Source organism: Microbacterium sp. W4I20 (assembly GCF_030816505.1).
Classification (GTDB): Bacteria; Actinomycetota; Actinomycetes; order Actinomycetales; family Microbacteriaceae; genus Microbacterium.
Map to the genome: position 1 here is coordinate 1,586,146 of NZ_JAUSYB010000001.1, position 110,516 is coordinate 1,696,661.

The window sequence follows — 110,516 nt, forward strand, 5'->3', positions numbered from 1 at the left end:
CCGCGGGGGTGCGCACGGGCATCATCCTGCACGGCCGGTACGCGGCCGCGATCGATCCCGATGTCGCGGCGCGCGCCGCGGCCGCTCAGGCGCAGATGTATCACACGGAACCATCGGATGCCGCGGCCCGCATCATCCGCGCGACAGAGCGTCGCGCAGCGCGGACCATGGTCGGACGTGAGGCACGACTGATCGACGTCCTGGTGCGCGCGGCACCGTCGCACTACTGGCGGGTGATGCGGCGGCCGCTCCGCAAGGCGGTCGACACGACCACGCCCGTCGCCTGAAAAACGATTCTCAGCGGACAGCGCCGACCCAGATGCCGGATGCCCAGGCCTGCTGATCGCCGTTGCAGCCCACTGAACCCGCATACCCCCGGACCACGGCCATGCAGTTCGCGAGGAACTCCGGGTCGCCCCCGAAGAGCGAGCCGTATGCCGACGACGAGTTCAGCGCTCCCCACACCCGGAATTGGTGGATATGGGCGAGTTCGTGCGCCATGGCCCAGTTGAGGCGTCCTTCACTCCAGTTCGCGATGTCGGCCCGGTACTTGATGTAGCCGTTGCTGTTGGCGCACGCGGGAGCATTGCCGCCGGCGCAGGACGACGACTCGTACAGCCCCACGCCTCCGCCGCCGACGCGATCGAGCGCCGCACGGACCCTGGCGTAGCCGTCGGGTCCACTCGTCGTCCACACGGGTCCGCCGGGACCCGCGCTCTGCGCGGCCTGCCAGTCGGAGACCTCACCCGTGAGCTTCGCCGTCAGGGCGTGGACGGTCGCCGTCGCGGCCGTCACCGTGTCGGGATCGACCTTCTCGGCGACGACCGTCTGCTGAGCGGACAGCGCCGACGCGCGATGGGTGTCGGTGTCGACCTTGCCCTCGGCGCGCTCGATCGCTGTGCGCAACGCCTTGATCTCGGTGACGAACGCCGGCCGCACCTCGAGCACGGCGGCGCGGTCGGCCGTGTCGCGCTCCGCCCGCTCCACCGATCCTTCGAGGTAGTCGGTCCGCTGCGCCGCCGAGCGCGCCTGTGCAGCCAGCGCGGTGAGCTCGACGACCGCATCGGTGCGCTGGTGCTCGAGTGCGTCCGCGCGGGCGACCATTCCGGCCGAGAGCAGGATCGCGGCGGCGACGGTGACCGAGAGCACCCGACGGATCATTTCAGGAATCCGGTCGTGTCGGCGAGCTTCGCATCCTGCTCCGCGATCTGGGACCGGAGTGCCGTGAGCTTCTCGGCCAGCTCGAGATTGGCGCCCTGCGTGGCGTCGAGCTGCTCCTGGACCTGCGCGATCTGGGCTCTGACGGCTGCGACCGCCGACGCACGTTCCTGATCTGCGACCACCACGAGCGCGAGGCCGCCGACCAGCAGCAGGCTTCCCGCGATGACAGCAAGACGGCGCATCTCGCTCCCCAGAACACACTCGACAGTGCCGGAACCGCTCCGGTGTGCCCAATATACAGGCGGCCGCTCCCACGCCGGTGAGGCGGGATGAGGTCAGATCGCGATGTCGCTGCTCGCCAGACGCAGCTCGGCGGCCGCCTGGCCGGTGGCGAGATGCTCGGGCACGATCCGGCGCAGCGCCTCCGTGTCCCTCGCCGCGATGGCCTCGAAGATCACTCGGTGCTCCTCCGCCATCGCGAGCAGGTCGTCGTGCTGCCCGAAGAGCCAGCGCAACCGGGTGGCGAACACGTCGATCAGCTCGCACAGCATCTCGTTGCCGGCCAGCTTCGCGGCGACCTCGTGGAACTCGCCGGCCGCCGACCTCGCACCATCGGCATCACCGGCCTGTGCCGCTGCCCGCTCGCGCTCGTAGACCTCGCGCAGGCGGGCGAGTCCGGTCTCATCGTGCCGCTCGGCGGCGAAGACGAAGATCAAAGTCTCCATCGATTCGCGCACTTCGGCGAAGTCCCGGATGTCACGGTGTGTGAACTCGCGGACCACGGCCCAGCTGCGCGGACGAGCGATCACGACGCCCTCGGCGACGAGCGTGCGGATGGCCTCGCGCACCGGAAGACGAGAAACGTTCAGTTCCGCGGCGATGTCGCGCTCGACGAGCCGGGACCCGGGCACGCGCCGGCCCAGCACGATGTCGTCGCGCAGAACGCGCGTCACCCTCACCGACTCGAGTTCGCCGGTAGCCCCCGCCCCCGTCATGCCCGCATTCTCTCACCTGAGCGACCGTTCACCAAGTTTGGTATCCCAATCGCTCGGTCGGCGTGCGCACAGGGAAGGAGAGCGGATGCCGCGGCATCCGCTCTCCGTCATGAGGTCAGTGGCTCAGGGCAGGCGGTTCGCGATCGCGAGGTTCGCGGTGAGCTCCTCGGCGTTCTGCCGCGCGACGTAGGCCGGGCGGTCGCGCTCGACTCGCCAGGACTCGCTGAGCGGGCCGACGTTCACGGTGTCGAATCCGGCCTCGTCGTAGAAGCGGGTGGCGAACTCGACGGCCTCTGCGTCGTCGCCGGCCGTGGCGAGTGCGCGGCGGTCCGGTGCGCCAGCCGGCTTGCCGTCGGTCGTGATGTCCTTGGCGAGGATGTGATTGAAGGCCTTCGCGATCTTCGAGTTCGGCAGCTTCTGCTGCAGCAGCTCCGAGGTCGTGGTCTCCCCCTTGTCGAGGGCCTCGATGCGCCCGTCGCGCTCGAAGTAGTAGTTGTTGGTGTCGAGCACGATCTTGCCGGCGAGCTGCTCGACGGGAAGGCTGTCGATCGCGTGCAGCGGCACCGTCACGACCACGGCGTCGCCCGCGGCGGCGGCATCCGCTGCGGTGGCGGCCTTCGCCTGCGGGCCGAGCTCGGCGACCAAGTCTACGAGCGTCTCCGGCCCGCGCGAGTTCGCGATCACCACGTCGTAGCCGTTCGCCACCGCCACGCGAGCGACCTGGCTGCCGATGTGTCCTGCTCCGATGATTCCGAGAGTTGTCATGTTCGGCCCAACGTCTGTGCGGCAGCACTATTCCCCGCGTGACGGCGGATGACCGCCGTCACAGGTCGAGGAGCAGGGTCTCCTCCACTCGGCGGTACCCGAGCTGTTCGTAGAGGTCTACCGCGGCCGTGTTGAAGCCGAAGACGTGCAACCCGATGGATTCGGCGCCGAGCCGGCGGGCTTCGCGCTCGGCCGCGCGCATGAGCTCGCGCCCGTACCCCTTGCGCCGCTGGTCGGCGGCGACCTCGATGTCGAGGATGAACACGTGCGGCCGGCCGTCTCGAGTCCGCATGCCGAACCAGAGGATGCCGACCTCGACGCCGGCGACGGTCGCGGTGAACAGCTCCTGGCCCTCGGTCCGCAACCCCTCGGGCAGCTCGAGCATCATCTGCCGGTGGGACTCCGCTGCCGCTTCCTCGGGGGTGTAACGGCCCGAGGCCACCAGGTCCTGCGCGAAGCCGGCCTCGGACGCCTCGGCGAACCGGGGGTAGCGCTCCGGCATCATCGGAGCCACGACGACGTGCGCGGCGACCTCGCGCGGGGGCAGCGGTTCGAGGACCATCTGGATCGATGCGAGCACGAAGCCGTGTCCGTCGACGAGAGCGCGACCGGCGGCATCCTGCGGGAAGAGGGGGACGCCGATCTTCGTGGCTCCCAGGTCGGCGGCGTGCGCCAGGATGCCGGTGAAGAGCTCGTCGCTCCGAGGCTGGACGGCCTCGAGCGTCATGTCGAGGTCGACGAGGAACACCCGCTGATCGCGGAGGACGAGCCAGACGGTGCCGAGCTCGCCTTCGGCCTCATCGACGACGCAGAGGATGCGAGTCGAGGGTGTCGCGAGTCCGTCGACGAGCACGTCTCCGAACAGTTTGTCCGCATAGGCGACCGCGTCGTCACCGACCCGCATCCCCGCCGACTGATTGCCATCGATCATGCGTTGCCTGGCGGCGGTTCGCCAGTCGTCGAACCGGTCGGCCGGCAGAGGCGTCAGTTGCAGGGCCATCGCTCCATCCGGCCTCAGCCTCGCGCCAGAGCATCCTCTGCCGCGACCCAGGCGAGCATCGCGCACTTGACCCGCGCGACGTACTTCGACACTCCGCCGAGCGCCGCGGCATCGCCGAGGAGCTCCTCGTCGGGCTCGATCTTTCCGCGCGAGCGCATCGCCTCGCGGAACGCGGCGATCCGGATCTCGAGATCGGCCTGCGAGAGACCCTCGGCGAGTTCGGCGAGCAACGAAGCCGAGGCCTGCGAGATCGCGCATCCGTGCCCCTCCCAGGCGATCGCCTCGATCGAGCCGTCGTCGGTACGGTGCACCTGGAGGGTGACCTCGTCGCCGCAGGTCGGGTTGACCTGGTGCGACTGGGCCGCGATCTCTTCGCGCAGCCCGTAGCCGTGCGGCGTGCGGGAGTGGTCGAGGATCAGCTCCTGATACAGGTTCTGCAGGTCGCTCATGCGCCCCTCCGGAAGAAGTCGATCGCTCCGGCGACGCCCTCGATCACGGCGTCCACCTCGGCATCCGTCGTGTAGAGATAGGTGCTCGCCCGGGTCGACGAGGTGACACCGAGGCGCCGGTGCAGCGGCTGGGCGCAGTGGTGCCCGACGCGCACCGCGATGCCGAGGTCGTCGAGGAACTGGCCGAGGTCGTGGGAATGGATGCCGGTCACGTCGAAGCTCGCGAGTCCGACGCGCGGCAGATCGATGCCGGCGCCGAGCACGCGCACGCCCTCGATCGCGGTGAGCCCGTCGACGAGGCGCCGGCCGAAGGCCGCCTCGTGCGCGGCGATGCGCGGCATCCCCACGGCGGTCAGATAGTCGACGGCTGCGGCGAGCGCAATCACCTGCGACACCCGCTGGGTGCCCGCCTCGAAGCGCTGCGGCGGCGGGAGGTATTCGGCGGCGGTGGTCGTGACGGTCGTGATCATCGACCCACCGGTCAGGAACGGGGGCATGACCTCGAGCAGCGCGCGTCGGCCGTAGAGGGCGCCGATGCCGGTCGGGCCGAGCATCTTGTGGCCTGACAGCACGGCGAAGTCGACGTCGAGCGCGCGGACGTCGAGCGGGAGGTGCGGCGCCGACTGGCAGGCGTCGAGCAGGGTGAGCGCGCCGACCTGGCGGGCCAGCGCGACGAGCCGGTCGACCGGGTTGATGACCCCGAGCACGTTCGAGACGTGGGTGAAGGCCACGAGCTTGGTGCGCGCGCCGATGAGGTCGGCCGCGACATCGAGCCGAAGGGCACCGTCGTCGTCGAGGGGGATCACGCGAAGGGTGGCGCCGGTGCGCGCGGCCAGCTCCTGCCACGGGATGAGGTTGGCGTGGTGCTCCATCTCGGTCGTGACGATCTCGTCGCCTTCGCGCAGCCGGAGCTGCTCCGCCGCCGCTCCCCCGCGTCCGACGGAGGCATTCGACAGCGCGTACGCCACGAGGTTGATCGCCTCGGTGGCGTTCGACGTCCAGACGATCTCGTCGTCGTCGTCGGCGCCGACGAATCGGGCGAGCGTGCCGCGCGCGTCCTCGAAGAGCTCGGTCGCCTCGGCGGCGAGCGTGTGCGCGCCGCGGTGCACGGCCGAGTTCATGGTGGTCGCGAACTCGCGCTCCGCATCGAGCACGGCGAACGGTCGCTGCGACGTGGCGCCGGAGTCGAGATAGGTGAGCGGATGCCCGTGCACCTGCGTCTGCAGAATCGGGAAGTCCTCGCGGAGGCGCTCCACCTCGGCGTCGCTCAGCGGGGCGATCACGTCGGCAGCCGGAGAAATGCTCATCGTTCCAGTTTCTCATCTGCGGCCGGATGTCGGGCGGTGTCACACATCGGGACGGGGCGCGGTCACAGCTGGTGTCACATCGGCGACCGCTGCCCGGTCGTGGCTGACGAACCCGTGCGCCTGCGAGGGCGGGCGTACGCTGACCGGGAAAGGGTGGAGCCGCATGCCGTACGAGCCGACGAGGGAGCTGGACGACGCGATCGCCGTCTTCGACGCGCACCGACGACGCCTGTTCGGCATCGCCTATCGGATGCTGGGAACGGTGTCCGATGCCGAGGACACCGTGCAGGAGACCTGGATCCGCTGGCAGAACACCGACCGCTCCGGCATCCGCGAACCGGCCGCCTTCCTCGCGACGATCACCACCCGACTCGCCATCAACACGCTGCAGTCCGCGCATTCACGGCGCGAGACCTACATCGGCCCCTGGCTGCCGGAGCCGGTGAACACCGACGACGACCCCGCTCTCGGCGCCGAGAGGGGCGAGGCGCTGCAGTATGCGGTGCTGATGCTGCTCGAGAAGCTGACCCCGACCGAGCGCGCGGCCTACGTGCTGCGCGAAGCCTTCGACTACCCGTACCCGCGCATCGCCGAGGTCATCTCGTCCACCACGGTGAATGCCCGTCAGCTCGTGAGTCGCGCGCGAGGACACCTCGGCGCTGCGCGCAAGGCGGAGCCGAGCAAAGCCGAGCAGCGTCGGCTGCTCGAAGCGTTCCTCGCTGCCGCGCAGCGGGGCGACGTCAGCGCGCTCGAGTCGATCTTCGCGGCCGACGTCGTCAGCTACACCGACGGCAACGGCGTGAAGCTCGCGGCCCGCATCCCGATGTTCGGGCGCACCAGGGTCGCGAAGTTCACCGCCGCGTTCTCCGGGCATTTCTGGTCCGGCAAGAGCATCGGGTGGGTGGAGGTGAACGGCCAGCCGGCAGCGACCCTCCTCTCCGACGGAGAGGTCACCACCCTCGTCACGGTCACCACCGGACCGGACGGCATCGAGCAGGTGCTGTGGGTCATGGCTCCCGAGAAGCTCGGTCACGCCGAGCTGGTCCGGGGATGACGTCCCACCGCCGGTGGTGGGGACGAGGTGAGGAAGCGGAGCACGCGGCGCTGATGGGGGCGCTCGCGGCCGCCATGACGAGCAAGGATGCGGTCGGAATACGACGCCTCCTGGCTGCGGACACGACCATGGTCATCGACGGCGGACCGCTGCAGCTCGGCGGCGAACTGATCGGACGCGACGTCACCGCGGTCGAGCTGCTCTCGTACCCGTCCGACCTGGCGATCGCCGGCATCAACGGTGCCCCGGGGATCGTGGCGCGCCTCGACGGCCAGGTCATCGCCACGGTCAGTGCGGCCGCTCGCGACGGAGTCCTCGTGACGCTGTGGTCGGTGCGCAATCCGGACAAGCTGCGCCACTGGGGTCGCTGAGACCTCGTCACAGACGGGGCTGTCCCGTGGACATAGCTGTGGGGCGACGCCACCTCACCGCATCCGCGCCCCAGAGGGAGTCACCATGAACATCGTCGTCATCGGCGGAACCGGGCTCATCGGCGCGCGCGTCGTGCAGCAACTCCGTGCACTCGGGCATGACGTCCGAGCGGCAGCCCGAGCCACGGGCGTCAACTCGTTCACCGCGGAGGGCCTGGCCGAGGCGCTCGAAGGGGCCGAGACCCTGATCGACGTCTCGAACTCGTCGTACACCGACGGCGCCGGCGCGCAGGAGTTCTTCTCCGGCTCCACGCTCAATCTTCTCAGCTACGGCGCCGCCGCCGGCATCCGTCATCATCTCGCTCTCTCCGTCGTGGGCACCGACCGTCTCGCACGGAGCGAAGGCGGATACTTCCAGGCGAAGGAGATGCAGGAGCGATTGATCCGCGATTCCGGACGCGACTACTCGATCGTCCACGCCACGCAGTTCTACGAGTTCATCCGGAGCATCACCGACGCCGCCACGATCCACGGCATCGCGCGACTCGCGGATGCGCTGATCCGACCGATGGCCGCCGACGACGTCGCCGCCGCGGTCGTCGCGACCGCGCTGGACGCGCCCCGCAACGGCATGCTCGAGTTCGGCGGCCCCGAGGAGTTCCAGATCGCAGAACTCGCCCGGCGCGAGCTGCGTTTCCAGCACGACGACCGCGAGATCGTCGCCGACCCCCTGGCGACCTATTTCGGCGCTGCGCTCGCTCCGCGCGAGCTGCTTCCCGGCCCGCACGCGGCTCTGTCGACGCGGACCTTCCACGACTGGCAGGTCGGCAAGGCCTGACCAGCTGTCACCGATCGGCCACCGGCACGGTCATTGCAGGCAGAGGGCCGCGACCGCGCGGCCCCGACCTGGGCCGGTCGGCCCTCAGCGAGCGGAGCGAGACATGGGAAAGCGGATCGTCGTCGTCGGCGGCACAGGACATATCGGACGGATGCTGGTCGAGCGGCTGCTGCACCGGGCGCAGGCCGTCGTCGTCGCCTCCCCGTCCACCGGAGTGGATGCGGCGAGCGGCGTCGGGCTCACCGAGGCGCTCAGCGGCGCCGACGTGGTGATCGACGTGAGCAATTCCCCGCGGGTGGACGGCGACACCGCGCTCGAGTTCTTCACGCGGACCACGCGTCGACTGCTCGAAGCCGAGCGAACGGCGGGCGTGCAGCACCACCTCGCGCTGTCGATCGTCGGTGCGGATGCCGTCGTCGAGGACGGCTATTTCGCCGCCAAGCACGCGCAGGAGCAGGTGATCGCCGACAGCGGCATGCCGTCGACGATCCTCCGCTCGACGCAGTTCTTCGAGTTCGCCCGCTCGATCGCGGAGTGGAACACCGTGGCCGACACCATCCATCTGCCCGCGACCACCGTTCGGCCCGTGGCGGCGGGTGATGTGGCGGACGCTCTCGCCGCGCTCGCGCTCGAGGAGCCCGCCGGTGTGCTCGAACTCGCCGGCCCCGAGTCGATGCACCTCGGATCGTTCGTCGGGCGGGTGCTGCTGTCCGACCACGACCCGCGGTACGTCGTCGAGGACGAGGGCGCCAGGGCGAACGGCTTCAACATCGACGCCGCCCGACTCGCGCCGCTCGAGATCGACCTGACCGGCACCACCGCCCTCGCGGACTGGATCGCCTCGATGCATCACGCACTCCGCGCGGAACGTTCCTGACCCCGGCGATCTCACCACCCACAGAAAGAAGGAACCACATCATGGCCAAGATCATCGTCATCGGAGGCAGCGGCAACATCGGCTCTCGCGTCGTGGAGAAGCTGCGCGCACACGGGCACGACGTCGTCGCCGCATCGCGGCAGAACGGGATCGACGCGTACACCGGGATCGGTCTCGCGGAGATCCTCGCGGGCGCGGACGTCGTGGTCGACACGACCCAGGCGCCGTCATTCGACGCCGAGGTGGTGCGGGACTACTTCACCACCTCCACCGCGCATCTGCTCGCGGCCGAGAAGGCGGCGGGAGTCGGGCACCACGTCGCGCTCACCATCGTCGGCACCGATCGCCCGCAGGACATCACCTACTTCCACGGAAAGGCTGCGCAGGAAGCACTGATCCGCGAGTCCGGCATCCCGTTCACGCTCGTCCACGCGACGCAGTTCTTCGACTTCGCGGCCGCCCTCGCCATCGGCGCTGAGGGCGACGAGATCCGGGTGTCCGATGCGATGATCCAGCCGATCGCCGCCGATGACGTCGCCACCGGAATCGCGCGGGCTGCCGTCGGGTCTCCGGGAGGGGACATCGAGATCGCCGGCCCGGAGGCGTTCCCGATCGCCGACTTCGTGCAGGACTGGCTCGTCACGAAGGGCGACGACCGCACCGTCGTCGCGTCGCCGGACGGAACCTACTTCGGAGCCGTGATCCCCGAGCGGGCCCTGCTGCCCGTCGAGGGAGCGCAGATCTTCTCCGCGACCTACGCCGAGTGGTTGAAGACGCAGTAGTCGAGCGAACAGCGAAGAGGCCGGACCCCCTGCGGGTCCGGCCTCTTCGGCGTGCGGCGGATTCAGCGGGTCGGCGGCGGGTTCAGCGGCAGCCAATCCGCGAACCGCGTCTCGGCGAGCTGCGCGTCGGCACCAGGCAGCAGCATGTGCGAGGTGAGCTTCTCGCCGAAGTAGCAAGCATCCGGGTCGACGACGACAGGTCGCGGATCGCCGCGGAAGGCCAGGCCCGTGCGCACGAACCCGGCGAGCGAGAACTGCTCGGGTCCGGCGACCTCGCTGATCCTGCCGGTCGGCGTCCCGACGGTGGCGCGGGCGACGGCCGCGGCCACGTCGTCGGCGGCCATCGGCTGGATGAGCGCCTCGGAGAGATGCACCTCGTCGTCGACGGTCGCGCTCCCTGCGATCGCTCCGACGAACTCGAAGAACTGCGTGGCATGCACGATCGAGTACGGGATGCCGGACCCCGCGATGAGCCGCTCCTGCTCGACCTTCGCTCGCATGTAGCCGCTGTCCGTCATGCGCTCCGCCCCGACCACCGACAACGCGACATAGTGACCGACTCCGGCATCAGCGGCATGGCGGGAGATGTTGCGGGTCGCGGTGGTGAAGAAGGCGAGCACGTCCGCGTCGGCGAACGACGGCGAGTTCGACACGTCCAGCACAGCGGATGCACCGGCGAATGCCTCGGCCAGCCCCGCACCGGTGAGCGTGTCGACGCCGGTGTTCGGGGAGGCGGCGACGGCCTCGTGTCCGTGTTCGGCGAGCAGGCGGACGACCTTGGATCCGATCAGACCGGTGCCGCCGATGACGACGATCTTCGACATGGGATTCCTTCCGTGAGACGGGCGGCGCGGAATGCGCGGCCCTTGTCGACTACGACCGATCACTCGGCTTCGCTGTGACAGCGTCGGGCGGTGTCCTAGGCTCGCAGCATGTTCAGCGCCGAGACACTCGCCACGTTCGTCGTCGCTGCCTTCGTGATGGTCGTCATCCCCGGCCCGACCGTGCTGTTCACGATCGGGCGCGCGATGGCTCTCGGGCGTCTGGGCGGGTTCCTCAGCATCGTCGGCACGGCGGTCGGCTCGATCGTGCTGGTCGTCGCCGTCGCCCTCGGGGTCGGTACGGTCATCGCGCAGTCGGCGGTGCTGTTCACGATCGTCAAGGTGCTCGGTGCCGGCTACCTGGTGTTCCTCGGCATCCAGGCGATCCGGCATCGGAAGGACGTCGCTCGCGCCATGAGCGACGCTCCGGCCCGGCGCTCCGGACCGCGCCTGCTGCTCGAGGGTTTCGTCGTCGGGGTCACGAACCCGAAGTCGATCGCCTTCTTCCTCGCGATCCTTCCGCAGTTCGTCGACCTGCATGCGGGGTCGGTGCCGCTCCAGCTCTTCGTGCTCGGTGCGATCGTCGTGATGATCGGCGTCTCGTGCGACGCGCTCTGGGTGCTGCTCGCGAGCGCCGCCCGGGACTGGTTCGGGCGCTCGCCCCGCCGAATCGAGGCGATGGGTGCGACCGGAGGCGGGCTCATGATCGCGCTCGGAGCGTTCCTCCTGGTGTGGAGCGAGAAGCCCGCGAGCGCCTGACCCGGCCGACGATCCGGCAGCCGACGGTCACATCCGCGCGTACCGCGACCGGGCGATGCAGAAGAGGCCGTAGACCGCGAGACCCGCACCCACCGCGCACAGGACGATCGGGCCGTACGGCAGTGTCAGCAGACTCTGCAGCGCCCCGTCGAGCCCTGCCGACTTGTCGGGATCGTCGGTGACGGCCGCCACGACGAACAGCACGCCGGTCACGGTGACGGCGATGCCCTTGCCGATGTAGCCGATCACGCCGAACGTCACGATCCCGCCGCGAGTGGTCCCCGACGGGAGGTCGAGCAGCTTCTCGAACCCGCGCGTGATGCCGCTGGCGATGAATCCGATGCCGACTCCGCTGACCGTGAGGCCGAGGATGACGAGCAGCACGACACCCGCAGGCGCGGCGAGCAGCACCGCGCTCACGGTCTGCGAGGCCTTCTCGGAGTGCACCCGGCCTCCGAAGGCGAAGATGACCGCCATGCCCGCGATGACCAGATAGCTGAGCGAGATGCCGAAGAACTTGACCCGCTTGCCCCACTTCTTGGTGTCGGCCGAGTCGGCCGCCAGGAAGGCGGTGGCGATCTGCCAGACGGCGAGAGCGACCAGTCCGGCGGCGATCACGGCGAGCAGCAGCCCGCCCACCGGGTTGCTGTGCACCTGCTGCATCGCTCCGTCCTGATCGGCATCGCCGCCACCGCCCAGCGCGAGCGAGATGGCCAGGCATCCGATGATGATGTGGATCACGCCGACGACGATGAAACCGATGCGGGCGACCCGACGAAAACCGTCGGAATCCTTGGCGGCGCGCGCAGCGTCTTTGACGGAGCTCATCGATGAAGGATACGTGTGCGGGGAGTTGCGTGCTGAGGGGGTTGATTTCTGCGCGCCCCTGCCCCTGCAGGCGCCACACACTGTCGGGCTGAGATCACTGCGTGGGGCTGAGCCTCCGCGGCATCCGCTCCTCCCTACGCCGAGGGTTCCTCCCCACGCCGTGCCACCACCGCGGCGATCACGCGACAGGCTCCACGGGTTGGCGAAGAATCGTGCGGAGCTTCGCCGGTTCGACCCGGCGCCGATCGCTCAGATAGATCTCGTGGTGCCGGGCGCGCATCCGCAGCCCGTGCTCGGGGATGAACCGGTCATGCACGTCGGCGAGCACCGGCCCCTCGTCGTCGAACGCCCCCACGTGCAGGGTCTGCGCGCACAGCCCCTCCTCGAGGGTCTCCAGCCGGAGCGAAGCCAGAGCCGGCAGCGGTTCCTTCTTCTTCTCGGACTTCTTCTGCACGGTGCGGACCGCGTCGGCGAACATCTCGGGAGTGACGTGGTCGGGCACCATGATCATGAGCGTCCACAGCCAGGTCGACTTGTCGCGCCGCGAGGTGAAGGACGCCATATCGGGGGCATGCCACAGGCCTTCGAGCGGCATCACGACGGTGTCGATGCCCAGCTCGCGGCGACTCGCGAACTTCAGCGTGTACGCGACCGGGTACAGCGCACTCACCGCCTCACCGAAGGCGGGCGCCACGTTCGGGTCGCCGGCGCCGTCGACCATCAGATACTGCAGCGGCGGCACCTCGACCAGCCGGATCGCGCCGCGTGTGGCCCGATAGGAGTCGAGGGTCTTCTTCGGGTCGAGCGGCTTCGGGGAATCGATCGCCATGATGGCCTCCGGGTGTTCGAGGCCAGTGTCGCACGGTGGTCTGACACCCCCGGCACCCCGCTGAGGCCCGGTTTCATCACAGTCGACGCGCCGAGTGTGAACACGCGGCGTCTATCCTGAGAATCCTGGGGATTTCTGGTGGAGGCAGCGCAACAATGAAAGTCAATGACGTGCTGGCTGGCGTACCCATCGACGCCCCGGAGCTGCCCGACGCGGCGAACCCGTTCCGCCACACCGAGCTGCTGGTCGGCGCGCAGGTCACCCGCATTCTCGTCGACGTGCTGGCAGGCTCCGTCGGTGTGCTCTTCGAGTTGCGCCAGGCGCCCCACCTGAACGCGAACACCGGACTCCTGCGGGTGCACGGCGTCGCTCAGCAGAACTGGATCTGCACCTCGGCCGCAAACGAGTTCACCGCGTGGTCGATCACCGGAGCCACCGTCCACCAGCGACCGGCCGAGTTCCAGATCTCGGCCCAGTGCCTCCCCGCCGGGGCACTGCGCATCGTCGGGACCTCGGCGGACTTCACGCTGCTCGACGCCGCGGCGGCCTCGACCGCGCCGCCCGACGATCAGGCGGACGGACGCGGACTCCTGCGCTTCGGAGTCGCCGACGAGAACACACCGTGCGCGGTGGTCGGCATCGCCCGTTCGGTGCAGGCCGACTCCGCACGATCGGACGAGTCGGAGTTCGGCGCGGCGTAGCCCTCGGCTCCGCGGTCTGCTCAGGCCGAGCCGATCTCGACGATGGCAGGAATCACCGCACCCCAGAGCGGGGGCGGCGGCATTTGGTGCCCCATGCCGGCGAGCGGCACCAGTCGCGCTCCGGCGATGTCGCGGGCCAGTGCCTCTCCGTGGCCGAACGGGAACAGCGGGTCCTCGGTGCCGTGCAGCACGAGGGTGGGCACGGCGATCTCGCCGAGGCGGGTGTCCGTGGACTCGCCACTGAGCTGCCAGTGGTTCTGCCCCGAGGCGATCGAGGGGCTGCGGTCCCACGCGCGTCCGACGATGCGTCGCATCCGCTCCTCGTCCACCGCGATCGAGCCCGCCAGCATGTGTTCGCCCGCGGTGTAGTACGCGATGACAGCGTCGCGGTCGGACCAGTCCGGTTCCCCTCCGTCGCCCATCTGCGCGGCGAGTTCGGAGCTCATCGGCGGGAGGCCGGGTGCGCCTGAGCTGCTGGCGATGAGGGTCAGCGATGCGACGCGATCGGGATGGCGCACCGCCAGCACCTGAGCGATCCCGCCGCCCATCGAGATGCCGACCAGATGTGCCGAGTCGATGCCGAGCGCGTCGAGCACGCCGAGGGCGTCGTCGATCAGCGCTCCACCCTCGTACGACGGCCGGCCCGGCGGGAAGGTCGTGGATCGGCCCGTGTCGCGGGTGTCGTAGCGCACGACATACCGTCCGCCGTCGGCGAGGAGCTCGCAGAACTCGTCGTCCCACCAGTCCATCGACGACTCGGCGCCGCTGATCAGCAGGGTGGCCGGCGCGGCGGAATCACCGAAGGTCTGTGTGCACAGCGTGACGCCGTTCGCCGGGAGCAGCTGTTCCTCGTGCGCCTGCGAGCCGGTCGCCTCGCGGACGCCGGACTCCGCGGGCCTGCGAGCCCTCACGATCCACGCCCGCGAGCCGAGCCAGACGCCGTCGTCGTGGGTGTGGTCCGTCAACAGCTCCCGGATGCGGCCGAGCGCGCGCTCCTGAGCCTCGGCATCCATCCGGCTCAGCATGTCCTGCACATAAGAGAATCCGAGGATCCAGTCGAGGGCCGCGCCGACGTCCTCGCCGTAGCAGACCGGCTCGTCGACGTCGGTGAACGAGATGTCGGCGAAACCCGCGCGCTCGAGGATTCCGCTCACCGCGACGGGATCCGCGAGGGAGAACGGATCGAGGCGATCGGATGCCGCGGCCGACGGCCGCCCGATCGTCTCGAGCGCACGGTCGATGGCGACGATCCACTCGTTGCGCTCGCGGGCCTGCCAGACGATCATCACGATCCGGCCGCCGGGACGCAGCGCGGTTCCGATGTTGGCGAACGCGGCGGCCGGATCGTCGAAGAACATCGTGCCGAATCGGCTGATCGCCACGTCGAAGTGGTCCGGGGCGAACCGATGGGTCTGCGCGTCAGCCCGCTGGAAGTCGATGTTCGCGATGTGGGCCGCGCCCGCAGCGGCGAGGGCTTCGCTGATCGATGCCGCGGAGATGTCGACGCCGAGGGCTCGACCCATCCCGGCCGCGTTCGCGGCCTCTCGCGTCGTGAGACCCGCTCCGCAGCCGATGTCGAGGACGTGTTCGCCGAACTCGATGGCGGATGCTCGTCGCAAGACCTCGTTGTGACGTCGCAGTTCGGAGTCGAAGTCGGTCGGCGCCACATCGGTCGAGGCGGCGGTCGCACGGTCGTGAGTGGTCATGCTCCGACGCTAGGCCGCGCTGCTGATCGCGTAAAGCGATGAAAAGCGATCGGATCGATCGTTCTGTGTGATGTCTTGCTACCCTGGCGCATGCCCGAAATCGAACTTCGCCATCTTGCGGCGCTGATCGCCGTCGCCGACGAAGGATCGTTCGGGCGAGCCGCGATCCGACTCGGATACACCCAGTCGACGGTGAGCCAGCAGATCGCGGCGCTGGAGAGGTCGGTCGGCGGACCGGTCTTCGATCGGCCGGGCGGCCCCAAGGCGGTGCGGATCACACCGCTCGGCACGGTCGTCCTCGGTCATGGCCGCGAATTGCTGGCGCGGTCCGCCTCGTTGACCGACGCGGTCGAGCGCTTCCACGCCGGCGACGGCCGGATCGACATCGGCACGTTCCAGAGCCTCTCGAACGTCGTCCTGCCGGCGGTGGTGCGGCGGCTGCGGGCGGAGTTCCCCGACAGCGACATCCGGCTGTCGGAGGAGGAGCCGGAGAATCCGCAGATCGGCGGTCTCGACCTGCTCTTCTACGACGGTCCCGTCGAGGGCGACGTCGAGCGGGTGAAGCTCTTCGACGATCCCTACCGTCTGGTGGCGGCGGCCGGTGCCTTCCCCGCGGGGCCGATCTCGCTGCCGCAGCTCGACGGCCAGCCGATGGTGGCCTGGCCGCTCACCTGCGACCAGCCGGGGATGGAACAGGCGCTGGCCCGCGGCGGCGCCCGCCCGCGCGTGGTGTTCCGCAGCGCCGTGAACGACACCCTGCTGTCGATGGTGCGGGCAGGCCTCGGGGCAGCGGTCCTCCCCTGGCTCGCCATCAGCGCGGCCAGCGTCCCGGCCGACGACCGCCTCACCGTGCACGAGCTGCGACCGGCGGTGCCGCCCCGGGAGATCCACCTGCACTGGCCGGCACGGAGATCCCACTCCCCGCTCGCCCGACGGGCGATCGAGATCTCGATCGAGGTGGCCGCGGAGGTCGCCTGAGTCGATCGAGATCGGCACCGATCAGAGCCGCCCCGCCGCCTCCCGAGCCCCGCGCACCGCAATCGCCACGCTCGTCAGCGTCGGATTCATCGTGTTGGCCGTCGGGATCAGCGCGTTGCCCCCCACGACGAGGTTGTCGAAGCCCCAGACGCGCGAGTACGGATCGGCGACGCTGGTGCCGTCGTCTGCGACCCCCGCGCGCATCGTTCCCATGTAGTGCAGGCTCGATCCGTTCGGCAGTAGGCGGGGCTCGGCGATGAACGTGCCGAGCGCGGCACCGGCACGACGCAGGTGCGTGGTGGCATCCGCGATCTCCGCCTCTTCGACTTCGGTCAGCGCGTACTCGATCGTCATGTTCGGCAGACCGCGGTAGTCGAGCTCGTCGTCGTCGAAGCGCACCCCGTCTTCGGCTCGAGGGTGCTTGCGCACGCCGTAGCCCATGTTCACGTATCCCCAGCGGTTGCCCGCGTGCGGATGCGCGGGATCGAGCGGGAACGGCGGGTTCTCGGCGTACATGACCTGCAGCGAGAAGGGATGATCGGGCTCGGAGAAGGGGATGCGGTTGACCGCGGCGACCGGATCGGCCGGGTTCATGGCGCGACGGGCGAGTTCACCCTGCAGCTCCTCGTCGGTGACCAGCTCCGCCATGCGGTCGCTGTCGAGCGAGACCGTCGAGATCACCACGTGATGCTCGGTGAGGTAGCGCCCGAGGGCGGCAGGGCGGATGCCGGAAGCCCAGAGCAGCTGCGGCGAGCGGAAGGCGTCCGCCGCCACCACGACGAGATCGGCCGGCACGAACGACGTCTCCTTGGTACGCAGGTCTTCGACCGTGACGCCGGTCGCCCGGCCGTCCTCGTGCTCGACCCGACGCACCAGTGTGAGATCGCGCAGCTCGAATCGCGCGCTCTCCGGGCTGCCCTCGTCGATGAGGGGTCCGAGCACCATGTCGGCGCCCGCCCAGACCATGGTGCCGTCGGGCTGCGGGTCACCCGCGATCGGGAGGGTGCTGACGCCGTAGCCCTCAGGGAGCTCTGCGGCGAACTCGCCCTCGAGCATCGTGCGGATCGCGCCGCCGATCGGGGAGTCTGCGAAGGCCGCGCCCTGGTGGTGAAGCAGTCCTTCCGCCGTGCTGATCAGCTCCTCCCACTCCTCGTCGTCGATGAACGGCAGCTTCTCGCTGAACGCCGGCCGCGGGATCGCGCAGGTCCAGTGCGACCCCTGACCGCCGACGTTGGTCGCTGCGGCCGCGGCGGGGAATGTCGGTGCGTGCGCCGAGCCCTCTCCCCCGAAGTCGAGCAGGTGCGTGCCCTGGCGCGCCGTGAACATCCCCTCGACGACCACCCCCGCCGGGATGCCGAGGGATTCGCGGAACGCGCCGGCCTGCGGCCCCTGCGCCATCTCCCGCGCGCGGGCCTTCTGGTCGGGGTCGGCGATGTTGCGCACGCTGGCGCCGGGCCGCTCGGTGATCTGCGGGCCCGCCTCGAACATCGTCACCCGAGCAGTCGGGTGGCTCTCGAGGATCACGCGCGCATAGGCGGAGCCGATGGGTCCGCTGCCGACGATGACGACGGTGGGGTTCTCAGTCATGTTCTTCTCGCTTCTGGACGGATGCGGACGGGTTCAGGCGGTGACGGACGCGGTCGGGTCGGACTCGGTGGCAGGGACGGCGTCGTGCTCATCGGACAGCCGGCCTGCCGGCATGAGCAGCGCCACCACGAAGCCGACGGCGTAGGCGATCGCGAGCGCCGCGAACACCGGAGCGAAGACGTCGCGGTAGATGCCGGCGACCTCGGCCTGAACGGCGGCGTCGGATGCCTGCACGAGCTGCGGCGTCAGGGCGGTCGCGTCGAGCCCCGCGGGCAGGAGCGCCGCGACACCGAAGCCGACGACGCCGCCGATCACGGCGGTCGTGACGGTCGCCCCGACCTGGCGCACGATGTTGACCGTCGCCGTGATCGTGCCGGTGGCGCTCCGCGGCACAGCGCTCTGCACCACCGCGACGATGAGACTCATGAAGGAGCCGGTGCCGATGCCGACCACGAACATGACGCTCATCGGCACCCACAGCGGCAGGCCCACGGGCAGGAACGCCATGACGGCCAGGCCGATCGCGCCGAGTGCCGTGCCGACGATCGGATAGATCCGATAGCCTCCGGTGCGGCTCGCGAGGAATCCGGTGGAGAGGTTGGCGAGCAGCATCCCGAAGACCGTCGCGATCGGCACGAGTCCCGACACGGTCGCCGTCGTCTGGTACGCCATCTGCACGTAGGTCGGCAGATAGGCGGTGATCGAGAAGAGCCCGACGCCGATGATCGCCGACAGCGCGGTGCCGACGGCGATCGTGCGGTTCGCGAAGAACCGCAGCGGCACGATCGGCTCCTCGGCCCGCATCTCGGCGAGCAGGAACGCGGCGAACGAGACGATCGAAGCGGCCAACGCGACGACGGTGGCGGCGCGCAGGGCCGGATCCGACATCCAGGAGACCGCGAGGACCAGGGCGACGAGCGCGGCGGTGAACGTCATCGCTCCCGCGACGTCGAAGCGGCGCAGCACTCCGGGTGCGATGTGGGGCACGGCGACGATGGCGAGCGCGAGCGCAGCCACGCCGATCGGGATGTTCACCCAGAACACCCACTGCCAGCCCCAGAAGTCGGTGATCAGCCCGCCGAGCACCGGACCGATCAGGATCGCGATCGGGAAGGCCGCACCGATCACGGCCATGTACTTCGGGCGCTCCCTCGGGGAGGTGACCTGCGCGATGATCGTCTGCGACATCAGCTGCAGACCGGCAGAGCTCATCCCCTGGAGGACGCGGGCGACGATGAGCCACGGCATGGTCTGCGCGAAACCGCAGGCCAGGGACGCGGCGAGGAAGACGACGAGCGAGGTGAGGAACACCGCGCGCGGACCGACCACGTCGCCGAGCTTGCCGAGCACGGGGAGCAGCACTGTGCTCGCCAGCGTGTAGCCGACGACGACCCACCCCATGTGCTCGAGGGCCCCGAGCTCGCCGGCGATCGTGGCGAGCGACGTGGAGACGATCGTGTGGTCGAGGGCGCCGAGGAACGACACCGTGAGCAGGGAAACGACGAGAAGACGCAGACGCAGCGTCGAGAGTGGAGGCATGACCGATGGCCCGATCGATCGGGCAGTCGACGCGACTTCGTGTGCCCCGCTCGCAACGTCACGAACGGGAACGGGTCCTGAGGACCCCGGCGCCACGTCGATTCTACTCACACTTTGGTCGCTTTTCAACTAAAGGGAGCGATGGCGCGCCCGCGAGCGGGTACGAGCACGCGGGAGCGCCGGCGCCGCGACGGCGGATCCGACCTCACCGACGAGCTCGCCCACCCCCTCGACGACCATGCGCACGACGTCTCCTTCGACCAGCGGAGGGGGTGTGAGGCTGCCGTTGCGTCCCCACAGCTCGCCGAGGCATCCGCCGTTGCCCACCGTGCCGCTGCCGAGCACGTCGCCCGGCACCACGCGCGAATTGCGCGAGGCGTACGCCACGAACTCCGGAAAAGGCCAGCCCGCGTTCGAGACCAGATCCTCGCCGATGAGCTCGTCGTTCACGAAGACCTCGGCGCGGATCGCGAGGAAGCCCTCCTCATCGAGATAGGGCTCGAGCTCGTCAGCCGTGACGATCCACGGGCCCAGGCTCATGCCGAAGTCCTTGCCCTTCGCGGGGCCGAGACGCACCTTCATCTCTCGGGCCTGCAGGTCGCGCGCCGACCAGTCGTTCATGATCGTGTAGCCGAAGATGACGGATGCCGCCGCTTCCGGGTCGAGGTTCGCCTCGCCGACTCCGGGGGCTCCGCCGATCACGACGGCCAGCTCCAGCTCGAAGTCCAGGCGCTCGGTCACCGGCGGATGCAGCACGTCGGCCGGCCCGAGGATCGTGTGCGGGTTGCCGAAGTAGAACGTCGGCGCGTCGTACCACTCCGCTGCCACATCGCTCTTGCCCTCGACGCCGGCGCTGACGCCCTCGACGTGCTCTTCGAAGGCGACGAAGTCGCGGACGGATGCCGGCACCAGGGGCGCGAGCAGAGTCACGTCGGCGAGCGCCGGCCCCTCGGATCCGCGCACCTCGGAGTACAGCTCCCGTGCGGCATCCAGGCCTCCGGCGAGCACATCGGCGACGCCCAGCCCGCGGGGGAAGGCGAGCACCCGGTCACCCTCCACGAACCCCTCGCCCACCTCACCGCCCGCGAGCCAGCGGGCGATCTTCATGCCCGCACCCGGCGTCCGAGCAGCGCCTCGGCGTTGCCCGCGAGGATCCCTTCGGCGACGCCGGCATCCAGGCCCGCCTCCTGGACGAACTCGACCGGGCTGTCCAGGCCCATGTCGAACGGGTAGTCGCTACCGAGCAGCACCCGCGACTCCCCCGCGACCTCGACGAGGCGCCGCAGTGACTCCGGATCGTGCACGACCGTGTCGAACCAGATCTTCGGCAGGTAGGTCGACGGCGCGTGGGCGCAGCGCTGCGCCTCCGGGCGCACCCGCCAGGCACGATCCGAGCGACCGATCGCGAACGGCAGGTAACCCCCGCCGTGGGCCGCGACGATCGTCAGCCCGGGATGCCGGTCGAGCACGCCCGCGAAGATGAGGTGCGAGAGCGCCACCGCGTTCTCGACCGGCTGCCCCACCGTGTTCGACAGGTAGAAGCGGTCGAGCCGCTCATCGAGTGAGCATCCGAACGGGTGCAGGAAGACCACGGCGCCGAGTTCGGCCGCCCGCGCCCAGAACGGCTCGAGCCGTTCGTCGGAGAGCTCCACGTCGCCCGCGAAGGACGAGATCTCGACGCCCGCGAGCCCGCGCCCGAGAACGGCGTCGTCGAGGCATTCCACGATGCGCTCCGGATGCTGCAGCGGGACCAGCCCGAGTCCGATCAGCCGCTCCGGCGCCTCGGCGACGTGCTCGGCGACCAGGCGGTTCGCCTCGTTCGCGGCCCAGACCGCCAGGCCCTCGGGCGCCCACGGGTAGAAGTGGTTCGGTGAAGCGCTGACCCACTGCACATCGACGCCCTGCGCGTCCATGTCGGCCAGGCGCACCGGCACCGAGGTGAGCTTCGGGATGCGCGCTCCCACCATGGGACCCGAGACCTTCAGGCTCTCCGCACCGTTCCGGGTGAGCTCGAGCGCTGCGGCTTCGCGGACGAGCTCGGGAGCGCGGCGCTCGACCTCCGCCTGCAGCGACGGCAGCAGGACGTGCGCGTGCACGTCGGTGGTCATACCGGGGCCGCCATCTGCTGGGCGATGCCGAAGATGAGTCCGCCGGCGTCCGCGTCACGGTTGTGCTCGAGCTGCCAGCGGCCGAGCTGCACCGAGGCGTCGACGACCGCCTGCGCACGCGGGAGGCGGCGCGCGTGGAACTCGTCGAACAGCGCATCGTCGACGGCATCCCGACCGGTCAGGAGCTCGGTGAGCACGAAGGCGTCCTCGAGTCCCTGCGCCGCGCCCTGGGCGATGGTCGGAGGGCAGGAGTGCGCAGCATCCCCGATCACGATCACGCGACCGCGGTTCCAGGGAGCCGGGACGACGTGCTGCGTGAACCAGGTGTAGTTGGCTGCGGCTCCGGCTTCGAGGTCGGCACGGATCGAGTTCCAGGGCCCGTCATAGGCGCGCGATGCCTCGAGCATGATCTGCGTCGCCTCCTCGCCGGTGACGCCGAAGCGGTCCTGCGCATCCTCCACGAGGAACGCGTACATGCTGTCCTCGCCGGTGGGCGTGTAGCCCGCGATGTACATGGGGCCGCCATAGTAGAGCTCGGAACGGTCGACGTCGGCCGGACGCGACACGAAGGCCCGCCAGATGCCCATGCCGGTCGGCTCGGGCTTCGTCTCGATGCCGACGAGCTCGCGCACGGCCGAGTGCAGGCCGTCGGCGCCGATCAGCAGGTCGTACTCGCCGGCGGACTCGTCGTTGACGAACACCTCGACCGAGTCGGAGCTGCGCGCGTCCAGACCGGTCACCTTCGTGCCGAAGCGCACCCGGGCGCCGGCGGCGTTCGCGTGCTCGAGCAGGATGCGCGTGAGTTCTGCCCGCGGCATCCCCATCGCGGCCGGATAGTCCGGTCCACCCGTCTTCACGTCAGGCAGCGCGGCGACCACGGGAGCGCCGGGGCCGGGAGCGCGGAGGTTGAGCCCCTCGAACGGGAAGCCCGCGGCGCGGATGTCGTCCCACGCGCCGAGCGCGTCGAACACGCGGAGCGCGTTGCCCTGCAGCGAGATGCCGGAGCCAAGCGTCGACGGCGCGTCCTTCGCCTCGAAGACATCGACCTCGACGCCGGCCTTGGCGAGCTGGATCGCGGCGGCGAGTCCGGCGACACCGGTGCCGGCGATCGCGACCTTTCGTACTGCGGTCATGTGCAGAACCTCCCTGTTCTGAGTGAGCGATGTGTTGCGGTCTAGAGGATGGCGACCGGGTTGACCGGCGAGCCGACGGCACCCGTGATCGGCAGGGGCGGCGCCGACAGCAGGAAGTCCCACCGACCGCGCTCGGCGCAGGCCTCGGCGAGCTCGTCGAGGTTCCACATCTCGCCGATGGTCAGGCCGAGGTTCGGGATGACCACTTGGTGCAGCGGCTGGAAGGCCGGCACGTCGAACTCGTTGGGACGCACCTCGAAGCCCCAGGTGTCGGTCGCGATCGCGGCGATCTCGGTGCGGTGCAGCCAGCCGGCTGTGGTCAGCGAGAGTCCGGGCGCGGGCCCGCCGGCGTAGTCGCCCCAGCCGTCGCGGCGCGTGCGCGCGTACTGACCGGTGCGGACCACGACGATGTCTCCGCGGCCGACGGCGCTGGAAGCGCCCTGCGCAGCGATGGTGGCCTCGAGGTCGGCGACGGTGATCGCATGCCCGTCGGGGAGCTCGCCGGTCTCGGGGAACAGGTGCCGTCCGACGTCGAGCAGCACGCCGCGCGAGACGATGACGGATGCCGCGTGCTCGATGCCCGTGACGAGGTCGCCTTCGCTGGTCACGACGTCGCCGGCCCGGCGCCCGTTCCACGCGTTACCGTGGTCGAAGATGTGGCCGAGGCCGTCCCACTGCGTGGAGCACTGCAGCGGCATCGCGATCACGTCGTCGGCGCCGCCGATCCCGTGCGGGAAGCCCTGGTTGCCGCGCTCGGCATCCACGCCGGTGTCGGTCATGGTGTGCACGGGGTTGGTGCGTCGGCGCCAGCCCTTCTGGGGTCCATCGGTGTCGAAGCGCTGCGACAACGACACGACGCGACCTGAGGAGACGAGCGTCGCCGCCCGCGCCCGCGTGGCGTCGTCGATGAAGTTCAGCGTGCCGAGCACATCGTCCTCACCCCAGCGGCCCCAGTTGCGGAACGCCTCCGCCCGCGCGGCGATCTCGGACTCCGGGTCGGTGCGATCCAGATCCGCCGGGTTCTCGGAAGGGTGCGCGGAGCGGGTCGACATCAGGAGGCGCCGTCCGCCGTCGGAGACACGCAGCGCACGACCTGGGTGCCGAGGTTGGCGATCGTTCCGGTCATGACGTCACCGTCGCGGAGGAAGCGCCGCCAGTGTTGACCGTTGCCGGCCGGGCTGCCCGTGAGGAGCAGGTCCCCCGGGTAGAGCGGATGCGTCTGCGACGCGGCGGAGAGCAGGGCGGGGATGTCGAAGAGCAGGTCGCTCGTCGAGGCATCCTGCATCGTCTGCCCGTTGAGGTCGAGACGCACCGGGGCGTCACTCGGCGAGACGAACGGGGCAGGAACCAGGAACGGGCCGGTCGGCAGGAACCCGGGGGCGTTCTTCGCCCGGTACCAGTCGGTGCCGATCTCCTTCATGTCCTTGCGGAACACGAGGTCGCGGGTCGTGACGTCGTTGACGATCGTGTAGCCGGCGATGTGGTCCCACGCGTCCTCACGCGAGACCTGGAAGGCCTCCTTGCCGATGACGAGGGCGAGTTCGAGCTCCCAGTCGTGCACCTCGCTGTAAGCGGGGAGGACGAGCGGCACGTCGTCGCCGACCACGGCGGCGGGCAGTCCGATGAAGAAGTAGGGCTCGCCATTGGCCTTGCGGTCATCCATCATCTGGGCGGCGAACGCGCGCGCCTCGTCGGGCGTGCGGTCGGAGTTCTGCGTGAGCCCGGCCGCCACCAGCTCGATCACGTGCTCGCGGTAGTTCGCGCCGGTCTGCAGCACCTGGCGCGGCTCGACCGGGGCGGTGAGGGTGACGTCGGCGAGCGAGACCCAGGGGCCGTCGGCCTCGGCGAGCGCCTGCAGGCGATCCCAATCGGGGGCCGCGAGGAAGGCGTTCAGCCCGTCGGCGCCGAGATCCTCGGAGGAGAGGGGGCGGATGCGCTCGCCCGCCGCGAGGCCGAGGCGCACGCGACCCTCCTCGCGGTAGCGCGCCAGGGCGAAGGGGGCGTCGGGTGCTGTCGTCGTCATCGTCGGTCGATCCTCTGTCGTTCAGTATGGCGTCGCGTGGAACCCGGGGCGGACGTCGACGTCCGCCCCGGGAGGTGCTCAGCCCTGGCCGTGCTTGGCGTACGGGTTGAAGAGCGCTTCCTTGATCTCGTCGGGAACACCCTCTTCGGTCGCACTGGGTCCGTCCGCGGCAGGGAACGACTCCGTCATCGACATCGGCATGGCGCCGTTGCGGTAGAAGTTGTTCGAGCCGAGCGACGGCTTCCAGGTGTTGGGCTCCCAGTCCGGCACGTAGTTGCGGTAGCCGCCGGTGTTGAGCTCGATGCGCAGCGAGGACGGCTCCCGGTAGTACAGGAACGTCTGCTCGCCGATGCCGTGGATGTTGGGCCCGTATTCGATCGGGATGCCGTTCTCCATGAGCGTGTCGGCGGCGATCAGCAGCTCTTCGCGGGTGTCGACCCAGAACGCGTAGTGGTTGATGCGTCCGGCGCGCGTCGAGCCGTCGAGAACGACGCCGAGGTCGTGCGACTTCTCGTTCGTGGTGAGCACGGAGAAGACCGAGATCGGTGCCTCGTCGAGGATCGTCTTGGCCATGATCCGGAATCCGAGCACCTCGTTGTACCAGGCGGCGAAGTCGTCGACGCTGCTGGTCGCGATGGTCACGTGGTCGAGCTGACGCGGGGCGCCGGCGACCTTCGAGCGCTTCTCCGGACGGTCGGGGTAGATCGACGCGGTCGAGCCGCCGGCCTGGTGACGCGTGACGTCCCAGTGCAGGGTCATCGAATGACCCCACGGGCCGGTGAAGCGGTAGGCCCGGCCGATGTGCGGCACATCGTCGAGCCACTCGCCGTCGATGCCCGCGGCTTCGATGCGCTTCGCGGCCTCGTCGAGGGCCTCGGCGCTGGACGTGCGCCAGGCCATCGTGGCGAGCGAAGGCTCATCGCCCGGAACGACCACGAGCGAGTAAGCGTAGTAATCGCCCCAGCAGCGCAGGTACACGGCACCGTCGACGCGGTCCACGACGGTGAGCCCGACCTGATCCTCGTAGAACTTGACCGACGCTTCGACGTCGGGGGTGGTGATCGCCACGTAGGAGAGGTGGGAGAGCAGCTTGATCATCTTCGATCCTTTCGTGGGGGCTCTGGGACCTGCCCCACGCTCTACTTTTGTCGGTTCTCGACTATTCAGGAATCCCGATGTGGCTATGCGGGGAATCAGCCTCGTTTATCCCGCCGAGAAGACGGATGCCGCGAGCGCCGCGTCGTGCCGAAAGGCCCGGAGGTCTCCGGTGCCGTCGCCGCGGGAGATCGCGTCGATCGCTCGACGCAGGGCCACTCGTGCGCTCGACTCGCGCCTCCGCGGGCGGCGCAGCGTCCCCTCCGCGGTGCTCACGTCGACGCTCCTCGCGTCCGTCGCCGCGTCGAGGTCGATCTCCAAGCGGGTCTCCCCGACGGCCTGCGCGCGGAGCCGTGCGCCCCCTCGCCCGACCAGGGTGGATGCCGTCAGCGTCGCCGCTCGTCCTGACACCGGCTCTTCGAGCAGGGCCAGCAGACCGTGCGGGACGGCTGCCGCCGCTCGCAGTTCGAGCTCGCCTCCGGCCAGCATCCGAAGCCACCCGAGGGACTCGCGCACCATGGCGCCGAGCTCTCCGGGGATCGCGACGGTGTCGACCGTCACAGGGCGCGCGGCATCGACACCGGCACGGGGCGCGGCGGCATCCGCGACCAGGTCGGCTCGCAGCCACGGTCGATCGAGCACGACAGGCACGCTGCCGGCCGCGGCCTCGAGCGCGGCGAGCTCGTCATCATCGACGGCGACCGGATGCGCGATGAGGAGCGCCGAGGCACGTCCCTGCAGCGCGACACGGGACCGTGCGGGCCAGCCGGGCGCACCGTCGACCACGACGATCGCCCCTTCCAGCTGCTCGACCACGCGTGCCCGCAGTGGCAGTTCCGTGATCGCCGTGCGGTAACGCGCCGTCGCGCCGCTGACCCCGATCATCGCGCCATCCCTTCGCGCACGGCTGTCGCCGCAGCATCCGCCAGCGCGATCGCGTAATGCGCGTCGGCCAGCATCTCGTCGTACTCCACGGCCTCCGCGCCGTCGGCGAGCGCCGCCACGACCCGCCACTCGGCCAGGTACCCGTCCTCAGGGAGGGGTGGGTACTCCGACACCCGCCCGTCGACGTGCCGAACACGCGCGAGTGCGCTGCCGTCGTGCACGAAGGCCGGCGGGAACTCGATGTCGACCTGGTCGCGCGCGGTCGAGATCGCGAAGCGCCAGAGCGCCTCGGCACCCGCGGGAAGCATCACGGCGGTGAGCCGGACGAGCACATCGTCGGCGATGAAGCCGACGCAGTAGCCGATCGGAGCGATCGGGCGCGCGAACACCACCCGATCGAGGTGCGGGGCGAGGTCGCGCAGCAGCGGCAGATCATGGATGCCGAGCCCGAGTATCAGCTGTCGGACGACCGCGGCGGCGAAGTCGGGGTCGTTCCAATCCGGAGCGGGTCGGGCGGGGGCCGCCCCGGGCAGGGACTCGGTGACGACGTCGTGGTACCGACCATTCGGCGGCAACGCCACCGTGACCGATACCGCCCGCACCGGCGCCCGCTCTGCCGTGATGTGGTGCTTGGCCCGGCCCCAGGCGGGATCGAAGAGGTGGTTCGTACCGACCACGAGGGCCGTGCCTGCGTGCCGACACGCGTCGACGACGGCATCCGCATCCTCGCTGGTGAGCGCGATCGGCTTCTCGCAGAGGATGGTGCGCACACCGGCCGCCACGGCCGCCAGGATCTGCGCGGCATGATGCTCCGGCGGCGAGCAGATCGCGACGACGTCGACCGCTGGATCCGCCAACAGCTCGTCGGTGCCGGAGGACCACCGTGCACCAGTCCGCGCGGCAAGGGCCTCAGCTCTCCCGCTCCCCCCGTCGGCGATGTGCACAACGCGGAACGACTCGGGCAGCCATTCGAGAGTGGGGAGGTGCAAGGCGGAGACGCCCGGTCCTGCCCCGATGACACCGACGCCGTACGGCATGAGCCTGCTCCTTTCGCGGAAGCAGGTCGCCCCCATCGGCTTTTGCCTGAACTCTACCTAAGTGCGCTCGACGACGACAATAGCGCGGTCGATGTGCGCCGAATTCGCCGAGTCTTGTGTGAAAATCGGATATGGCCAGTGAGTCCACCCTCCGCTTCGGCGCGCAGACCGATGAGATGACGAGTCTGCTGCGCATCGTCAATCTCGTGCGAACCGGCGAAGCGGTGACCCGGCCCGAGATCGGCCGCGTCACCGGCCTCGGTCGTGGTGTCGTCGCGCAGCGCGTCGACCACGCCATCGATGTCGGCTTCCTTCAGGACGGCGAGTTCGCGCCCTCCTCCGGCGGCCGAGCGCCGCGCACCCTGCGGTTCCGCGCCGAGCGCGGTCGCGTGATCGTGTGCGCACTCGGCGCTCTGCACATCCACGTGGGGCTCGCCGATCTGAACGGGACGATCCTGGCCGACTCGCACCGCGCGTGGGACATCGCCCGTGGCCCGGAGGAGACTCTCGACGAGGCCATGTCGATGATCGACGGGCTCCTCGCGAAGGACGACGCGCCCGACACCCCTGTCTGGGCGATCACCGTCGGCGTACCCGGTCCGGTGGACTTCGCCTCCGGTCGCCCCGTGGCGCCGCCCATCATGCCCGGCTGGAACGGCTTCGACATCCGCACGCGGTTCGAAGAGCGGTTCGACGCCCCGACCTGGGTCGACAACGACGTGAACATCCTCGCGTTCAGCGAGCGCGAGCGTCGCGAGAACGACAACATCGACCTGATCTACTGCAAGATCGGGTCGGGAATCGGCGCCGGCCTGCTCTCCCGCGGCCGAGTGCATCGCGGCGCGAACGGCGCGGCCGGCGACATCGGCCACGTGCGCGTGCGCGACTCCGAGGAGCTCTGCCGCTGCGGCAAGATCGGCTGCCTCGAGGCGGTGGCGGGCGGTTGGGCGCTCGTGCGGGACGCCGAGCGAGAACTGGCCGAGGGGGCAACAGGTCGACTCGCGCAGCGCGCGGCCGAGGGTGAGGCCATCACGCCCGAGGCGATCTCGCGCGCCGCGGAGGGCGGCGATGCGCTGGCGATCTCGCTCATCAGAAAGTCGGCGCGGGTCGCGGGCGAATCCATCGCCACCCTCGTGAACGTGTTCAACCCCAGCATCATCGTGATCGGCGGCGCGGTGGCCGCCGCGGGCGAGCTCTTCCTCGCCGAGGTGCGGCAACGGGTCTACGAGCTCTCGCTTCCGCTCGCGACGCGCGACCTCTCGATCGTGAACTCCCCCAACGATCCGCGAGAGCCGCTCCGCGGTGGCGCGGCGCTCGCCCGCGAGGAGCTGTTCGACGAGACCTTCCCCCGGTGGTTCGCCGATGGCGCGCCGACGGTCGCTCGGATTCACACGGTCTCGTAATCGCAGAGCTCTCTTCTTCCTAAATCAGACATAAGCCTGTATGTTCTGAACTGAAGTCGAACGAGAGGCGTCGAAGATGATGCGCACACCGCCCGAGCACAGCGCCGATACGCGGATCCGAGCGGCGCATCGTGCTTGATGGGTTGGGCGCGGATGCGCTCGTCGACAGCGAGAACGGTGCCGTGCTCCGCGTCTCGCTCCCCTGGATCCGCTCACTGCCGATCGCGGCCGCGCGCGATGTCGAAGTGCAGATCGACGGCGCGCCCGTCTCCGCACCTCAGGTGCGACTCGGCGACCGACGCGTCGCGCTCCAGGACCTGGTTCTCGAGTCCGGATGGTGGTTCGTGCAGGATCGGCTGGCACTCGAGCTCGATCGACGTCTCGACGCCGGGAGCCATTTGGTGCGGCTGCGCTTCGGCCTGGCCATCCCCTACCTGCAGGTGGGCCCGGACGGACCGCTGACCCTGCCCTTCCACTTCGAACGCGAACTGACCGCCGTCGCCCCCGGCTCGCCCGCCGGTGTCGCGCTCGACGTCGCCTGACCGGGAGCCGCGACATGACGACCGACATCCCCGCCGACTGGACACTCTCCGCGAGTGCTTTCAACTGGTCCTCCGACATCGTGCGCGCCGAACGCGCGGCACCCGACATCGCCACGAGCATCGTCGCCGACGGCATCGCCTCGGTCATCGAGGTCGAACTCGGCCAACTGTGGCGGTCGTATCCCCTGCCGACGGATGCCGAGGCCGAGGCCCTGCGCGAGTCACTCGCCGCGGTGGGCGGACGGGTGAGCATCGTCGGCGCGAGCATCGACGACTGGGAGCTGCCCGCGCGGCGACGGAGCGATGCCGAGCGCCTGGCCTTCCTGCTGCCGCAGCTGCACACCGCGCATCGGCTCGGCGCGACCGGCCTGCGACTGCCGATCGGTCAGGCAGGGCCCGCGCTGCTGAACCACCTGCTCCCCCACCTGCACGACCTCGAGCTGGTGCTGTTCGAAGAGGCGCAGGGCCGCCAGACCCCCTCGGCGCAAGCCGCGGACTACGACGCCATCGCCGCGCTCGACGACCCGCACGTGCGCCTGCTGATCGACATCAGCATGCTCATGCCGGCGCTTCCCCCGACGTACCTCGAGCAGTTGCGGGCCGGCGGCATCCCCTCCGACCTCCTGTCGCGACTCACGGACGAGTGGCGCGATCCCGCGACCCACGATGCGGTGATGGCGCTCCTCCGCTCGGGGGGCGTGCCCGGCTCGGTGCACACGCTCTACATGGACATGCTCGTGCGGTTCGGCCGGTCGGATGCCGCGGACCTGCGCGGCATCCTCCCCCTGGTCGGCGCCTTCCACCTGAAGTTCTGGGATCTCGACGACAGCGACTCCCGGATATCCGCGCCAATTCAGGCGCTGGCTGCCGAGCTCGCCGGTCGCGACTTCCACGGCACGTTCACGAGCGAGTGGGGCGGACTCGAATGGCTCGACGATGATGCTGCCACGATGACGCGTGCCCACCTCGCGCTGGCTCGTGACTCGCTCGGCACGGCCGGCACCAGAATGGTTGCATGACCACTCTTCACGGGATCGACATCGCTGCCGAGCTTCGACAGGTCGAGGCGCACTGGACCCCGCGCGTCGTGGGCCGGGTGAACGACCAGTACATCAAGGTCGCGAGGCTCCTCGGCGAACTGGTGTGGCATGCGCACGACGCCGAGGACGAGATGTTCCTGGTCGTCTCGGGCACGCTCCGCATCCAGCTTCCCGACGACCAGGAGGTCGTGCTCACCCCCGGACAGTTCCACGTCGTCCCCCGGGGCGTGCAGCACAATCCGATCGCCGAGGAAGAGGTCGAGATCGTCCTGATCGAGACGGTGACCACGGCACACACCGGCGACGTCGTCACCGAACGTACGGTGCCGCTCGACAGGCAGGTCGGCGACTTCCGCTGACGCGGGAGGCGTCAGCGGAAGTCCCTGCGGTGGGGTCGCCTGCTCAGCCTTCGCGGTTGTAGTACGGCCAGGGCAGGAACCGCCGCTCGCCGCGACGGTCGGGTCCGCTGAGGGTGATCTCCCCCGTCGCCGCCCACTCGACACCCCGCGGGAACATGCGGATGAACTCGATCCGTCGGAACGTGTCGATGTCATGGCCGATCGTGATCGTGAAGCTGCGCCCGGATCCGTACTCGTTGATCCAGGCGATCGGCTGATCCGTGTTCATGCCCGGCAGAGCGGCGATGCCGTCCGGCGGGATCGCGACCGGGTAGTGCGACATCGGCCAGACGGGCGCCTTCTCGTACGACTCGAGGTCGTCGAAGGTCGTGAGCAGCACCTGCGCGCCGTCGTACAGCTCGACGCCGACGAGGATGTCGTCGCCCGTCACGGTCCAGGTGTCGTTGATGCCCTCGGTGATCGCGTGGCGCGGCTCGGCGGTGCGCAACAGGGCCTCGCCCCAGGGGCGGGGACGGATGCCGGTGGGCACGCTGAGCTTCGCCCCGCGCATCACGTTGTACTCCTCGGGATAGCCCCAGTCGTCCTCCTGCACGGCCGAGCCGTGGAACCACACGATGCCCTTGCCCTGGTCGTGCACGAAGCTCAGCAGTGCAGCATCCGTCTCCGGTCCGAACCCGACCGCCTTGTCGTGATAGCCGTCACGGCCCTCGAACACGACGATGATCACGTCGTACTTGTCGATGATCTCGGCGCCGAGCCCTCGCGGGTCTTCGATGACGCGCACGCGGAACCGTCCGGTGTCTTCGAGCAGCGTCGTCAGCCACTGGTTGTGGGTGCGGAAGCTGCGGTGCTCGTTGTCATGCTCGATGGTCATGTGGCCCGACAGGATGAGGGCGTTCAGCAGATCGGCCATCAGGCGCTCTCGTCGACCTTCGTGGAGAAGGCGGAGTCGAAGGCGGCATCCGGCGGGGTGATCGCGGCGAGCTTCTGCACGAACGCGAGAGCCTCGGGGGCTCCGTGGAGGCGGTCCATGCCGGCGTCCTCCCACTCCACGCTCGTCGGACCCGTGTAGCCGATCGCGTTGAGCGCGCGGAACAACGGCTCCCACTTCACGGCACCGTGCCCGGTGGAGACGAACGTCCACCCGCGACGCGGGTTCGCCCACGGCAGGTGCGAACCCAGCACCCCGTTGCGGCCGTCGAGGTTCGTGATCGATTCCTTCACGTGCACGTGGAAGATGTGCTCCGCGAAATCCAGCACGAACGCGACCGAATCCAACTGCTGCCACACGAAGTGCGACGGATCGAAGTTGAACCCGAAACTCTTCCGGTGCCCGATCGCGTCGAGCGTCGCCTTCGCCGTCCAGTAGTCGTACGCGATCTCCGACGGATGCACCTCCAGCGCGAACCGCACACCCACTTCCTCGAACACGTCGAGGATCGGGTTCCACCGGTCGGCGAAGTCCTGATACCCGGCCGCGATGAACTCATCCGACGCCGGCGGGAACATCGCCACCGCCTTCCAGATGCTCGACCCGGTGAACCCGTTCACCGTCGACACACCGAGCTTCGCGGCGAACCGGGCGGTGTCCTTCAGATCCTCCGCCGCACGCTGACGCACACCCTCCGCATCGCCATCACCCCACACCCGATCCGACAGGATGTCGCGGTGGCGCACGTCGATCGGGTCATCGCACACCGCCTGCCCCGTGAGGTGGTTCGAGATCGCCCACACCTGCAGTCCGTTGCGTTCCAGGATGTCCCGGCGCGACTGCACATACTCCTCGTCATCCCACCGGGACACATCGATGTGATCACCCCAACAGGCGATCTCCAACCCGTCATACCCCCACTCCCCCGCAAGACGAGCGACCTCCTCGAACGGAAGATCAGCCCACTGACCGGTGAACAACGTGATCGGACGTGCCATGAACGACTCCTTCGTAGAAACGTGGCGGGTGATGCGGATTGGGGGATTCGAGCTCAGCCGACGCCGACCGGCGCCTCGGTGCGCACGCGCACCCAGGCCGCGTCGTCGGCGGCGCTGCGCTCGACGGCGTCGAGTACGCGCTGCACCCCGAGCCCCTCGACGAAGCTCGGATGCGGCGTCGCGCCGTCGTGGATCGCCTGCACCAGATCGACGACCTGGTGCGTGAAACCGTGCTCGTAGCCGAGCATGTGTCCGGCCGGCCACCACGCGGCGACGTACGGATGCGCGGCCTCGGTCACGAGGATCTTCGTGAAGCCCTGGCGATCACCCGGCAGCGTGCGGTCGTAGAACTGCAGGCTGTTGAGGTCTTCCAGATCGAACGCGAGCGCGCCCTTGTCGCCCGAGACCTCGATGGTCAGGGCGTTCTTGCGCCCGGTCGCGAAGCGCGTGGCCTCGAACGAGGCCAGCGCTCCGCCCGAGAGTCGCCCCGTGAAAAGTGCCAGGTCGTCGACGGTGACATCGCCGTAGCCCGCACCTGCCGTCCCCGACAGGCCGGATCCTCCGGCGCTCACAGGCCGCTGCGACACGATCGTCTCGACGACGCCGGTCACGGCATCCACCGTCTGCCCGGTCACGAACTGGGTGAGGTCGATGATGTGCGCACCGATGTCGCCCAGCGCGCCGGATCCCGCGTGCTCCTTCTGCAGACGCCACGCGAGCGGCATCTCCGGGTCGACGAGCCAGTCCTGCCGGTAGGCGGCGCGCACCTGCTGCACGCGCCCGATCACGCCCTCCGCGATCAGATCGCGGAGGAACGTCGCGGCGGGCACACGGCGGTAGGTGAACCCGACCATCGAGACCACGCCGTGCGCAGCGGCGCGCTCGGCAGCATCCGCCATCGCCTCGGCCTCTTCGACCGTGTTGGCGAGCGGCTTCTCGCAGAGCACGTGCTTGCCGGCCTCCAGCGCCGCGATGGCGATCTCGGCGTGCGAGTCGCCGGGCGTGACGATGTCGACGATGTCGATGTCGGGTCGAGCGATGACCTCGCGCCAGTCCGTCGACGTCTCGGCCCAGCCCCAGTGCTCGGAGGCCTCCCGCACGGCATCCGGATTGCGGCCGACGAGCACCGCCATCTCGACGCCCTCGGGCAGATCGAACACCCGCGGCGCCTGACGCCAGCCCACCGAGTGCGCGGCGCCCATGAACCCGTGGCCGATCATCGCGACCCGCAGGGCTCTGCCCCGAGTCGGGCTCGGACTCATGCGAGCACGACCTCGCGCTGCACCGGGACACGGTTGGTGACGTACCGGCCGGGGCCGCCGTCGACGCCCGGCATGATCTGCATGTAGAGCAGACGCATGGTCAGGACGACCTCGACGGTGAGCGAATCGCCCGCCTGCGGCACCGGATCGAGGTCGATCAAGACCTCGGGGCGCTCGGCGACGAACCACAGCGTCTCGTGCTGCTCGGGCAGCTCGTCGACGCGATAGGTGCGCCCCTCGAGCTCGAACCGCAGCGACTCGGTCGGGATCGAGACGCCGTTCACGGTGGCGGCGACGCCGTCAACGGCCGACAGCCAGAGGCTGCGGTACCAGGGCAGCTGCACCGAGACGGCGATGCCGGTGTCGGTGCGGCGGACGTCCTTCTCGGAGAACAGGGAATTGTGAGTGGCCATGATGACTCCGATTCAGACCGCGACGGCGGTCTCTTCGATCGCACGACGCATCAGGTCGTGCTGCTTCTTGACGAGGTCGATGGGGTCGCTCTCACCGAGGTCGGAGAAGGCGTGGCCCTCCCACTCGCTGGAGAGGTAGCCCTGGTAGCCGCCCTCGACGAACTGGCGGACGATGCGCGGGATGTCCATCGCCGGCTCTTCCCCGTCGGGGCCGATGTCGTAGAACTTGGCGTGCACGTGGAAGATCTGCGGCATGATGTCGAGCCACTCCTCCGGCGGCACCAGTCCGTGCATGTTGAAGGCCAGACGCGTGAACGGTCCGAGACGGGCGAAGTCGAAGTTCTCCGACGTCAGGAAGTCCTCGAACTTCTGGTTGCGCACGTGCATCGGTGTCGGCTCATGCCAGATCTCGTCCATGACGGTGAAGTACTCCTCGGGCATGCCCATCTGCCGCATCGTGCGCAGCAGCGTGGGCGAGAGCGAGTGCATCGTCGAGGAGAAGTCGGCGGTGAAGCCGAGCCGGTCGGACTGCAGCTCGTCGTACATCTCTCGCATCTGCAGCACCTGCGGGTTGTTCGGACCCGACGGCGCGTGGATCTCGTAGCCGAGCTTCTGGTCGTACTTCTCGGCGAGCGGCAGCAGGCTGCGCAGCAGCTCCTTGCCGTGCGAGCGGATGACGACCTTCTTGAAGCCGAGCGTGTGCGCCGTCTTCAGCTGCCGGGCGAGGAACTCGTGCTCCTCGTCCGGCGTCATGTCGCGATCCTTGCGGCGACCCATGTCGAGGTTCGTGCCGATGGCGCTCGGCTCGAAGCCGTAGCGGTCCATGCTGTCGCGCCAGAGCTTCACGAAGTCGTCGTCGACATCCGGGTACGAGCGCAGCATCTGGGCGATGTTGAACTCGATGCCGGGGCCGAGGCCGTGGTCGGCCGCCGCCTTGATGAGCGTCTCGGGCGTGTACAGCCCCGCCGCGAACTCGGAGGTGAGTGAGTAGAGCGTGATGCCGAGCTTGATGCCCGTGCCGGCGATGCCGTCGGTCATGCGCGGATTCCCTTCGTGAGAGTGTGCGGGAGGTGGGCGGCAAGGGCCTGCTGCGCCTCGGCCGCGTCGGTGATCATGCGGCTGCCCGCGTTCTCGGCCGCCGAACGCTGCACGGCCTGCTCGCCGGCGATGATGTCGAACGGGCTCTGCCAGTGGTTCCAGTGCCAGCCCTCGTATTCGCTCGACACGGCACCGGAGTAGCCGTTCTCGACGAGCAGCGTGATGAGGTCGCGCACCGGGACCGACGGCTCTTCGCCGTTCTCGTCGATGCCGAAGAACTTGCCGTGCACGTGCGTGACCCACGGCATGATCTCGAGCCAGTCATCGACCCTGGCCGGGCCGAAGAGGCCGGTGCCGTTGATGCCGAAGTCGATGCCGAGGTCGGGACGGCCGTTCTGCGCGGCGAGCCCGATGAACGAGCCGAAGCGCTGTCCGTGCACGGCCTGGTCGGCGGGCGGGCCCTCCTCGTAGTACGTGTTCCAGAGGTCGACGACCTTGCCGAGCAGCTCCTCCGAGGCGCCGCGGCGGCGGTAGGCCTCGATGAGCGACGGCGCGAAGCCCGAGACGGTCGCGCCCCAGTCCATCGTGAAGCCGAGGAAGGGCGATGCGACCTTCTCGTAGCGGTCGCGGAGCGCCAGGATGCGCGGGTGGGAGGCGTACTGGTCGGCGTGCACCTCGAGGGCGAGCGTGACCCCGTGCTCCTCGGCGATCGGCGCGAGCGCTTCCATCGAATCGGGCGTGATCGAGATCTGCACGCGGGCGATCGGGAAGCCGAGCTTCGCCGCCGCCTTGATCTGCAGGGTCATGTAGTCGATCAGCTCGTCCTGCGTCAGCATCCGATCACGATGGATGCCGATGTCGGCGTTGACCGCGAGCGATGTCGTGACGAGGCCGACCTCGTCGATCAGATCGCGGAACCCGCCGGCGAACGTGTCGTCGATGTGCGGGAAGCCGCGGAAGCTGGAGAACCCGATGATCTCGAGACCCGGTCCGTGCCCTTCGGCGGCGACCTTGCGGATCAGCTGCTCGAGGTCGTACTCGCGACCGTGGAACGCGCGGGTGTAGCTGTAGAGCGTGACTCCCTGGATGGGCGTGCCCTTGGCGAGTGCTTCCTGCGCGGTCATGCCGCCACCTCCTGTGCCTGACGAGCGGTCATGGTCTTGGTGTCGTGCTCTTCGATGTGCAGCGTCTCGCTGTCGGAGATGATGATGTACGGGATGTAGAGCGTGAGGTCGACGCGCACCTCGTGGTCACCGTCGGCAGCGACCGGGAGATCGCCGGACAGCGCGGCGGAGTCGACCGGGAACCACCACTCGTCGATGTTCGTGGAGAGTTCCTCGAAGGTGAACTCCTGGCCGTTCATCCGCCACCGGAGGGACTCGGTCGGAGCCTCGGTGCCGTCGACGGTGAGCTTCGCGCCGGCGATGCAGCTGCCGGGCAGAGCGCGGTACCAAGGGAGGCGGACCTCCACGGAAGCGCGGGCACCGTCGGTGACGAGCGTGCCCTGTTCGATGATGCGATCGGGAATCACAGGTGGTCTCCTTGACTACTTTGTCCTTGTTTAGACAGACTAATGTCGTTTTCCTGCATAAGCAAGAGTCAGCGCAGGTTTTCGGCGATCTTCCTGGCGCCGCGCACGGCGAGCGCGACCGACGTCAGAGTGGGGTTGCAGGCCGTCGACGTCGGGATGACGTTGTTACCCGCGACGAAGAGACCGGGCACGTCCCAGACCTCGCTGTCGGGCGAGCAGACGCTGCGACCGTCGTCGGTCTCCCCCATCCGGGTGCTGCCCTGATAGTGCAGGGAGGCACCGGCGGGCATCGTGAACGGACGCTCGTCGAGCGGATCGCCGACCGCACGCCCGAGGCGCACGAGCTCCTCGCGGGCACGCTCCATCACCGCGTGATCGTGCGGCGTCAACGTGTAGTGGATCGTCATCGCGGGCATGCCGTAGCCGTCGAGGGCGTCGTCGGAGAACTCGACCCGGTCGTCCCACTGCAGCTCCTTGGCCGTGAAGAGACCGAGCCCGACGATCGACCCCGGCACGACAGGATCGTCTTCCGCGAGCGGCACCGGCGACGCGTCGAGCTGCATGATCTGACCGTGGAACGGCATCTCGTCGGTGAACGGCACCCAGGTGACGCCGCTCTGCTCGCTGAGCGCTCCGGACGCGGCGACCGCATCCTCGCCGCCCGCGTGCACGTCGCGCAGCCGGGAGGCGAAGACGATCTGCGTCTGGTCGTTCAGCATTCGTCCGAGGGCGGCGGGACGGATGCCGGAGGCCCACAGCACCTGCGGGGTGCGCAGACCGTCGGCGGCGACCACGACGAACCGGGCGGCTATGGTGTGCACGTCACCGGTGCGCAGGTCGCGCACCTCGATGCCCGAGGCGCGTCCGCCGTCGGTGAGCACGCGGGTGACCAACGACTCGTCGAACAGCGAGAAGTGCGGATTGGCTCGTGTCACATCTCCGAAGACGACGTCGGAGCCCGACCACACGAGGCGACCGTCGTCGCGCCGGTGCACGGCCAGCGGCATCCGCTGCGCACGGTGCGCGTGGTCGCGCTCGGCGTCGACGGCGTCGGAGAGCCGTTCCCGCACGATGGTCGCGAACGGGGAGGCGTCGAAGGCGTCGGTCGTGACACCCAGCAGGCGCTCCGCCTCGGAGAGCAGGTCGTCGAGGTCGGGCAGGAAGTCGATGCGCTCGCTGTCGTTCGGACGCGGGCACGCCGCCGTCCAGTGCGCACCCATGCCGCCCACGTTGCTCGAGAAGGCGGCGACCGGCATGCCGTCCTCGCCCTCCACCCGGTACCCGTCGGGGAGGAGGTAGGTGCCCGCCCGCCCCCGGCGCTGGCCGGACTTCGCCGCACCAGGGTCGCTGATCGTCGCGGCCCGCTCCCCCGGTCCTTCGGACAGCGCCTGCGCGCGAGCACGCTCCGCAGCATCCTCGATGTTCTTGACATGGGCGCCCGGCGGGTTCGAGACGGTCGGCCCCACCTCGAACATCGCGATCGATGCGTCGGGGGCGAGCTCGCTCAGGATGCGGGCGTAGGCCGCGCCGTTCGGTCCGCTGCCGACGATGACGACGTCGGCCGACGCGGGATAGCTCCGGTCGCTCATGCCGTCGCCGCGACCTCTCGGATGAGCCGGACGGATTCCTCGGAGTCCGCCTGCGGGTAGTACTCGAGCCCGATCGGCCCGTCATAGCCGGATGCGCGGAGGATGCCGAGGCGCTCGGTCCAGTCGAGGGAGCCGGTGCCGGGCTCCCCGCGGCCCGGGGCGTCCGCCAGCTGCACGTACTTGACGAGGTCGCCGGCGTTCGCCAGCTCGGCGGCCATGTCCTCCCCCTCGACCGCCGAGTGGTAGATGTCGTAGAGCACGCCGAACTGCGCCGAGTCGACGCCGCGGGCGACATAGACGGCCTCGGCGGTGCGGTCGAGCAGCGAGCCCGGGTGGTCGACGCGCACGTTCACCGGCTCGAGCACCAGGGTGAGTCCCGAGCCGTCGATCTGCGCGATCGCCTTCTGGTAGATCTCGATGAGCTTGTCGAGCTGCACCTGGCGCTTCCAGCCGCCGAAGCCCGTGCCGCTGCCGACCACGAGACGCGGGGTGCCGAGGGCATGGGCGATCTCGACGCCCTCGTCGAGCTTGCGGAAGAACTCGGTGTGATCCCAGGGCGGGATCATGAACTGCGTGCGGGGTTCGGCCAGCTGGGCCGTCAGCTGCACGCCGGTCTCGTCGAGTGCGGCCTTGAGCGCGAGCACGTCCTTCGGCTTCGCGGGCGCGTCGACGCCGGTCGGACCCCACATCTCGACGGCGGTGAAGCCGGCGGCGGCAGCGGCGCGCACGCGGTCCTGGTAGTCGCCTGCCTCGGTGAAGAGGAGCTCGATGTTGGGCGCAAGAACGTACATGATGCTCGTTTCTCGACGTGACGTCGGTGGAGAGTGTCGGTGTGAGGGGTCGATGAAGGACGGCGGATGCCGGAGCACCCCCGCGGCTCAGCCTTTGAGGCCGCCCGCGAAGCCCTGGATGAAGCGCTTCTGCGCGAAGAGGTAGAACACGAGGATCGGGATCATCGAGACGATCACGATCGCGAAGATCTTGTTCCACGACGAGACCAGCGAGCCGATGTAGTAGTACATGGCGACGGGGAGCGTCTGGTTCGCCGAGCCGCCGAGGAAGATCAGCGAGGTGAAGAAGTCGTTCCAGACGATGAGCCCGGCGAGGATCGCCACGGTCCCGGTGGCCGGCGACATCAGGGGAAGCACGATGCGGAAGAAGATCTGCGTGCGCGAGGCGCCGTCGATCGTCGCGGCCTCCTCGTACTCGGTGCCGAGACCGCGGAAGAACCCGGCGTACAGGAAGATCGACAGCGGCAGCAGCATCCCGGTGTAGAGGATGACCATGCCCCACAGTGAACCGGTGAGTCCGATCGTGCGGGCGCCGATGTAGAGCGGCACGGTGCCGAGTTGGGTCGGCAGCACGATCGCGATCAGGAACAGCATGTAGGCGGTGCGGCTCCAGCGCCGGGTGCTGCGGGAGATGACGTAACCGGTGATGGCGCCCAGGAGCACCAGGCACAGGATGCTGCCTGCCGTGATGATCACGCTGTTGACCAGCCCCATCACGACGTTGGAGTTGCCCTGCGCCGTGAGCACCTCGACGAAGTTGCTGAAGTCGAGGCTCGTGGGCGGAGCGAGGTTCGACGAGGTGATGGCCTCCTGGTCGGACTTCAGCGCCGTGGTGACGAGGAAGTAGAAGGGGGCGAGGAAGACGATCGCGATGATCCAGATGAGGACCTCGCGCAGTGCGGTGAACTTCGTGTAGCGGAACATCTCAGTCCTCCTCGGGGCGACCGTTGGTCAGACGCTGCTGGATGATGGCGAACACCAGGATGATCACGGTGAGCAGCAGCGCGAGCGCGGCACCGTAGCCGAAGTTCCCGAGTGCGAAGGACTCCTTGTAGACCTGCGTGGCGAGGGTCTCGGTCGCGCCTGCCGGCCCGCCGCCGGTCATCGCCATGATCTGGTCGAAGATTCGGAGTCCGTTGACGAGGCCGAGTGTGGTCGCGATGGCGACGGCGGGGCGGATCGACGGCAGCGTGACGTGCCAGAACCGCTGCCAGAGGCTCGCACCGTCGATCGCGGCGGCCTCCTCGATCTCGACGGGCACCGCGGCGAGGCCGGCCATGTAGATGACCATCGCGAAGCCGATGTTCTGCCAGACGACGACCACCAGGATCGTCCAGATCGCCCACATCGGATCGGCGACCCAGGCCCGCGCGAACTCGTCGAACCCGAGAGCGCGGAGGAAGGCGTTGATCGGGCCGTTGTAGTCGAAGATGAACTTCCACACGTACGAGACGGCGAGCGGGCTGAGCACGACCGGCATGAAGAACAGCACGCGGAGCGCGTAGCGGGTCTTGAGCCCGCGGTTGAGGCCGAGCGCCAGGGCGAGGCCGGCGATGTTGCTCAGGATCACCGAGACGAACGCCAGGAAGAGCGTGTTGCCCAGGGAGCCGATCTGTGTCGGATCTCCGAAGATCTTCGTGAAGTTGTCGAAGCCGATCCAGGCGAAGGTTCCGATGCCGGACCAGTCGGTGAAGGCGAAGAACCCGCCGATGGTCGTGGCGACGTAGTGCACGGCGAGCACGAGGATGATGCCGGGAAGCGCCCACCACCAGTGGCCGAACTTCAGCAGGCCGGGGCGCCGGGGAGCCGGCGGGCGGCGCCGCCCGGGCTGCGCGCTCTTCGGCACGACCACCAGCTCGGTCTCGGACTCTGTCCTCAGGGTCATGATTCCCTCATGTTCGTACGTCGTCGTGCGAGATATGGGTGTGGCCGTCCGGGTGCGCGAGCGCGGCACCCGGACGGCCTGCGGAGTTACTCGCCCCAGGCGGCATCCATGTCCTGGAGCACCTGGTCGATCTCCTTCTGGCCGGTGAGCAGGCCCTGGACGCCGACCTGCAGCGCCTCGTAGACCGACGGGTTGGGCCAGATGTTGTTCGGCAGGGTGGCGTAGGAGCCGTCCGCGATCAGGTCGACCACCGGCGAGTAGATCGTGTCGGCGAGGTCGAGGTTCTGGTAGCCCGAGATCGGGAGCAGGCCCGACTTCTCGTAGTAGAGCTCCTGCGCCTCATCCGTGGCGAGCCACTCGACGAACTCCTCGGCTGCCGGCTTCACCTTCGAGGCCGCGTTGATCGAGATCGTGTAGTTCGAGCTGGCGAGGATGTAGGGGTCGCCGCCGTCGGCGGCCGGGAACGGCTGCACCTTGAAGTCGGCCTCGGGCGGAGCCGCCGTGGCGATCTCGACGGCGGAGCCGGACGGGATGAAGCTGCCGACCGAGGTGCCCTGTGCGAGACCGTTGGTGATCGCGTCGAATCCGCCGCCCTCGGCGCCGGGCTGGAAGCAGCCGCCGTCCTTCAGGTCGACCAGGGTCTGCAGGGTGTCCTTCCACCCCTCGGACTCCGCGAACGTGGTGTCGCCGTCGGCCCGCTTGGTGTTCCAGTCGGGGTCCTCGGCGTAGACACGGGTGGCCGCGATGCCCTGGGCGGTGAGCCCGGCGTTCGGACCCGCGGCGCCGGCCAGCGCGAGGAGCGACTTGCCGTCGGCGGCGAGAGCGTCGCACGCGGCGTACAGGGACTCCTCGTCGGTCGGGAACTCATCCAGACCGTTCTGCGCCGCGGTTCCCATGCTGGCGACGACGCCGGCGATGGTGAAGTCCATCGGCTGACCGTAGGTCTTGCCGTCGATCTCGAAGATCGGCTCGCTGCCTGCGGGGACGAGGCCCGTCGCGGTGTCGCCGAGCGGCTCGAGGAAGCCGGCCTCGGCCAGCGGGATCAGGCCGCGCGCATCGCCGGAGCCCGGGGTCGTCTGGATGACGTCGGAGGCGTTCCCGGCCTGGAGCTGCGTGCGGATGGTCTCGCCGTACTTGTCGTTCGGCGTCGGGTTGAGGGTGATCTTGACGTCCGAGTGGGCCTCCATGTACGCCTTCGCGAGCGATTCGTACGGGCTCTCGAGGTTGTTGGAGGTGGCGAACGTGAAGCTGAATGCCTGCTCGCCGCCGGAGTCTCCTGAGCCGCCTTCGGGGGCGGATCCGGAACAACCGGCGAGGATGACGACGCTCGCGGTCGCCGCGGCGAGGACGCCGGTGCGGAGGACGCGAGATCGAGAGTGCTGTGACATGTCCAGCCTTTCTGACTACGTTGTCGGGGACTCAGGGGCCTGAGTCCGGTGCTGTTCTGCCAGTATCGACCGGATTCGTCAGAAACACACATAAGTGTTTCGGATGCATGGCATAAGTCCGCCTGAACGGTTGCCCGAGCCCGGTCATAGAGCGGGCGAATACCTACCGACGCCGGGATAGGTTCGGTCGATAAGATCGGTATATCGCTTTCCGACGCCGGAGGATCACATCGTGGTGACCGATCATGCACTGCTGTCCCGACTCGACCTCAACCTGCTCGTGTCGCTGGATGCCCTGCTCACCGAGCGCAGCGTCACCCGGGCCGCCGAGCGGCTGCATCTCAGTCAGCCGGCGCTCAGCGCCTCGCTCTCCCGGCTGCGCACGCACTTCAACGATCCGATCCTCGCCCGCCGCGGCAACACCTACGAGCTCACGCCCTTCGCCCTGCGCCTGGCCGAGCACACCACCACGGCGCTCGAGGCGGCCCGTCGCGTGTTCGAGAGCCAGGCGACCTGGACGCCGGCTGAGTCGACGCGCGAGTTCTCGATCTACGGATCCGACTACGGCTTCGCCACGATCGGCGCCGTGGTCTCGCGCATGGCCGCCGAACGCGGGCTCGGCGTGCGGTTCCGCTTCATGCTGCACAACCCCACGGTCGTCGAGGACGCGCCCAACCGGCTGCGGTCGGCCGATGGCATGATCATCCCGCACGGCTTCCTCACAGACCTCGCGTACGCCGACCTCTGGCGGGATGAGTGGGTGGCGCTCGTCTCGGACGGAGAGCACGGGATCGAGGGCGACCTCACGATGGAGGATCTCGCCGATCGGCCGTACGTGATGACCTACCAGTCCCGCACCGCGTTCACCTCGGCCAGCAGGCAGATCCAGCAGCTCGGCGTCGAGCCACGCATCGACGCGGTCGTCGAGAGCTTCCTCGCGCTCCCCCTCTACGTGGCCGGTACCCGCCGGATCGGCTTGATCCAGCGGGCGCTCGCGCCGCTCGCCGCCCGGCTCGGCGGTGTGCGCATCGTGGAGCTGCCGTTCGAACCGACACCGCTCGTGCACGCGCTGTGGTGGCACCCCGTGCACGCGCGCGACCCCGAGCACGCCTGGATGGTCGAGCTGTTCCAGGAGGCCGGGCGCATCGTCGAGTCGGGCGCACACGCCGACGACTGACTCAGACGGGCGCCGGCACCGCTCGCGTGCTCGCCCTGATGAGGTCGTGCTGGCGGCGCACCAGGACGAGCGGATCGACCTCGCCGAGCTCCGCGAACGCGTGACCCTCCCACTCGCTCGACCAGTAGCCGCGATAGCCGCCCTCGACGAAGACGCGCACGAGCTCGGGGTAGTCGATCGCCGGCTCCTGTCCCTGCTCGTCGATGTCGTAGAACTTCGCGTGCACGTGCAGGATCTGCGGCATGATGTCGGCCCACTCCTGCGGAGCGACATGGCCGTGCATGTTGAAGGCGAGGTGCGCGAACGAGCCGAGTCGGCCCGGATCGAAGTCGCGTCCGCGGAGGTAGCCGATGAATTCCTCCTGGCGCTCGCGCATCGTGGCATCCGTCGCCCAGATCTCCTGCAGGCGTCCGACGGCCTCGTCGTCGAGACCGGCACGCCGGACCGCACGGAGCAGCGTCGGCGACATGGCGTGCATGGTCGACGAGAAGTCGGCGACGAACCCGAGCAGCGGTGAGTCGAGCTCGGCGTAGGTCTCCCGCACCTTGAGGATCGGCTCGGAGTTCGGCCCCATCGGCGCGTGGATCTCGTACGCCAGCTTCAGCTCGAGGTCTTCCGCGATCGGCAGCAGGCGACGCAGCAGCTCCGGCTTCGCGCTCTGGATGCGCACCAGCGGGAATCCGAGCTGCTTCGCGCCGGCGAACATCAGCTTCGAGAACTCGAACTCCTCGTCGGGCGTCATGTCGCGATCGCGACGCCTGCCCATGTCGAGGTTCGCGCCGAACGAGCTGGCGTCGAAGCCGTGCTTGTCGAACGCCGCACGCCAGCGTGTCACGAAGTCGTCCGAGACCACCGGGTAGGTGGGCACCATCTGCGAGGCCACGATCTCGATGCCGGGACCGATGCCGAGCTCGGCGACACGGTCGAGCAGTCCGTCGAAGTCGTACCAGCCGGCGCGGAACTCCGCGCTCGCCGAGTACAGCGTCAGCCCGAGCTGGAACGGGTCCTCCGCGGTCGCGGGGGGCGGCGGCGTGACGTCGCTGACCAGCGCGGGAGCGGGAGCGTCGGCATCCGTCACGGTGAGCGTCTGGACGTCGCGCACGAAGTTCGGCACATACATGCCGGGATCGCCGTCCTCGCCGGGCGCGATCTGCATGTACGGCAGGCGCAGCTGACCGATCAGCGTCACCTCGTGCTGCTCGCCGAGCGCGACAGGAACGTCGCGCCGTGCGACGAGCAGGGGATGCTCCTGCAGGTACCAGAGCGTCTCGCTCTGGTCCCCGAGCTCATCGAGGGCGTAGGAGCGCCCGTGCAGCTCGAACCGCAGATCGTCCTGCGCGACCTCCTCGCCGTCGATCGTGAGAGCGAGGCTCGTGACCGACGAGAGCCAGAGGCTGCGGTACCAGGGCAGGGTGAGCCGCAGCGCGAGGCCGTCGGGGTGCGGGCGCAGGCTGTCGGCGTGGATGAGTCCGTTGGGCATGGCGTCTCCTCAGAGGGCGTCGACGGTCTGGCGGATGAGGGAGTGCTGGCGACGGATCTGTTCCACCGAGCGCCAGGGGATGCGGTCACCCTCGTACTCGCTCGAGAGGTAGCCGGTGTACCCGGCGTCGCGCAGAGCACGGAGCACCGGCTCCCACGGGATCTGCTGGTCCACGAGCGCCTCATCGATGTCGTGGAACTTGGCCTGGATGAAGACCACGTGCTCGATGATGTCGAAGACGTCGGCGGGATCCACACCGATGCCGTCGAGGAACGCCGGCCGTCGACCAGGAAGCTCGCCGGGCTTCAGCGGGATCGGCCGGTCCTGGAAGATGCCGGTGTCGAGCAGCAGTCCGAAGTGCTTCGTCCCGGTGCGGCGGATCAGGTCGATGTAGTCGTCGACGACCTCGTGCTTGATCGGGGTCGGCGAGTGGATCTCGGGGCAGATGATGACGTCGAGCTCGGCGGCGAGCGCGAGGCTCTGCTCCACCGCCTCGGTCCAGATGGGGTGCGGGACGAGGTCGCTCGACACCACGCCGATCTTCGGGCGCAGGAACCGAAAGCCGAGCCGCCGGGCGAGCCGCAGGTCGCGCTGCAGGATGGCGGCGCCCTCTTCGGCGGTCATCTCGCGCGCATCGGGACCGCTCGAGTGCAGGCGCGTATCGATCCACGACCCCATGTTGGTGGGCTCCAGGCCGTACTTGTCGAGCAACCGGAACCACTCGTCCACCCACTCCTGCGGCGGGTCGGGGTAGTTCGGCACGTGTCCTTCGCCGAGGATCTCGACGCCGGTCGCGCCGAGGTCGGCGATCTGGTGCAGCGCCGTCTCGAGGTCGATGCACGTGCCGTAGTCGCCCATGAAGCTGTAGAGCGACACACCGTACTTGAACGGCGCACCGGACGCCTCGGGCGACAGCGTGATGGCCCTCGTCACCTGGTAGCGGCTGGGCTGGTGCTCCTGGGGGATGTACGACATGCGCAGGCGCAGATCGATCGAGAGCTCGTGGATGCCGTCGGGCAGACCCCCGGCGAGCGGAACCGTGACGACGGCGGCGTCTTCGAGCTGCCAGCGCACGTCCTCGCTCGTCCACAGCTCGGCGAGCGTGTACGTCTTGCCCTGCAGTGTCCAGGTCGGCACGTCGGCCGCGACGTCCACGAGCCCGGGGATCGAGACGGCGATGCCGTCGATCAGCGAGGCGGTCATGCCGCGGTACGAGGGCATCCGCACCCGGAACTGGAATCCGGTGATCGCGTCACCCTCCCGCACGTTGCGGAAGCCGACGGACTGAATCAGGTCTCTCTCGAGAAGCATCGGTGCTTCCTCTCCGGGCGCGCTCTTGCGCCGCTCTTCGAGGCTAACCGGCTTTAGCGCGAATCATGCATAAGGGATACGCATGCGGGCCATAAGGGATGCTGACGTGCGGGGCGACCGGGCGGATCAGCGCTCGAGCACCAGCGCGAGCCCCTGTCCGACGCCGATGCAGAGGGCGACCACGGCGACGCCGCCCTCGCGACGACGGAGTTCATGCGCCGCCCGCGCGATGATGCGACCACCCGAAGCACCGAGCGGATGCCCGATGGCGATCGCGCCGCCGTGCACGTTGACGCGTTCCGGATCGAGGTCGGGCCACCCGGCGAGGCAGGCCAACGACTGCGAGGCGAATGCCTCGTTCAGCTCGACCAGGTCGACGTCGGCCCAGGTGCGTCCGGCCCGTGCCAGCGCGCGGTTCGCGGCCTCGACCGGAGCGATGCCGAACACGTCGGGGTCGTTGCCGAAGACGCCGCGACCGGCGATGCGAGCGAGCGGTTCGGCATCCGTCGCTCCCTCCGCTCCCAGGAGCACGACGGAGGAGCCGTCGTTGATCGGCGAGGAGTTGCCCGCCGTGACCGTGCCGTCAGTCGCGAAGAGGGCCCGCAGCCCGCCGAGCTTCTCGAGCGTCGTGTCGTCGCGGATGCCCTCGTCCCTGGACAGCTCGACACCGGGAACCGCGACGATCTCGTCGTCGAAGACCCCCGACGCCCACGCTTCCGCCGCGCGACGGTGGCTGCGCAGCGCGAACGCATCCTGCTCCTCACGGCTGATGCCGAAGAGCGTGGCGAGCTTCTCGGCGGACTCCCCGTTGGAGATCGTCCACTCCGACGGCAGCGCGGGGTTGGTCATCCGCCAGCCGATCGCGGTGTTCCACATCGTCTGGTTGCCGACGGCGGGCCAGGCTTTGGCCGACTTCTCCACGACGAATGGAGCGCGGCTCATCGACTCCACGCCGCCCGCGAGCACGAGATCGGCGTCGCCCACCTCGATCGCGCGGGATCCCTGGATGACGGCTTCGAGACTCGACCCGCAGAGGCGGTTGACCGTCGCCCCGGGCACGGTGGTCGGGAACCCGGCCAGGAGCGCGGCGAACCGGGCGACGTCGCGGTTGTCCTCCCCCGCCTGATTCGCGTCGCCGAGCAGCACGTCGTCGATCCGCGCGGGGTCGATGCCGGTGCGCTCGACGATCGCGCGCAGGACGACCGCGGCGAGGTCGTCGGGCCGCACCCCGGCGAGCGCGCCACCGGCACGCCCGAACGGCGTGCGCACCGCGTCGTAGATGAAGGATGCCGTCATGAGAGCTCCAGACCTGTCAGCGCGCGGAGGGACTCGACGGTGTTGTCGCCGAAGGCATCGCGCACTCGGAAGCGGCCTTCCACCACATCGAGGATCGCGTGGTCGGTGTACACGCGGGTGACGCAGCCGACCCCGGTGAGCGGGTACGTGCAGCCGGCCACGAGCTTGGACGAGCCGTCCTTCGCGAGCAGGTCCGTCATCACGAACACCTGCTTCGCGCCGATCGCCAGGTCCATCGCGCCGCCCACGGCGGGGATCGCCCCGGGCGCACCGGTCGACCAGTTCGCGAGGTCGCCGTTCTGCGCCACCTGGAACGCCCCGAGCACGCAAATGTCGAGATGCCCGCCCCGCATCATGGCGAACGAGTCGGCGTGGTGGAAGTACGCGGCGCCCGCCAGCGCGGTCACCGGCTGTTTGCCCGCGTTGATCAGGTCGGGATCGATGAGCCCCGGCGACGGCGACGGCCCCATGCCGAGCAGGCCGTTCTCGGTGTGCAGGATGATCTCGAGCCCTTCGGGCAGGAAGTCGGCGACCAGCGTCGGGGCGCCGATGCCGAGGTTGACCACGGCGCCCTCGGGGATGTCGGCCGCGATGCGTGCGGCGAGCTCGTCACGGGTGATCCGGGTGGTCATCGAGCGGCCTCCGTCGGTTCGGTCTGCGACAACGGCCGCCCCTCGATGTCGACGCCGCCGATGAAGCCGTCGGCGTCGAGCCAGGCCCGTCGACCGACAGCGACCACGCGATCGACGAAGAGTCCGGGCGTCACCACCGTCTCAGGGTCGATCGAGCCGAGCGGCACGACTTCGTCGACCTGCACGATCGTCGTCGCCGCAGCCGAGGCCATCACGGGTCCGAAGTTGCGGGCGGTCTCGCGGTAGACCAGATTGCCCCACCGGTCAGCGGCCAGAGCGCTGATGAGGGCGACGTCTGCGGTGATCGGATACTCCAGCACGTAGCGGCGTCCATCGATGGTCCGCTCCTCCTTGCCCTCGGCCAGCGGCGTGCCGACACCGGTGGGCGAGAAGAAGGCGCCGATCCCGGCCCCGGCGGCGCGGATGCGCTCGGCCAGGTTTCCCTGCGGCACGATCTCGAGCTCGATCTCGCCGGCCCGATACAGGCCGTCGAACACCCAGGAGTCGTGCTGGCGGGGGAACGAGCAGATGATCCGGCGCACACGACGCTCGGCGAGCAGCGCCGCCAGCCCGGTGTCGCCGTTGCCGGCGTTGTTGGCGACGATGGTCAGGTCTCCGGCACCCTGGGCGATGAGCGCGTCGATGAGCTCCACCGGCTGCCCCGCACGGCCGAAGCCTCCGATCATGATCGTGGCGGCGTCGGCGATGCCGGCGACCGCGGCCGCGGCATCCGCCACCGTCTTGTCGATCATGCGGTCTCTCCGGGAGTGCTGCCGTCCGACCCGAACACCTCGGTCGCGATACGGAAGGCCGTATTGGCCGCCGGGACGCCGGAGTAGATCGCGGACTGCAGGATCACCTCGCGGATCTCATCGATCGTCAGGCCGTTGCGGAGCGCCGCGCGCAGGTGCATCGCCAGCTCTTCGTGATGGCCGTGCGCGATGAGCGACGAGAGCACGGCGATCGAGCGGGATCGCCGGTCGAGCCCGGGGCGCGACCACACGTCCCCCCACGCGACACGGGTGATGAAATCCTGCCAGTCGGCGGTCAGCTCGGTCGTCGCGTCGATCGCACGGTCGACATGGGCGTCCGACAGCACCTCCCGGCGCACGGCGAAACCCTGCGCGCGGCGCTCATCGTCGGTGGATCCGGTCATCATCGGCCCCTCTCGTCCAGGAAGTCGCTCAGCTCGGCCACGACCGCGGCCGGCGCGTCGACCGGTGCCAGGTGCGACGCGTTCACGATCCGCGACGTCCGTCCGTCGCGCACGCCGTCGGCGATCTCCCGCGCAGAGGCCTCCGGCGTCACAGCATCCCACTCCCCCCAGGCGGCGAGCACGGGAACGGAGATCTCCCCGAGCCGGGCGCGCACGTCGAACGCGGCGAGAGCCTCGCAGCAGCGCGCGTAGCTCTCGTCGTCGGCATCCTGCAGCACGTGCAACAGCCGACCGGTGAGCTCGGGGTGCCGGGCGATCGAGCCGGGCGCGAACCACCGCTGCGCCGAGCCGACGATGAGCGACGAGGTCGACTGCGCTCGTACCTGCGCGGCGCGGGCGTGCCAGTCGTCGGGCTGACCGATCGCCGCACCGGAGCAGAGGATCGCCGCACGCTCGACGAGAGACGGATGCCGCAGCAGGAGCGACAGTCCGACGGCACCGCCGAGCGAGACCCCGGCGTAGCGGATGCGGTCGGCGCCGAGTGCGCGCGCCGCCTCCGCGACCGCGTCGGCGAGACCGTCCACCGAGAAGGCGTCGGATGCCGGAGCCGAGGCTCCGTGTCCGGGGAGGTCCCAGGCCACGACGCGATGAGAGGTCGCCAGCGCGGGGACGACGCCCTCCCAGAGGATCGTCGAGGTGCCGAGCGACGGGCCGAGGACCAGCAGCGGAGCATCCTCCGGTCCGATGGGCTCCGTGAACGCGAGGGCGATCATGCCGTCGCCTCCCCGTGCGGGACGCCGGTGTAGTTCGCGGGATCGAGGAGGGCGTCGACATCGAGGTCGTCGGCCTCCGGCAGCGCTCGCACGAGTGCGGGGAGATCCGCACCCTCGGAGGCTGCGCTGATGAGCGTGCCGAACCGCTCCCGTCCGATGCGCGGCACCAGGACGATCGCGAGCCGTTCGCTGACGAGCAACCCCCCGGTGAGTGCGAGGTTGCGGGCGCCGGCCGCGGCGTTCACGCGCAGGTGCGTGGCGAGCGACGCGGCGTGCGCCGAGGCACCGAGCGCCAGACGCAGCAGCTCACGCAGGGTCTGCCACTCCGCGTGCCAGGCGCCGTCCGGTCGCTCGTCGCCGGCCGATGCCGCAGCGAGGTGCAGGGTGGCGCCGAACTGCGGAGCGCGAAGAGCGGCGGAGCGGATGAGGGTCGCCGCGACGGGATTCTGCTTCTGCGGCATCGCCGACGATCCGCCTCCGGCCTCCTCGCACACTTCCCCGATCTCGGTGCGGCTGAGCGTGGCGACGTCGGCCGCGAGCTTGCCGAGCGCGTCGATTGTCTGCACGAGCGCATCGCCGAGTTCGGTCACCGGCCAGCGCACGACGTGCCAGGGCGCCGCCGGTGCGTGGAGTCCCGTGCGCCGGGCGTAGGCCGCGACGAGCTCATTCGCCGCGGCCGCGGAGCCGGTGATCTCGACGAAAGACGCACGGGTTCCGGCGGCGCCGGCCAGTTGAGCGGGGAGCTCCAGGGCGCCAAGGCGTTCACGTGCACGGAGGATGCCGGCCGTCCAGTTGCCGGTGCGCGCAGCCACGGTGGTGGGAACGGCGTGCTGGGTGAGCGTGCGCGCTGCCACCACCTGATCACCGTGCTCCACGGCGACACGTTCGAGTCCGTGAAGGGTGGCGCTCAGCGCCTCGCGCACGAGCGAGACGGCCTTCTGGGCGACGATGAACATCGCGGTGTCGACGATGTCCTGGCTGGTAGCTCCCCGATGCACCCACTGGCGCATGTCTTCCGGCGCACGAGCCTTGAGCAGGCCGACCAGCGGGATCACCGGGTTGCCCCCGGCCACGGATACCGCGGCGAGTGCCGGCAGATCGACAGCGCGGGCATCGAACGCGGGCTCGATGCGGGTCAGGTCGGCGGGCGACAGCATGCCGAGGTCGGCATACGCGCCTGCGAGCGCCTTCTCGGCCGCGATCAGGGCGTCGAGGATCGCGCCGTCACTGACGAGTTCGTCGTGTCCGACGGACACCGGCGACAGCAGCCCTTCGTCGAACGAGACCATCAGCGTCGCTCCTCGAGATCGAGATCAGTAGACAAGGAACACCGTCTCCTCCTCGCCCTGCAGGCGGATGTCGTGCACCAGGTCTCCCTGCGCGGTGCGCGTCGCGACCAGGGTCGCACGCTCCTCGGGTGTCAGGGAGGAGAGGAACGGATCCGAGGTAAGCACGTCTTCGTCGTCCGGCAGGTAGATGCGGGTGTGCAGCTTGTCGGGAAGCCCGCGCGCGTAGACGATGGCAGCGAAGAACGGCGCCCGCCCGGTGGCCGCACCCGGGGCGCGGGTCCAGAACTCGAAGTGTCCCTCGTCGTTCGTGAACGCGCGGCCGAAGCCGGTGAAGGTGTGGTCGTCGCGACGGAACGCGCCGCGAGCGCGCGGCACCGAGCCGTCGGCATCCGCGCCGAAGATCTCGATGAAGGCATCCGGCACGGGCTGCCCTGCGCCGTCGCGCACCGTTCCGCCGAGCAGCACGGCTCCGGGCGAGTGGGGGAAGGCGATCTCGTGCATCTTCGGGAACTCGACGCCGTAGGCGAAGAACGGCCCGACGGTCTGACCGGGTGTCGGCCGGTGCGTCTTGGCGGGTACGGAGGGGAACATGCTCAGACCTCCTCCTGCTCGAACCAGGTCGCATCCGGGCCGTCGACGACGATGTCGAAACGGTAGCCCGTCGCCCACTCGGGAGAGGTCAGTTCGTGATCGTAGACGCCGACGAGCGCATCGCGATCCTTCTGGCGCCAGATGGTGTTGTAGATCGGATCGAGGGCGAACAGCGGGTCGCCCGGGAAGTACATCTGCGTGACCAGACGCTGGGTGAACGACGAGCCGAAGATCGAGAAGTGGATGTGCGCCGGGCGCCAGGCGTTGAGGTGGTTCTTCCAGGGGTACGGACCCGGCTTGATCGTCGTGAAGGCGTATTCGCCGCGGTCGTTCGTGATCGCGCGTCCGGCGCCCGTGAAGTTCGGGTCGAGCGGGGCGGGATGCTGGTCGCGCTGGTGGATGTAGCGGCCGGCCGAGTTCGCCTGCCACAGTTCGATCAGCTGGTTCGGGATCGGGCGGCCCCATGAGTCGAGCAGCCGCCCTCGGACCGTCATGCGCTCGCCCAGCGGTTCGCCCGCGTGCTGCACGGTGAGGTCCGATTCGATCAACGCGACGTCGCGCTGGCCGAACGCGGGCGACAGCAGCTCGATCGTCTCGGGGTCGACGAGCTTCGGGTTCTTGGTCGGATGCCGCAGGATGCTCGAGCGGTACGGCGCGAAGTCATGCGCGGTCGCCGGCAGCGACTCCCCCGCGGCCTCGCGACGGGCGAACGACGCGTGCAGATCGGCGATCTCCTGCGTGATGACGGATTGCGCGACCTGCACCGGAGGGGCCAGAAGGGTCTCGGGCGCCGCGGCGACGATTCCGGGCGTGGCGGTCATGTGCGTCTCCTTCGACACAGAGAATGCGGGTGACAGCATCCTGAGCTCCGCCCACCCGTATCGGGAGCTGATTCCCACTCAATGGGAATCAAGTCGTCGGCCTGTGGCAGGATCGCTGCATGGCGAACTCCTCCTCCGGCGACTCCGTCACCGAGCGGCTCATCCGGGTGCTCGAGACGTTCACCCCCGCGCGCACCGTGCAGTCCGCCGCGGACATCGGGCGCCGAGCGGGCCTCCCGGCCTCGACCGCCCACCGCATCGTCGGGGAGCTGGTGGATGCCGGGATGCTGGAGCGCGACGACGACCGGCGCATCCGTATCGGCATGCGGCTGTGGGAGCTCGCGACCCGTTCGTCGCACGCGCTCCGGCTGCGGCAGGCGGCGCTGCCGTTCATGGAGCGCGTGCAGGCCCGGGTGCGCGAGCACACGCAACTCGCCATCCTCGAGCAGGACGAGGCGCTGTTCCTCGAACGGCTCAGCAGCCCGGACTCCGGGTCGAATGTGACGCGGGTCGCCGGGCGCCTCCCCTTGCACGCGTCGTCATCGGGTCTCGTACTGCTCGCCTATGCCGACCGCGCGCTGCAGGAGCGGATCCTGGCCGGACCCCTTCACGCGGTCTCCGCCGAGACCATCACCGACACAGCCGATCTTCGCCGCAAGCTCGCCGAGGTGCGCGCCCTCGGGCATGCGAGTGCGCCCGGCTACATCGAGGCCGTGTCGACCGGGGTGGCGGTCCCCGTGCACGACGAGACGGGTGATGTGGCCGCCGCACTGTCGGTGGTGCTCCGCCGCGATGACGCGATCGAGCCGGCGCTGCGGGAACTCCTCGCCGCCGCGCGGGACATCGAGCGGGTGCTGGGCGGGCGGCGCTGACGCAGAATCCCGTTCAACGGGAGCTCCGGACCGGGATGATCGCCGAGCGCTGACACTGACTTCGACACGTTCGTCGAAGGAGACGCCATGCCCCGCATCATCCGCACCCGGGTCGCCATCGTCGGCGCCGGCCCCGCCGGCCTGCTGCTCTCGCACCTGCTGGCCGACGCCGGCATCGAGTCGATCGTGCTCGACCGCCGCAGCCGCACCGAGATCGAGTCCACGATCCGCGCCGGCATCCTCGAGCAGGAGACGGTCCGGGTGCTCGACGAATCCGGAGCCAGCGACCGCGTGCTCACCGTCGGCAACCGGCACGACGGCATCGAGCTGCGGTTCAACGGCGAGGGTCACCGCATCGACTTCCCGGAGCTCGTCGGTCGCAGCGTCTGGCTGTACCCGCAGCACGAGGTACTCAAAGACCTCATCGCCGCGCGCCTGGCCGCCGGGCAGGACGTGCTGTTCGAGACCGAGGTGACCGGGGTGGGTGATGTCGAGACGGACCGCCCGTGGGTCACGGCGACCACGAGTGATGACGAGGAGCTGCGTATCGAGGCGGAGTTCGTGGTCGGCGCCGACGGCTCCCGCAGCGTCGTGCGCCCCGCGGTCACCGGCTCGTCGGCCGGCGGCCACTTCCGCGAATACCCGTTCGCGTGGTTCGGCATCCTGTGCGAGGCACCGCCCAGCTCGGACGAACTGATCTACAGCAACTCACCCGACGGCTTCGCCCTGATCAGCCAGCGCAGCGCCACGATCCAGCGGATGTATTTCCAGTGCGACCCGGATGCCGACCCGAACGCGCTCTCCGAGGCAGAGATCTGGAACGCGCTTCAGGCACGGGTGCCCGGCACGTCCCTCGCCACCGGGCCGATCGTGCAGCGGGATGTGCTGCGCTTCCGCAGCTTCGTCGCACACGAGCTGCGGCACGGGCGTGCGGTGCTCGTGGGGGATGCCGCCCACACCGTGCCGCCCACCGGAGCCAAGGGGATGAACCTCGCTGTCGCCGATGTGGTGCTGCTCGACCGCGCGCTGCGCGCACTGCTGCTCGAGAACGACACACGCCTCATCGACGCCTTCGCCGAGACCGCGCTGAAGCGCATCTGGAAGGCGCAGCACTTCTCCTGGTGGATGACGAGCATGCTCCACACGGCATCCGATGCCACCGAGTTCGATCGCCGACGCCAGGTCGGCGAACTGCGATCGGTCGTGGAGTCCGAGGCCGGGCGTACGTTCCTGGCCGAGGCGTACACGGGGTGGCCGCACGAGGGCGGTGCGTCGTGAGCCGCTCAGGGACCGACGCTGAGCCTCCCGGCATCTCCCCTCTCGCGCAACCCCTGTCTATCGAAGAGTGGTTGGCGAACCACGCTCCTGCCGAATCGCCCGCACAACACGTTCAACGCCTGCTCCACTTCCACATCCTGCGCCGCCAGCAAGAGCGTCGCCGGTGACCAGCAGCCCAGGGTACATAGGCCTCAGGCGTCCGGCGAGCCGGTGCGGCGGACTGCCTGCATAGCCGCCGAAGGGTAAGGCTGGCCGATGTAGGCGGTGAGGAGAATCATGAGCTGGGTGAGCCCGTCCTCGTCGAGGCCGTTCCTCCGGGCCAGGTCGAGATAGAAGTCCAGTCGTCGATCGCTGACATCGCTCGCCACGAGTGCACTGATGACGGCGATGGTGCGATCGCGGTCGGTCAGTGCCTCCCCGTGCCACCCGGGACCACCGGCCGCTTCGAAGGCTTCCGCTGTGTAGTCCGCTCCCGCTCTGTCCGTCATCAGGTGCTCGGCCGCCGCCTCGTCGACGCCGAAGTTTCGGGCGTAGACGGCGCGACCTCGTCGGGCCCGCTCGGTGCGTGCGGCGCCTCGGTCGCTCATCGCGCGTCGACCTGTGACGCGGCGAACAGCGGGATGCCCGCGTAGCCGCGTACATCGTGGGCCGGTACGACCTGGACCCGATCCTGCAGCGAGATGATCCGGCCCATGTCCTGACGGACCTGCGCCGTGTCGCTGTCCGCGAGCAGGCGCATCATCAGCGGCTTCTCGAGGCGCCCGGTGATGCCGTCGAGCTGCCACGTCAGGTCGCCGATGAACGCGAAGCGGTGTTCCGAGGGCATGGTGACGAAGACGATGACGGAACCGGCGGTGTGACCGGCAGCAGGGACGATGACGACGGAGCCGTCGCCGTAGAAGTCGAAGCTCGAAGGGAACCCGAGGTGAGCCGGGCCGTCGAACGCGTACTCCTCGATCCGGCGGTCGCGAGAGACCTCGCGGAACACGGTGTCGCTCTTCGAGTCGGCTGCGTACTTCCTCTCATCCCCCGTCATCCAGATCGGCACGTCCAGCGAGTCCAGACCGCTCACGTGATCCCAGTGCGAGTGGGTGAGCAGCACGCCGAGAAGTCTGCTCCGGTCGTAGCCGGCCGCGTCGAGCTGAGTGCTCACGGTCTCACCGAGATCATGCGCGGCGCGTCGGAAAGACGGCAGGGAGTCGATGTGCGCGTCGGCGTTCGCGCCGAATCCGGCATCGATCAGCAGATCACCTTTCGGATGCTGAACGAGAACTGCCGTCGACGCGAAGTCGCGCTGCTCGGTGGGCGAACCTCCCACGACCGCGAACGATGCTCGGGTCTTGTAGGTTCCGGTCGGAAGCTGCGAGATCCTCAACTCGGCGGGCGGACGGGCGGAAGGAAGAGCGCCGGTCATCCGGGCCGGATCCGGCAGCTGCGCGGTGATCGGGACCGCCCACCTTCCCCAGGCCACCGTCGCCGCGGCGGCAGCCAGCACCAGATTGGCGATGATCTCGGATGCTTCGCCGCGCACGAGGTAGAACACCACCGCGGAGATCATGAGCAGTACGACGCCGAGTGCGGCGACGATCGTCATCCGGGGGAGGATCCGGGTCAGCGAGGGCAGGATCACGCCCAGCCCGCCGAGGACATCGAGAACCGACGTGACTGTGTAGAGCGCGGGGACGTCCGCTGACCACGGGAACATCGCCACGGCCTGATCGGCCGGCAGTGAGAGCTTCAGGATGCCCGCGATGATCAGCGAGACACCGAGCAGCGCCTGGAGTATCCAGAGCAGGTAGTGGATGCGACGCCGGCGTGGCCGGGTCGGGGTGGCGAGAGTGGACATGGAACCTCATTCTCTGAGAGCCGTGGACTTAGTGGTCATTAAGACCACTACTGAACTATATGTATAACAGTGACCGGCGCTTCCAGGAAGTCCTAAGATGAGATCCATGACAGCTGACGCCATCGACCCCCGGGTCGCCCGGACCCGTCGGGACGTCGTCGAGGCAACGGCCGGTCTCCTCCTCGCGGAAGGGTGGGACGGGGTCACTCACGCAGAGGTGGCGCGGCGATCGGGCTACTCGAAGGCCACGATCTACGCCCACTGGCCCGCCCGGCTCGATCTGATCCGAGACGCGGTGGAACACGTCTGCGACCGGGCTCATCACCCTGCTGCGACCGGGAACCTGCGCGAGGATCTCCGCACAGCACTTCTGGATTTCGCCACCGACCTTCACGACAGCCACCTCGACCGCCTGCTCGCCGGTCTCGTGGAACGCGTGCACACCAGCGACGTCGTCGACACCTTGCGCACCCGCCTCTACGAGACGGGTACGAGCGGCATGCGCGGCATCCTCGAGACCCATCTCGATCCGGCCGATGTCGAACCGTCACTCGCGCTCCTCACCGGTGCGGTGTTCGTCCGGGTGACCTTCGAGGGTGCCGCCGCAGACCGGACCTACGTGGACGATCTCGTCGACCGCGTCCTCCGCGCGCGCAGATCCGGGTGATCCTGGGTCGACACCCGAAGAGAGCGAGCGTAACGCGTCGACGCCTGCCCTCAACCACATCACCCGCTCGTTCTCAACCCCCTTTGCGGCGTCGGCCCGCCCATCGGAGGCTGTCGGCATGAGCCATCCAGACGACATCAAACAGCCGCTCGACCACCTGCCCCCGGTCGAGGAGCGCGACAAGGCGATCGAGATCGACGAGCCGCATTACCCGACGTCGGAGTCGCCGACGGGCCCCGCCCATGCCTCGCCGGAGACTGCGGCGGAGCCTGACAAGCCGAACCGCCACGGCGTCGACAAGCTCCCGCCGACGTCGCGCTGAGCGCGGCTCAGGCCCTGCGGATAGACCCGATGATCTTCACCCTGCGGGACGACCTGATCGCCGACGTGAAGATCACCGACACGGCGGCCTGACCACCGCGGCGCGAGACAATGGTGAGGTGATCGAATCGTGGCAGCTGCGTGAGTGGTTCGCCGACTATCTCGACGCCTGCAACCGGCATGACCTCGATGCGATCCGCGAGCTCGTCGACCCGGAAGTACGCCGCGCTCATCTGCCCGCCGGCGCAGACGCATGGATCGCCGACGTCGCGGAACTGATCCAGGCCTTCCCCGACTGGCAATGGCGACGCATCCAGCTCATCGTCGAGGATGACCGCATCGCCGCGCACCTGCGCGGCAGCGGTACGCACCTCGGGGCCTTCCGGGGAGTGGCGCCGACCCGCCGCCGCGTCAACGTCGCCGAGTTCGGCATGTTCCGCATCGTCGGCGGACGGGTGGCGGAGTTCAGCGGAACGGATGCCAGCGCTCTCCTTCGTGCTCTCTCGGACTGACGCCCGTCCTCCGCGCGGTATTCGCCGCTCAGGCCTTGCGGGTGAAGGTGACGTGGATCGTGCCGCTCTCCGCGACTTCGCTGCGCACGTCGTGAGTCTGTTCCAGCCCGCGCAGACCCTCCCACACGCTGTTCCCCCGGCCGAGGATGATCGGTGCGACCTGCACGTGCAGCTCGTCGACGAGTCCGGCACGAAGGAACGCCTGAGCGGTCCGGATGCCGCCGCCGACGCGCACGTCTCCGCCCTCGGCCGCAGCCGTCGCCTCGGCGAGGACCTCCTCGATCGAGCCACTTCGGAAGTGAAAGGTGGTGCCGCCGTCCATCGCGATCTCCGGACGCGGTGCGGAACTCGTCAGCACGAACACCGGGCAGCCGAACGGCGGCTCATCGCCCCACCAGCCCGTCCAGTCGGGCTCGGGATGCGCGTGCAACCCGAACATCGCCGCCCCCATGATCTCCGCGCCGATGCCGTCGAAGAAGGAGCGCGCGTGGGCGTCGTCGATCCCGGCCGTGCCGGCGCCGCTGGCGTCGCCGAACACCTTCTCGCGGAACGTCCTGGTCGCCGCGTAGGCGGCGGTCAGCGGACCCCAGTCCTCCCCCATCGGGTTGTCGGAGGCCGGGTCGGGCGCCGCGGTGAAACCGTCGAGCGACGAGAACAGGTCGATGCGGACACGGGTCATGTCAGCTCTCTTTCGGGCGAGTGAGCGGGAACGGAGGGATGCCGAGCCAGTCTGCCCGACTCTTGTCGGGTGCGCACTGCCTGGGTCACGCTATTGAAGCTCTCCCGCCCTTAGGGTGGTGAACCGGGGGGCAGACATGACATGGCAAGAAGCAGGACACGTGGAGCGACCGCAGACGGGTGATGCTCATCCGGGCTGGGGGTGGGGCGTGGTGCTCGTCCCGACAGCGGTGGGACTGGCCGCACTCGGACTGTTCTTCATCCGGTCACTGGGCGGCGGGATGGGCATCCTGATCGGCGTGGCCCTTCTCGCCTGGGCCGCCTCCCTCGCGATGCCGTTCTTCGTGATCGCCTGGTACGCCGCTCAGGCAGCCTGGAAGACATCACGGGAGCAGCGCGGACAGACCTTCGCCGCGCCGTCCCGCGACCTGAGGCGCATCGGGTTCCGCATCCGCTGGAGCTTCCCCGCTCGCGGCCTGATGTTCAGCGCGGCGTCCTACGACGGTCCCGATCTGCCGATGCTCGTGACCGGCAAGGTCGTGCACGTGGTCGCGATCGTGATCCTGGTGGGCGCAGGACTCATCGCCGCGCTCGTCGGGCTGGCCACGCGCTGACGCCGCGGACTGGCACTCACCCCGGCCCGTCGCTCGTCGCCGCGAGGAGTGCGGTGACCACGTTGCTGACCGGCGTGGGGATGCCGTGGGCGCGGCCGAGCCGGGAGATGACGCCGTTGCGGGTGTCCCACTCCAGGGCGCGGCCGGCCTCGCGATCGGTCAGGATCGACGTGCTCAGGTCGGCGGGAGAGGACCGGAAGCCGGCAAGGATCTCTTCGGGAACCTCGTCGCCGAGTCGGGCGCCCTCGGCGCGGGCGACGGTCAGGCACTCCCGCAGGTAGTCCAGAGCCAGAGTGGCGATGTCCTCCCTGGCGAACATCCCCGCCCGCCGCCCGGTGAGGGCCATGAGCCCTGCCGCGGCGTTCTGGAGGAGCTTGCGCCATGCGACCGAGGAGAAGTCCGACGCCACCTCGACGGTGCAGCGCGTTCCTCGCAGAACCTCCACGACCCGATCGGCACCCGGCGCGTCCGGCAGGGTCAATCGCGCGGCTCCGCGCAGTCGCACCGAGCCATCGGCCTGGGCCTGCGCGGGGAACCACACCACCGCCGGAACGACGACCGTTCCCTCGGGAACGAACGGCGAGACCATCGCGACCTGCTCGACACCGTTCTGCAGCACGCACAGCACGGTGTCCGGCCCGCAGAGCTTCGCCAGCCAGGATGCGGCGCCCTCGATCTGCGTGGCCTTGACGGCGAGGAACACCACGTCGGCCGGCCCGGAGACCTGATCCGGGTCGGTGCGCACCGGGCCGGGTACGCGGATGACCTCGTCGCCGACGAGCACCTCGAGGCCGTCGCGCGCCGTGCGACCGTACAGGCCGGGAGTCCTCCCCGCCTCGTGGAGCACAGCGGCGACGGTCGAACCGATCGCACCGGGACCGATGATGGCCACATCATCCATGCGGAGGTGAGTCACTCTCACAACGTACCCGCGATCCACCGGCCCGCTATCACCCGACGACCTTCCCGGGATTGAGTATCCCCGCGGGGTCGAGGGCAGCCTTGACCGCTCGATGCATCTCCACGACCGCCGGAGAGAGTTCCGCCAGCAGTCCGTCGCGCTTGAGCAGACCCACGCCGTGCTCACCGGTCACCGTGCCGCCGAGCGCGAGCGCCGCGTCGATGATCTCGGCGAACGCGCTCTCCGCCCTGGCGCGAGCGGCGTCGTCCCCGGCAGGGACGACGAGGAGCGGATGCAGGTTGCCATCACCGGCGTGCGCGATGTTGGCGATCAGCACGTCATTCGCCAGTCCGATGGCCTCGATGCGGCCGAGCATCTCGGGCACGGCGCCCTTCGGGACGCAGACGTCCTCGGTCAGCACCGGCCGAGGCGCTCGAGTGCCGGATACGCCAGGCGCCGGGCGGCGAACAGCGCCTCCCCTTCGGCCTCGTCCGTGCTGCGGTCGGCCCACGTCGCGCCGCCGCGCTCGAAGGCGGCCAGCATCGCCGCCGCCTCCGCATCCCCCGCGGCGCCGGGCGTGTCCACCCGCCCGAGCAGGACGACCGCGGCCTCGTCGGCCAGCCCCATGCTCTTCCAGTCGTCGACGGCCCGCAGGCAGTTCCGGTCGATCAGCTCGAGCGCCGACGGGGTGAGGCCCGCCGCCGCGACCTCGCGCACGGCCTCCCCGGCGGCGGTGAGCGAATCGAAGAACCCGGCGATCGTCTGCTCCGGCGGGCGCTTCGGTCGGAGCCGCACGGTGATCTCGGTGACGATGCCGAGCGTGCCCTCGGAACCGACGAGAAGACTCGTGAGGTCGTACCCCGCGACCCCCTTCGCGGTGCGGCGCCCCAGTCGGACCAGCTCCCCCGTGCCGGTCACCACCTGCAACCCGAGCACATAGTCCCCGGTGACGCCGTACTTCACGCAGCAGACACCGCCGGCGTTCGTCGCCACGTTGCCGCCGATCGTCGACCAGGGCGAACTCGCCGGATCGGGCGGATACCAGAGTCCGTGGTCGGCGACGCGCGCCCGGAGGTGATCGTTCACGACGCCGGGCTGCACGACGGCGAGTCGTTCGAGCTCGTCCACCTCGAGCACGGCATCCATCCGCTCCAGTGAGATCACGACGCAACCGGTGACGGCATTGGCACCGCCCGATAGCCCGGTGCCTGCGCCCCGGGCGACGACGGCCGTGTCATGGCGCAGGCACGCCTGCACCACGAGCTGCACCTCTTCCGGCGTGCGCGGCCGGACGAGACAGGTGGGCAGCGACCACTCCGCCCATTCGGCGTCGTCGTGCGCGTACCCCTCCAGCACATCCGGGTCGGTCGTCAGACGGTCGGCGGGGAGGACCGCCGCGAGATCGGCGAGGAGCGCGGACTCACTCACGCTCATCGTCGCCGCGGACCGACCCCGAGCGCGTGTGGCACGTCTTCAGATAGCTGAGGAACGATGCCTGCAACCCCGTGAGATGCGTCTCGTGCAGCAGCGCCCTCGTGACGTCTCCCGCGCGCCCCTGAGTATCCAGATCTTCGATGACCGTGAGGAGGTTGCGACCGATCTCGCGGTAGATCGGAATGGCCCCGAACAGTTCGGCTTCGTTCAGCGTGACGTGCAGTCGTCGCGACGCGGCGTCCGGACCGTGCTCGGGCAGCGCGGCGATCAAGGGGAACACTTGGCTGTCCGTGGCCGCGACTCCCGGACTGCCGGCGCCGAAGGTCGCGAACGGCGACGTCTCCTGCAACCACGCGTACAGCGTGAAGAGTCCGCCGTAGGAGTACCCGAAGAGGCCGTGGCCGGAGTCGCTGACCCGCACCTTCGTCTGGAGAAGCGGATGCAGTTCCTCGGCGAGGAACGACAGGAACACGTCGGCGTGGGTGTCCGCCAGGTGGGCGAGGTAGGCGTCCATGTGCTCCTGGGTCATCGCCCCCGAGTCGCGTGCGCCCTCGAGCGTCTTCAGCATCTGCTCGCTGACGGGCTCGCCCGGCGGCACGAGGTCGCGGTTGCGGAGCTGCGCCCACTGCTCGGCCTCTTCGGCGGCGTACCCGATGCTGACCTGGATGTACGGGGCGACGGTGAGATAGGGATCGGCCTGGGTGACGATGAGCGGGGCGGTCAGCCCGACGGCGAAGTTGCCGTCCACCACGTAGATCAGGGGCAGGGGATCGCTGGACTCCGCGTAACCCGGCGGCGTCGTCACCCAGACGCCGTAGCGGTGCCCCGATCGAGCCGTGACCTCGAGGTACTCCGTGTCGGCCAAGCAGCCGTTCAGCATCGCGCTCACTGGGTGTCTCCCTTCATGATGAGGCCGGCCTTCACGACGAAGGCGGCCATGTCCGGATCCGCGAAGACGCGGGCGTCGTCGAGCGGATTCCGCTTCCAGGCGACCAGGTCGGCGGCCATGCCCACGCGGAGCATCCCGACGGTGTCGCCGATGCCGAGGATGTCGGCGTTGACGCTGGTGGCCGACACGAGCGCCTGCATGGGCGACTCCAACTCGGCGCGCAGGCGCAGTTCCTCGCCGCGGCGGTGCTGCCCGGAACCGAGAAGGTCGGAGCCGAGCCCGATCCGTACACCGGCCTCGCGTGCGATCCGGAGAGCCTCGATCATGCGCGATCGGGTGCCGACGATGCGCTCGCGCGCCGAAGGATCGACGTCGAGCGAGCTCTCCGGGTCCAGGACCTGTTCGATCACCGCGAACGTGGGGACGAGCGCCACATCCTGCTCACGCATGAGCTGCGCGGTCGGCTCGTCGATGTCGGTGCCGTGCTCGACGCACCGCACGCCCGCCATCACGGCGTTGCGGATGCCGGCGTTGTTGTGCGCGTGCACGGTCACGTATGTGCCCCGTGCTGCGGCCTCCTCCACCGCGACCGCGATCTCCGCCGTCGTGAACTGCGTGTCGTCCAGGCGGTCATGGCCTCCGACGACACCGCCCGTGACGCACAGCTTCAGGAAGGTGGCCCCGCGGCGGAACGACTCCCGGACGTTGCGCCGCAGCTCGTCGGCATTGCCCGACATGAGCGACAGCGCGGCGAGACCGGGAATGTGGTGGGTCTCCCACAGTTCGGTCGGCTCCCACGCGGCGCCGTAGTATCCGTGTCCGCCGGTCTGACACTGCACGGGGCCGCATGACAGCACACGCGGGCCGCGCACCTTGCCCTTCGCGATGACGTCGACGACCCCTCCGTCGATGCCGCCGGTGTCGCGCACCGTGGTGAAGCCAGCGTCGAGGGTACGGCTCGCCGTGGTGAAGATGTCGGCCGCGATCTCCGCCGCCGAGAGCTGGAAACCGAACTGCGCGCGGATCGGGCTCGAGAGCCCGAAGTGCACGTGGGCGTCGATGAGACCGGGCGTCAGCAGCATGCCGTCGAGGTCGACCGTCTCAGCATCCGTCGGCGCGGTTCCGATCCGAGTGATGATGCCGTCATCGACGCAGACATCTCCCGCGAAGGGCCCGGCGCCGGATCCATCAGCGACGATGCCGCTGGCGAACCAGATCTCGGTCATGGCGCCTCCCGTCCGGAGAACAACCTTGTCCTCAACAGTGGTGAATTGGTTGTACGCTAACGTACTCAACAGTGGTGAAACTGTCAACGGAGGCAGCATGCGAGCATCGATCGGTGAGGGGAAGGCGCGCCTCCTGCAGGCGCTTTTCGACGAGTTCGGCGAGACGGGGCCCAGCCCGAACCTGTCGATGCGTCAGGTGGCCGAGCGCCTCGGCGTACACCACACGCTGCTGACGTACCACTTCGGATCCCGACCCGCGTTGCTCAGCGCCGTGCTGTCGGAGGCGCGTCGTCGCGACAACCTCGTCATCGCGGCGACCGGCGATGACCTCGGCTTCGTCGACATGCTCCGGGCCATCTGGGGCTTCTACGCCAACACCGACCACGAGGAACGCACCCGCGCGTTCTTCCATCTGATCGGCTTGGCGGTGTACGAGCGCGGCGCCTTCGACGGCTTCGTCGCCGACCTCGACGACCTCACCCATCTTCTCGAGGCGGCAGCCCTCCGCGAGGGGCTGCCGCCGTCGCAAGCCTCGCAGCAGAGCCTCATCGCCATCGCGTGCACACGCGGTCTGCTGCTGCAGCGGCTGCTGAGCCCCTCCGACGAAGTGGATGCCGCAGCCGAGCGCTTCATCGAATCGTTCGCGACGACCCGCCTCGACGATCACCGGAAGGACGGAACGGCATGACCCAGGGATACTCCCACATCGTCATCGGCGCGGGTGCCATCGGATCCGCCGCCGCGTACTGGCTGGCGCGCGCGGGTGCGGAACGCGTGCTCGTGCTCGAACAGTTCGAGCTCGGCCACGCGCTCGGATCGTCCGGCGACCACTCGCGGATCATCCGTCGGGCCTATCATCGCGACGATTACACGAAGCTCACCGATGCGATGTTCGCCGCGTGGGCCGAGGTCGAGGAGCGCTCGGGCCTGAAGGTCTACACGCAGACCGGAGGCGTCGATCTCGCGGTCGCGGACAGCTCCGGCGCGGCGGAGATCGACGACTATCGTCGGGCGATGGATGCGGTCGGCATCCCCTACGACGAACTGACGATCGACGACATCCGCGCCCAGTATCCGCAGTGGAACGTCTCGGACGACACGATCGGGATCCATCAGGCGGATGCCGGCATCCTCGACATCCGCCGATCCGTGTCGGCCCATGTGTCGCTCGCGAAGGCCGCCGGTGTCGAGTTCCGCTCCGGTGTCGTCGTGACCGGGGTGCGTGTCGACGACACCGGGGTCACCGTCTCGACCTCCGACGAATCGTTCGACGGTGCCCACCTCGTCGTCGCCGCGGGCTCCTGGCTCGGTGATCTCATGCCAGACCTTGGCCTGTCGTTCGCCCTCACCCTGAGCCAGGAGCAGGTGGGGTACTTCTCCTCGCCGCACCTCTCGGACTTCACGCCCGACCGGTTCCCGATCTGGATCCACCACAGCGATGAGGTGCACTACGGCTTCCCCGTCTACGGGGAGGCGGCGATCAAGCTCGCGCGCGACATGCGCGGCCACTTCATCTCACCCTCGGAGCGGTCGTTCGTTCCGGACGACGACGAGCCCGAGCGGCTTCGTGCCTTCCTCCGCACGCATCTACCCGGCGCCGACGGACCGCTGCTGCTGAGCAAGACGTGCGTGTACGACATGCCGGCCGACAGAGACTTCGTGCTCGACACCGTGCCCGGCCACCCTCACGTCGCCGTGTTCAACGGCGCAGGGCACGCGGGGAAGTTCGCGAGCCTGGTCGGACGGATCCTCTCCGACCTGTTGACGGTCGGCCGCACAGAGCACGACATCTCTGCCTTCAGCCTGACGCGACCGGCGATCGTCGACCCCGACTTCGTGCCGCTCTTCCGGCTCGGGGCCGGCGATGGGGCGGTCGGGGCGTCGGCCCGGGTGGAGTGATCGATAGGTCGACCTGAGAGGAGGTGTGCAAGAGTGTGACCGTGCCAGACATCGGTGCCAGGGAACCAACGATCCAGCAATTGCGCTGCTTCCTCGTACTGGCAGAAGAACTGCACTTCGGCCGCGCCGCGGAACGGCTGCACATCAGTCAGCCGCCGCTCTCGCGTCACATCCAGAGCCTCGAGAGCGCGGTCGGCGTCAGGCTGCTCGACCGCGCCGGCCGCCGCGTGGACCTCACCCCCGCCGGCGAGGTGTTCCGAAGAGAATGCGAGCAGGTACTGCGGCGGCTCGACCGCGGAGTGCGCATGGCACGACAGGTCGCAAGCGGACAAGCCGGAGACCTCGTGATCGGATACGTCGAGCCCGTCGGCATCGATCTTCTTCCGCGAGTGCTCGGCGACTTCCGCGTTCTCCACCCCGACCACAATCTCAGGCTCGTCGAGATGCACACCCTCGCTCAGGTCGAGGCGCTATCGGACGGGCGGATCGACTGCGCGCTCCTGCGGACCACGACGAGTTCCTCCGCCGATCTCGAGTTCGACACGGTGTGGAAGGACGAACTCGTCATCGCACTCTCGGAGCGCCACGCCCTGGCTCGGGCAGACGTCGATCGGCTGCCTCTGAGCGAGCTCATGGACGAACCGCTGGTCGTCTACGAGAACTCCCTCGGGGTCGGCATGCTCACCGCGACGCTGGCCGCCTGTTCGGACGCGGGCTTCAGTCCGACGATCGCGCACACCGCAAGCAGCACGCCGATGCTGCTGTCCCTCGTCGCCGGCGGCGAAGGCGTGGCACTCGTCTCGAGCGAGATCGCCAAGGTTCCCCGACCGGGCATCGTGTTCCGGACCATAGATGGCCCCCGCGTCACTTCGGATGTGCTGATGGGATGGCGGCGCAACGAGTACTCGCCCGCCCTCGCGGATCTCCGCCAACTGCTGCGGACGAAGAGCCTGCGTCGATGATGCCGTGAAGGGTATCGAAGTCGCCACATCCGACATCGATACGGCTATCGGGCTGCCATAGCGTGAGAAGTCACGAAGCACATCGTGACATCTGCAAGGAGGCAGTACATGAACCGGGACGATGTCCAGTGGCGAGGTTACTTCTCGGCACTTCCGACACCTTTCACGCAGCAGGGTTCCCTGGACGTCACAGCCGTGCAGGAGACCACCGAGCTCTTCATCGGTCAGGGCGTGCACGGCCTGCTCGTCAACGGCAGCACCGGAGAGTGGACCGCCCAGACGGTCGATGAACGCCGGCACGTCGCCGAACTGGTGATCGCTGCGGCACGGGGCCGCGTCCCCGTGCTCGTGAGTGCGACCTCCCCCGACCTCGCCACCTCGATCGCACTCATCCGGCACGCCGAGTCCGCGGGCGCCGACTCCGTGTTGCTGACTCCTCCTCCCGGTGCGAGGCTCACCGACGCCGAGCTCGATCGGCACTACCGGACAGCATTCGGCGAGACAGGTCTCGCGAGCTGGCTGTACAACTTCCCGCAGGAGAGCAACAGCAACCTGTCGATCCCGCTGATCGAGAAGCTCGCCGAGATCGACAACGTGGTCGCGATCAAGCAGAGCACCCCGGACGACCGGGAGTTCTACGCGACGATCCGCGCAGTCGGCGACCGTCTGGTGGTGTTCGGGCACATGCTCTCGCGCGTGGGTCTCGCGTTGATCCACAGCGGCCAGGGCGGTGACGGCCACTTCGGATCCGGCATGCCGCTCGGGGCCGAGATGCCCCGATTCTTCGAACATGCCTGGCGCGGAGAGATCGATGAGGCCGGCAGGATCGCCGACCTGTACGCGCAGCTCATGAGCGCTCTTCGCAGCGGGGGAGACGACTACAACTGGCGGTACGGCGGGATGCAGGCGGCACTGAAGGCGGTCATGAACCTTCAGGGTCAGCCGGGGGGCTACCCCCGCGAGCCGAAGCTGCCGATCACCGACTACGACGCCCTCGAAGCCATCGCCACAGCCCTCCGCGAGGTGGGCATCGACCTCAAGGACCAGCGTGCGCCCCATGCCTGAGCTCATCCACCCCCTCGACGCGTACCGGGCCCAGGCCCAGCAGCGAATGGACCCCGCAGCGTGGGCATACCTCAACGGCGGCGCCGTGGATGAGTTGTCGGTCCAGCGCAACACCGACCTCTTCCGCGAGATCCGGCTCGTGCCCCGCGTGGGTGTCGACGTCGGACATCTCCTGACGTCGCAGCAGATGTTCGGCATCGATGTCGCGTTCCCTCTCCTGCTCGCCCCGACCGCCCTGCAGCGCCTGTTCTCGGATGCCGGCGAACAGGGCACCGTGGAGGGAGCCAGGTCGACGGACACCGTCACGGTGATCAGCATGGAATCCAGCGTCGCCACTCGCGAGCTGGCGGAATCGGCCGGGCCGTTCCTTCAGCACCTCTACATCCAGCGCGACCGGAAGCTGACCGAGGATCTCGTCCGCATGGCGGAGGAGACCGGCGCGCGGGGGATCGTGGTCACCCTCGACAACCCGGTCCCCGGCATCCGGTATCGACAGGACGCCGGGATGACGGCACTCCCCGCTGGCATCGGTCGCGCGAACCTCGAATCCGGTGGAGTACCCACGCTCACCGGTGGGTACCTCGACCCCACCGTGACCTGGGCGGATATCGAATGGCTCGTCTCGCTCACCGATCTGCCCGTGATCGGAAAGGGGATCCTGCACCCGGATGATGCCGATCGCGCCGTCCGGGCGGGTGTCGGCGGAGTCATCGTCTCGAATCATGGCGGACGCAACATCGACACCGTCGCACACCCGATGGAATGCGTCCGCGCCGTCACGGAATCCGTCGCGGGCCGCGTTCCCGTTCTTCTCGACGGAGGCATCCGCCGGGGAACCGACATCCTCAAGGCCCTGGCCCTCGGCGCCGACGCGGTGCTGATCGGCCGGCCGTATGTCTGGGGACTGGCGGCAGCGGGCGCAGCGGGCGTCGCCGACGTCATCCGCATTCTGCAGGACGAGTTCCACGCCGCCATGGCGATGTGCGGAGCCGCCACCCTCGCCGACATCACCCCCGCCCTCATCCTCGGAAGCGACCAGTGATCATGGACCGTCAGATCGTCACCACCACCGAAGCCCCCGCCATCGGCGCGCAGTTCGCACTCAGCCAGGGAATGCGCATCGGCCCGTTTCTGCAGACCTCCGGCCAGGTCGGTCAGGACCCGACGACCGGAGAGGTCGTTTCCGGCGGCTTCGCCGACCAGGTGCAGCAGACTCTCGTCAACGTCACGGCGATCCTCCGTGCCGGCGGCGCCTCTCTCCGGGACGTCCTCATGATGCGGGTGTACGTCCGCGAGGCGAGAGACCTCCCCGAGATGAACCGCGTCTACAGCGAGTTCGTCGGTGCCACCAAGCCGCCCCGCACGACGATCGTGACAGGACTCCCCGGGCCCTTCCTCGTCGAGATCGACGCCCTCGCCGTCGTCAACCAGGCCTAGAAAGGAAACACATCATGAACACGATGAAGACAATGCTCGGCAGCGTCGCCGCGGCAACGCTGGTCCTCGCACTCTCCGCGTGCGGGTCCTCTGCCCCCGGCGATGAGGACATCTCGCAGCCCCTGAAGATCGGGGTCATCAACAACTTCCCGCCGTTCGAGTATGTCGAGGACGGTGAGCTCACGGGCTTCGACGTGGAGCTGGTGAATGCCATCCTCGACGAGGAGGACCTCGAGGGCGAGTGGGTGGTCATGGGGTTCGACGGACTGATCCCCGCACTGCAGTCAGGACAGATCGACCTCGCCGTGTCCGACATCTCGGTCAACGAGGAGCGCAAGGCCGTCGTCGACTTCAGCGACCCCTATTACAACGACGGCCAAGCCATCGCCGTGAAGGCGGGGAGTGACATCGAGTCCTTCGACGATCTCGCGGGGAAGACCATCGTGTCGACCCAGGGCACGAGCGGCAACGTCGCGGCGCAGAAGGTGGCCGAGGAATACGGGGCCACCGTCCAGACGCTCGCGTCGAGTGACGCGCTCTACCTCGCGGTGACGTCCGGTCAGGCCGATGCCCTGGTGATCGACACCTCGGCGATCCAGTACCGGATCGCTACCGACGGCGAGACGCCCAGCATCCAGATGCTCGATGAGCCCATCGAATCGGCTCCGACGGCGATCGCCATCCCTCGCGGCAACGAAGCGCTCGTGGAGCGCCTGAACTCCGGACTGAAGAAGATCCAGGAGAATGGCACCTACGACGAGCTCCGCGCGAAGTACCTGCCTGAGGACTGAACTTCCGAGCGGGATGCGGTGCGCGGCCTCGCCGTCATCGCACCGCATCCCGCCTCTCAACGACGAGGAAAACATGCCCGAGTTCTTGCACGTCATGATCGACGCCCTCCCCGTGCTGCTGGAGGGCCTGGGGCTCACCGTCTACCTGGCGGTCGTGTCGCTCGCGCTCGCCACCGTGATCGGCCTGATCAGCGGCCTCATGACCCTCTCTCACCGCATGTGGCTCTACGGGCCCGCGCGCTTCTACGTGAATCTCATCCGCGGCACTCCGCTCCTCGTGCAGATCCTCTTCATCTACTTCGGACTTCCCGCCGTGATGAACGTGAAGCTCTCCCCCATGGTCGCCGGCGTCATCGCGATCAGCTTCCACATCGGCGCGTATGTGTCGGAGGTCTTCCGCGCCGGTATCGAGTCGGTCGACAAGGGGCAGACCGAGGCGGGTCGATCCCTCGGGATGACCCACACCCAGACCATGCGGAAGATCATCATCCCGCAGGCTGTCCGCAGCATGATCCCGCCCATGATGAATCAGTTCATCATGGGCGTGAAGGACACTTCCCTCCTGGCCGTGATCGGCGTCGCAGAGCTCACTCAGCGCGGCCAGAGCATCTACGCGGTCAACTATCGAGCCTTCGAGATCCTGACTCTCGTCGCGCTCATCTACTTCATCCTCACCTACACCCTTTACCGGCTCTCGCGAGTCGTCGAGAGAAAGTTCGGGGCCATGCGATGAGCGCCATGATCCAGGCACGTGACCTGCGCAAGTCGTTCGGAGAGAACGAGGTCATCCGCGGCGTCGACCTCGACGTCGAGCAGTCCACCGTCAAATGCATCATCGGCCCCTCCGGCTCAGGAAAGAGCACGGTACTGCGATGCCTCAATCTGCTCGAAGTGCCCACTTCCGGTTCGATCGCCATCGAAGGCGAGGACATCCTCGCGAAGAATGCGAACGTCAACCGGATTCGGCAGCGGATGGGGATGGTCTTCCAGCGCTTCAACCTCTTCCCCCATCTCACGGTCGCCGACAACGTCGCCATCGCGCCCGTCATGGTCGCCGGGATCAGCAGAGATGAGGCTCGCGAGAGGACCCGTCTGCTCCTCGACCAGGTCGGTCTCGCGGACAAGACCGATGCCTACCCGTCCAGCCTCTCCGGCGGTCAGCAACAGCGCGTCGCGATCGCCCGCGCCCTGGCCATGCAGCCCCACGTCATGCTGTTCGATGAGCCGACGAGCGCCCTGGACCCCGAGATGGTGAGAGAGGTGCTCGACGTCATGAAGGAACTCGTCGTGTCGGGCATGACCATGGTCGTGGTCACCCACGAGATGGGCTTCGCCCGCGAGGTCGCGGATGAGGTGATCTTCTTCGAGCAGGGGAGGATCGTCGAATCGGCGCCGCCCAGTCAACTGTTCGACCACCCGGCGGAGGAGCGGACCCGGAGTTTCCTATCGAAGGTCCTGCACTGAAGAACGCCCCGGCCGCGACAGCATCTCGTCGAGCGCGTTCGCGACGACCGTCGAGATGCTGTTGCGATAGCCGTCGTGCGAGAGCGATCCGAGGAAGCAGATCGACCCGACGCTGAAGACCGCTCCCCCACCCGGCTTCTCGAGCCAGGTCATATCGGATCGGACCTCGGGGCACTGCGTGCCGCCGAGGCCGGCGCGGGAAGCCATGACGTCTTCCCCGGCGAGGAGGTAGAAGTCGCTGTGTCCGGTCGACGTCGCGAGCACGACCGTCTCCTCGGGGCTGCCCCGACCGACGTCGAACCGATCGATCTCGTCGCCCGACGAGCCGTCCATGATGAGTCCGAAGGTGCCGATCACCTCTTCGTCCACGCCGTCGAAGATGAGGGCGCAGCTCTCCGGCAGATCGGGATTGCGCCGATACCCCGGCGCCTTCGAGTCCCATCCCTGCGCGGTCATCCCGATCCCGGTGAGCCGGTTGGGCCAGCGCCCGCGCTGACGCCACATGCCGCCGGGCTCGCCGGTCGTGCTGTGGAACCCCTCGCCCGGCGCCCCTTCGGACGGCCGGGTGCCGACGGGACCGCGGCGCACCTCGATGAGGTGCGGACGCTCGCGATCCTGACTCGTGACCCAGTAGAAGCCGTTGCCACCCAGATACATGAGCGATCCGCCGCTGTCGAGGTGCGTGTCGAGGGCGTCGAGCATCCGTCCGCTGACGTACTCGGGATGACTGCCGGTGAGCACGACGTCGTAGTCGGCGAGCAGCGCCGCCCCGTCGCGGTTGAGGTCGTGATCGGTGATCACGTCGAAGGGATACCCCTTCTCGGTGAGCCAGTCGATCAGGTAGAGGTCCGCGCTCAGGTGACGTGGCGCGTTCTGCAGCCACGCGCGGTAGTCGGGCCGGAGGTTCGGGATGGGCCGCAGGTGCGTGGAGTACGCGCAGGTGCTGCCGTCGGAGTGCACGTCGTAGAGACTGAGTCCCCACTCGGGGTGCTCGGCGAGCTCGAGATCGCGATGCCCCGGATGGATCGCATGATCGCTCATCTGGTCGCCCTCGAAGTCGAGGCGGGTCACCATCCGCTCATTGGCGTACGCGATGTAGGTGAAGGTGGGCAGGAGCACCGCCGTGCGCGCCCGACGAGCCCCGTCGCCCGGCCGGACCACGAACGGCACATGGTCCACAGCGCCGTCGGCACGCAGCTCGAACGCGTACACGCCGGAGGCGAGCCCCTCGGGAACCGCGACCCTCAGGCTCGGCGCCCACCCCGCGTCGTCCAGGTCGTCGTCGTGGAAGTGGATCGCGGCGTACTGCTCCGGCGCCTGGGTGAAGTCGACCTCCTCGTGGCGCCAGGCGTGCCCGGTCGACGCCCGCGCCGGTGAACCGACCACGATTCCGTCGCGCTCGTATCCGCTGACGTCGACGGCCACGGCGCTGCCCTGATCGAGCTCGAAGCGCCACTCGGCGACCGGCACGCGGGAACCGTCGTCTGACCGGCGGCGGATCTGCGGATGCTCGAGCTTGCCGTTGAACACGCGGTCGGGGATCCACTGCCGGCCCTCCCGGCGGCAGTGGACGGCTCCGATCACGGCCGACGTCACGAGGGCATCCGGGGTCGTCGGCCCCTCGGTTTCCACGCTCACGCCCTCGCCGCGGCGGCTCGTCGGCGTGCAGCGCAGCACGACAGGCCGCCCCGCCGATGCTTCGACGTGCACGCGGTACCAGCCGTCCTTCTGCCAGTCCACGGCGAGCACGGCGAGCGTTTCATCGTCTGCACCGCGCAGTGCCAGCCGTCCCTGCGCATCGATCACGATCGCCAGCACGCCCACCCCGTCTGGGCCGAGCAGGGCGACGATCCCCTGCTCGCGCCCGGACGAGGGTGACGTGGGCTGCATGAGCACCGACACCTCGAGCCCGCCGAGCCGATGGCTCCCCAGGGAGGGGACGACCACGCATGAACCGAGGTGCACGTCCTGCAGCCCGCCCGGCACCGTCTGCGAGGAGAACTCCGGCACGGGAAGGATCTTCCGACCCGGTCCCGCCGGGTTGTCGTCCCCGTGCTGCAGGCGCACCAGGTCGACCTCGACGCGCTCGGCGGACGCGCTGATCATGAGTTCGATGCCCTCACCGGACGCCGCCGACAGGGTGTTGAGATATCCGGTGAGGGTCATCCGCTGTTCCTTCCGTGCCGGGGCGGCGTCAGTTGCACTCGGTCTTGTACCAGAGGGCCTCGCCCTCCGGGGTGTCGACGTCCTCGCTGGTGAGGATCTCGACGGGCGCATCCACGGTCTTCGAGACCTCGTCGCCGCGGAGCTGTGCGGCGATCTGCTCGATCGCCAGCTCTCCCATCGCGAACGGCTGCTGCGCGACCGTGGCCTGCAGCACACCCTCCTGCAGCAGTTCGACGTTGGCCGCGCCGGCATCCCAGCTGACCATCTTCACGTCGCCCACCACGTCGGCGTTGCGGAGCGCCACGGCGGCTCCCGTCGAGTTGAGGTAGTTGGTCGTGTAGATCGCCTTCAGGTCCGGGTACTTCACGAGGGTCGATGCGGCATTCGCCTGGATGATGTCGGCGGAGATCTCGGGGTAGGAGATCGAGACCACCTCGATGTCGGGGTACTCCTTCAGCGCGTCCTCGAAGCCTTTGATGCGCGCCTGGGTGATCGGGTTCGTGGCGAGAGAGCCGATCGCCGCGATCTGCCCCTCCCCGCCGATCAGATCGGCGAGGTACGTCGTGATCTCCTTGGCGCCCTCGTAGTGGTTCGAGGCGATGAAGGAGTCGTAGAGTTCGTCGTCCTCGAGCTGGGCGTCGACGTCGATCACGGTGACGCCGTCGCCGCGCGCGGACTGCACCGGGATGCCGCCGGCGACCGGATCCGCCGGCGTGTAGATGAGGGCGTCCGGCGCACTCGTGAGCACGTTCTGCACGATGGTGGTCAACTGCGCCTGGTTCTGGTTCTGCGGGGCCTGGAGCTCGCCGACATCCATGCCGAGCTTCTTACCGGCCGCTTGGGCGCCGCACGCCACCTGCACGTAGTACGGATCACCCGACTGCGGACCGGCGATGGCGATCGTCGCGCCGGCCACCGGGTCGTCTCCGTCGCCTCCCCCGCCGCCCTCGGGAGCGGAGCCGGAGCACGCGGCGAGCGGCACCAGCAGGAGCGCGGTGGCGGCCGCGGCCAGAACGATTCGGCGGGAAGAGGGCGCAGTGAAGGCAGAGCTGTTCATGGAGACTCCTGTGTCGGGTGAGGGGTGCTGCGGGTGAAGGATGCTGCGGATAGGAGAACGTGTGCGCTCAGCTGGGCGCCGAGCTCGATCGCTTGAGGCTGCGGATGCGGCGCAGTCGGTCGAGGTAGAGAGCGCCGACGAGCACGGCCCCGGTGACGACCTGCTGCCAGAAGCTCTGAAGGCCGGCGATCACGAGACCACTGGCGAGCACGACCGGGATCGCGTTGCCGAGCGCGGTGCCGGCGATCGTGCCGACGCCGCCGAACAGGCTCGCGCCGCCGAGGATCGCGGCGGTCGCCGCGGTCAGCGCGTCGAGCGAGTGGCCCGAGATGTTCGTCGTGCCGTAGATCGAGAGCGACAGCCAACCGGCGAGACCGGCGAGCAGCCCCGAGAGGCCGTAGATGACGGCGAGGTGACGTCGTACCGGGATGCCGGCGCGCACGGCCGCCTCCTTGTTCGAGCCGATCGCGTAGGTGTGCCGGCCGAACACCGTGGAGTGCAGCGCGATCGCGGCGATGACGGCCACGAGGGCGGCGATCACCACGACCCACGGCACGCCGAGGATGCGCCCGACGCCGAACTGCGACATCGAGACCGGCATCCCGCTGAGGTCCTGTCCCCCGGTCGCGACCTGCGCGAGACCCAGCGCCGCACCGAACATGCCGAGCGTGACGATGATCGGGTTGAGCTCGGCATAGGCGACGAGCAGTCCGTTGATCCAGCCGAGGCCGAGGCCGCAGACGACGGCGACGGCGAGGCCGATGAGGGCCGTCGTCCAGCCGTCTCCGCCCACCTCCCGCATGACGATCATGCTGATGACGCCGGAGAAGACCAGCACGGATCCGACCGAGAGGTCGAATCCGGCCGTGATGATCACGTAGGTCACGCCCACGGCGAGGATCAGCATGATGGAGCCGGCGAGGAACATGTTGCGCACGTTCGCGGGCGACAGGAACGGCTGCCCGTTGACGATCGCGAACACCACGACCAGCAGGATGAGTGCGCACGTGACGACGAAGAGCGGATGCTGCCACGCGCGCTCCATGCGCTGTCGCCAGGTGAGGGGTTCGGGGGCGAGGACGGGTGCGCCCAGCGTGTCGAGAGAGGTCATCGTGTTCCTCCGGCGGTGTCGGTGGAGTCGGGATCCGGCAGGGCGGTGCCGCCGGTCATGGTGGAGACGAGCAGTTCGAGCGAAGCCTCGGCCCGCGTGTAGCTCGCGACGCGCTGCCCCAGGCGCAGCACCTCGACGCGGTCGGCGACGGCCAGCACGTCCGACATGTTGTGGCTGATGAGCACGACCGCGAGGCCGCGATCGGCGACGCGCTTGACCATGTCGAGCACGCCCTTGGTCTGCACGACGCCGAGCGCGGCGGTCGGCTCGTCGAGCAGCACGACGGTGCGTGCCCAGCTCACCGCCCGCGCGACGGCCACGCCCTGGCGCTGCCCGCCGGACATGTCGCTCACGGAGCCGCGCCGAGGGTCGGCGGTCACGCCGAGCTGCGCGAACTCGCGCTGCGCGACCGCCGCCATCGACTTGTTGTCGAGGAAACCGAGGGCACCCAGCGGTCCCTTGCGCCGCGTCTCCCGCCCGAGGAACATGTTCGCGACCGGCCCCATGTCGGGGGCGAGTGCGAGATCTTGCCAGACGGTCTCGATGCCCGCCGCCTGAGCGTCGGTCGGCTGGTGGGCGCGGAACGGCTCGCCTCCGACGAAGACCTCGCCGTCGTCGGGCGCGAGAGCGCCGGACAGCACCTTCACGAGCGTCGACTTGCCGGCGCCGTTGTCGCCGATCAGCGCGGTCACCTCGCCGGCGCGGCAGTCGAAGTCGGCGCCGCGGAGCGCCTGGACGTGCCCGTACGAGACGCGGATGCCGCGCGTGCTCAGTGCGGTGTCGGTCGGACGCGACGAGGTCGTCGCTCCGCCGGTGGTGCGGGAGGTCTCGGAATCCATTCGGATGCCTTCCTTCGGGTAGCGGGGGCGGGGGAATTCAGATGGCGGTGTAGCCGCCGTCGATGGTGACCTGCTGGGCCGTCATGTAGCTCGAGACGTCGGACGCCAGGAAGACCACGAGGCCGGCGACGTCTTCCGGCGTGGCCATGCGGCCCTGCGGGATGAGCGCCACCCATTCGGCCTCGAGCTCGGGCTGGCGCTCGATGATCTGCCGCGTCAGGTCGGTGAGCACGTAGCCCGGCGCGATCGAGTTCACGCGGATCCCGGACGAGGCCCACTCGACGGCGAGCGACTTGGCGAGGTGCGCGACGGCGGCCTTCGACGAGTTGTACGACGCCGCCCACTGCGGCACGTTGACGATCGAGCCCGACATCGACGAGATGAGCACGGCGCTGCCGGTCTGCCCGGCTTCGAGCAGGGTGCGGCCGAAGGCCTGCGCCGAGAAGAACGTGCCGGTCAGGTTGACGTCGATGACCTTGCGCCAGTTGCTGGCCGTGACGTCGATGGAGTCCTCGTTGATCTCGATGCCCGCGGCGGTGAGGAGCACCCGGGGAACACCGAGGCGCTCGGTGACGAGAGCGAAGGCCGCGGCCGTGGCATCCTGATCCGTCACGTCGAGGCGATGGCCGAGCGCGCGCACTCCGAACTCCTCGGCGAGGGATGCCGCGGTCTCCTCCACCGTGTCCAGCAGGTCGAAGAGTGCGATGTCCACGCCCTCTTCGGCGAGCGCGCGGGCGACGGCGAGGCCGATTCCGCGGCCGCCTCCGGTGACGACGGCGATGCGTCCGGCGAGGTCGATCTTCATGGTGTTCTCCTTGGGTCTTGGTTCTGGGGGTTCCGGTTCGGGAACCGGATGTCGAGGGGTGGGTCGGGTGCGGTCAGGCGCCGATGAGGGCGCGCAGACGGGCGGCGGTCTGCGGCAGGGTGGTCGCCGAGTCGCCGCTGGTCGAGCATTCGAGGTTGATCGCACCCCGGTAGTCGATGTCGCGGAGCGCGCCGAAAATCCCGTCCCAATCGAGCGCACCGTGTCCCGGGAGCAGCCGGTTGTTGTCGCCGAGGTGCACGTGACGCACCTGGTCACCCGCAGCGCGGAGAGCGTCGGGGATGCTCGATTCCTCGATCGACATGTGGAACGTGTCGGGCAGCAGACCCGCGTTCGGGTGCGCCACGCGCGTGACGACGGCAAGGTTGTCGGCCACCGAGTTGAGATAGCGGCTCTCGTAGCGGTTGAGCGGTTCGAGCAGGATCGCGGCATCGGAGCCCGCGACCCGGTCGAGCAGCTCGCGGTAGAACGCCGTGAACTCCTCGTCCTGCGCCGGGGTGAGCTGCTGGTACGGCTCGAACAGCGGCATCGGATCCTGCGGACCGTACTCGAACTCGATCTCGGTCACGAGTCCGAGCTCCGCGCACACGTCGGCCGCCTCGCGGTACATGTCGCGGCACTGCGCCCGCAGGTCGGCATCCTCCGACATCGCGTGACCGTAGATGTCACCCGTGAGCACGAACTCGACCGGACGCACACCGGTGCGCGACTCGAGCGCGACGAGCTCGGCGTGCACCTCGCGATTCCACTCCTCACGCGGCTGGAACACGGCGATCGCGTCATAGCCCCAGTCGCGCAGCAGTTCCGCCTGGGCGGTCAGCGAGTCTCCGGGGATCATCGGGGTGGAACAGCAGAGGATCATCTTCCTTCTCCTTCAGGGTGGGTCTGTGTGCGCGCTCCGCCGTACAGGCGCGAGAGGGCGTCATCGAATCGGTCGTACCGCGCGTGCGTCGTCGGTGCGGTTCGGGGGTGGTAGACGTGCGCGTCCGGCACGGGGAGGCGGGCGGTGTCGTCGATCGAGGAGAGCTCGCCCGCGGCCACCAGGGCGAGGATCGCGGCGCCCCGGCAGGCGGCCTCCTGCTCGGCCGGGACGCGCACGTCGATGCCGCAGACGTCGGCCTTCAGCTGATTCCAGAATCGGGATGCCGTGCCGCCGCCCGCGGTGACGATCTCGCGCACCGGCTCGCCGGCATCCCGGATCGCATCGATGTTGCGACGCAGCAGGTGGGCGACGCCCTCCATCACGGCGTACGCGAGATCGATGCGATCGTGCCGCAGCTGCAGGTCGACGAAGGCGCCGCGCGCGTCGGCGTTGAAGTCGGGAGGGTTGACTCCGGTCAGGTACGGCAGGAAGAGCGGGGCGTCACGGTGATCCCGCTCCTGCAGCTCGCGCTCCAGCAGGTCGTACGACAGGCCGCCGGCGATGCCCTCGCGGAACCATTCGAGGGCGACACCGCCGCTGTCGGCGCAGCTGAACAGCACGGTCTCGCCCGGTCGGAGCCCGGGGTGGAACGACAGCACGGAGGCGGGATCGAACGTCCAGTCCGCGGCGACCAGCGAGAGGGCGAGCACCGTGCCGGCCGATGCGCTGACTGCACCGGGACCGTAAGAGGAGGTGCCGAGCATGGCGCAGAAGTGGTCGAGAGCACCCGCGTTCACGACGTAGGACTCCGCCGGCGGGAGCGTCGCGGCGACATCCGGTACGACCGGTCCCACGATCGTGCCGGCCGGGACCACTTCGGGAAGCGTCTCGGGGCGCACGCCGCAGAACTCGAGCATCTCGGGCCAGTACCGGCGACCGGGAACGTCGTACAGGTACGTGAATCCGCGCGTTGTCTCTTCGCCGACCGCGCGGCCGGTCAGCCGGAGCAGGATGTAGTCCTTGATCATCAGCACGTGATGGGCTGCGGCGAGGATCTCGGGGCGGTGCGCGCGGAGCCAGCGCAGCTTCGTCGCAGGCCACGTCGGCACCGCCTCGGTCTCTCCGGTGACGGCGAAGGCCTCGGTGGCACCGAACCTCTCGGTGATCTCTGCGGCCTCGGCGGCGGACCGCTCGTCCATCCAGGAGATGCCCGGCGCGAGCGCGCGCCCCTCGGCATCCGCGAGCACGAGCGACTCGGCCTGGCCGGTGAGCACGATGTGCGCGGCCGCATCGGGGGCAGCATCCGCGGCCGCCGCGCAGGAGCGGATCAGCTCGAGCACGGCTGCGAGCACCGCGTCGGCATCGAACTCCACGATCGCCCCGTCGCGGCGGTACCGCATCGGGGCGGTCGTCGCAGCGAGCTGACGGGCGTGCTCGTCGAACAGGACGACCTTGAGGTTCGTCGTGCCGAGATCGACCGCGTAGACGAGCATCGTCACCGGCCCACGACGGTGATCAGCACGGTGCGCTCACGCGCACGGACCGAGTCGAGGTCGCCGAAGTAGACGCGCCCGAACTCGCCGAGGACGGGAGCGCCGTCGACGAGCGGGATGGACTCCGACCGCCCGACGATCGACGAGATGATGTGCCCGTCGGTGTTCAGTCCCCACGAGGGATGCTCGCCCCGCAGCTCGGCGGCGTTCTTGATGTGGATCGGGCCCGGGTGCAGGTACTGCCCCTCGTGGCGGGCCGGCGGCACGATCTTCGCGAAGATGTTCAGGGTGTCCTGCAACAGCAGCTGGGTGCCGTAGTAGGTGATGTCCTCGGACTCCTCCTGGATCAGCACGCAGCAGCTGGTGTGCGGGGTGAACGCCTGCACGATGCCCTCGGTGAGACCGGACTCGGCGACGAAGCGGATCACCTCGTCGGTGATGTCGAAGAACTCCTGCCGGGCGGGGGTGCTGACGGTGATCGAGTGCGTCTGGACGGACATCTGGGTGTTCCTTGCTGACGGGACGGACGGGGAGGAGATCGAGGGAGTGGTCATTCTGCCGACACCGCCCCGCCGGTCATCCCGGCCACGATGTGCTTCTGGACGATGAAGGCGATGATCAGCACCGGCAGGATCGTGATGGTGCCGACGGCGGCGACCTGACCCCACGACGTGCCGATCGGGGTGATGAGGCTCGGGATCGCGACGGGCAGGGTCTGCGTGTGCCTCCCGGTCAGCACCAGGGCGAACAGGAACTCGTTCCAGGAGTTGATGAGGCAGAAGATGCCGGTGGACGCGAGCCCCGGCTTCACGATCGGGAGGATCACCCGGAGGAAGGTGCCCCATTCGCCGCATCCGTCGAGACGCGCGGCCTCGTCGAGCGAGATCGGCACGGCGAGGAAGAACCCGCGCATCATCCAGACGGTGAAGGGGAGGGCGAACGTGAGGTGCGCCGCGATGAGCGCGAAGTAGGAGTCGCGCACCCCCAGCGAGGAGGCGAGGACGAACAGCGGCACCGCGAGCACCATGGCCGGCAGGAGCCGGGCGGCGAGCAGCGCCATCATGAAGGTCTCCCCTTTGCGCACGCGGCTGAGGCTGTACGCGGCGGGCACCCCGACCAGCAGGGCGATGCCGGTCGAGACCACGCCGACGATCGTGGAGTTCAGGAGATTATCGGTGAACCCCTTCTCCAGGAAGGCCTGGCGGTAGTTCTCCAGGGTCGGGGCGAAGAACAGGCTCGGCGACGACGAGAAGATGTCGACCCGATCCTTGAACGAGGTGAGGACGAGCCAGATGATCGGCGACAGGTAGACGAGGATCAGAGCCGCAGCGACGATGCCGAGCACGATCTGGATCGCGCGGGCGCGGGAGCGCCCGGCGGACGGCGCCGCGTACTGGCGCCGGCCCGCATCGCGCGTCACGATGGCTCGCGTGTTGACGACGGTGGAAGTGCTCATGCGTCGACGCCCTTGCGGTTGAGGTAGCGGAACAGGATGGCGGAGAGCGTGGCGACCACCGCGAAGGTGGCGACACCGAGGGCCGCGCCGTAGCTCATGTCGAACGCGGCGAAGCTGACGCGGTACTGGAAGATGTCGTTCACCGTGGTCGCCGATCCGGGTCCGCCGCCGGTCAGGATGTAGACCTGGTCGAACTGCCGGATGGCCTCGGTCGCGCGGAACAGGATCGCGACGATGAGCACGGGCCGGACCATCGGGAGCATGACGTGCCAGTAGAGCTGGAACGTGTTGCATCCGTCGAGTTCGGCCGCCTGGATCTGGGCCTGCGGAGCCGCCGAGAGACCGGCGAGGACCATGAGGGCGATGAACGGCGTCCACTCCCAGACGTCCATGACGACGAGGGCCGCGAAGGCGCCGCCCGCGCTGTCGAGCACGCCGCCGTCGCCGACCAGGCCGAAAGCACGGAGGAAGTCCGTCATGAAACCGAACTGCGGGTTGAGACCGAAGCTGAACATGAGTCCGACGACGAGCGGTGTCGCGATCATCGGCAGCAGCAACGCCGAGGTGACGATCCGACGACTGCGGATCAGCCGGGAGAGCACCACGCCGAGGATCGTGCCGAACACCGTCTCGATGCCCACGGCCAGCACGACGTACGCGATGGTGACGAGGACCGCACGCCCGAACTGCGCGTCGCCCAGCATCCGGATGTAGTTGTCGAGCCCGATGAAGTGGCCGTCGGCCTCGGCGTCGACCGGGCTGTACGACTGGAAGCTGAGGACCACGCTGTAGACCAGCGGGAAGGCCAGCACGATCGCCAGGATGATCAGGCTCGGCGCCTGCATCCCGAATCGCGTCCAGAACACCCGGTTCCGGGCCCGCGATCCGAGGGCGGTGCGAGCGCCCTCTCCCTCCGATCGCGGTCTCACGGGTGGTCGCTCCGTGGTGATCGACATGATCAGAACGCCTTCAGCGGGAGCTTGTCGCCGAGGACGCCCTCGATCTCGGACTGCGCGTCGTCGAGCGCCTTCTGCGGCGTCGAGTCCCCGACGAGCGCGGTCGACACCTGAAGCGCGAGCTGGTCGAGCATCTGCGGCCATTCGGCGTTGCGCGGGCGGGCCAGGGCGTTCTCGAGGCTCGCGAGCTGCTGCGGCCAGGAGGGCAGTGCCGAGACGAGCTCGGGGTCCTCGAACGCCGACCGCGTCGCGGGCACTCCGCCCATCTCGCCGATCTTCTTCTGCACCGGCGCGGAGAGCGCCCAGGCGGTGAAGAGGAAGGCGGCGTCCTTGTCGACGGCCTGCGTGCTGATCGTGTAGGTCCAGGCGCCGTGCAGGGCGTGGTGCTCGTCGCCCTCGGTCGCGACCGGCACGTCGCCGTATCCGATCTTGCCGACGACGGCCGACTGCGACTCGTCCTCCATCGCGCCCGCGGTGTCGCCCCAGGAGATCGCCTGCGCCGCGATGCCCTGCTGCAGGTTCGCGGTGACCTCGTCCCACGTGGCGGAGGTGAATCCCGGAGGGGCGAAGGCGCCGAGCGACTTCATGTACTCCAGGCTCTCGACCGATTCGTCGCTGTCGACGACGAGTTCGCCGTCGGCGTCGACCACACCGCCGCCGAAGCCTCCGGCGTAGTTCATCCACTCGAAGACGGCGGCTTCGTGGCGCTTGCCGGCCATGGTCACGCCGTACATCGGCTCGCTCAGCACCTCGCCTGCGGCGGTCTCACCGGCGTCGCGGGTGAAGAACTCCGCGATGTCGCTGTACTGCTCCCAGGTCTGGGCCGGCGCGAGCTCGTAGCCGTACTCGGCGGCGAAGGCGGCCTTCTCATCAGCGTTCTCGAACAGGTCGGCGCGGTACAGCATCATCGTCACGGCGCTGTTGGACGGCATCCCGTAGGACTTGCCGTCCCACGTCGCCGCGGTGTCCCAGAGGCCTTCGACGATGTCGGTCTCGTCGAACTCGTCCCCCACTCGCTCGGCGTTCGCCTCGATGAGCGGAGTGATCTCCTCGACGTATCCGCTGCCGGCATACGCGCCGAGGTAGTCGTAGGGGATCGAGACGACGTCGTAGTCGCCCTGCGCGGTGGAGAAGTCGAGCGTGACGCTCTGGACGAGCTGGGCGAAGGGCGCGGTCTCGATGTTGACGTCGATGCCCGTCTTCGCGGTGAACTCCGGCGCGAGCTCGGCGAGGATCTCGGAGTTCAGCGTCGCCTCGGCGAGGACGTTGAGCTCGGTGCCGGCGAACTCCTGCGACCAGCCGTCGGCGGCGTCGGGATCGACGTCTCCGCCCGATGAGCCTCCGCAGCCGGTGACGGCGAGAGCGAGGACGGTGACGATGCCTGTCGTGAGCGCTGCGCGAGCAGCGGTCGAGCGGCGGCCGGGCGCATGGCGGGTGAAGTGATACATCGGCGTCCTTCGTATCGGCGGTGATCGGGTGCACGATCGTGAAGTTGTGATCGTGTTTCACGTCAATGTAATTGGTTAACACTCATGCCGCAAGAGTTTCCCCAAAACCTGTGAATCGTTTACAAATCTGTAACACGCTGTGATAGATTTTCGAATCGCGCACCCCTCGGGAGCGCGCCGGTGAGACTCGGAGGTCGGGATGAGCGGAATCACTCCGCAGCGCAGACGCGTGGAGATCGAATCGCTGATGAGCGGGCAGACGGAGGTGGACATCCAGAGCCTGGCCGTGCACTTCGGCGTCTCGGAGATGACCATCCGCCGCGACCTCGGCACGCTCGAGGAGGAGGGGATCGTCCGTCGCCTCGTCGGCGGACGCGCGCTGCTCCTGGATGCGAAGAGCCGCGAGCCCGCCCTGTCCACCCGCGCGCAGGCCGCCCATGAGACCAAGGCCCACATCGGTCGTGCCGTGGCCGACCTGCTCGTCGATGACGAGGTCGTCTTCATCGACGGCGGCAGCACCGCCCTGGCCGTCGCCCACGCGCTTCGCGGCACCGGAAAGCGGCTCACCGTCCTCACCCGCAGCATCCTGGTGGTCTCCGAGCTGGCGCAGGAGCCGAGCATCGAGATCTTCATGCTCGGCGGAAGGGTGAAGTCGTCGGAGATGCTCACGACGAGCTCGACGATGTCGGACGACCTGCGCCACTACAACGTCGACTCCTACGTCATGGGCATCAGCGGCGTGCACCCCACCCGCGGCCTGACCGACTACGACCCCGACGAGAGTGCCGGCAAGCGTCTCGCGCTGGACCGGTCCGATCGGGTCATCCTCGTCGCCGACCACTCCAAGCTCGGCCGCGTGCTGATGTCGCGCGTCGCCGCGATCGACGACGTCGACGTGCTCGTCACCGACTCCGATCACGAGGTGCTGGCCAGCATGCCGGCCGCCTTGAACGTGGTGATCGTGGAGCCACCGCAGTGAGCGCTCCCGCATTGCAGGCCCCCTTCTTCGAGATCGGGCCGAAGAACCTGCTCCGGCTGCCCGAGATCGTCGCGGTGGCCGAGGCCGCGGCATCCGCCGGTGAGCGGCACGGGGTCTCGGTCATCCTGACCGTGCCGACCGCGCTGATCGCGCCGGTGCGCACAGCCGTTCCGGGAGTTCTCGTCTTCGCGCAGGGCGTCGATGACGACGAGCCCGGCGGCAGCGTCGCCCGAGTGCTGCCGGAGGCGTTGGCGGATGCCGGCGCGCACGGCGTCATGTTGAATCACGACGCCAGTCCGCTCGCCCCCGCCGAGCTCGAGCGCGCCATCCGTCGCGCGCAGGAGAACGATCTGATGACCATGGTGTGCGCGGGTGACGACGAGTCCGTGATGGGGCTGGTCGATCTCGCGCCGACGATCGTGCTCTACGAGCCCCCGAATCTCATCGGCAGCACCGAGAGCACCGACCGCCCGTGGATCCCCGAGATCGACCGCACGGTGGCCGAGCGCGCGCCGGACATCCTGATGATGCACGCCGGAGGGGTGTCCCGCCCCGACGACGCCTTCGTGATCATGCGAGCCGGCGCCCGGGGCACCGGCTCGACCTCCGGTGTCCTGCGGGCGGAGTCTCCCGCGGTCGCCGCTGAGGAGTTCATCGCCGCGACCCGACGAGGTTTCGACGCGCACCGCCGTTCGCCGGCCTGAGCCAATCACTCCGTCCGCTCCGCTCGACTCCCCCATGAGCTGAGCGGTACGCGGGTCAGCGTCCGAGCAGACGCGCCGCGTCCTCCAGCCGAGCGAGGCTGTGCAGGACGGCGGCTCGACCGGTGTCGTCGATGTCGGAGGTCAGCGCCGCGACGGCCTCATCGCCCCCGCGCTGCAGATTCTCGAACAGCGCCCGGTGAGCCGCGGCCATCGATGCGGCGTCGAAGTCGGGGCGGACGAAGGTGAGCAGCAGGCGCACCTCGTCTTCGCAGCGCCGGTAGCTGTCGATGAGCAGAGCGTTGTCCGACAGGGCGACGATCTCCTCATGGATGGCGCTGTGGGCGAGGGTGAGCTCGTGCCATGCCACCGGTGTGGTTCGTCCGGCGAGCGCCTCGAGCTGCTCCACGCGCTCTTCCACCGCGGACAGACCGACTGCGTTGTCGAGCGCGAGCCGCAGGGCGCCGAGTTCGAGCACCTTGCGGTAGTCGAACACCTCGTCGATGCGGCGCCGGTCGAGCGGGGCGACGACGACCCCGCGATTGCGTTCGTGCACCAGGAGGCGCGCGTCGACGAGTGTGCGCAGCGCGGAGCGCACGGTGTGCCGGGCGACGTCGAAGCGCGCCGCGAGCTCTTCCTCCCGCAGCCGTGTCCCCACCGGATGCCGGCCGTCGAGGAGTTCCTCGCGCAGCTGGGCGGCGACCCGGCCCGGCGCGGAGTCGGCGGCATCCGATCCTCGATCGACGATTGCGCTCATGGATGATCTCCCTTATTGTTCAACAAAACTAAGTATGGATTGCTCCTCAATCGGGCGCAACCCAAATCTACGGGCGAACCCGGCCCGACTGACGAAGGAGTGCGGCATGTACGAAGGTGTTCAGATCCACGGAACCAGCGGACAGCCGGTGCTGCTCCTCCCGGGCGGCCACGTCAGCACCACCGGCTTCTACCCGGGCGTCATCGAGGGTCTCCTCGAGGATCCGGGAGCGCGAGTGATCGTGCACGACCGGCCCGGCACCGGCACCTCGACCCAGAAGGGCACGCTCGCAGAAGCCTCGGCTCACCTGCACTCGCTCGTGCAGGAGCTGGGCATGGGCCCGGTCGTCGTCGTCGGTCAGAGCCTCGGCGGCGCGGTGGCGCTCCTGTTCGCCCGCGACTTCCCCGACGACGTCGCTGGAATCGTGCTGCTCGATGCCACTCCGATCAACGACACGACCGTGGCAGGCGGAACGGAACAGGCCGTCCGCGCCCTGGCCGATACGGAGACCGATCCGGAGGCGCGCCAGGCGGGGATGGAGGCACGCACCGCCCAGGCGGAGCAGCTGATCGAGGCGCTGGGACTGGGAGCCGAGCAGGCAGCGGCACTGCGCAGCATCGTGGCGGTCGACATGGGCGAACTCGCGGTGGCGGCTCAGGGGTTGGGCGAGCTCGCCGCGGCGTTCGACGCAAGCGAACTGCCCCACGGCATCCCCGCGGCCGTCGTGAGCGCCGACTATCCCGAGGACGATGATTCCCTGGCCGCGGTCATGCGGGCTCACGAGCGTCTCGCCGACGCACTGGGCGCTCCCCTGCTGCGGTGGCCGGGATCGACGCACGCCGTGCACCTCGATCACGCCGCCGAGTCCCTCGACGTCATCCGTCAGGTGACGAGGCAGGCCGCCGCGGCATCCGGGACCACGCGGTAGGTCGAGGAATGGTTGGCTCCGTGCCTGGCCGCGGGCGCGGCGAGATGAGTTCCCCGGTGTTCATGTCGGCGGAGCACATCGCCGTCATGCACCGGAGACTCGACGCGTCGGTGTCAGTCGCGCTCGCCTGCCGTGACCTCGACCGCGCCTATGCTCTGTCGTTCGTCTTGACCCATGGGCCGGACGGCGAGGACGTGCGCTGGCAGATGACCTTCGATCCGCATCGCGGCGTGCGCATCGACGTCGGAGATCCTTCGCACGCCGACGTGACCTTCGCCGGCGAGTGGGCCGAGGTGCACGACGCCCTGCATGCGCGGGGCCGGGGCGAAGACGTGACCATGCCGCTGCGCCCCGAGGGTGACCTCGACGTGCTCGAGCGCATCGCTCCCGTCCATGCCACCGTTCAGCGGATCGGATCGGTGGAGACGACCCTTCCCGAACCACGAACCACCCGAATCACCTGAATCACCTGAATCACCTGAATCGAGGAGAACCGATGAGGAACGACCTGCGCGGAACACCGGAGTACGTCGCTGTCGAAGAGCATCTGCGGCGCGTGCACGAGCCCGCCTTCGGTCGACCCACCGCCCTGCGCGAGCTGACCGCCTCACCGGACGGCGAGCGGGTGGCCGTGTGCGGCGTCGTCCTCGAGTCGCTGGAGGCTCCGCCACGCACCGGCATCTTCGGGGTCGAGAGCGGCTCTCTCGTCGAGCTCCACCCGGCCGAGGGGTCGTCCTTCTCCCCCGCGTACTCACCGAACGGAGAGACCCTCGCGTTCCGCTCCGACCGCGACAGCCGTGGCCTGTTCCAGGCCTACCTCGACGGCGGTTCCGGCGAACCGACTCCCGTGCCGCCGGTACCGGGCAGCGTCGAGTACCTGCGGTGGTCTCCCGACTCGCGCCATCTGCTGCTGGGCGTGGCCGACCCGGGCGCGGACCGCGGAGTGATGCAGGGCTCGGGAACGACGGCTTCGCCCGCGGAGGCCGCTCCGGCGGCGTGGCTGCCCCGGGTCGTCTCCACCGACGAGCGTGCTCCCGGGCGGAGCGTCTGGGTGCACTCGCTCGTCACCGGCGCGACGCACCGGGTGCCGACGGAGCAGAACGTGTGGGATGCGGACTGGTGCGGCCCCGATCACCTCGTGGCGATCGCGTCGGCCGGCCCCGAAGAGGACGAGTGGTACCACGCGCCGATGCAGCTCATCCAGGTCGAGACCGGTGCGACGAGGGAGCTGTACCGCAGCGACGTGCAGCTCGCCCTCCCCACCGGCTCTCCCGAGGGAGGCCGGGTCGCGGTGATCGAAGGCATCAGCAGCGACAGGGGCCTCCTCGCCGGAGCGTTGACGGTGATCGAGGTGCAGAACGGAGAGGTCGTCGAGACCCCGGCACTCGACGGCGACATCTCGCACATCGCGTGGATCGACGACGACCGCATCGGCTGCTTCGGCCTACGGCGGGTGGAGTCGATCGTCGGGGTCGTGGATGTCACGAGCGCGCAGTACACCGAGCTGGTGGCGACGGCGGGCAGCCTCGGAGGCACTGTGTTCTACCCCGCGGGTGTCGTGCTGTCGGACGACACCGTGCTCAGCATCCACGAGGCGTACGACGTGCCGCAGCGGATCGTCCGCACGTCCGGTGGTCAGCAGGAGACGCTGTCCGCTGTCGACCACGACGGCACCGCCTACCTCCGCTCCCGGATCGGATCGGCGGAGGTCGTGCACTGGGATGCACCGGACGGCCTCGAGATCGACGGCATCCTGTGCCGTCCCGAAGGCGAGGGGCCGTTTCCGCTCGTGATGCACATCCACGGCGGACCCGTCTGGGCCTTCCGCCAGACCTGGGGCATGTCGTATCCATACGTGTCGTTGCTCGTCTCCCGCGGCTACGCCGTCCTCAGCCCCAACCCCCGGGGCAGCAGCGGACGAGGCCGCGCGTTCGCCGAGCGGGTGATCGGCGACATGGGCGGCGGCGATGCCGAGGATCTGCTCGCCGGTGTCACGGCGATGGTCGAGCGCGGCATCGCCGACGAGAGCCGCCTGGGCCTGATCGGCGGGAGCTACGGCGGTTTCATGTCCTCCTGGCTCGTCACCCGCGACACGCGCTTCGCGGCCGCCGTGCCGATGTCGCCGGTGACCGACTGGTACAGCCAGTCGCTCACGAGCAACATCGGCGTGCTGCGGGACGTCTTCCTGCAGGCCGACCTCGAGGATCCGGGTTCGCACGCCCACACCCGCAGCCCCGCGCTCAACGCCGCCGGCGTGCGCACTCCCTGCCTCAACGTCGCAGGCGCACTCGACCTCGCCACACCTCCCGCGCAGGCGGAGGAGTTCCACCGCGCGCTGCAGTATCACGGCGTTCCGTCCACGCTGGTGATCTATCCGCAGGAAGGCCACGGCGTGCGTCTCTATCCCGCGGTGACCGACTTCCTCACCCGGGCCGGCATGTGGTTCGAGAAGTACATGCCGGCGCGGAGGGATACGGAGGATCCCCGGACATGAGACCTCACGCCGAGACGCGGGAGACGCGGGGAGACGCGGGGACGTTCTACCGCTGAGCCGCGGCCTCCGGCTGGTCGCTCGGCGCCGCAGCGCCCGCGACCAGCACCGCCCATCCGTGGGCCGGCAGGACGATATCCGGCCCCACCTCGCCGTCGACGGATCCTGCCACCACACTCTCGGCACCCGCAGAGGGCACCGAAACAGGCTCATCTGCCAGGTTCAGCGCGACGACCACCGCCTCCGACGCCGTGGCCGTGCGGATCACGATCGCCGTGTTCGTCACGTGCACCACATCGGAATGCGCGCGGTGCAGCCAGGGATGCCGCCGTCGCAGCGCGATCAGGCGACGGTGCAACTCGAGCGCCTCACGTGCTGCGGGCTCAAGGTCACCCTCGGCCGGCGGCATGTCGGGGAACTCCGGCCGCACGGCGTCGTCGCCTCCGATGCGCTGCTCCTTGACCCCGGTCAACGCGAACTCGTCGCCGGCATAGACGCTGGGCGTGCCGGCCAGCGTGAACAGCAGAACGACGGCATGGGCGAGGTGCCGCGGGTCGCCGACGGCCGAGGCGATGCGTGTGACGTCGTGGTTGCCCACGAAGGTCGCAGGGACGAAGTCGGCCAGCAGGGCGTTGTCGCGCTCGACGGCGTGCTTCAGCTCGAAGAAGTTGGCGTCTGCGATGCCGTGCCAGATGCCCTGCCAGAGTTCGTACTGCGTGACCGAGTCCATGGTCGACTCCCGCACGATCTCCGCCGCATCGCCGTGCAGGATCTCGCCGACGATCCAGCACTCCGGATGCGCCTCCCGCACTCTCGGCAGCACCCGGGCCCAGAACGAAGCCGGCATCGCGTAGGCCGCGTCGAGCCGCCACCCGTCGGCTCCGCGGTCGAGCCAGTGGACCATGACCTCCACGACGAGATCCTCGACAGCCGGTGAATCATGATCCAGCGCCACGAGCTGGTCGTGCCCCTCGAAGACGTCGGCGTCGACCGGATCGCCCGGCTTCCAGTCGTCCCATCGCACGCGGAAGAGACCCGCGGTGGCAGCATCCGGTCCCTGCTCTTCGAGGACCCGGAAGGCCGGATGCGACCGCCCGACGTGGTTGAACGCCCCGTCGAGCAGTATCCGCACCCCGCGTTCGCGGGCGGCAGCCACCAGCCGTTCGAAGTCGGCCTCGTCGCCCAGGCGCGGGTCGATCGCGAGGTGGTCGACGGTGTCGTAGCCGTGCGTCGCCGAGGCGAACACCGGACCGAGCGCGAGGCCGTTCAATCCGAGTGCGACGAGGTGGTCGAGCCAGTTCTCGATGCGCGCCAGCCGGTGGATGACCCCGTTCTCACCGCTCCGTTCGCGGATCGGCGCTCCCACGAAACCGAGTGGGTAGACGTGCCACCACATCGCGTGTTCGACCCACTCTTTCGCCACGTGATCCCCTTCGCCGGCGCCTCGTTTTCAGGCTAGCGGGTGCCGGCGACACTACCGAGTGTTGCCCTTTCCCGCCTCACTGTCGACCGCCTCGGCGTCCGCCGTCTCCAGGGTCGGGAGCGCCCGCAGCAGCTCCTGCGTGTACGGATGCACCGGCGCACGGAAGATCTGCTCGGCGTCGCCGTGTTCGACCACCACGCCGTCCTTCATCACGAGCACCCGGTCGCTGAGGTGATGGATCACGCCGAGGTCGTGTGAGATGAACAGGTAGCTGAGCCCGTACTCGTCCTGCAGGTCGACGAGCAGATCGAGCACCTGCGCCTGCACCGAGACATCCAATGCCGACACCGCCTCGTCGAGCACGAGGATCTCGGGCGAGGTCGCCAGCGCCCGAGCGATGGCGATGCGCTGACGCTGGCCGCCGGACAGACGCAGCGGGAAGCGCTCGCGCACCGATGCCGGCAGCGCGACCTGGGCGAGCAGATCGACCACGCGCTGTTCGCGCTGGCGCCGGGTCAGGCCGGCATCCGCGGGGATGGCGTCGAGCAGGATGCGCTCGGTGTTCCAGCGCGGATCGAAGGAGCTCAGCGGGTCCTGATAGACCACGCCGATGCGTGTGCGCAGAGGACGACGCTTCCGCTCCGAGACCGCGGACCACGGCGAGCCGAGCAGCCGCACCTCCCCCTCGTCGGCGTGCTCGAGCGCGAGGGCGATGCGCGCGGTGGTGCTCTTGCCCGACCCCGACTCGCCCACGATTCCGAGCGTCTCGCCACGGTGCAGCGTGAATGACACGCGGTCCACCGCCGTGCTGTGCGTGCCGTCGGGCGAGACGAACCGCTTCACCAGGTCGCGGGCCTCGAGCACCGGTTCGCCCCTCTCTCCCGCGGCACCCCGGGCGAGGTGCAGGTTCGGGACCGTGCTCTGCTGCGGCGCGAGCCGCTCGCCGCGGGTGTGTCCGCTCGGGACCGCGTCGACCAGGCTCTGCGTGTAGGGGTGCCGAGGTGCGCCGAGCACCTGCGCCGCAACACCCTGCTCGACGACCTCGCCGTCGCGCATCACCAGGATGTCGTCGGCGAGCTGTGCGACGACGGACAGGTCATGGCTGATGAGGATGATCGATGCGCCGCGCACCTTCGCGTCCTCCAGCAGCGACAGCACCTGTGCCTGCACGGTGACATCGAGAGCGGTGGTGGGCTCGTCCGCGATGATCACCTCGGGGTCGAGGGCGATCGCCGACGCGATCAGAGCGCGTTGCCGGAGCCCGCCGGAGAGCTCACCCGGTCGCTGCCGAGCGCGGCGCTCGGGCTGTGGAACGTCGACACTCGACAGCAGCTCGATCGCCTTGCGGCGCCTGGCGGACCGGTCGCTCCAGCCGTGCAGCCGCAGCGCCTCCTCAATCTCGCGGCCGACGGGACGCAGCGGGTCGAGCGAAACCAGAGCATCCTGCTGGATGAAGCCGATCCGCTTCCCCCGGATGCTGCGCCACGACCGGTCCGTCTGTGCGGTGAGATCGACGTCGCCGAGCGAGATCTCCTCGGCGTCGACGATGGCGCCCGCGCCGGTCAATCCGGCCAGGGTGCGGGCGGTGACGCTCTTGCCCGAGCCGGATTCGCCGACGATCGCGACGCAGCGGCCCGCGGCGAGTGTGAACGACACGTCGCGCACGACGCTGCGGGTCTCGCCATCGCGGGCGAATCCGACGTGCAGATTGCGCACCGTGAGGCGGTCCTGCGCTGCCTCGGCCGGGGCCTGCTGCGGGGTGGTGAGTTCGGCGACGCTCATGTCATCGGCCCTTCTCGAGGCTGCTCTGGATGTGCGTGCCGATCGTGGTCGCGGTCAGCGCGAGCACGAGGATGACGAGGCCCGGGATGAACGTCAGCCAGGGGGCCTGGAGGATGCTCGCGCGTCCGGCATCCAGCAGCGCTCCCCATTCCGACGAGGGCGGCGCGACGCCGAGACCGAGGAACGACAGCCCGGATGCCCAGACGATCGACTGTCCGATCGCCATGGTGAACACCGCGACGAGCGGTCGGATCGCATTCGGCAGCACGTGGCGGGCGAGGATGCGCCACCACCCGTGGCCGAGTGCGCGAGCGGCCTCGACGTACCCGGCGTTCTTCGCCGAGAGGATCTGGCCGCGCACCATGCGGGCGTATCCCGGTGCGGTGCTGACGCCGACGGCGACGACCTGCGTCCACGGCGACGGACCGAGGATCGACACGAGCAGCAGGGCGAGCAGCAGGTTCGGGAAGGCGAACGCCACCTCGATGACGCGGTCGACGATCGCCGATGTGACACGATCGCCGAGCGCCGCGAGAGAGCCGAGGACGAGGGCGGCGACGAGAGCGATCCCCGCGGCACCGATGCCGATCAACAGTGATTCGCGGGTGCCGTGGACGATGCGGCTGTAGAGATCGCGGCCCGCCTCATCGGTGCCGAACCAGTGCGCGAACGACGGGCTCTGCAGCGCGTCGGCGAATCCCTGCGCGGTGGGGTCCTGCGTGGCCAGCACTCCGGGTGCGACGGCGGCGAGCGCGAACAGGAACGCGAAGACGATCGCGGTGATCAGGGAGGGGCTCGCGCGGCGGCGCCGGCGGGCAGGACGCGTCGCATCCGGCCGGGTGCTCTTCGGAAGTGCGGTGGTCATGACGTCTTCAACCTCGGGTCGATGAGCGTGTAGACGACGTCGACCAGGAGGTTGGCGACGACGTAGAGGACGGCGACCAGCACCACGATGCCGGTCACGACGGGAAGATCCTGCGCGCCGACCGCCGAGACCAGCGTCTTGCCGATCCCCGGCCGGGAGTAGATCTGCTCGACGATCACGGCGCCGGAGATGGTGGCGCCGAGCGCCCACCCGGTGAGGGTGACGGCGGGGATCGACGCGTGCCGCAGTACGTGACGGAGTCGGATGCCGAGGTCTCCCATCCCGCGCATGCGGGCGCTGAGCACGAACGGCTGATCCAGCGCTCGCTCGTACTCCGCGCGCACGGACTGGCCCATGAAGCCGGCCAGCGGGATGGCCAGCGTGAGGGCGGGAAGCACGATGCCGTTCACCCCGCTGCCACCCATCACCGGGAACCAGCGGAGGGTCAGGGCGAAGAACAGCAGAAGCAGGATGCCGAGCCAGTACGGCGGGAGCGCCGCGGTGACGGTGTCGACGGCCGAACCGAAGGCACGCACCCGCGGACCGCGCCCGGCGGTGAGCGTGACCCAGACGACCATGAGCACCCAGGCGAGCAGGATGCCGGTCACCGTCAGCACCAGCGTCGAGCCGAGCTGTTCGCCGATCAGATCCCACACCGGCCGGAACTGCTGGTAGGAGGTGCCGAGATCACCGCGGAGCAGACCGCCGATGTAGTCCAGATATTGCACGAGCACGGGATGGTCGAGTCCGTAGGCGTCGACGATCGGTGCGAGCTCGTCCGGCGTGCGCTCCTGCGCCTGTCCGGTGCGGATGTTCAGGATCGCGGTGGCCCGGTCTCCGGGCAGCGCGGTCTGGGCGAGGAACGCGGCGGTGGCCGCACCCCAGAGCACGATGATCGCGCCCCCGATGTTCGACGCCACGCGGCGCAGCCGTCGCAGGGAGCGCCGGGGCGCACCCGGCCGGCCGGAGGTGATCCGGTCGGCCGGGCGGGCCTCACTCGACGAAGTAAGCGTCATAGAACGTCGGTCCTCCCTGTGCGTTCTCCTGCCAGACACCACGCAGGCGAGGGTTCACGCCGAGCGTGCTCAGACGGTCGTACAGGCCGAACGAGAGCGCATGCTCGGCGATGTACTCCTGGGCCTGGCCGTAGAGCGCGTTCTGCTTCTCCGTATCCGACTCCGAGTTCGCCGCGAGGATCAGACCCTCGAGCTCGGCACTGTCGTAGAAGGCGCTGTTGGAGAAGTTCGGGTTGTCCTCGGTGTTCGGTCGCCAGTTGATGTACAGGATGCCCGCGTTCACGGAGGTCCAGTACCCCGCCGAGATGTCGTAGGCGTCGCGGCCGCTGTACGTGCCCGCCCAGGTCTCGGACGGCGGAACGGGGATCAGTTCTACCTTGAATCCGGTCGCCTTGGCCTGCTCCTGCACGGCCTGGAAGATCGTGGCGCCGTCGGCGTTGATGATGGTGCCCGCGTTGTACGGGAACACGACCTCGAGGGTCTTTCCGTCCTTCACCCGGTAGCCGTCGTCGTCGCGCTCGGTCCAGCCGGCCTCGTCGAGCAGGCTGTTCGCCTCGTCGGCGTCGAAGCCGTACCAGTCGGCCGCCTTCTGGCTGTAGCCCGGGGTCGCCTGGCTGACGCCGCCGTTGCCCTCAAAGGGGATCACGCCGCGACCGATCGTCTCGACGATGCTCTTGCGGTCGAGACTGAGGATGAAGGCCTTGCGCAGATTCTCGTCGGAGAACGGTGCGCGGGTCGTGTTGAACGAGATCTGCTGGGGGCGGCCGGGGGTCACGTACTTGTGCAGGTCGTACTGCTCGCCGTCGAGTCCGTCCCATTCGACCGCGGGGATGTCGTAGATCGCATCCGCTTCACCGGAACGCAGCGCCGACACCCGGGTGACTCCGTCGGCGACGAACCGCCAGTCGACCTTCTCGACGTACGCCGGTCCGGTGTGCTCGGCGTTCTCCGGCCACGAGGTGTACTCGTCGTTGCGCACCAGCACGACGTTCTCGCCGCGGTTCCACTCCTGCACCACGAACGCGCCCGAGCCGATCGGCTGCTCGCAGTTCTCCTCGTCGGTGCGGGTCTCGAGAGCCTGCTGCGACTGGATGCCGAAGTACCCCTGCGCCAGGTTCTCGATGAAGCGCGTATAGGGGCGCGACAGGTGCACGGCCACGGTACGCTCGTCCACGGCTTCGGCGGACTCGTAGTAGCCACCGAGCCAGACCGCGGCCGTGCTGTTGCCGCCGGCCACCCAGTAGTCGAAGTTGTAGGCGATCGCCTCCGCGTCGACGGGAGTGCCGTCGGTGAACTCCACGCCCTCCTTGAGTGTCAGCGTGTAGGTCAGACCGTCGTCGCTCACCGCCCAGTCCTCCGCCAGCCACGGCACGGCTTCGCCCTCTTCGGTCAGCGAGACGAGGCTGTCGAGGAACTGGTACGAGATGTAGGCCTGCTCGATCCAGCCGCCGAAGAGGCACTGCGGCTCCTGCTGGTGCGCGTACACGATCGTGCCGCCGTCGACGCGTTCGGCGTCGGCGGGCGGCGCGGCGACCGCGCCGCTGTTGCAGGCGGTCAAGGCGAGGGCGAGGGCGGCAGCCGCCGCGGTCGCCGCCAGCGTGCGGCGGGTCCTGGGTGCGTTCATGGGGCTCGGGGCCTTTCGTCGGAGGGCTGTGCGACGCGACGACTGTGCGGTGCTCGACGCTTCGGCTGACGGCATCCGGGGCGCCGTGCTCCAGCGATCTTCCCGAGTAGGGCACCCGGGCACACCTCGCCCGTCACGCGCGGCCGTCGGGCGTCACATGACGTCATCCGCCCACACGGAGCGACATCGGATGCCGGGCGTCCCGGCCGCGCGCGCCAGGATCATGGGCGGCGCGTGTGCGCCGACGAAACGGAGCGCCGACCCATGACGGACCCCAAGAGGCTGATCCTCAACCTTTTCGAGATGAACTGCGTCAGTCACATCACCCACGGCCTGTGGCGCCTGCCCGGCAACCGGCGCACGGAGTTCAACGACATCGAGTACTGGACCGACCTGGCGCGGCAGCTCGAGGCCGGCGGCTTCGACGCGGTCTTCCTCGCGGATGTCGTCGGAGCGTACGACGTGTTCCGCGGCGGCCCGGAGACGGCGATCCGCGAAGGACTGCAGATCCCCAGCAACGATCCGATGCTCGTCGTGCCCGCCATGGCCGCGGTGACGGAGCACCTGGGTTTCGGCATCACGTTCTCCACGACCTACGAGCCGCCGTTCTCCTTCGCGCGCCGGATGTCGACGCTCGACCACCTCACGAAGGGACGGGTGGGCTGGAACATCGTCACGTCGTACCTGCCCAACGCGGCGCGCAACTTCGGGCTCGAGGGCGAGATCGACCACGACACCCGCTACGAGATCGCCGACGAGTACCTCGACGTGCTTTACAAGCTGTGGGAGGGATCGTGGGATGACGACGCGATCGTCGAAGACCGCGAGCACGGCGTCTACGCGGATCCAGAGAAGATCCGCTACATCGACCACCACGGTCCGCGGTATTCCGTGGCCGGCCCGCACCTGTCCTCACCCTCGCGTCAGCGCACGCCGTTCCTCATCCAGGCGACCCAGTCGTCGCGCGGCATCGAGTTCGCCGGACGCCATGCCGAGCTGATCTTCACCGGCGGTCGCTCCTTCGAGCAGGTGAGCGGCACTGTCCGCAAGATCCGCGATGAACTCGAACGGCAGGGCCGGGCGCGCGACGACATCAAGTTCGTCGTGGGTGCGACGGTCATCGTCGCGGCCACGCGCGAGGAGGCCGAGGCGAAGCTCGCCGAGTACGACCGCTACGCCAGCATCGACGGGGTGCTCGCGCACGCGAGCCTGCCTTTCGATCCGACGGCCCACCCGGGTGATGTCACGCTCGGCGAGGCGCTGCGCCGTGAGGGACGCGGCGACGACCTCGCGTCGGCCTTCCTGCCGCAGGAGAAGACGATCGCCGAGTTCCTGTCGTCGATGAGCGGATTCCATCGCCAGCCGTTCATGGCCGTGGGCTCGGCCGCCGACGTGGCGGATCAGATCGAGAGCTGGCTCGACGAGCACGACATCGACGGCATCAACCTGGTGCAGTACCACTCCCCCGACACCGCGAGCGACTTCATCGAGTTCGCCGTACCGGAGCTGCGCCGTCGCGGGCGACTGCGCGATACCTACGTGCCCGGCGAGACCCTGCGCGAACGCGTGCACGGGGTCGGGCCGCGCGTGGCGGAGAACCATCCGGCGGCGCGCTTCCGCGGCGGCAAGAACCTCGACGAGTCGATCGAGGAGGCGAACCTGCAGACGGTGTGACGGACGCTGCGCTCAGCGGCCGATGGCGGCGTCGACGACGGATCGCGGCTCGGCAGAAGAGCCCTCCCCGTCAGACGGAACTGCGGAAGCGCAACCCCATCGATCGCGTCTCGGGTCGCAGCAGGGCATCGGGCCACACATCAGGACCGCAGGCGCGCGAGCCCAGACCGTTCTGGGCGGCGTCCAGGTAGAGGTAGGTGCGCGTCGGCTCCGCCAGCTCATGGGGATGTGTGGCGCGGTCCACCTCCTGAGTCGTGTGCCGTGCCAGCGTGAACCCCGGACGGCGCCCGCGCGTGTCCGCGTCGGCCAGCATCCGTAGCTCCGTCCGGCCGCCGCTCACGAGGTCGAGCTGACGCACATCGCTGCGGTGGCCGCTCTCCTGGGGGTACGCGTAGGGGAACGTCAACTGCTCCATGTCGGCGGCGTATCGGCCCACGAGCACGCCCCGACGCGAGTCAGGATACGATTCGCCCGGCCCCGTGCCGAACCATCCGGCTGCGTCGACCGCCAGGGGAAGATCGAAGCGCACGCCGAGGCGGGGCCACACGATGTCCCATCGCGACGAGGGGATGAACCGGAGCGAGAGCCGCACGTCGTCGCCGTCGAGCTCCCACCGCTCCTCGAGGGTCACCGCGGCACGCGTGTCGGCAGCCGCCCACCGGGTGCGCCTCTCCACCACGGTGTCGGTGCGCTCGATCCCGACGACGCGGGAGCTGAGCCTGTCGAGCCCCGCCTCTCGCCATCGCGAGGCATGCGATGGTCCCGGAACTCCCAGTCCACGACCCTCCATCGGATCGCTGACGTCGTAGCTGCCCATGTGCGAACCGTTGTCATTGTCGGTCGGGGCACGCCAGAGCTCGAGGCGGGGTCCGTCCACGGCGAGCGCGCCGAGGGAGACGAGGTGGCCGTCGACGAACTCCGCAGGGCCGAGCCGGTACCGTCCCGCAATGTCGAGCGGCACGTCGGAGGCCCTGACCGCGGCTCGGCTGGGCGCGACGGCAGGCCCCGCGGCCGCCGGAAGCGGCACCTGTCGCGCGGCGACGACATGTCCACCCGGCGCCCATGCCGTCTCCGCCGCGAGTGCAGCGGTCACCGTGAACCACAGCTCGCCGCCGCCGTCTCGGGAGACGCTCGCCAGGTCGATGCGAGCGCTGCCCTCCTCTCCCGCACGTACCGCCCCGCCCCCTGCACCGACGAACTCCAGCGATCCGGACAGCTCCTCCTCGCCGTCGCGCTCCACGCGCCAGGGGAAGACCAGATCACCCGTGTCCGCAGAATGGCGGAGATTGCGGAGGCGGACCAGGACCGCGCCCTCTTCGACGTCGAGCTCGAAACGGATGGGAGCCGCGACGGCCGCGAACTCCACCAGGCCGGGACTCGGCGTACCGTCGGAAAGGACCATCCCGTCCATGCAGGTGTGTCCGTCGTGCACGCCGGCATCCGCGAAATCGTCCCCGTAGGCGAAGAACTCCACACCGTCGGCCGTGCGCGCGCGGATGCCGTGGTCGCGCCACTCCCAGACGAAGCCGCCGTGCAGCCGGGGGTACTGCTCCGTGAGATCGACATACCGATCGATGCCGCCGGGTCCGTTGCCCATGGCATGGACGAACTCGCACATCACGAACGGCTTGGTGCGCTGTCGCGCCGACTGCACACCTGATGCATCCTGCAGCAGCGCGGTCGATTCCGATCCGATGCTCACGAGCTCGGCGATCGCCGGATACATGCGCGAGTACACATCGGTGTACTCGCCGGCGCGATCGCCCTCGTAGTGCACGGGGCGTTCCGGGTCGCGCGTATGCAGCCACTCCGACATCGCCGCGAGGTTCGCGCCGGTGCCCGATTCGTTGCCGAGCGACCACATGATGATGCTCGGATGATTCTTGTCACGCTCGAACGTGCGCTCCATGCGATCGAGGTAGGTCTCGCGCCACGCGGGGTCCTCGCTCGGGTTGTCCATCCACTCGTCGACCCCCGAGGAGAACATGTCGCTGCCGTGATGGAACGCGTGGGTCTCGATGTCGCACTCGAGCATGACCCAGAAGCCCAGCTCGTCGGCGAGATCGAGCATGCGCGGATGCGGCGGGTAGTGGGCCGTGCGGATGGCATTGACGTTGTGTCGCTTCATCAGCTCGAGATCGCGGCGCACGAAGTCCTCGTCGAACCCGCGGCCCAGATCGGGGTGCGAGTCATGACGGTTCATGCCGTGCAGCACCACGCGCCGGCCGTTGACCAGGAAGAGGTCGCCCCGCACCTCGACGCTGCGGAAACCGAGGCGAAGCGAGATGGTTTCCGCACCTCCGCGGCTGACGACCTCCGCGTCGTACAGACGGGGGTGCTCAGCCGTCCAGGCCTCGACCTGGCGCACGGCGATCGGGGTGACCTGTTCGCGGCTCGCCCAGAACTCGTCGATGTCGAGCTCGGGCACACGCAGCCGCAGCGGGTACGCGGCGTCGGGCGCCCGCACCTCCACGGCGACCACTCCCGAGCCGCTCTCGTGGTCGTATGCCGCGCGCACCCAGACGTCGTCGATTCCCGCTGCCGGGCGTGCCTGCAGCGTGACGTCGCGGTAGATGCCCGGGAGCCACCACTGATCCTGATCCTCCACATACGTCGATGCGGACCACTGGTGGACTCGCACCGCGATCGTGTTCGTTCCGGCGCGCACCGCTTCGGTGACGTCGAACTCCTGCGCGAGTCGCGACCCGGTGCCCACGCCGATCTCGACACCGTTCACCCACATGCGGTAACGCGATTCGACGCCGTCGAAGCGCAGCACCACCGCCTCGTAGTCGTCACGCTCGAGCCAGGCGGCCGGGATCTCGAACGTCCGTCGGTGATCGCCCGTCGGGTTGAGGTCGGGCGAGAACGGCGGATCCTGCGGGAAGGGCAGTTGCACGTTCGTGTACTGCGGCGTCCCGTAGCGCCCCTCGCCGTGCAGAACCCAGTGGCTGGGAACCGGGAGCTCGTCCCATGCGGAGTCGTCGAACGAGACAGCGCCGACATCGTCCGGCTGCTCACCGTCGGGCAGCACGCCCCGCGCGCCCAGCGCCCCGGGCACTCCGGCCAGCAGCCGGAAGCGCCAGAGTCCGTTCAGCGAGATCATGGGCGCGTCCGAGTGCAGCCAGGAGCGTGCGGCACGGCGGCGTCCGCGTCCCGGGCCGATGTCGTCGACGTAGTGCAGCTGGTCCCGCATGTGGTCCTCTCAGCAATGTGTCGCGGCGCCCGCGGCCTGGAAGGGCCGTTCGTCACACCTCGGTGATCCGGTACACGACGACGCGTTCCGGGAACGACCCCGGAAGATGCACGCCGACCGATTCCAGCGCGCGCCCGCTGAGGACGACGCCCGTTCCGTCGCCGTACCACTGCGGATCAGCACGCCCCTCGTCGGGGGTGCCGATCGTGACCGGAGCGATGCGGTATCGCTTCTCGGGATGCAGGTTCGGCACGGTGAACCGGCCGCGCGGGGAGATCGTCGACCGGCCAAGGAAGGCGAGGAAGACGAGCGCCTCGGACTGATCCTCGGCGATCGCGCCGTAGACCTGGAACGCCGGATCGATCGTGTCGGCGCGCATCATGTCGCCGGTGTGCAGCAATGCCCGATGCGTCTTGTAGAAGTCGATCCACGCGGCGAGGTCGGCGCTCTCGCGGTCGGTGGCCCTGGCGAGATCCCATTCGATGCCGAAATGGCCGAACAGCGCCGTGGCGGCGCGGAACGACAGCTCATGCGTGCGACCGGTGGTGTGATTCACCGTCGCTCCGATGTGAGAGCCCAGCAGCTCGGCGGGCATCAATTGCATCGTCCACCGCATCATCTGCTGGCGCTCCAGCGGATCGATGCAGTCGCTGACCCAGACCCGGTCGGTCCGCTCGATGACGCCGAGATCGACGCGAGCGCCGCCCGACGAGCACGATTCGATCTCGAGTGCGGGGAACCGGCGCTTCAACTCATCCATCAGGGCGTATGTCGCGAGCGTCTGCGCGTGCACACCGGCCGCCCCGGTGGGGGCGGTCCCCGCGTCGATGAGATCTCGGTTGTGATCCCACTTGATGTAGGCGATGTCGTGCTCGGCCAGGATCGCGGTCATGTCGGCGAGCACGTGGTCGTAGGCCTCAGGGATCCCGAGGTTCAGCACCTGCTGATTCCGGCCGCGGAGCGGCAGCCGCCCTCCGGTCTGCATGATCCATTCGGGATGCGCGCGCGCCAGCTCGCTGTCTTCGTTGATCATCTCCGGCTCGAACCAGAGCCCGAACTCCATACCCGACGCGGTCACCCGCTCGACGAGGGGACCGAGGCCGTCGGGCCAGACGTCTCGGTCGACCGTCCAGTCGCCGAGACCGCTCGTGTCGTCGCGGCGCCCGAGGAACCAGCCGTCATCGAGCACGAAGCGCTCGACGCCGAGGGCTGCGGCGCGATCCGCGAGGTCGAGAAGGCGGGGCACGTCATGGTCGAAGTAGACGGCCTCCCAGACGTTCAAGGTCACCGGGCGGGGCCTGGTCGGGTGGCTCTCGCGTGATCGGAGGAAGCGGTGGAAGCGGTGCGCCTGCGCGTCGAGGCCATCGCCATAGGCGCCGTACACCCACGGCGTCCGATAGCGCGCGCCCTCCGCCAGACGCACCTCGCCCGGAAGAAGGAGCTCTCCTCCGCCGATGACCTGCGCGCCCGCCGACAGCTGTTCGGCGTAGTGACGGTGGTTCCCGCTGAAGCCGACGTGGATCCCCCAGACCTCCCCGGAGGAGAACTCGAACCCGGGCGTTCCCACGCTCAGCACCGTCGCGGCATCCGGCCCTGTGCGCCCTTTGCGGCCTTCGCGTTCGTGGATGCCGACCACGAGGTCGTGGCGCTGCGGCACACGTTCCCGGCTCCAGCGGCCGGCGAAGTCGAGCACCTGGCGCGCCCGGACGGGCACCGGGAACGCCAGGTTCACGTCGTCGACCGTGTAGGTGCCGTCGGCCTCGTTGTGCACCTCCGCCCGCGTGCGCAGCAGCCCACTGTCGAGGAGTTCCAGCTCGAGAGCGAGGCCGAGTCCCGCCTCCGGATCGTGCGCGTGGAACACGAGCAGCGCCGCGCCGGTCTCGATCAGTCCCCCGTCGGAGACCGCTGACCCGTCGAGCTCGATCCGCTCGAGGACGAAGCGCGGAGACCAGGATGTGCCCTCGCGGTGCCCGACGAGGCCGGGCTTGCCCTCCCAGCCGGCGTGGTGCTCCGGGAGCACCCCCACCCGAACGGCGGCGTCGACCACGTTGCCGGCCGACGGCTCCACCGCCGCGACCGCGAGTGACACGACATCGTCGAAGGTCTGCTCCCCGAGACCCGCGCCCCAGTGCACGATCGAGGGGAGCCGCCCCTCCGTGACGTCGAGCACCACGCTCACACCGGCGGCGGCGAGGTGGACGTACGTGTCCGGGACGGCGCCGGTCATGCCCCGGACTCGCGCGGCTCGACGAGCTCGCGGGTGTGGTAATCGATCAGGCCTTCGGGCGACGTCAGCACCGGGCGATCGAAGTCGCCCGTGAGGTACATCGGCGTGATGAGATACGACTCCCGTGCCTGCCGCGGCCGCGCCCAGCGCACCCCGTTGGCGATGACGCGCTGCACGTCGGGGTGGTGGTACACCGGGTAGATCTCGTCACCCGGGCTGAAGTAGAAGACCCGCCCGTGGCCGCGTCGATACGTGATCCCGCTGCGGAACACCTCGCCGCCGGAGAAGCTGCTGATGAAGATCAGCTCATCCGGTTCGGGGATGTCGAAGTACTCGCCGTACATCTCCTGGCCCGGGATGATGAGCGGCTGGGGCACGCCTTCGGCGATCGGATGCCGCGGATCCACCGTCCAGACCAGCTCCCGGTCGTTGTCGTTCCGCCAGCGCAGACTGCACGTCGTGCCCATCAGCCGGCGGAAGATCTTCGAGTGGTGCCCGGAGTGCAGGACGATGATCCCCATGCCCTCCAGCACATGCCGCTGGATGCGTTCGACGACCTCGTCGGAGACCTCTTCGTGCGCCGTGTGGCCCCACCACAGCAGCACGTCGGTGGCCGCGAGGGTCTCCTCGGTCATGCCGTGCTCGGGCTCGTCGAGCACGCGTGTCGACACCGTCACGTCGTCGCCGAGCAGACGGGTGATCCCTTCGGCGATCGTCGAGTGCATCCCGTCGGGGTAGATGCCCCGCACGACGGGGTTCACCTGTTCGTGACGGTTCTCGCCCCAGACGACGACGCGGATGGTTTCGGTGGAAGTGGGGGTGAGGGTCATCGGGCGCCTCCTGACGCGTGAGGGTTCGCCCGGGGGGAACTCCCCCAGGGCCGGGTGGCAATGGCTTCCGCGGCACTCGGCCACGAGCGCAGCAGGTCGGCGACGTCGTCGCGCTGTTCGTCGGCGATGGCCTGCGCGAGGGATTCCTCCAGGAGCTCCTCGAGCACGACACGGTCGCCCCCGCGTTCACTGCTGCGGATCGCGCCCTCCACCATCGCGAGGGTCAAGACGTTGGTCCGGACCTCGTTCTGCGGGGTGACGCCGGAATCGAGCGCGCTCACGAACTCCTCGAGAGCCCCCTCGATGCCTTCGCTCGCCTCGGCGACCTCGAACCCGATGTCTCCGGCATCCACCTGCACGACGTGATCGCCGTCCCAGCTCGCGGCCCCCTGCTCGGCGTAGATGCGCCAGTCGGCGTTCCAGGACGTCTGCAGGCCCGGAGTGCACCGGCTGCCGGAGTACACGAACCGTGCTCCGGAGGCGAGGTCGAAGGTCGCGGTCGCCGCGGCGTCGCCGGCGAACCAGCTCCACGGCGGGTTCCATGACGCGCACCGCACCGACACCGGCTCGTCCGCGGTCAGGTAGCGGAGCATGTCGAAGTGGTGCACCGACATGTCGACCAGGAGCGGATGCGCCATCTGCTCGCGGAATCCGGGCTCGTGGTCGGCGTGGAAGAACTGCGCGTGCACGGCACCGAGCGCCCCGAGCTGCGCGGCCGCATCGCGGAAGGCGGCAAGGTGGCGGAAGTAACGGCGCGATTGGCTCGCCATCAGCAGCTCACCGGTCAGGTCGGCCAGCGCCACCTGACGGAGCGCCTCCGCGACCGTCGGCGCCAGGGGTTTCTCGCACAGCACCGGCAGGCCCTGGCGCATCGCCTCCTCGTTGACCACGCGGTGGGCCTGGGGCACGGTGACGTTGATCACCGCGCGGGCACCCGATCGCTCCACGACGTCGGCGAGAGAGGATCCGACCGCGGCATCCTCCAGTCCGATCGACGAGACGGTCCGCATCGCGAGGTCGACATCCAGGTCGACGACGCCGACCGGCTCGGCGTGAGCGGATCGCGCGAGCATCCGGAGCCACTCCCCGCCCATCGCACCGGCACCCACGACGATGACGGGCAGCCTCTGCGGAGGCGCGTCTGCTGTGGTCATCCGAGTCATCCTTTGATCGCACCGCCCAGGCTCGTCCGCAGCAGATGCTTCCGCACGAAGACGTAGAGGACGGCGGGCGGCACCAGGTACACGATCGCACTGGCTGCCAGCAGACCCCAGTCGACCTGGTTGTACTCGCTGAAAGCCCGGAAGAGTCCGATGGAGAGCGGGTACAGCTCCGAGCTCTGCAGCAGCACGAGGGGGGTGAGGAAGTCGCCCCACACGCCCATGAAGCTGAGCATGGCCGCCGCCCCCAGCCCCGGTCCGACCAGGGGGAGCACGACCCGCCAGATCGCCTGGAGACGGGAGTTGCCGTCGATCCACGCAGCCTCTTCGAGTTCGATGGGCACCGCGGCGATCGTGCCCGCCAGCAGCCAGAGGGTGACGGGCAGCTGGAAGGCCGCCTCGACGATGATCAGGCCGAACAGCGTGTTCGAGAGTCCGATGTTGACCATGATCAGGTACAGCGCGACGATCGTGGCCGGCGCCGGGATCACGCGGATCAGGAGGATGCCGAACATGAAGAACCGACGCCCCTTGAACCGGTACCGCGCGAGGGCGTATCCGCCGGCGAGGCCGAGCGCGAGGTTCAGCGCCGTCGCGCTGACGCCGATGACGAGGCTGTTCACGAGCAGCTGCGGCGTGGCGGCATCCGTGAAGAACTTGACGAAGTTGTCCATGGCGAACGTGGGCCACTGCACGGTCGGTCCGGCCTCGGCGTCGACCGCGCTGAGCACGACCCACGCGAAGGGCACGAGGCAGAACAGCGCCATCAGGGAGATGAGGATGTAGCCCAGCGTCCGCTGGACGGCGGCGACCGGCGTCAGGGGGCGCTTCCGCATCTTCTGCATCGGCACCTCCCCGGAGGTCTGGGAGGAGCGGGAGACCACGGATGTCATGTCAGACCTCCACTTTCGCCAGGCGCACGTACACGACGCCGAGGACGAGCACGATGACGAGCAGGATGATGGATGCTGCGCTGCCGATCCCGATCTGCGAGAACTGCAGAGCGCGCTCGTAGATGTAGATCGCCGCGAGCCGGGTCTGACCGCCGGGTCCTCCCTGCGTGAGGAAGTAGACCAGGCCGAAGACGCCGATCGTGCTGATGGTCGTCAGGAGGAGGTAGAGGAAGACCGGGCCGCGGATGAGCGGAAGAGTGACGTGCCGGAAGACCTGCATGGCGGTCGCGCCGTCGATCCGGGCCGCCTCGATGAGCTCGGCGGGAACGTCTTCCAGGGCCGCTTGGAACATGATCATGGCGAAGGCCACGCCGCGCCAGATGTTGACGATGATGATCGAGGTGAGCGGCACGACCTGGAGCCAGGCGGTCGGCTCCGAGCCGAACACGCCGGTCAGACGATTCAGCGTTCCCTCGGCGCTGTTCGAGAGCACGCTCGCCCAGGCCAGGGATGCGACCACCTCCGGGACGACCATCGGCATCAGCACGGCGGCGCCGAAGAAGCCCTTCCCTCGCAACCACGGGCGGCTGAGGAGGATGGCGGCGACCATTCCGAGAACGGTCTGACCGATGATCGCGCTCCACAGCGTGAACGCCGCAGTCTGCCCGAGCGACCCGAGGAAGTCCGCGTTGTTCAGCAGATAGACGAAGTTGTCGATGCCGACGAACTGCGGGTCTCGTGCCGCGAATCCTGTGAGCTGCGTGTTCGTGAACGCGAGATAGACGCTGTATCCCGCCGGAACCAGGATGAACAGGAAGATCAGAGCGAACGAGGGCCCGAGCAGGAGGAGGATCAGCGGCCAGTTGCGCGGGCGACGCCGAGTCGGCGACGGCCCGGAGGCCGCCGCCGACCTGGACGCGGGAAGCGTCGAGGTCACTGCTTCACCAGATTCGGGCCCAGAAGGTCCGTCGCATCAGCGACGAACGCGTCGTAGGCCTCCTGGCCGCTCGCTCCGCTGAGGATCATCTCCGTCGCCGTGGCCACGGCCTGTCCGATCTGAGAGGCGCCGTCACCGGTCACCACGTAGACGCTGCCTTCGAGGTCCTTGCCCGCCTGCAGCAGCTGCGGCTCCTCCGAGTAGGGCGCGACGTCGTCGAGGTCGTCGCGGGCGGATGCGGCTCCCGAGGCGACGAGCTGCTCGGCGAGGGGCTTGCCGCTCGACAGGTACTTGATGAACTCGAACGCGGCATCCTTCTTGTCCGAATCGGCGGAGATGGCGTAGCCGCCGCCGGTGCTGCTCCAGCCGTACGGCTCGTCACCCGACTGAAGGCCGGGCCACTGCCACGTGGAGACGCGTTCGGTGAGACCGTCGATCGGGGCTGCTCCCTCGGGGCCCCAGTCGAACTTCCAGCCCCAAGTGCCCTGCGCCGCGACCTGGATGTCACCCTCGGGGAACTTCGTGTACTTCGTCGGCTCCCACGGGTTCGGGTTCTGCAGGTCCTGGACGGGCAACAGGTCGTTCTCGACAAGATCGGCGTAGAGCTCGAAGACCGCCAGCCAGCCGGGGCTCTCGAGATCCCAGGTGTCGGTCTCGGGGTCGTAGTACTCCTTGTCGGTGCCGCCGAGGAGGGGCTGGAAGCCCTCGCCCCACGTGCCGCCGCCCCATGCGGTGCCCGCCGGGATGACGAGCGGCGTACCACCGGTCGCCTCTTTGACCGCGACCAGTCGCTCGATCAGGTCGTCCCACGTCTCAGGCTGGGACGTGTCGATCCCGAGCTCGGTCAGGATGTCCTGACGGTAGAACAGGTTCAGCACTCCGGCTCCGGAGGGGATGCTGTAGATCTGGCCGTCCTGGCGGGTCATCGCCTCTTTGACAGCCGGGTAGTAGTGCTCCCAGCCGTCCCAGGCCTCGAGCTGGTCGTCGAGCGGGGCGAGATAGCCGGCGGAGGCCCAGGAGATGGCCATGTTCTCGCCGATGTCCAACACGTCGGGCGCTTGACCTGCGGCGAGCTGCTGGGTCATCTTCGTCATGAACTGCTCGTCGGTCAGCTTGTCGGCGATCAGCTCGACCTTGATGTCCTTGCCCTGCTTGGCCATCTCGGCCTCGAAGCCCGGGATCTCCTTGCCGATCGCATCGATGTTGGTCTGCTTGGTCTCCATGATCGTGATCGTCACGGGGCCGTCGCTTTCGTTGCTTCCTCCCGCGGAGCAGCCGGTCAACCCGGCGGCGGCGACTGCGGTGGCTGTGAACGCAGCGACAACATAAGAACGCTTCATTGCGATGCCTCTCCTGGGCCCACCCCGTCGGCTGCTTTGCCGATCCGTCAGCTGATCCCCGCCATCATGTTAGGACAATTGCGAAATATCGTCAACGATTCTGGGCACCTTTGTACTAACATGACATACTGCCCACCATGTCAGTTCATCCGAGGACGGAGGCCGCATGACCGACGGAGTACAGCCCGTGGTGCTGCCGGTCGAGCAGCTTCTCCCGGCGACGGCACAGCCCGCGCCGCTCTGGGTCCGCCTGTCGACCGGACTCGAAGCGGCGATCGCCTCCGGCTCGCTGCCGACGGGCGCGCGCCTCGAGAACGAGGTGTCCATCAGCGAGCGCCTGTCCCTGTCGCGCCCGACGGTGCGCCGGGCGATCCAGGAGCTCGTGGACAAGGGGCTCCTCGTGCGGAGGCGAGGGATCGGCACGCAGGTCGTGCACGGATCGGTCGCCCGGCAGATCGATCTGACGAGCCTCCACGACGACCTGGAACGATCCGGTCGGGTGCCCTCCACCCGGGTGCTCGATGTGACGCTGGCCCACGCCGCTCCCGAGATCGCCTCGCAGCTCGGGATCGCCTCCGAGGCGCGGGTCCTCAAGATCCGCCGGGTGCGATTCGCTGACGCGGTGCCGATCGCAGTGCTGGAGAACTACCTGCCCGACACGTACGCCGACATCACCGCCGAGACGCTGAAGGCGGGAGGGCTGTATCACGCGCTCCGTGACCGCGGTGTGACGCTGCGGGTCGCGCGCCAGCGCATAGGCGCGCGCCGCGCGACGGTCGACGAGGGCCAGCTCCTCGACATCGGCCGGGGGGCTCCGGTCCTCACGATGGACCGGACCGCCTACGACGCCGACGGCGCTGCCGTCGAATATGGACATCACTGCTACCGACCCGATCTGTACGGCTTCGAGATGACCCTCGTGGACCGTGGCCCGTTGCCGTGACCGTCACGCTGCAGGACGTGGCCGCGCTGGCGGGAGTGTCGATGAAGACCGTGTCGAACGTCGTCCGGCACTATCAGCACGTCCGCCCCTCGACCCGTGCGAAGGTGCAGCAGGCGATCGATCAGCTCGGATACGTGCCGCACAGCGGTGCCCGGCGCCTGGCCTCCGGCAGGACCGGCATGGTGGCCTTCGCTCTGCCGGCGATCGAGGCGCCCTATTTCGCCGAGATGGCCGCGCTCATGTCGACGGAGGTGGAGGGGTTCGACTACCGCCTGCTGATCGAGCAGACCGCCGGGGGGATCGACGAGGAGCGGGCCGTTCTGCAGGGCCGTGAACACGGGCTCATCGACGGTCTCGTC

Annotated in this window: 112 protein-coding genes (2 of these 112 only partly in view); 37 read left to right on the forward strand and 75 right to left on the reverse strand. The window is 69.0% G+C overall.

The features are described from left to right. Positions 1-287, forward strand: the 3' end of a protein-coding gene (locus QFZ21_RS07740) for an SDR family oxidoreductase (RefSeq protein ID WP_307376298.1). The gene continues 553 nt to the left of window position 1, outside the view; 287 of the gene's 840 nt are visible here — the last part of the coding sequence; the start codon falls outside the window, past its left edge; the stop codon is at positions 285-287. A gap of 10 nt (positions 288-297) precedes the next feature. Here QFZ21_RS07740 and QFZ21_RS07745 read toward each other — a convergent pair whose 3' ends face one another. The 7 genes from QFZ21_RS07745 to QFZ21_RS07775 form a co-directional block, all read right to left on the reverse strand. Next, positions 298-1,149: a hypothetical protein gene (locus QFZ21_RS07745; RefSeq protein WP_307376300.1), complete on the reverse strand. Its 852-nt coding sequence runs from the start codon at positions 1,147-1,149 to the stop codon at positions 298-300. Positions 1,150-1,157: 8 nt separating this feature from the next. Then, on the reverse strand, positions 1,158-1,403 hold the full coding sequence (locus tag QFZ21_RS07750; RefSeq protein WP_307376303.1) for a hypothetical protein: 246 nt from the start codon (positions 1,401-1,403) through the stop codon (positions 1,158-1,160). Positions 1,404-1,496: 93 nt separating this feature from the next. Beyond that, positions 1,497-2,156 carry a GntR family transcriptional regulator gene (locus QFZ21_RS07755; RefSeq protein WP_307376305.1) on the reverse strand — a complete coding sequence of 220 codons (660 nt, stop codon included), beginning with the start codon at positions 2,154-2,156 and terminating at the stop codon, positions 1,497-1,499. Positions 2,157-2,279: 123 nt separating this feature from the next. Continuing rightward, complete coding sequence (locus QFZ21_RS07760; RefSeq protein WP_307376307.1) at positions 2,280-2,921, reverse strand: NADPH-dependent F420 reductase; 642 nt, start codon at positions 2,919-2,921, stop codon at positions 2,280-2,282. Positions 2,922-2,979: 58 nt separating this feature from the next. Next, positions 2,980-3,921: a GNAT family N-acetyltransferase gene (locus QFZ21_RS07765; protein ID WP_307376310.1), complete on the reverse strand. Its 942-nt coding sequence runs from the start codon at positions 3,919-3,921 to the stop codon at positions 2,980-2,982. 14 nt (positions 3,922-3,935) lie between these two features. Further along, positions 3,936-4,370 (reverse strand): Fe-S cluster assembly sulfur transfer protein SufU, encoded by a 435-nt coding sequence (gene sufU / locus QFZ21_RS07770; RefSeq protein ID WP_307376313.1) that lies wholly within the window; start codon positions 4,368-4,370, stop codon positions 3,936-3,938. Then, on the reverse strand, positions 4,367-5,677 hold the full coding sequence (locus QFZ21_RS07775) for an aminotransferase class V-fold PLP-dependent enzyme (RefSeq protein ID WP_307376315.1): 1,311 nt from the start codon (positions 5,675-5,677) through the stop codon (positions 4,367-4,369). Before QFZ21_RS07775 ends, sufU begins: the two co-directional genes overlap by 4 nt. Positions 5,678-5,840: 163 nt before the next feature. Between QFZ21_RS07775 and QFZ21_RS07780 the strand changes: the two genes are divergently transcribed. The 5 genes from QFZ21_RS07780 to QFZ21_RS07800 all read left to right on the forward strand — a co-directional run bounded on the left by QFZ21_RS07780 (position 5,841) and on the right by QFZ21_RS07800 (position 9,599). Further along, entirely contained in the window at positions 5,841-6,731 is an 891-nt protein-coding gene (locus tag QFZ21_RS07780) for an RNA polymerase sigma-70 factor (protein ID WP_307376318.1), read from the forward strand. Beyond that, positions 6,728-7,102 (forward strand): hypothetical protein, encoded by a 375-nt coding sequence (locus QFZ21_RS07785; RefSeq protein ID WP_307376320.1) that lies wholly within the window; start codon positions 6,728-6,730, stop codon positions 7,100-7,102. Before QFZ21_RS07780 ends, QFZ21_RS07785 begins: the two co-directional genes overlap by 4 nt. Positions 7,103-7,187: 85 nt before the next feature. Then, positions 7,188-7,940 (forward strand): SDR family oxidoreductase, encoded by a 753-nt coding sequence (locus tag QFZ21_RS07790; RefSeq protein WP_307376322.1) that lies wholly within the window; start codon positions 7,188-7,190, stop codon positions 7,938-7,940. A gap of 103 nt (positions 7,941-8,043) precedes the next feature. Continuing rightward, positions 8,044-8,817, forward strand: coding sequence for an SDR family oxidoreductase (locus tag QFZ21_RS07795; protein ID WP_307376323.1), 774 nt, complete (start codon positions 8,044-8,046; stop codon positions 8,815-8,817). Positions 8,818-8,858: 41 nt separating this feature from the next. After that, entirely contained in the window at positions 8,859-9,599 is a 741-nt protein-coding gene (locus QFZ21_RS07800) for an SDR family oxidoreductase (RefSeq protein WP_307376326.1), read from the forward strand. A gap of 62 nt (positions 9,600-9,661) precedes the next feature. Here QFZ21_RS07800 and QFZ21_RS07805 read toward each other — a convergent pair whose 3' ends face one another. Beyond that, positions 9,662-10,423: an SDR family oxidoreductase gene (locus QFZ21_RS07805; protein WP_307376327.1), complete on the reverse strand. Its 762-nt coding sequence runs from the start codon at positions 10,421-10,423 to the stop codon at positions 9,662-9,664. Positions 10,424-10,531: 108 nt separating this feature from the next. On the opposite strand from QFZ21_RS07805, the gene QFZ21_RS07810 reads away from it, so the two are divergent. After that, the gene (locus tag QFZ21_RS07810) at positions 10,532-11,179 is read left to right on the forward strand and encodes a LysE family translocator (RefSeq protein ID WP_307376330.1); all 648 of its coding nucleotides are present in this window, start codon (positions 10,532-10,534) and stop codon (positions 11,177-11,179) included. A 27-nt stretch (positions 11,180-11,206) separates the two neighbouring features. Here the strand turns inward: QFZ21_RS07810 and QFZ21_RS07815 are convergent, their stop codons facing one another. Then, the gene (locus QFZ21_RS07815; RefSeq protein WP_307376333.1) at positions 11,207-12,007 is read right to left on the reverse strand and encodes a DUF1206 domain-containing protein; all 801 of its coding nucleotides are present in this window, start codon (positions 12,005-12,007) and stop codon (positions 11,207-11,209) included. A gap of 178 nt (positions 12,008-12,185) precedes the next feature. Continuing rightward, positions 12,186-12,836 carry a GyrI-like domain-containing protein gene (locus QFZ21_RS07820; protein ID WP_307376335.1) on the reverse strand — a complete coding sequence of 217 codons (651 nt, stop codon included), beginning with the start codon at positions 12,834-12,836 and terminating at the stop codon, positions 12,186-12,188. 155 nt (positions 12,837-12,991) lie between these two features. Here QFZ21_RS07820 and QFZ21_RS07825 point away from each other — a divergent pair, with 155 nt between their 5' ends. After that, the gene (locus QFZ21_RS07825; protein ID WP_307376337.1) at positions 12,992-13,537 is read left to right on the forward strand and encodes a hypothetical protein; all 546 of its coding nucleotides are present in this window, start codon (positions 12,992-12,994) and stop codon (positions 13,535-13,537) included. 20 nt (positions 13,538-13,557) lie between these two features. On the opposite strand, the gene QFZ21_RS07830 is transcribed toward QFZ21_RS07825, so the two are convergent. After that, positions 13,558-15,243, reverse strand: a complete 1,686-nt coding sequence (locus tag QFZ21_RS07830) for an alpha/beta fold hydrolase (RefSeq protein WP_307376339.1) — start codon at positions 15,241-15,243, stop codon at positions 13,558-13,560. Positions 15,244-15,333: 90 nt separating this feature from the next. On the opposite strand from QFZ21_RS07830, the gene QFZ21_RS07835 reads away from it, so the two are divergent. Further along, entirely contained in the window at positions 15,334-16,221 is an 888-nt protein-coding gene (locus tag QFZ21_RS07835) for a LysR family transcriptional regulator (RefSeq protein ID WP_307376342.1), read from the forward strand. A gap of 21 nt (positions 16,222-16,242) precedes the next feature. Here QFZ21_RS07835 and QFZ21_RS07840 read toward each other — a convergent pair whose 3' ends face one another. From QFZ21_RS07840 to QFZ21_RS07885, 10 genes are all read right to left on the reverse strand, one after another. Continuing rightward, positions 16,243-17,808 carry a GMC oxidoreductase gene (locus tag QFZ21_RS07840; RefSeq protein WP_307376344.1) on the reverse strand — a complete coding sequence of 522 codons (1,566 nt, stop codon included), beginning with the start codon at positions 17,806-17,808 and terminating at the stop codon, positions 16,243-16,245. 33 nt (positions 17,809-17,841) lie between these two features. Continuing rightward, positions 17,842-19,347: an MFS transporter gene (locus QFZ21_RS07845; RefSeq protein ID WP_307376348.1), complete on the reverse strand. Its 1,506-nt coding sequence runs from the start codon at positions 19,345-19,347 to the stop codon at positions 17,842-17,844. A 129-nt stretch (positions 19,348-19,476) separates the two neighbouring features. Then, complete coding sequence (locus QFZ21_RS07850; RefSeq protein ID WP_307376350.1) at positions 19,477-20,454, reverse strand: fumarylacetoacetate hydrolase family protein; 978 nt, start codon at positions 20,452-20,454, stop codon at positions 19,477-19,479. After that, positions 20,451-21,455, reverse strand: coding sequence for an amidohydrolase family protein (locus QFZ21_RS07855; protein WP_307376353.1), 1,005 nt, complete (start codon positions 21,453-21,455; stop codon positions 20,451-20,453). Before QFZ21_RS07855 ends, QFZ21_RS07850 begins: the two co-directional genes overlap by 4 nt. Continuing rightward, the gene (locus QFZ21_RS07860; RefSeq protein ID WP_307376355.1) at positions 21,452-22,588 is read right to left on the reverse strand and encodes an FAD-dependent monooxygenase; all 1,137 of its coding nucleotides are present in this window, start codon (positions 22,586-22,588) and stop codon (positions 21,452-21,454) included. The genes QFZ21_RS07855 and QFZ21_RS07860 overlap by 4 nt, the downstream gene beginning before the upstream one ends. Before the next feature lie 41 nt (positions 22,589-22,629). Continuing rightward, entirely contained in the window at positions 22,630-23,640 is a 1,011-nt protein-coding gene (locus QFZ21_RS07865; protein ID WP_307376358.1) for a cyclase family protein, read from the reverse strand. After that, positions 23,640-24,611, reverse strand: coding sequence for a fumarylacetoacetate hydrolase family protein (locus QFZ21_RS07870; protein WP_307376360.1), 972 nt, complete (start codon positions 24,609-24,611; stop codon positions 23,640-23,642). The genes QFZ21_RS07865 and QFZ21_RS07870 overlap by 1 nt, the downstream gene beginning before the upstream one ends. A 78-nt stretch (positions 24,612-24,689) precedes the next feature. Beyond that, positions 24,690-25,709: a VOC family protein gene (locus tag QFZ21_RS07875; RefSeq protein WP_307376362.1), complete on the reverse strand. Its 1,020-nt coding sequence runs from the start codon at positions 25,707-25,709 to the stop codon at positions 24,690-24,692. Positions 25,710-25,814: 105 nt separating this feature from the next. Then, a complete protein-coding gene (locus QFZ21_RS07880) occupies positions 25,815-26,591 on the reverse strand; it encodes a hypothetical protein (protein WP_307376364.1) in 777 nt (258 codons plus the stop codon). Further along, positions 26,588-27,628 (reverse strand): Gfo/Idh/MocA family protein, encoded by a 1,041-nt coding sequence (locus QFZ21_RS07885; RefSeq protein WP_307376366.1) that lies wholly within the window; start codon positions 27,626-27,628, stop codon positions 26,588-26,590. The genes QFZ21_RS07880 and QFZ21_RS07885 overlap by 4 nt, the downstream gene beginning before the upstream one ends. Positions 27,629-27,759: 131 nt before the next feature. Between QFZ21_RS07885 and QFZ21_RS07890 the strand changes: the two genes are divergently transcribed. The 4 genes from QFZ21_RS07890 to QFZ21_RS07905 all read left to right on the forward strand — a co-directional run bounded on the left by QFZ21_RS07890 (position 27,760) and on the right by QFZ21_RS07905 (position 30,972). After that, positions 27,760-29,031, forward strand: a complete 1,272-nt coding sequence (locus QFZ21_RS07890) for an ROK family protein (protein ID WP_307376368.1) — start codon at positions 27,760-27,762, stop codon at positions 29,029-29,031. A 131-nt stretch (positions 29,032-29,162) separates the two neighbouring features. Beyond that, entirely contained in the window at positions 29,163-29,573 is a 411-nt protein-coding gene (locus tag QFZ21_RS07895; RefSeq protein WP_307376370.1) for a hypothetical protein, read from the forward strand. 14 nt (positions 29,574-29,587) lie between these two features. Further along, positions 29,588-30,592 carry a restriction endonuclease subunit R gene (locus QFZ21_RS07900; RefSeq protein ID WP_307376372.1) on the forward strand — a complete coding sequence of 335 codons (1,005 nt, stop codon included), beginning with the start codon at positions 29,588-29,590 and terminating at the stop codon, positions 30,590-30,592. Next, a complete protein-coding gene (locus QFZ21_RS07905) occupies positions 30,589-30,972 on the forward strand; it encodes a cupin domain-containing protein (RefSeq protein WP_307376374.1) in 384 nt (127 codons plus the stop codon). The genes QFZ21_RS07900 and QFZ21_RS07905 overlap by 4 nt, the downstream gene beginning before the upstream one ends. A 43-nt stretch (positions 30,973-31,015) precedes the next feature. Here QFZ21_RS07905 and QFZ21_RS07910 read toward each other — a convergent pair whose 3' ends face one another. From QFZ21_RS07910 to QFZ21_RS07965, 12 genes are all read right to left on the reverse strand, one after another. After that, positions 31,016-31,885: a ThuA domain-containing protein gene (locus QFZ21_RS07910; protein WP_307376376.1), complete on the reverse strand. Its 870-nt coding sequence runs from the start codon at positions 31,883-31,885 to the stop codon at positions 31,016-31,018. Beyond that, positions 31,885-32,901 carry a sugar phosphate isomerase/epimerase gene (locus QFZ21_RS07915; protein WP_307376378.1) on the reverse strand — a complete coding sequence of 339 codons (1,017 nt, stop codon included), beginning with the start codon at positions 32,899-32,901 and terminating at the stop codon, positions 31,885-31,887. Before QFZ21_RS07915 ends, QFZ21_RS07910 begins: the two co-directional genes overlap by 1 nt. Before the next feature lie 53 nt (positions 32,902-32,954). Then, positions 32,955-34,121, reverse strand: coding sequence for a Gfo/Idh/MocA family protein (locus QFZ21_RS07920; RefSeq protein WP_307381256.1), 1,167 nt, complete (start codon positions 34,119-34,121; stop codon positions 32,955-32,957). A gap of 38 nt (positions 34,122-34,159) precedes the next feature. Then, the gene (locus tag QFZ21_RS07925; RefSeq protein ID WP_307376380.1) at positions 34,160-34,576 is read right to left on the reverse strand and encodes a DUF6379 domain-containing protein; all 417 of its coding nucleotides are present in this window, start codon (positions 34,574-34,576) and stop codon (positions 34,160-34,162) included. Positions 34,577-34,588: 12 nt separating this feature from the next. Next, a complete protein-coding gene (locus QFZ21_RS07930) occupies positions 34,589-35,614 on the reverse strand; it encodes a sugar phosphate isomerase/epimerase (protein ID WP_307376382.1) in 1,026 nt (341 codons plus the stop codon). Next, positions 35,611-36,738, reverse strand: a complete 1,128-nt coding sequence (locus tag QFZ21_RS07935) for a sugar phosphate isomerase/epimerase (protein WP_307376385.1) — start codon at positions 36,736-36,738, stop codon at positions 35,611-35,613. The genes QFZ21_RS07930 and QFZ21_RS07935 overlap by 4 nt, the downstream gene beginning before the upstream one ends. Then, complete coding sequence (locus QFZ21_RS07940) at positions 36,735-37,145, reverse strand: DUF6379 domain-containing protein (protein WP_307376388.1); 411 nt, start codon at positions 37,143-37,145, stop codon at positions 36,735-36,737. Before QFZ21_RS07940 ends, QFZ21_RS07935 begins: the two co-directional genes overlap by 4 nt. A 68-nt stretch (positions 37,146-37,213) precedes the next feature. Then, entirely contained in the window at positions 37,214-38,734 is a 1,521-nt protein-coding gene (locus QFZ21_RS07945; RefSeq protein WP_307376391.1) for a GMC oxidoreductase, read from the reverse strand. After that, positions 38,731-39,525, reverse strand: coding sequence for a TIM barrel protein (locus QFZ21_RS07950; RefSeq protein ID WP_307376393.1), 795 nt, complete (start codon positions 39,523-39,525; stop codon positions 38,731-38,733). Before QFZ21_RS07950 ends, QFZ21_RS07945 begins: the two co-directional genes overlap by 4 nt. Positions 39,526-39,612: 87 nt before the next feature. Then, positions 39,613-40,449 carry a carbohydrate ABC transporter permease gene (locus tag QFZ21_RS07955; RefSeq protein ID WP_307376396.1) on the reverse strand — a complete coding sequence of 279 codons (837 nt, stop codon included), beginning with the start codon at positions 40,447-40,449 and terminating at the stop codon, positions 39,613-39,615. 1 nt (position 40,450) lies between these two features. Beyond that, positions 40,451-41,410 (reverse strand): carbohydrate ABC transporter permease, encoded by a 960-nt coding sequence (locus QFZ21_RS07960; RefSeq protein ID WP_307376399.1) that lies wholly within the window; start codon positions 41,408-41,410, stop codon positions 40,451-40,453. Positions 41,411-41,496: 86 nt separating this feature from the next. After that, positions 41,497-42,798: an ABC transporter substrate-binding protein gene (locus tag QFZ21_RS07965; protein ID WP_307376400.1), complete on the reverse strand. Its 1,302-nt coding sequence runs from the start codon at positions 42,796-42,798 to the stop codon at positions 41,497-41,499. Between the two features lie 235 nt (positions 42,799-43,033). Between QFZ21_RS07965 and QFZ21_RS07970 the strand changes: the two genes are divergently transcribed. Further along, positions 43,034-43,975, forward strand: a complete 942-nt coding sequence (locus tag QFZ21_RS07970) for a LysR family transcriptional regulator (protein ID WP_307376402.1) — start codon at positions 43,034-43,036, stop codon at positions 43,973-43,975. 1 nt (position 43,976) lies between these two features. Here QFZ21_RS07970 and QFZ21_RS07975 read toward each other — a convergent pair whose 3' ends face one another. The 10 genes from QFZ21_RS07975 to pcaH form a co-directional block, all read right to left on the reverse strand. Beyond that, positions 43,977-45,455 carry a DUF6379 domain-containing protein gene (locus QFZ21_RS07975; protein ID WP_307376405.1) on the reverse strand — a complete coding sequence of 493 codons (1,479 nt, stop codon included), beginning with the start codon at positions 45,453-45,455 and terminating at the stop codon, positions 43,977-43,979. Positions 45,456-45,464: 9 nt separating this feature from the next. Then, positions 45,465-46,766, reverse strand: coding sequence for a DUF6379 domain-containing protein (locus QFZ21_RS07980; RefSeq protein ID WP_307376407.1), 1,302 nt, complete (start codon positions 46,764-46,766; stop codon positions 45,465-45,467). A gap of 126 nt (positions 46,767-46,892) precedes the next feature. Then, positions 46,893-48,062, reverse strand: a complete 1,170-nt coding sequence (locus QFZ21_RS07985; RefSeq protein WP_307376409.1) for a thiolase family protein — start codon at positions 48,060-48,062, stop codon at positions 46,893-46,895. Further along, the gene (locus QFZ21_RS07990) at positions 48,059-48,694 is read right to left on the reverse strand and encodes a 3-oxoacid CoA-transferase subunit B (RefSeq protein ID WP_307376412.1); all 636 of its coding nucleotides are present in this window, start codon (positions 48,692-48,694) and stop codon (positions 48,059-48,061) included. The genes QFZ21_RS07985 and QFZ21_RS07990 overlap by 4 nt, the downstream gene beginning before the upstream one ends. Continuing rightward, positions 48,691-49,446 carry a 3-oxoacid CoA-transferase subunit A gene (locus tag QFZ21_RS07995; RefSeq protein ID WP_307376415.1) on the reverse strand — a complete coding sequence of 252 codons (756 nt, stop codon included), beginning with the start codon at positions 49,444-49,446 and terminating at the stop codon, positions 48,691-48,693. Before QFZ21_RS07995 ends, QFZ21_RS07990 begins: the two co-directional genes overlap by 4 nt. Continuing rightward, on the reverse strand, positions 49,443-49,850 hold the full coding sequence (pcaC, locus tag QFZ21_RS08000; RefSeq protein WP_307376417.1) for a 4-carboxymuconolactone decarboxylase: 408 nt from the start codon (positions 49,848-49,850) through the stop codon (positions 49,443-49,445). Before pcaC ends, QFZ21_RS07995 begins: the two co-directional genes overlap by 4 nt. Next, positions 49,850-50,623: an alpha/beta fold hydrolase gene (locus QFZ21_RS08005; protein WP_307376420.1), complete on the reverse strand. Its 774-nt coding sequence runs from the start codon at positions 50,621-50,623 to the stop codon at positions 49,850-49,852. The genes pcaC and QFZ21_RS08005 overlap by 1 nt, the downstream gene beginning before the upstream one ends. Beyond that, positions 50,620-51,912, reverse strand: coding sequence for a lyase family protein (locus QFZ21_RS08010; protein WP_307376423.1), 1,293 nt, complete (start codon positions 51,910-51,912; stop codon positions 50,620-50,622). The genes QFZ21_RS08005 and QFZ21_RS08010 overlap by 4 nt, the downstream gene beginning before the upstream one ends. 24 nt (positions 51,913-51,936) lie before the next feature. Further along, complete coding sequence (gene pcaG, locus QFZ21_RS08015) at positions 51,937-52,503, reverse strand: protocatechuate 3,4-dioxygenase subunit alpha (protein WP_307376426.1); 567 nt, start codon at positions 52,501-52,503, stop codon at positions 51,937-51,939. Positions 52,504-52,505: 2 nt separating this feature from the next. Further along, positions 52,506-53,324 carry a protocatechuate 3,4-dioxygenase subunit beta gene (gene pcaH, locus QFZ21_RS08020; RefSeq protein ID WP_307376428.1) on the reverse strand — a complete coding sequence of 273 codons (819 nt, stop codon included), beginning with the start codon at positions 53,322-53,324 and terminating at the stop codon, positions 52,506-52,508. A 119-nt stretch (positions 53,325-53,443) separates the two neighbouring features. Between pcaH and QFZ21_RS08025 the strand changes: the two genes are divergently transcribed. Further along, positions 53,444-54,196, forward strand: a complete 753-nt coding sequence (locus QFZ21_RS08025; RefSeq protein ID WP_307376431.1) for an IclR family transcriptional regulator — start codon at positions 53,444-53,446, stop codon at positions 54,194-54,196. Between the two features lie 87 nt (positions 54,197-54,283). Further along, positions 54,284-55,474: a 4-hydroxybenzoate 3-monooxygenase gene (locus QFZ21_RS08030; RefSeq protein ID WP_307376434.1), complete on the forward strand. Its 1,191-nt coding sequence runs from the start codon at positions 54,284-54,286 to the stop codon at positions 55,472-55,474. A 191-nt stretch (positions 55,475-55,665) separates the two neighbouring features. Here QFZ21_RS08030 and QFZ21_RS08035 read toward each other — a convergent pair whose 3' ends face one another. Both QFZ21_RS08035 and QFZ21_RS08040 read right to left on the reverse strand, forming a co-directional pair. Beyond that, the gene (locus tag QFZ21_RS08035) at positions 55,666-56,061 is read right to left on the reverse strand and encodes a carboxymuconolactone decarboxylase family protein (RefSeq protein ID WP_307376436.1); all 396 of its coding nucleotides are present in this window, start codon (positions 56,059-56,061) and stop codon (positions 55,666-55,668) included. Further along, the gene (locus tag QFZ21_RS08040; protein WP_307376438.1) at positions 56,058-57,320 is read right to left on the reverse strand and encodes an MBL fold metallo-hydrolase; all 1,263 of its coding nucleotides are present in this window, start codon (positions 57,318-57,320) and stop codon (positions 56,058-56,060) included. Before QFZ21_RS08040 ends, QFZ21_RS08035 begins: the two co-directional genes overlap by 4 nt. Before the next feature lie 106 nt (positions 57,321-57,426). Between QFZ21_RS08040 and QFZ21_RS08045 the strand changes: the two genes are divergently transcribed. The 3 genes from QFZ21_RS08045 (at position 57,427) to QFZ21_RS08055 (ending at position 58,820) form a co-directional block, all read left to right on the forward strand. Then, positions 57,427-57,987: a TetR/AcrR family transcriptional regulator gene (locus QFZ21_RS08045; protein ID WP_307376439.1), complete on the forward strand. Its 561-nt coding sequence runs from the start codon at positions 57,427-57,429 to the stop codon at positions 57,985-57,987. A gap of 118 nt (positions 57,988-58,105) precedes the next feature. Then, a complete protein-coding gene (locus tag QFZ21_RS08050; RefSeq protein WP_307376440.1) occupies positions 58,106-58,309 on the forward strand; it encodes a hypothetical protein in 204 nt (67 codons plus the stop codon). 118 nt (positions 58,310-58,427) lie between these two features. Continuing rightward, the gene (locus tag QFZ21_RS08055; RefSeq protein WP_307376443.1) at positions 58,428-58,820 is read left to right on the forward strand and encodes an ester cyclase; all 393 of its coding nucleotides are present in this window, start codon (positions 58,428-58,430) and stop codon (positions 58,818-58,820) included. A gap of 28 nt (positions 58,821-58,848) precedes the next feature. Here QFZ21_RS08055 and QFZ21_RS08060 read toward each other — a convergent pair whose 3' ends face one another. Continuing rightward, a complete protein-coding gene (locus tag QFZ21_RS08060) occupies positions 58,849-59,499 on the reverse strand; it encodes a dihydrofolate reductase family protein (protein WP_307376445.1) in 651 nt (216 codons plus the stop codon). 160 nt (positions 59,500-59,659) lie between these two features. On the opposite strand from QFZ21_RS08060, the gene QFZ21_RS08065 reads away from it, so the two are divergent. Then, positions 59,660-60,112 (forward strand): hypothetical protein, encoded by a 453-nt coding sequence (locus tag QFZ21_RS08065; protein ID WP_307376447.1) that lies wholly within the window; start codon positions 59,660-59,662, stop codon positions 60,110-60,112. 16 nt (positions 60,113-60,128) lie between these two features. Here the strand turns inward: QFZ21_RS08065 and QFZ21_RS08070 are convergent, their stop codons facing one another. From QFZ21_RS08070 to QFZ21_RS08090, 5 genes are read right to left on the reverse strand one after another with little or no spacing between them, the layout of a single operon-like run. Further along, positions 60,129-61,028, reverse strand: coding sequence for an oxidoreductase (locus QFZ21_RS08070; protein ID WP_307376448.1), 900 nt, complete (start codon positions 61,026-61,028; stop codon positions 60,129-60,131). A 34-nt stretch (positions 61,029-61,062) separates the two neighbouring features. After that, on the reverse strand, positions 61,063-61,434 hold the full coding sequence (locus QFZ21_RS08075; RefSeq protein ID WP_307376450.1) for an FAD-linked oxidase C-terminal domain-containing protein: 372 nt from the start codon (positions 61,432-61,434) through the stop codon (positions 61,063-61,065). Next, on the reverse strand, positions 61,428-62,441 hold the full coding sequence (locus QFZ21_RS08080) for an FAD-binding oxidoreductase (RefSeq protein WP_307376452.1): 1,014 nt from the start codon (positions 62,439-62,441) through the stop codon (positions 61,428-61,430). Before QFZ21_RS08080 ends, QFZ21_RS08075 begins: the two co-directional genes overlap by 7 nt. Then, complete coding sequence (locus QFZ21_RS08085) at positions 62,434-63,327, reverse strand: alpha/beta hydrolase (protein ID WP_307381258.1); 894 nt, start codon at positions 63,325-63,327, stop codon at positions 62,434-62,436. Before QFZ21_RS08085 ends, QFZ21_RS08080 begins: the two co-directional genes overlap by 8 nt. Positions 63,328-63,332: 5 nt before the next feature. Continuing rightward, positions 63,333-64,562, reverse strand: coding sequence for an amidohydrolase family protein (locus QFZ21_RS08090; protein WP_307376455.1), 1,230 nt, complete (start codon positions 64,560-64,562; stop codon positions 63,333-63,335). Positions 64,563-64,659: 97 nt separating this feature from the next. Here QFZ21_RS08090 and QFZ21_RS08095 point away from each other — a divergent pair, with 97 nt between their 5' ends. From QFZ21_RS08095 to QFZ21_RS08135, 9 genes are all read left to right on the forward strand, one after another. Then, the gene (locus QFZ21_RS08095; RefSeq protein ID WP_307376457.1) at positions 64,660-65,250 is read left to right on the forward strand and encodes a TetR/AcrR family transcriptional regulator; all 591 of its coding nucleotides are present in this window, start codon (positions 64,660-64,662) and stop codon (positions 65,248-65,250) included. Next, positions 65,247-66,461 (forward strand): N-methyl-L-tryptophan oxidase, encoded by a 1,215-nt coding sequence (gene solA / locus QFZ21_RS08100; RefSeq protein WP_307376459.1) that lies wholly within the window; start codon positions 65,247-65,249, stop codon positions 66,459-66,461. Before QFZ21_RS08095 ends, solA begins: the two co-directional genes overlap by 4 nt. Before the next feature lie 41 nt (positions 66,462-66,502). Further along, complete coding sequence (locus QFZ21_RS08105; protein WP_307376460.1) at positions 66,503-67,423, forward strand: LysR family transcriptional regulator; 921 nt, start codon at positions 66,503-66,505, stop codon at positions 67,421-67,423. A 108-nt stretch (positions 67,424-67,531) separates the two neighbouring features. Then, positions 67,532-68,488: a dihydrodipicolinate synthase family protein gene (locus QFZ21_RS08110; RefSeq protein WP_307376462.1), complete on the forward strand. Its 957-nt coding sequence runs from the start codon at positions 67,532-67,534 to the stop codon at positions 68,486-68,488. After that, entirely contained in the window at positions 68,481-69,530 is a 1,050-nt protein-coding gene (locus tag QFZ21_RS08115; RefSeq protein WP_307376465.1) for an alpha-hydroxy acid oxidase, read from the forward strand. The genes QFZ21_RS08110 and QFZ21_RS08115 overlap by 8 nt, the downstream gene beginning before the upstream one ends. A gap of 2 nt (positions 69,531-69,532) precedes the next feature. Then, positions 69,533-69,925, forward strand: a complete 393-nt coding sequence (locus tag QFZ21_RS08120) for a RidA family protein (RefSeq protein WP_307376467.1) — start codon at positions 69,533-69,535, stop codon at positions 69,923-69,925. Between the two features lie 14 nt (positions 69,926-69,939). Continuing rightward, a complete protein-coding gene (locus tag QFZ21_RS08125) occupies positions 69,940-70,716 on the forward strand; it encodes a transporter substrate-binding domain-containing protein (protein ID WP_307376469.1) in 777 nt (258 codons plus the stop codon). 73 nt (positions 70,717-70,789) lie between these two features. Further along, a complete protein-coding gene (locus QFZ21_RS08130) occupies positions 70,790-71,449 on the forward strand; it encodes an amino acid ABC transporter permease (protein WP_307376471.1) in 660 nt (219 codons plus the stop codon). Positions 71,450-71,454: 5 nt separating this feature from the next. Then, entirely contained in the window at positions 71,455-72,180 is a 726-nt protein-coding gene (locus QFZ21_RS08135) for an amino acid ABC transporter ATP-binding protein (protein ID WP_307376473.1), read from the forward strand. Here the strand turns inward: QFZ21_RS08135 and QFZ21_RS08140 are convergent. The 11 genes from QFZ21_RS08140 to QFZ21_RS08190 all read right to left on the reverse strand — a co-directional run bounded on the left by QFZ21_RS08140 (position 72,160) and on the right by QFZ21_RS08190 (position 84,391). After that, positions 72,160-74,346 (reverse strand): N,N-dimethylformamidase beta subunit family domain-containing protein, encoded by a 2,187-nt coding sequence (locus QFZ21_RS08140; protein ID WP_307376475.1) that lies wholly within the window; start codon positions 74,344-74,346, stop codon positions 72,160-72,162. The genes QFZ21_RS08135 and QFZ21_RS08140 overlap by 21 nt on opposite strands. Positions 74,347-74,374: 28 nt before the next feature. After that, positions 74,375-75,403: a substrate-binding domain-containing protein gene (locus tag QFZ21_RS08145; RefSeq protein ID WP_307376477.1), complete on the reverse strand. Its 1,029-nt coding sequence runs from the start codon at positions 75,401-75,403 to the stop codon at positions 74,375-74,377. A gap of 67 nt (positions 75,404-75,470) precedes the next feature. Continuing rightward, the gene (locus tag QFZ21_RS08150) at positions 75,471-76,514 is read right to left on the reverse strand and encodes an ABC transporter permease (protein WP_307376480.1); all 1,044 of its coding nucleotides are present in this window, start codon (positions 76,512-76,514) and stop codon (positions 75,471-75,473) included. Continuing rightward, complete coding sequence (locus tag QFZ21_RS08155; RefSeq protein WP_307376482.1) at positions 76,511-77,353, reverse strand: ATP-binding cassette domain-containing protein; 843 nt, start codon at positions 77,351-77,353, stop codon at positions 76,511-76,513. Before QFZ21_RS08155 ends, QFZ21_RS08150 begins: the two co-directional genes overlap by 4 nt. 37 nt (positions 77,354-77,390) lie before the next feature. Further along, entirely contained in the window at positions 77,391-78,158 is a 768-nt protein-coding gene (locus QFZ21_RS08160) for an SDR family oxidoreductase (RefSeq protein WP_307376485.1), read from the reverse strand. Between the two features lie 73 nt (positions 78,159-78,231). Further along, positions 78,232-79,038 (reverse strand): sugar phosphate isomerase/epimerase family protein, encoded by an 807-nt coding sequence (locus QFZ21_RS08165; RefSeq protein WP_307376489.1) that lies wholly within the window; start codon positions 79,036-79,038, stop codon positions 78,232-78,234. Beyond that, complete coding sequence (locus tag QFZ21_RS08170) at positions 79,035-80,531, reverse strand: L-fuculokinase (RefSeq protein ID WP_307381261.1); 1,497 nt, start codon at positions 80,529-80,531, stop codon at positions 79,035-79,037. The genes QFZ21_RS08165 and QFZ21_RS08170 overlap by 4 nt, the downstream gene beginning before the upstream one ends. Before the next feature lie 2 nt (positions 80,532-80,533). After that, positions 80,534-81,031: a secondary thiamine-phosphate synthase enzyme YjbQ gene (locus QFZ21_RS08175; RefSeq protein ID WP_307376491.1), complete on the reverse strand. Its 498-nt coding sequence runs from the start codon at positions 81,029-81,031 to the stop codon at positions 80,534-80,536. A gap of 50 nt (positions 81,032-81,081) precedes the next feature. Beyond that, positions 81,082-81,987: a carbohydrate ABC transporter permease gene (locus QFZ21_RS08180; RefSeq protein ID WP_307376493.1), complete on the reverse strand. Its 906-nt coding sequence runs from the start codon at positions 81,985-81,987 to the stop codon at positions 81,082-81,084. Next, on the reverse strand, positions 81,984-82,943 hold the full coding sequence (locus QFZ21_RS08185; protein ID WP_307376495.1) for a carbohydrate ABC transporter permease: 960 nt from the start codon (positions 82,941-82,943) through the stop codon (positions 81,984-81,986). The genes QFZ21_RS08180 and QFZ21_RS08185 overlap by 4 nt, the downstream gene beginning before the upstream one ends. A 2-nt stretch (positions 82,944-82,945) precedes the next feature. Next, the gene (locus tag QFZ21_RS08190) at positions 82,946-84,391 is read right to left on the reverse strand and encodes an extracellular solute-binding protein (protein WP_307376498.1); all 1,446 of its coding nucleotides are present in this window, start codon (positions 84,389-84,391) and stop codon (positions 82,946-82,948) included. A gap of 199 nt (positions 84,392-84,590) precedes the next feature. Here QFZ21_RS08190 and QFZ21_RS08195 point away from each other — a divergent pair, with 199 nt between their 5' ends. Beyond that, positions 84,591-85,370, forward strand: a complete 780-nt coding sequence (locus tag QFZ21_RS08195) for a DeoR/GlpR family DNA-binding transcription regulator (RefSeq protein ID WP_307376501.1) — start codon at positions 84,591-84,593, stop codon at positions 85,368-85,370. Then, positions 85,367-86,074 (forward strand): triose-phosphate isomerase, encoded by a 708-nt coding sequence (locus QFZ21_RS08200; RefSeq protein ID WP_307376503.1) that lies wholly within the window; start codon positions 85,367-85,369, stop codon positions 86,072-86,074. Before QFZ21_RS08195 ends, QFZ21_RS08200 begins: the two co-directional genes overlap by 4 nt. A gap of 55 nt (positions 86,075-86,129) precedes the next feature. On the opposite strand, the gene QFZ21_RS08205 is transcribed toward QFZ21_RS08200, so the two are convergent. Beyond that, entirely contained in the window at positions 86,130-86,828 is a 699-nt protein-coding gene (locus QFZ21_RS08205) for a GntR family transcriptional regulator (RefSeq protein WP_307376505.1), read from the reverse strand. A gap of 106 nt (positions 86,829-86,934) precedes the next feature. Here QFZ21_RS08205 and QFZ21_RS08210 point away from each other — a divergent pair, with 106 nt between their 5' ends. The 3 genes from QFZ21_RS08210 to QFZ21_RS08220 are packed head-to-tail and all read left to right on the forward strand — an operon-like array spanning position 86,935 to position 90,250. Continuing rightward, complete coding sequence (locus QFZ21_RS08210; RefSeq protein WP_307376507.1) at positions 86,935-87,756, forward strand: alpha/beta fold hydrolase; 822 nt, start codon at positions 86,935-86,937, stop codon at positions 87,754-87,756. A 44-nt stretch (positions 87,757-87,800) separates the two neighbouring features. Then, entirely contained in the window at positions 87,801-88,220 is a 420-nt protein-coding gene (locus tag QFZ21_RS08215) for a hypothetical protein (RefSeq protein ID WP_307376508.1), read from the forward strand. 32 nt (positions 88,221-88,252) lie between these two features. Next, the gene (locus QFZ21_RS08220) at positions 88,253-90,250 is read left to right on the forward strand and encodes a S9 family peptidase (RefSeq protein ID WP_307376511.1); all 1,998 of its coding nucleotides are present in this window, start codon (positions 88,253-88,255) and stop codon (positions 90,248-90,250) included. 46 nt (positions 90,251-90,296) lie between these two features. On the opposite strand, the gene QFZ21_RS08225 is transcribed toward QFZ21_RS08220, so the two are convergent. The 5 genes from QFZ21_RS08225 to QFZ21_RS08245 all read right to left on the reverse strand — a co-directional run bounded on the left by QFZ21_RS08225 (position 90,297) and on the right by QFZ21_RS08245 (position 96,957). Further along, the gene (locus QFZ21_RS08225; RefSeq protein WP_373426043.1) at positions 90,297-91,643 is read right to left on the reverse strand and encodes an alpha-amylase family glycosyl hydrolase; all 1,347 of its coding nucleotides are present in this window, start codon (positions 91,641-91,643) and stop codon (positions 90,297-90,299) included. 78 nt (positions 91,644-91,721) lie between these two features. Next, a complete protein-coding gene (locus tag QFZ21_RS08230) occupies positions 91,722-93,452 on the reverse strand; it encodes an ABC transporter ATP-binding protein (protein WP_307376517.1) in 1,731 nt (576 codons plus the stop codon). Between the two features lies 1 nt (position 93,453). Beyond that, a complete protein-coding gene (locus QFZ21_RS08235) occupies positions 93,454-94,317 on the reverse strand; it encodes an ABC transporter permease (protein WP_307376519.1) in 864 nt (287 codons plus the stop codon). Beyond that, positions 94,314-95,333 carry an ABC transporter permease gene (locus QFZ21_RS08240; protein ID WP_307376521.1) on the reverse strand — a complete coding sequence of 340 codons (1,020 nt, stop codon included), beginning with the start codon at positions 95,331-95,333 and terminating at the stop codon, positions 94,314-94,316. The genes QFZ21_RS08235 and QFZ21_RS08240 overlap by 4 nt, the downstream gene beginning before the upstream one ends. Continuing rightward, positions 95,311-96,957 (reverse strand): ABC transporter substrate-binding protein, encoded by a 1,647-nt coding sequence (locus QFZ21_RS08245; protein WP_307376523.1) that lies wholly within the window; start codon positions 96,955-96,957, stop codon positions 95,311-95,313. Before QFZ21_RS08245 ends, QFZ21_RS08240 begins: the two co-directional genes overlap by 23 nt. Before the next feature lie 264 nt (positions 96,958-97,221). Between QFZ21_RS08245 and QFZ21_RS08250 the strand changes: the two genes are divergently transcribed. Further along, positions 97,222-98,631 carry an LLM class flavin-dependent oxidoreductase gene (locus tag QFZ21_RS08250; protein WP_307376525.1) on the forward strand — a complete coding sequence of 470 codons (1,410 nt, stop codon included), beginning with the start codon at positions 97,222-97,224 and terminating at the stop codon, positions 98,629-98,631. A gap of 70 nt (positions 98,632-98,701) precedes the next feature. On the opposite strand, the gene QFZ21_RS08255 is transcribed toward QFZ21_RS08250, so the two are convergent. Genes QFZ21_RS08255 through QFZ21_RS08285 form a run of 7 tightly spaced genes read right to left on the reverse strand, consistent with a single transcriptional unit; the run spans position 98,702 to position 109,112 of the window. Then, on the reverse strand, positions 98,702-101,827 hold the full coding sequence (locus tag QFZ21_RS08255) for a glycoside hydrolase family 2 TIM barrel-domain containing protein (RefSeq protein WP_307376527.1): 3,126 nt from the start codon (positions 101,825-101,827) through the stop codon (positions 98,702-98,704). Between the two features lie 52 nt (positions 101,828-101,879). Next, entirely contained in the window at positions 101,880-104,054 is a 2,175-nt protein-coding gene (locus QFZ21_RS08260; protein ID WP_307376528.1) for an alpha-galactosidase, read from the reverse strand. Then, positions 104,051-104,884: a ThuA domain-containing protein gene (locus tag QFZ21_RS08265; protein ID WP_307376530.1), complete on the reverse strand. Its 834-nt coding sequence runs from the start codon at positions 104,882-104,884 to the stop codon at positions 104,051-104,053. Before QFZ21_RS08265 ends, QFZ21_RS08260 begins: the two co-directional genes overlap by 4 nt. Further along, positions 104,881-106,038, reverse strand: a complete 1,158-nt coding sequence (locus tag QFZ21_RS08270; RefSeq protein ID WP_307376535.1) for a Gfo/Idh/MocA family protein — start codon at positions 106,036-106,038, stop codon at positions 104,881-104,883. Before QFZ21_RS08270 ends, QFZ21_RS08265 begins: the two co-directional genes overlap by 4 nt. Before the next feature lie 5 nt (positions 106,039-106,043). Next, entirely contained in the window at positions 106,044-106,937 is an 894-nt protein-coding gene (locus QFZ21_RS08275; RefSeq protein WP_307376538.1) for a carbohydrate ABC transporter permease, read from the reverse strand. 1 nt (position 106,938) lies between these two features. Beyond that, positions 106,939-107,874, reverse strand: a complete 936-nt coding sequence (locus tag QFZ21_RS08280) for a carbohydrate ABC transporter permease (RefSeq protein ID WP_307376540.1) — start codon at positions 107,872-107,874, stop codon at positions 106,939-106,941. Further along, positions 107,871-109,112, reverse strand: a complete 1,242-nt coding sequence (locus QFZ21_RS08285; protein ID WP_307376542.1) for an ABC transporter substrate-binding protein — start codon at positions 109,110-109,112, stop codon at positions 107,871-107,873. The genes QFZ21_RS08280 and QFZ21_RS08285 overlap by 4 nt, the downstream gene beginning before the upstream one ends. 268 nt (positions 109,113-109,380) lie before the next feature. On the opposite strand from QFZ21_RS08285, the gene QFZ21_RS08290 reads away from it, so the two are divergent. Both QFZ21_RS08290 and QFZ21_RS08295 read left to right on the forward strand, forming a co-directional pair. Then, positions 109,381-110,157 carry a GntR family transcriptional regulator gene (locus QFZ21_RS08290; protein ID WP_307376545.1) on the forward strand — a complete coding sequence of 259 codons (777 nt, stop codon included), beginning with the start codon at positions 109,381-109,383 and terminating at the stop codon, positions 110,155-110,157. Continuing rightward, on the forward strand, positions 110,154-110,516 hold the start of the coding sequence (locus tag QFZ21_RS08295; RefSeq protein WP_307376548.1) for a LacI family DNA-binding transcriptional regulator. It continues 642 nt past the right edge of the window; the window shows 363 of its 1,005 coding nt (coding positions 1-363); its start codon is at positions 110,154-110,156; its stop codon lies beyond the right edge, outside the window. The genes QFZ21_RS08290 and QFZ21_RS08295 overlap by 4 nt, the downstream gene beginning before the upstream one ends.

Coding starts and splice junctions, on each gene's coding strand:
- QFZ21_RS08135 (WP_307376473.1), top strand. CDS start 71,455: ATGATCCAGGCACGTGACCTGCGCAAGTCGTTCGGAGAGAACGAGGTC.
- QFZ21_RS08160 (WP_307376485.1), bottom strand. CDS start 78,158: ATGAAGATCGACCTCGCCGGACGCATCGCCGTCGTCACCGGAGGCGGC.
- QFZ21_RS07910 (WP_307376376.1), bottom strand. CDS start 31,885: ATGGCCGATCTGCTGAACGCCCTCATCCTGTCGGGCCACATGACCATC.
- QFZ21_RS08290 (WP_307376545.1), top strand. CDS start 109,381: ATGACCGACGGAGTACAGCCCGTGGTGCTGCCGGTCGAGCAGCTTCTC.
- QFZ21_RS07995 (WP_307376415.1), bottom strand. CDS start 49,446: ATGATCGACAAGACGGTGGCGGATGCCGCGGCCGCGGTCGCCGGCATC.
- QFZ21_RS07985 (WP_307376409.1), bottom strand. CDS start 48,062: ATGACGGCATCCTTCATCTACGACGCGGTGCGCACGCCGTTCGGGCGT.
- QFZ21_RS07915 (WP_307376378.1), bottom strand. CDS start 32,901: ATGGCACGTCCGATCACGTTGTTCACCGGTCAGTGGGCTGATCTTCCG.
- QFZ21_RS07935 (WP_307376385.1), bottom strand. CDS start 36,738: ATGACCGCGCAGGAAGCACTCGCCAAGGGCACGCCCATCCAGGGAGTC.
- QFZ21_RS07785 (WP_307376320.1), top strand. CDS start 6,728: ATGACGTCCCACCGCCGGTGGTGGGGACGAGGTGAGGAAGCGGAGCAC.
- QFZ21_RS08155 (WP_307376482.1), bottom strand. CDS start 77,353: ATGGATTCCGAGACCTCCCGCACCACCGGCGGAGCGACGACCTCGTCG.
- QFZ21_RS08085 (WP_307381258.1), bottom strand. CDS start 63,327: ATGCTGAACGGCTGCTTGGCCGACACGGAGTACCTCGAGGTCACGGCT.
- QFZ21_RS08050 (WP_307376440.1), top strand. CDS start 58,106: ATGAGCCATCCAGACGACATCAAACAGCCGCTCGACCACCTGCCCCCG.
- QFZ21_RS08255 (WP_307376527.1), bottom strand. CDS start 101,827: ATGCGGGACCAGCTGCACTACGTCGACGACATCGGCCCGGGACGCGGA.
- QFZ21_RS08250 (WP_307376525.1), top strand. CDS start 97,222: ATGACGGACCCCAAGAGGCTGATCCTCAACCTTTTCGAGATGAACTGC.
- QFZ21_RS08125 (WP_307376469.1), top strand. CDS start 69,940: ATGAACACGATGAAGACAATGCTCGGCAGCGTCGCCGCGGCAACGCTG.
- QFZ21_RS08130 (WP_307376471.1), top strand. CDS start 70,790: ATGCCCGAGTTCTTGCACGTCATGATCGACGCCCTCCCCGTGCTGCTG.
- sufU (WP_307376313.1), bottom strand. CDS start 4,370: ATGAGCGACCTGCAGAACCTGTATCAGGAGCTGATCCTCGACCACTCC.
- QFZ21_RS08185 (WP_307376495.1), bottom strand. CDS start 82,943: ATGTCGATCACCACGGAGCGACCACCCGTGAGACCGCGATCGGAGGGA.
- QFZ21_RS07845 (WP_307376348.1), bottom strand. CDS start 19,347: ATGCCTCCACTCTCGACGCTGCGTCTGCGTCTTCTCGTCGTTTCCCTG.
- QFZ21_RS08220 (WP_307376511.1), top strand. CDS start 88,253: ATGAGGAACGACCTGCGCGGAACACCGGAGTACGTCGCTGTCGAAGAG.
- QFZ21_RS08225 (WP_373426043.1), bottom strand. CDS start 91,643: ATGTGGTGGCACGTCTACCCACTCGGTTTCGTGGGAGCGCCGATCCGC.
- QFZ21_RS07965 (WP_307376400.1), bottom strand. CDS start 42,798: ATGTCACAGCACTCTCGATCTCGCGTCCTCCGCACCGGCGTCCTCGCC.
- QFZ21_RS07870 (WP_307376360.1), bottom strand. CDS start 24,611: ATGACGACGACAGCACCCGACGCCCCCTTCGCCCTGGCGCGCTACCGC.
- pcaC (WP_307376417.1), bottom strand. CDS start 49,850: ATGACCGGATCCACCGACGATGAGCGCCGCGCGCAGGGTTTCGCCGTG.
- solA (WP_307376459.1), top strand. CDS start 65,247: ATGACCCAGGGATACTCCCACATCGTCATCGGCGCGGGTGCCATCGGA.
- QFZ21_RS07905 (WP_307376374.1), top strand. CDS start 30,589: ATGACCACTCTTCACGGGATCGACATCGCTGCCGAGCTTCGACAGGTC.
- QFZ21_RS08210 (WP_307376507.1), top strand. CDS start 86,935: ATGTACGAAGGTGTTCAGATCCACGGAACCAGCGGACAGCCGGTGCTG.
- QFZ21_RS08150 (WP_307376480.1), bottom strand. CDS start 76,514: ATGACCTCTCTCGACACGCTGGGCGCACCCGTCCTCGCCCCCGAACCC.
- QFZ21_RS07815 (WP_307376333.1), bottom strand. CDS start 12,007: ATGAGCTCCGTCAAAGACGCTGCGCGCGCCGCCAAGGATTCCGACGGT.
- QFZ21_RS08010 (WP_307376423.1), bottom strand. CDS start 51,912: ATGGTCTCGTTCGACGAAGGGCTGCTGTCGCCGGTGTCCGTCGGACAC.
- QFZ21_RS07840 (WP_307376344.1), bottom strand. CDS start 17,808: ATGACTGAGAACCCCACCGTCGTCATCGTCGGCAGCGGACCCATCGGC.
- pcaG (WP_307376426.1), bottom strand. CDS start 52,503: ATGTTCCCCTCCGTACCCGCCAAGACGCACCGGCCGACACCCGGTCAG.
- QFZ21_RS07960 (WP_307376399.1), bottom strand. CDS start 41,410: ATGACCCTGAGGACAGAGTCCGAGACCGAGCTGGTGGTCGTGCCGAAG.
- QFZ21_RS08235 (WP_307376519.1), bottom strand. CDS start 94,317: ATGACCACCGCACTTCCGAAGAGCACCCGGCCGGATGCGACGCGTCCT.
- QFZ21_RS07945 (WP_307376391.1), bottom strand. CDS start 38,734: ATGAGCGACCGGAGCTATCCCGCGTCGGCCGACGTCGTCATCGTCGGC.
- QFZ21_RS08205 (WP_307376505.1), bottom strand. CDS start 86,828: ATGAGCGCAATCGTCGATCGAGGATCGGATGCCGCCGACTCCGCGCCG.
- QFZ21_RS08115 (WP_307376465.1), top strand. CDS start 68,481: ATGCCTGAGCTCATCCACCCCCTCGACGCGTACCGGGCCCAGGCCCAG.
- QFZ21_RS07990 (WP_307376412.1), bottom strand. CDS start 48,694: ATGACCACCCGGATCACCCGTGACGAGCTCGCCGCACGCATCGCGGCC.
- QFZ21_RS08175 (WP_307376491.1), bottom strand. CDS start 81,031: ATGTCCGTCCAGACGCACTCGATCACCGTCAGCACCCCCGCCCGGCAG.
- QFZ21_RS07820 (WP_307376335.1), bottom strand. CDS start 12,836: ATGGCGATCGATTCCCCGAAGCCGCTCGACCCGAAGAAGACCCTCGAC.
- QFZ21_RS07885 (WP_307376366.1), bottom strand. CDS start 27,628: ATGCCGTACGGCGTCGGTGTCATCGGGGCAGGACCGGGCGTCTCCGCC.
- QFZ21_RS07790 (WP_307376322.1), top strand. CDS start 7,188: ATGAACATCGTCGTCATCGGCGGAACCGGGCTCATCGGCGCGCGCGTC.
- QFZ21_RS07750 (WP_307376303.1), bottom strand. CDS start 1,403: ATGCGCCGTCTTGCTGTCATCGCGGGAAGCCTGCTGCTGGTCGGCGGC.
- QFZ21_RS07850 (WP_307376350.1), bottom strand. CDS start 20,454: ATGAAGATCGCCCGCTGGCTCGCGGGCGGTGAGGTGGGCGAGGGGTTC.
- QFZ21_RS08190 (WP_307376498.1), bottom strand. CDS start 84,391: ATGTATCACTTCACCCGCCATGCGCCCGGCCGCCGCTCGACCGCTGCT.
- QFZ21_RS08260 (WP_307376528.1), bottom strand. CDS start 104,054: ATGACCGGCGCCGTCCCGGACACGTACGTCCACCTCGCCGCCGCCGGT.
- QFZ21_RS07925 (WP_307376380.1), bottom strand. CDS start 34,576: ATGGCCACTCACAATTCCCTGTTCTCCGAGAAGGACGTCCGCCGCACC.
- QFZ21_RS07920 (WP_307381256.1), bottom strand. CDS start 34,121: ATGATCGGCCACGGGTTCATGGGCGCCGCGCACTCGGTGGGCTGGCGT.
- QFZ21_RS07860 (WP_307376355.1), bottom strand. CDS start 22,588: ATGACCGCAGTACGAAAGGTCGCGATCGCCGGCACCGGTGTCGCCGGA.
- QFZ21_RS07755 (WP_307376305.1), bottom strand. CDS start 2,156: ATGACGGGGGCGGGGGCTACCGGCGAACTCGAGTCGGTGAGGGTGACG.
- QFZ21_RS07930 (WP_307376382.1), bottom strand. CDS start 35,614: ATGACCGACGGCATCGCCGGCACGGGCATCAAGCTCGGCATCACGCTC.
- QFZ21_RS07955 (WP_307376396.1), bottom strand. CDS start 40,449: ATGTTCCGCTACACGAAGTTCACCGCACTGCGCGAGGTCCTCATCTGG.
- QFZ21_RS07810 (WP_307376330.1), top strand. CDS start 10,532: ATGTTCAGCGCCGAGACACTCGCCACGTTCGTCGTCGCTGCCTTCGTG.
- QFZ21_RS07775 (WP_307376315.1), bottom strand. CDS start 5,677: ATGAGCATTTCTCCGGCTGCCGACGTGATCGCCCCGCTGAGCGACGCC.
- QFZ21_RS07980 (WP_307376407.1), bottom strand. CDS start 46,766: ATGCTTCTCGAGAGAGACCTGATTCAGTCCGTCGGCTTCCGCAACGTG.
- QFZ21_RS07830 (WP_307376339.1), bottom strand. CDS start 15,243: ATGACCACTCACGACCGTGCGACCGCCGCCTCGACCGATGTGGCGCCG.
- QFZ21_RS08180 (WP_307376493.1), bottom strand. CDS start 81,987: ATGAGCACTTCCACCGTCGTCAACACGCGAGCCATCGTGACGCGCGAT.
- QFZ21_RS08230 (WP_307376517.1), bottom strand. CDS start 93,452: ATGAGCGTCGCCGAACTCACCACCCCGCAGCAGGCCCCGGCCGAGGCA.
- QFZ21_RS08005 (WP_307376420.1), bottom strand. CDS start 50,623: ATGATCGCCCTCGCGTTCACGGAGCCCATCGGACCGGAGGATGCTCCG.
- QFZ21_RS07835 (WP_307376342.1), top strand. CDS start 15,334: ATGCCCGAAATCGAACTTCGCCATCTTGCGGCGCTGATCGCCGTCGCC.
- QFZ21_RS08040 (WP_307376438.1), bottom strand. CDS start 57,320: ATGTCCACTCTCGCCACCCCGACCCGGCCACGCCGGCGTCGCATCCAC.
- QFZ21_RS08120 (WP_307376467.1), top strand. CDS start 69,533: ATGGACCGTCAGATCGTCACCACCACCGAAGCCCCCGCCATCGGCGCG.
- QFZ21_RS07975 (WP_307376405.1), bottom strand. CDS start 45,455: ATGCCCAACGGACTCATCCACGCCGACAGCCTGCGCCCGCACCCCGAC.
- QFZ21_RS08145 (WP_307376477.1), bottom strand. CDS start 75,403: ATGAACAGCTCTGCCTTCACTGCGCCCTCTTCCCGCCGAATCGTTCTG.
- QFZ21_RS07760 (WP_307376307.1), bottom strand. CDS start 2,921: ATGACAACTCTCGGAATCATCGGAGCAGGACACATCGGCAGCCAGGTC.
- QFZ21_RS08265 (WP_307376530.1), bottom strand. CDS start 104,884: ATGACCCTCACCCCCACTTCCACCGAAACCATCCGCGTCGTCGTCTGG.
- QFZ21_RS08215 (WP_307376508.1), top strand. CDS start 87,801: ATGAGTTCCCCGGTGTTCATGTCGGCGGAGCACATCGCCGTCATGCAC.
- QFZ21_RS08030 (WP_307376434.1), top strand. CDS start 54,284: ATGCCCCGCATCATCCGCACCCGGGTCGCCATCGTCGGCGCCGGCCCC.
- QFZ21_RS08170 (WP_307381261.1), bottom strand. CDS start 80,531: ATGCTCGTCTACGCGGTCGATCTCGGCACGACGAACCTCAAGGTCGTC.
- QFZ21_RS08025 (WP_307376431.1), top strand. CDS start 53,444: ATGGCGAACTCCTCCTCCGGCGACTCCGTCACCGAGCGGCTCATCCGG.
- QFZ21_RS07855 (WP_307376353.1), bottom strand. CDS start 21,455: ATGACCACCGACGTGCACGCGCACGTCCTGCTGCCGTCGCTGCAGGCG.
- QFZ21_RS07795 (WP_307376323.1), top strand. CDS start 8,044: ATGGGAAAGCGGATCGTCGTCGTCGGCGGCACAGGACATATCGGACGG.
- QFZ21_RS08240 (WP_307376521.1), bottom strand. CDS start 95,333: ATGACGCTTACTTCGTCGAGTGAGGCCCGCCCGGCCGACCGGATCACC.
- QFZ21_RS08045 (WP_307376439.1), top strand. CDS start 57,427: ATGACAGCTGACGCCATCGACCCCCGGGTCGCCCGGACCCGTCGGGAC.
- QFZ21_RS07950 (WP_307376393.1), bottom strand. CDS start 39,525: ATGTACGTTCTTGCGCCCAACATCGAGCTCCTCTTCACCGAGGCAGGC.
- pcaH (WP_307376428.1), bottom strand. CDS start 53,324: ATGACCGCCACGCCCGGAATCGTCGCCGCGGCGCCCGAGACCCTTCTG.
- QFZ21_RS08140 (WP_307376475.1), bottom strand. CDS start 74,346: ATGACCCTCACCGGATATCTCAACACCCTGTCGGCGGCGTCCGGTGAG.
- QFZ21_RS07825 (WP_307376337.1), top strand. CDS start 12,992: ATGAAAGTCAATGACGTGCTGGCTGGCGTACCCATCGACGCCCCGGAG.
- QFZ21_RS07805 (WP_307376327.1), bottom strand. CDS start 10,423: ATGTCGAAGATCGTCGTCATCGGCGGCACCGGTCTGATCGGATCCAAG.
- QFZ21_RS07890 (WP_307376368.1), top strand. CDS start 27,760: ATGGCCAGTGAGTCCACCCTCCGCTTCGGCGCGCAGACCGATGAGATG.
- QFZ21_RS08095 (WP_307376457.1), top strand. CDS start 64,660: ATGCGAGCATCGATCGGTGAGGGGAAGGCGCGCCTCCTGCAGGCGCTT.
- QFZ21_RS08060 (WP_307376445.1), bottom strand. CDS start 59,499: ATGACCCGTGTCCGCATCGACCTGTTCTCGTCGCTCGACGGTTTCACC.
- QFZ21_RS08275 (WP_307376538.1), bottom strand. CDS start 106,937: ATGACATCCGTGGTCTCCCGCTCCTCCCAGACCTCCGGGGAGGTGCCG.
- QFZ21_RS08165 (WP_307376489.1), bottom strand. CDS start 79,038: ATGATCCTCTGCTGTTCCACCCCGATGATCCCCGGAGACTCGCTGACC.
- QFZ21_RS08245 (WP_307376523.1), bottom strand. CDS start 96,957: ATGAACGCACCCAGGACCCGCCGCACGCTGGCGGCGACCGCGGCGGCT.
- QFZ21_RS07880 (WP_307376364.1), bottom strand. CDS start 26,591: ATGATCGGGGTCAGCGGCGCGACGGCGCGTTACCGCACGGCGATCACG.
- QFZ21_RS07780 (WP_307376318.1), top strand. CDS start 5,841: ATGCCGTACGAGCCGACGAGGGAGCTGGACGACGCGATCGCCGTCTTC.
- QFZ21_RS07900 (WP_307376372.1), top strand. CDS start 29,588: ATGACGACCGACATCCCCGCCGACTGGACACTCTCCGCGAGTGCTTTC.
- QFZ21_RS07800 (WP_307376326.1), top strand. CDS start 8,859: ATGGCCAAGATCATCGTCATCGGAGGCAGCGGCAACATCGGCTCTCGC.
- QFZ21_RS07875 (WP_307376362.1), bottom strand. CDS start 25,709: ATGATCAAGCTGCTCTCCCACCTCTCCTACGTGGCGATCACCACCCCC.
- QFZ21_RS08090 (WP_307376455.1), bottom strand. CDS start 64,562: ATGACCGAGATCTGGTTCGCCAGCGGCATCGTCGCTGATGGATCCGGC.
- QFZ21_RS08270 (WP_307376535.1), bottom strand. CDS start 106,038: ATGACCACAGCAGACGCGCCTCCGCAGAGGCTGCCCGTCATCGTCGTG.
- QFZ21_RS08110 (WP_307376462.1), top strand. CDS start 67,532: ATGAACCGGGACGATGTCCAGTGGCGAGGTTACTTCTCGGCACTTCCG.
- QFZ21_RS08195 (WP_307376501.1), top strand. CDS start 84,591: ATGAGCGGAATCACTCCGCAGCGCAGACGCGTGGAGATCGAATCGCTG.
- QFZ21_RS07765 (WP_307376310.1), bottom strand. CDS start 3,921: ATGGCCCTGCAACTGACGCCTCTGCCGGCCGACCGGTTCGACGACTGG.
- QFZ21_RS08035 (WP_307376436.1), bottom strand. CDS start 56,061: ATGAGCGACCGAGGCGCCGCACGCACCGAGCGGGCCCGACGAGGTCGC.
- QFZ21_RS07865 (WP_307376358.1), bottom strand. CDS start 23,640: ATGTCGACCCGCTCCGCGCACCCTTCCGAGAACCCGGCGGATCTGGAT.